This is a genomic window from Paenibacillus allorhizosphaerae (genome assembly GCF_042659105.1).
GTDB classification, from domain to species: domain Bacteria; phylum Bacillota; class Bacilli; order Paenibacillales; family NBRC-103111; genus Paenibacillus_G; species Paenibacillus_G allorhizosphaerae.
Genome location: NZ_JBHSRV010000005.1, coordinates 230,687 through 346,029 on the forward strand (window position 1 = coordinate 230,687; position 115,343 = coordinate 346,029).

Here is a 115,343-nt window from a genome sequence, read left to right on the forward strand (position 1 = left end):
GCTTGGCATCGATCGGGACGAAGAATCCGTTGATGAGATGAGCGATCAGCTCACGCATGCGGTCGTGGCCGATGCCACCGATGAAGAGGTAATCCGCTCACTCGGCATCCGCAATTTCGATTGCGCCGTTGTCGCCATCGGCGACGATATGCAGGCTAGCATTTTGACGGCCATCTTGCTGAAAGATATCGGCGTCAAAACGGTTGTGGCGAAGGCGCTATCGGAGCTGCACGGCAAAGTGCTGACGAAGGTGGGGGTTGACCGCGTGATTTATCCGGAGCGGGATATGGGGATTCGCGTAGCGCATCAGTTGGTATCGCCCAACCTGCTTGATTATATCGAGCTTTCGAACGAATATTCCATCGCTGAGATATCCGTTCCGAAGCGGCTGTCCGGCCGGTCGCTCGAAGATTTGAATCCGAGGGCGCGGTACGGCTGCAGCGTTGTAGCCATTAATAAGAAGAGCGGGGTTATAATTGCTCCGACCGCCAGTGATATTGTGGAAGAAAAAGATGTGATGGTCATTATCGGGACGAATGATCAAATCGAATCGTTCGAGCATGAAGTGAACCGTTAGTCTGTAATGATAAACGGGCTATTCAAAAGCGATCCCAGATGACTGATTCCTCGGGTTACTAACTAACTATTCGACGGATGCTTCTTAATTGGAGGACTAGCTCATGGAAAACGGAGCGCAACTGGATCATGTTCTGTTTTTGATCGTTATTATACTTACGATGGGCATGTTATTCGGGAAAGTGGCGGGCTGGCTGAAATTGCCGGACGTCGCTCTTTTTTTGGTCGCGGGCATGCTGATCGGCCCGGGCTTTCATCTGGTAAGCGAGTCCAGCGCTTCTTTTACGAACCAGTTCATACTTACCGTCGGGTCGACGCTCATTTTGTTCGACGGCGGGCGCAACATCCGTTTGTCCGGCCTGCGCAAAGTATGGATTACCGTATCGCTGCTGAGCGTGCCGGGGGTGCTGATCACATGCGCGGCCGTGTCGGTTGCGGCGCATTTCCTGCTCGGCTTGCCGATGATTTACGCGGTGCTGCTGGGCGCGATCATTTCCTCTACGGACCCGGCTACGTTGATTCCGGTGTTCAAGCAGGTGAAGATTCGCGACAAAGTGCGCGAAACGGTGGAAAGCGAGTCCGCCTTTAACGATGCGACCGGGTCGATCTTGACGTTCTCGGTGCTGGCCATCGTTATGGGAGGACAAGCATTCTCTGTCTCGTCGGGAATCATCGAATTCTTGAAGACCGCGCTTGGGGGAATAGCGGTGGGAGTCATCGCCGGTTCGATCCTTGCGTTTGCCACGGCGCATTTGAAACTCGGCTACTTGCGGGATTATGCGACGATCGCCCTGGTGGTAACGGCGCTGGGAACGTATTGGCTGGGAGATGCTCTGCATGTGAGCGGCTTTATGGCGACCTTCGCCGCGGGACTGATCTGGGGCAATGTCGATTTGTTCAAGCTCGACTTGAATGACAAGCTGCATGAGATGGCGCACTTCACGGAAAATACGACCGTATTGATGCGCATGCTGATCTTTATTTTGCTCGGCAGCCAGGTGAACTTCACGGTCATTCTCGATCATCTGTGGCCAAGTCTCGGCGTCATTGCCGTATTCATGTTCATTGCCCGGCCGCTCACCGTACTGGCTTCGGCGCTGCCCGACCGAAAGGCGGACTGGAAGTGGAACGAGATCGTGTTCATGTTCTGGGTGAGGGAAACCGGCGTCATTCCGGCGGCTTTGTCCGGCATGGTCGCAGGGCTCGGCGTCAAATACGCCGATGTGATCGCCTCCGTTACGTTCCTCGCGGTGCTGCTCACGATATTGCTTCAAGCCGGGACGACCGCCGCGGTCGCCCGCAGGCTTGGGCTCGAGGAACGCAAACCCGCGGCCCGGCCGCGAACGAACTAATCCACGCGAAAATCGGCTTGGTAATGATGCACCGCTTTGTCGATAAACTGCCGGATAGACGGCTCGTGGACGGCTTCTTCTGTGAACAGCAGGGAGGTCGTCCTTTTTGTTTGTTCCAGCTCCGCAATAAACCGGACCGTCAACTGGTTATTTTCCGTTAACGTATGCCGCAAGTAAGACTCGGGCAGCAGCGTCGCCGCTTCGCAGGTCGTTACGAGCCGCGTAATTGCCTCGAACGAGTCGATCTCCATCTTGACGTCAGGATGCACCGCGCAGCGGTGGAACATTTCGTCCATCAGCACCCGGTACCATGTTCCGCGCGAAAACAAGATCATCGGCAGCTCATGCAAGTCTTGTATTGTAAGCGTGCTTTTGTCGGCGAACGGATGCTTGACCGGCAGCACGAGGCAGAGATGATCGTTGAACAGCGGCACGCAGGTAAGTCCCGGCTCGCTGATGCTGGAGGCAACGAGGCCGATGTTCACCTTCTTCTCCTTGACCAGCGGAACGATCTCGTGGGTCTTGCCGGTCACCGCCTTAATATCGGTTAGCGGGTATTCGCGCGTATAAATGGTAATCAAATCGGGAAGAGTGGATTGCAGGGTCGTCAAGCTTGCGCCGATCACGATGCTGGCCGGTGCCGTGTTCGCCTTGAAGCCTTGAAGCGCCTGATGAAGCTTGCGCTCCAGCCGTTTTTGCTCCAGGGCATGCTCGTAGCATATTTCTCCCGCTCGGGTAAGTTCCAGCCGTTTGCCTTTGCGCTTGAACAATTGTACGCCGAGCTCTTCCTCAAGCCGCATGATTTTGCGAGACAGCGCCGGTTGGGAAATGTTCAGCAGCAGGGAAGCTTTATTCAGGCTTTGCTGTTCCACGACGGTCGCGAACACATCGATCAGTTCCATTACAAACACATCCTCTATGTCTCTATATGCACGTAAGTTATAAGCTATTATAAATAATAAGCACTTCCATTATAAGCGAAACAGGAGTAGTATGTATATGTCACTCTTTGTTCACAAGTTTTGCCGATTCCTGCATAAAAGAATGTCGATTCATGGAAAATAGTCGTAGCGTTTTTGGTTGACGCTCCCAACATGCGGGAGTACAATGGTAGATGGTTTTGACGATGCGGTGACAAGCCTTAATTTAAGGGGGGAATGAAATTCAATGTTCAAAAACTCGTATTATTCACGAAAGCTGCATTCATTGTTGGGGGTCATTCCGGTCGGGTTCTTTTTGATCGAACACCTGCTGACAAACTATTCGGCGGTCAAGGGCGGTCATGAGGGCTTCCTGGAACACGTCGAATGGCTTCACGGATTGCCGTTAGTACTGCTTTTGGAAATTGTCGGCATCTGGATTCCGCTGGCGTATCATGCGATTTACGGCTTGTATGTAGCGTACACGGCTAAAAACAACGTAAACAACTACGGTTACTTCCGCAACCAAATGTTTTTTCTGCAGCGGGTTACCGGGGTACTCACGTTCCTGTTCGTTGCATGGCATTTTTTCCAAACACGGTTTCAAATTACGCTCGGCCTGCCTCAGGAACATATCGGTATGCGTATGAACGAGATTGCAAGCAATCCCGTTTATTTTGTGCTGTACTGCATCGGGATCGTTTCCGCCGTGTTCCACTTCAGCAACGGCATGTGGTCTTTCCTCGTTAGCTGGGGCATAACGGTCGGCCCGCGTGCGCAGCGCGTGTCCACGTACGTCTGGATGGGCGTGTTCGTAGTCATGTCGATTATGTTCATTATGTCTTTGTCGGCTTTCGTGGATCCGCAGTTCCAAGAGATGCCGAAAGTAGCGAAAGGTTAAGGGGGAGAAAGCGAACATGGCGAATTCTAAAATCATCGTAGTCGGCGGAGGTCTCGCAGGCTTAATGGCCACCGTGAAGGCAGCAGAAGCCGGAGTTCACGTAGACCTGTTCTCCTTGGTGCCTGTGAAGCGATCCCACTCCGTATGCGCGCAAGGCGGCATCAACGGAGCTGTAAATACAAAAGGGGAAGGCGACTCTCCGTGGGAACATTTTGACGATACCGTATACGGGGGCGACTTCCTCGCGAACCAGCCGCTCGTTAAGGCGATGTGCGAAGCCGCGCCGGGCATCATCCACTTGATGGACCGGATGGGCGTTATGTTCAGCCGTACGCCGGAAGGCTTGCTAGACTTCCGCCGTTTCGGGGGAACGCAGTATCACCGTACGGCATTTGCCGGTGCGACCACAGGACAACAGCTGTTGTACGCGCTGGATGAGCAAGTGCGCCGCTGGGAAACGGCCGGGCTCGTGAAGAAGTACGAGCATTGGGAATTCCTCGGCGCTGTGATTGACGACGACGGCGTCTGCCGCGGAATTGCCGGTCAAGATTTGCGCAGCATGGAAGTGAATACGTTCTCTGCGGATGCGGTTATTTTGGCTACCGGCGGACCGGGGATCGTGTTCGGCAAAACAACGAACTCGGTTATCAACACCGGTACGGCTGCGAGCGCCGTATATCAGCAGGGTGTATATTATGCCAACGGCGAGTTTATCCAAATTCACCCGACGGCGATTCCAGGCGACGACAAGCTGCGTCTCATGTCCGAATCGGCACGCGGCGAAGGCGGACGGATCTGGACTTACAAGGACGGCAAACCATGGTACTTCCTTGAAGAGAAATATCCGGCTTACGGTAACCTGGTTCCGCGGGATATCGCGACCCGTGAAATTTTCTCCGTGTGCGTAGACCAGAAGCTTGGCATCAACGGCGAGAACATGGTATATCTCGACTTGTCCCACAAAGATCCGAAGGAGCTTGACGTCAAGCTCGGCGGTATCATCGAGATTTACGAGAAGTTCATGGGCGACGACCCGCGTAAAATTCCGATGAAAATTTTCCCGGCCGTTCACTACTCGATGGGCGGCATGTGGGTAGATTACAACCAAATGACGAACATTCCGGGGCTGTTCGCCGCCGGCGAATGCGAATATCAATATCACGGCGCGAACCGGTTGGGCGCGAACTCGCTGCTGTCCGCGATTTACGGCGGGATGGTGGCCGGACCGAAGGCGATCGAATATATCAAAGGTTTGGGCAAGCATACCGACGATATTTCCTCCTCGGTATTCGAGCGATACAAGCAGCAGCATACGGATCGTTATGAAAGCATCCTGAAGCTGGACGGCACCGAGAACGCTTATGTGCTCGGCAAAGAGCTCGGCGACTGGATGAACAATAATATGACCGTCGTTCGTTTCAATAAAAACTTGGAGCAAACGATCGATAAGATCAACGAGTTGAAGCAGCGCTGGAAAAACATCAATGTGAACGACTCCGCCCGGTATAACAATCCAGGCGTCGCTTATACCCGTCAGTTGTGGAACATGCTTGAGCTGGCGCATGCCATGACACTCGGCGCCTTGCTTCGCAATGAAAGCCGCGGCGCGCACTACAAGCCGGAATTCCCAGAGCGCAACGATGAGGAGTTCCTCAAAACGACGAAAGCAAAATGGACGCCGGACGGCCCGCAAATCGAGTGGGAAGAAGTCGACGTATCCTTGATTCAGCCTCGTAAACGCGACTATACAACCGATAAGAAGGGAGGTCATTGATCATGGCCGAAGCAACCGCAACTGCAACCAAAAAAGTGAAGTTTATCGTCACTCGCCAAGATTCGCCGGAAAGCGGTCCGTATACGGAGGAGTTTGAAGTTCCTTACCGTCCGAATATGAACGTGATCAGCGCGCTGATGGAAATTCAGCGTAACCCGACGAATGCGGCTGGGAAGAAAACGACGCCGGTATGCTGGGAATCGAACTGTCTGGAGGAAGTATGCGGCGCTTGCTCGATGGTGATCAACGGCAAGCCGCGCCAAGCTTGTTCCGCGCTTGTCGACAAGCTGGAGCAGCCGATCCGGATTGCGCCGATGTCGACCTTCCCGGTCGTGCGCGACCTCGTCATCAACCGCGAACGGATGTTCTCCGCGCTGAAGAAGGTCAAAGCATGGATTCCGATCGACGGTACGTACGATCTTGGCCCGGGGCCTCGTCTTGCGGAGTCCAAACGCCAATGGGCGTATGAATTGTCCAAATGCATGACATGCGGCGTTTGCCTCGAATCCTGTCCGAACGTGAACGACAAAACCGACTTCATCGGTCCGGCTGCGATTTCGCAGGTGCGCTTGTTCAATACGCATCCGACAGGCGAAATGAACAAGGAAGAACGTCTGGACGCACTGATGTCCGAAGGCGGCATCGAGGGCTGCGGCAACTCGCAGAACTGCGTGCGCTCTTGTCCGAAAGGCATTCCGCTGACAACGTCCATTGCGGCAATGAACCTGGATACGACCAAGCACTTGTTCAAAAAATGGCTCGGCATGTAATCCTGTGTGCAATAACTCTCTTGTTCTGCCGAATGGCGGGGCAAGGGAGTTTTTTTGTTTAGGCGTTGACTGGGGATTTATTTAGGTATAGAATGAGTTTAAACGTTTAAATTATAGATTTTGGTGAAAAGGGGGCTGCCTTCATCGCATGAGCAGCAAACGGCAAGTAACGATCGTAGATATTGCGGAGGCGGCCGGCGTATCGATTGCTACGGTCTCCAATGTGTTGAACCGCCGCAATGTGCCGATGTCGGAAGACACGATCCGGAAGGTGGAGGAGGTCGCGGAACGGCTCGGCTACCGGCGTAACGTAATGGCGGCCAATCTGAGCCGACGCAAGACGTATGAGCTCGGGATGCTTGTGCCGGGCTTCGGAGGTTACTATGGCCGGTTTGCGGAAGAAATGCAGCGCAAAGCGCATTTGTACGGGTACCACTTGTCCGTCTTCTCCGCCGCCGGCTTCGATCCGGAGATCGAGCAGAGGCATCTCGAAGTGCTGCTTCAGCGACGGGTGGACGGGCTGTTCTGCCACGGCCTCGCGATGTCGCACGAAACGACGCGCAAAATCGTAGGCGAAGGAACGCCGCTCGTATTGTTCAACGGCTGGGGATGGCCAAGCGATATCGCTGTCTGCGCGGTCAACCTGGACTTTGCCGGAGGCTGTATCGATGCGGTCCGCCATCTGTATGATCGTGGCAGCCGCAAGCTTTATTATTTCGGCAAGGCGGCGGCCCATGCCACGGACCGGCAGCGGCGCATCGGTTTCGCCGAAGGGGTCCGACGATTGCCCGAAGCTGTAGCGTCCGAGATCGTGGAGTTTCGTGATTCGAAATCCATGGATCAATTAATGGACGAAGTGGTTGCTGAGGCGAAGTCCGATGAAAGACGTCCTGTCGGCATATTGGCCTTTGACGACAATGACGCGCTCGCGATTATGTCCGCGGTCTTTCATCGGGGGTACCGGGTGCCTGACGATTACCTCATTGTCGGCATCAACAACGATCCGGTCTCGAAGCTGGCTTATCCGTCGCTGACAACGATCGATATTCCGTATCAAGAGCAAGTGCGGCTTGCGATCCGCTTGATGCTGCTGGAGCTGGGCGAGACGGAACGGCTGAAACAGGTGGATGGGGACATTCCGTCCGGTTTTTCCACGAATGAACAGGAGATACGCATCCCGCTGCAGCTTATTCCCCGTATGTCCACGCTTGGACGATAAAGGGATTGCGGGCATGAGCAGCGATGCGGTAAACGAATATTCCACAAGTTGACGCGGGGAAATCCATTTGCAGATTTACGGCGATCTCCGTTGTCAACCACCCATCCGAAGGAGTTGGTCCTCATGAGTTTATGGCAAAAGGCGATTGAAGACGCGGTACGAAAAACGAAAGCGAACATCGAGCGGTACGGGGACTTGTTCCCGCATGTGAGCAAAAACGGAAGTTATTTGCTGAACGACAATACCGATTGGACGGACGGGTTCTGGTCCGGCATCTTGTGGCTGTGCTACGAGTACACGCAGGATGAAACGTTTAAAAAGGCGGCTGTCCGCACGGTCGAGAGTTTCCGCCATCGTCTGAATCAACACCGGCATTTGGATCATCACGATATCGGTTTCTTGTATTCGCTTTCCTCGAAAGCGCAATGGATTATCGAGAAGGATGAAGCGGCCAAACAGCTTACGCTGCAAGCGGCTGACGTCCTGATGAAGCGCTGGAGACCGAAAGGGCAGTATATTCAGGCTTGGGGCAAAGAAGGGGACGAGCACAACGGCGGACGGATCATTATCGACTGCATGATGAACTTGCCGCTCCTGTACTGGGCGTACGAGCATACCGGGAATGAATCTTACCGCGACGCAGCCGTCATTCATGCCGACTTGTCCCGCCGTTTCCTGGTGCGCGGCGACGATTCTTCCTACCACACGTTCTATTTCAACCAGGAGAACGGTGAAGCGCTGCGTGGCGGTACGCATCAAGGCTACATGGACGGGTCCACTTGGACACGCGGCCAAGCGTGGGGGATCTACGGATTTGCATTGTCGTACCGCTATACGCGCAATCCGCTTTACCTGGAAACATCCCGGCGGATGGCGCGCTATTTCCTGGAGCGTCTGCCGGAAGACGACGTTGTGTACTGGGATTTCAATGCGCCGGTGAAAGCCGAGACGAAGCGGGACAGCTCCGCATCCGCGATTACGGCGGCCGGCGTGCTTGAACTGCTGTCACATCTTGAGCCGGATGATGCGGATCGTGCATTCCTGGAAGACGGCCTGCATCGCACGATGACATCGCTCGTTGAGAACTACTCCACGATCGGACAGTCGGACGCGGAAGGGCTGCTGGAACACGGTTCCTATAGCGTCAGAGGCAACAATGCGCCGGATGATTACATGATCTGGGGCGATTATTATTACCTTGAAGCGCTGCTTCGCCTGGAACGGGGCATCCCGGGCTACTGGTACGAGCGCAAGTAAAAACATAAACCTCCTGGACTCGACGCATCATGCGTTCGGAGACAGGAGGTTTGTTTTATTGCGTATGCTATTGCCGGTGGGTGGCGAAATCGCTTAGTGCGCTTTGTCTTCTTCGCGATGGCGCAAGAACTCTTTACCGTACTCGCCGTGCGGATGAATGCCTGCGTGTTCCATCTGGATCGTGCTATGCTCGATGCCGTATTTTTCTTTCAGCGTTTCGTTAATCGCCAATATAATGCAGAACGGCTGAATTTTATCGTCGATGAATACGTGCGCCGTTAGCGAATAATGGTCGCTTGAGATGGCCCAAAGGTGCATTTCGTGGACGTCTTCGACGCCTTCCACTTTTCCGATGTCTGCGCGGATTTCATCGAGATTGAACCGCTCCGGCACGGATTCCATCAAGATCAAATACGATTCTTTAATGATTTTGGAGCCGCCGACAAAGATGATGCCGCCGATCACCATACTGATCAGCGGATCGACCCATTGATAGGCGGTGTAGTAAATGATGATCGCCGAAACAATGACGCCGGCCGAGCTCAGCAAGTCCCCGATGAAATGCCATAAGGCGCTTTGGACGTTCAAGTTTTCTTCTTCCTTGATGCTGCGGCTGAGCACGAGCGTGAGCACCAGATTCACTATGAAGCCGATCGAAGCAATGATGAGCATCAGCTTGAAATCGATTGGCTCCGGATGAATAAAGCGGCGAACACCTTCAATGAATATGCCGACGGCAATGATCGCGAGGGCAAGGCCGTTTAAGAACGAAGCGATAATTTCAAACCGCAAGTATCCGAACGTAAATTTGGCGTTCGGCGGGTGCGTCGCCAAATAGATGGCGATCATGCTCAAACCGAGCGCGATCACGTCGGATATCATATGCGCCGAATCGGACAGCAGCGCAAGCGAATTGGAGAGGATGCCGCCGATGATTTCAACAACGGTAAAAAAAGCAGTCAGAATCAGCGTAACCCACAATGCCTTTTTGGATTTGGTCTGTTCTTTGACGTGATGTAAATGGTGGTAATCGTACATGGTTCTCACCTGACCTTATGGATGTTTCTCTCTTTAACGGATTATACGTCAAGGCCGGAATTTTGGCAAATAGTTTAATTGAGAGCGATTTTCAGGCATTTGAGAGGGATTATCACTGATTTGAGAAGCTTTATCAATTAATTCGGACGAATAGATCGGATGGGACAAATTGCATTGTAACTGTATGGCAGCGCCTTCACATTTGTTACACAAATGAAATATTTCTGTTACCGTTTTAACATATTAGGGGTGTAAAATAATAGCCAAGACCCCCTTTTTAATATATACACCTTTAGGCTCGCCCCGTTGGCGAGTCTCTTTTTTTATTTATGAAATATTGAAATACGAAGGCCTCTATGTTCAGAGCGTCGAGGAATAAATCCATCCGCCTGAAGGAATAATACGGAAAAAGTTTCTTTCTTGGAGGATTTTTATGAATAAGCAGGAGTATTGGAACCGGGTTTACGAAAGAAAGGAAGAAGTCAGCGCATTACTGCGTTCGTATTGGCACCATTATTCCCACATGGGAACATGGCAATTTTGGATCGTAGCGGCTATGTTAGTGCTCCCGCTGGTAGTGCTTTATTTTACACTCGACCGCAAAAGAATACTTGAGGTTTTGTTTTACGGGTATACCGTCCATTTGCTTTGGACTTATGTAGACATGACATTGGAGCTCAACAATTATTTTGTGCACACGTATATGCTTGCTCCGTTTTTACCGTTCGGATTGAGCGTAACCGCTTCGCTCTTGCCCGTCTCCTTCCTTCTTTTGTACCAGTATTGCTTAAATCATAATAAAAACTTCTACCTTTATTCTGTGCTGCTAAGTGGTCTGTTTGCATACGGATTTGCCGTAGTATCGAGTTCCGTTGGTATCTTGCAGGTTCGCAAAGGGATGAACTATTTTCATTTGTTTCTGATTGATTTGGCCGTTGCATACTGTTCTTATTGGTTAACGAAGGTCGTCATGGCAATGAAAAATAACAAAGACGGCCCGAGAAGCCACTTCATTATTATAAAAAAATTGAATTTCAACAAATACCGGATCTATGATAAAGCCAAGTCCTAATGCGTAATCAAACACCGTGCGCGAATCAAAAAATCCATAGCCAACAAATCGTTAGCCACATGATCTACGGCGGAAGAAAGCATAGGAAAGCCCACATCTTGGTGGCAAGGTGTGGGCGATTTTACGTTCATAGCGAAAAATACGAATCTTCCTTCGTCAAAAACCGCTGAACGGACTTTTTCATTCCGTCGGGCTTGCTTTTCAAATGAGCCACTTCTTCCGGAACCCCGCAGGCTGCCGCCGCGTCATAAATGGATACGCCCTCCAGCAGCAGCTTGTCCGAGATCAGCAGCTCCACCGCAAACTCGTTGGCTTCCCGTTCGATCCGGTCGACGGATAACAGCGTATTTTTACGCAAAAATGGCGTGTTAAGGTTCGGATGCAAAACGACATGGCCGAGTTCATGTGCAATGACGAAGCGCTGCTCGGATTCGCCGTTGTCTCGGTTAAGGTGAATGAATTTCATTCGTTTGTATGTGCTATAGTAGCCCAAAATATCGCCAAGCTGTTCGTACAATACCGTGATGCCTTTTCTGGATGCGATAGTGAAAGGGTTGTTGGTTTTATATATTTTGAGCAATTTCAAGACAGATTGCTTAGGTAACCGCATCCGTCAGCCCCCTAATTGTTTTATTCTTTACGGTACTTCTTCGGGGTGAACTTCTGTTTGGCCATCTGCTTGGCCAGACGCATCGAATTTTCGAGGGATATTCTCAGAAGTTCTTTGCTCTCTTCATCGATAGGTTCTCCGTGGAATGCGAGGGCTTCGCCGCTCTCAAGATCGGACATAATGCGTTCAAGGTCTTTGGCGATATCCCGTTCTTCTTTGGAAGTAATGGGCCGGGGCTCCGCGTTACCTTGATTCCATTGCTCATCGAGCAGCTGATGGACTTCTATGTGAAGTGCTTTTGCTATCGATTTTAACGTATCGACACTGGGGTTATAGCGATTTCCTTCTACATCGGCGAGATACGATCTGGAGAGACTCGCCCGTTCGGCGAGCTGTACTTGCGTCATCGTTTGTTGCTTGCGAAAAAATTTGATTCGTTCACCTATCGACATGTTAACGCCAACCCTTCGAATGTCGGTATATCCGACGGTTGGTTCCATTATACACGGGAGATGTCGGGTATACAAGTGTGGTATGTGACGGAAATACAAGTAAAATTAGATTGTAATAAGTAATAATTAGGAAATAATGTGTTTAAATATAAATTCGAGCGAAAACGGCCCAATTTTATCTTTTACAAATTGTCGTGAATACTATACATTTTGGGTACAGCAGACAAGCAGTCAAACGGTTATAAAAAAGCACATATAAGCTGGCCATATTTTTGGAAGAAAAAGAGTGAAGTGTATCATAGACGTCGGAAATACAAGTCATTATCTGCTTAAGAATTACAAAAAGAGAGGAGAGATTTTTATGTCGGAAACGAGTAAAACGCAGCAGGAAATATTACAGCGGCTTACCCGGGTTGAAACGAGAATGGATATGATGGTCAGTGCCAGGGATATTGCAAATGAGGCTCAGCAGTTGGGCAAGTCGGCGCATAAACGGCTGGACAGTCTGGAAGATAATCAGAAATGGCTGTGGCGGACGGTCGCAAGCGCATTGATCGTCGGATTAATCAATTTGCTATTTAAAATCAAAGGGATGTGATCGAATGAAAGATGGTCCGCTTTTCACGTGAGATGCCCTTTTCGGTGATGGGAAGCGCGTTGTTATTAACATTTTTCGACTAACATGCGGTTGAGCAGCAACGGAATGAACTCAGCCGCTTAGTCATTTCTATATAACTCGCAAATATATCCACAACGGCGTATAATTTGGAAGCAGAAGCAGACAACCATAAATCCCATAAGGATGAATAGCGATGGAATGTATTCTTTTTATCGGCATTCAGGCATCCGGTAAGTCCACGTTCTATAAAGAAGCTTTTTTTAATACGCACGTAAGAATCAATTTGGATATGCTGAAAACGAGGCAAAGGGAACACATCTTTTTAACCGCCTCATTACAAGCAAAGCAGCCTTTTGTCATCGACAACACCAATCCTACCGCCCAGGAAAGAAAAAAATATATTGAGCTTGCCAAGGAACATCGATTCCGCGTGATTGGGTATTACTTTGAGCCGCATTACGAACAGTCGGTTATCCGAAATGACCGGCGCACGGGGAAAAGTAAGGTGCCGGGAATCGGCATCCGGAGTACGCTGAACAAACTTCAGCCACCAGAATTCAGCGAAGGCTTTGACGTATTGTATCGCGTCCGGGCGGAAGAGGGGCTGTTTCGCGTGGAGCCGATGTACTAGAGACAAGATCTCGGTCCGCGTTTCGTCGTGATCGAAAGTGTCGCACACGATAACCGGCATCACCGCGCATATTAAAAACGCACCGACAGTGCGAAGTCGCCCTGTACAGTGCGTTATTTGCATTACTTCCTCTCGCCGCTGCCATTAGAAATGCTGGACCTGGTGCCTCCGGACGCCTGAACGCTGTTGTTGGCTTTTGGTTTAGGCTCGCCACCGGTCATTTGCTCCGGCTTTGTCTGCTGTTCCGCTGCATATTTTTGAATTTCATCCACTGGATTAGTCACCTTCCTTTCTTTGCATGCCATACTGGCAGTGCTTATCTACAAACCTGTATTACTTTTCCATTCTTCCTCCCAAAGAATACATCCCGAGCACGGATCATATGAAAATTCGCTCCCCGCGAATACCGATTCATAATTCCCCGCCATTCCTGAATATGCCAAAGATTCAGCACCTTGGAGAGAATGACGCATCATGCTATAGTAGTATTGAAAATAGATGTGTTGCGAATTTTTCAGGAGAGAAGGCGCAAAAATTGGATAATCAACGAGCGGCGGAAGTATTGGCAAATGTACGCAGCAGCAATCCTTTAATTCATAATATTACGAACCTCGTGGTGACGAACTTTACGGCCAACGGCCTGCTTGCGCTAGGCGCTTCCCCTGTAATGGCCTACGCCAAAGAAGAAGTCGCGGATATGGCGCGGATTGCGGGATCGCTGGTCTTGAATATGGGGACGCTGGATGAGCAGGTCGTGCAGTCGATGCTCATTGCGGGAAAATCCGCGGCAGCGCATCAGGTGCCGATGGTGTTCGATCCGGTTGGTGCCGGGGCAACGCCTTATCGGACGGAAACGGCCCGTTCCCTCATGAAAGAGCTGCCGATTACAGTGATTCGCGGAAATGCCGCCGAAATTGCCAATGTCATAGGGGAAGACTGGAGCATTAAAGGGGTCGATGCGGCTGTCGGTTCGGAAAGCGACGTTGCGGCGCTCGCCCGGAAAGCAGCGCAATCGCTTGGGTCCGTGACGGCGATCACCGGCAAGGACGACTATGTCAGCGACGGTAAGGTCACGTACAAAGTAAGCAACGGCACGCCTTTGCTTACGAAAGTGACCGGTACGGGGTGCTTGCTGAGCGCAGTGATTGGGGCGTTCTTGGCTGTTGAGAAAGATGCCATCTCGGCCGCCGTCTCCGCGCTTGCTTATTACGGGGTCGCCGCAGAGAAGGCTGTGGAAGTGACAGGAAATGATAACCCCGGCAGTTTTCAAATCGAATTTCTCAATCAGTTGCATAGGACGGGTGGCGAGGCGGTTCGTCAGCAGGCGTCGGTGCAACGTGTCGAATAACGGCTGCACGGCAGCATAAGGTGCGGTTAGCGCTAAACGGCTTTATAAGTCATGGAAATGACTAACAAATTTTCGTACAGCCGACTATCGCAGCCTTCTCGGCTGTCCGGCCTCAACCCGCGAAAACGACCAGTTTTGACTTGATTTTCCGGTCCCTTTCAAGCTTTCGAACACGAATACATAGCGGTTATCCGCCGTTCCAAGCATTCAACGAATAAAAAAGCGCAGCCCGTTGCCAAAGCAAGAACCGGCTACGCTTTTTTTGTATAAATGAGGAAAGTCAGCAGCAGCATGCCGATGATTTCAAACAGCATCAAGACGGGCGATACGTGAGCGCCGGAAAAATGCAACGATGAATGCAGGGCGTCGTACTTGGGGCTGATTTTAAGCACCCACATAATATCCGGGAGGGCGCCCAAAAACCCGGCTGCAAGGATGAAAAGTTGTTTATCCCGCCAAGCAATGTAGAGCAGATACAGGATCACCGCCATGCCGATAGCGACGTTGCCGCCCATCTGCAGCTCATCGTGCGGGATCGCATCCAAGGCGAAATGCGAACCAAAGGATAGCGCGAGGACGATCGGCAGCGCGATCGCTTTTTTGCTTGCAGGCAGATGATCGACGGAACATAATTTGTAGATAGCCGAGGCGGCCAGCATATGGGTGGCGACTAACACGATACGTGTTCTCCTTTACGAACGAATATGAACCACTGCCATTATAATCTTTCGCTTCCTTGTTTTTCAACAGAGGGCTGGTTTCAGAAATTGTTTAGAGCATACCGATTAAGATGAAGGAGCAGGATTATTGTGCGATCAAGAATAGCAAAACGAGAGGTTGGCAATGATCTGCTATGATCTGGAAAACGAACGATGACGTTAGTGCAAGATTCGGTCCATTGTTCCGCTTAAAGGCAAACCGAATGAGCAAACCGGTTGTAACGATGCTGTGCATGATTGGCGCTTTTTTTGTCATACTGCTGTTCTTTATGTATCAGTGGCTTCACCCTACCGTCAGTTACCCTGCGGCTCATAATGGAATGCTGGATGCCCGGGGCTGGAATTTTGCCAAGCAAGGGATTATTCCGCTTCAGGGGGAATGGGAGTTTTATGAAGGCAAGCTGCTAAAACCGGAAGATTTCGAAAACCATCCCGAGCTTGCATCGGAACGGCGAATGCTGAAAGTGCCTGGCAGTTGGAAGGGCGTGCTTGCGACGGACGGAAAAGACGGCTACGGGGCAGGCACGTATCGTCTGCTCGTTCAAGTCGATAAGACGGATATGTATGCCCTTCGAGCGAAAAAAATACGGATGTCCAGTCATGTTTATATGAACGGCACCGACCTGGGAGGAAACGGAACGACGGCGCTGGACAAGCGTGAATTTGTCGCGAGCAATTTGCCGTTTCTCGGGGTCGAGAAAGCGGATGCCGGTACGGTGGAAATCGTTATTCAGGTGGCAAGCCTCAATTTTTTGGCCGGCGGTCTGGTACAAGCGCCGGAATTCGGGATGTATTCCGAGGTGCTGGAGCGGGTGGATAATTCCCGGCTTGCGGATATGGTGCAAATTTCGACGATGCTGCTGTTCGCGCTTTATTATGGCGGCATGTTCAGACAGTGGCGCAAGGAACGCCATTTGATGTATTTCAGTCTGTTTTGTCTCGCTACAGGCGTTTTTTTCAGTTTGGACAACGAAATATTAATGACGAACGTATTCCCGAATATTTCATTTGTATTGCTGCAAAAAACGGTATTCGTCTCCGTGTATTTATCTTTTTTATGGTTTGCCTCCTACATATTCCGGTATTTGGGACAGCCGGATAATTTCGTATTTACATGGACCCGCAGGGTCATGTATGTGTATTTCATATTTATTATTCTCCCTAACGACAATTTGGCCAATACCCTGGTGCTCAATCTCTCTTTACAAGCGGCAACGTTCGCGAACATTTTTTATGTGCTGATTCGCGGCCGCATGAAGGGCGTACCGGGGACAGGGTATTTGTCGCTGGGGGTATTTTTCCTGATCACCAGCTGGGGATTTGCTCAATTTCGTTACGAGCTTGCGCTGGACAATCCGTACTATATGATCATCTCGCCGCTGCTGCTTGTATTTTCCCAAGCGTTTCTGATGTCAAACCGGATCCAGCAGGAGTTTCATAAGAACGAGAAATTATCCGAGCAATTGCTTGCATACGACCGGCAAAAGGACGAATTTCTGGCCAAAACTTCGCATGAGCTGCGAACGCCTCTTCATGGTCTTATTAATTTGTCCCAGTCGATGCTGGAAGACCGAAACACTGAGCTTCCGCAGCGGCATAAGGAAAACGTGCGGCTCATGAATTTGGTCGGCCGGCGTCTGGCCGGACTCGTCCACGATATATTGGACATGTCGCTGATGAAGCATGGGCAGCTGCGCATTCATAAAACCGCGGTGGATCTGCGGATGACCGTAGGCTTTGTGCTTGAGATGCTTTCAATCACGCCGACGAACAAGCTGGTGATGATCGTCAACGATGTGCCCGGCGATTTGCCGCTCGTTTATGCCGACGAAAACCGGCTGAAGCAAATTTTATACAATTTGCTCGAGAACGGGCTCAAGTTTACGGAAAGTGGCACGGTACGGATTACGGCGGAACACAAGGGAACCGACGTCGTCGTATCCGTAATCGATACCGGCCGGGGCATCCCAGAAGAGCAGATGGGCCGCATTTTTCGGCCGTTCGAGCAATATGTGGAGACGGGGGCCCATTCGCCGAGCGGCATCGGTCTCGGGCTCAGCATTACGAAGCAGCTGGTAGAGCTCCAGGACGGCACGCTGGAAGTGACGTCGGAGGTCGGACAAGGCACTTGCTTCACCTTCAATTTGCCTGTGGCGGAAAGGAAAGCGTTCGTGGGCAAAAAAAATTACGTGCCGCCCACCGCCGAGCCTACGGCAATGACCGGTCTTTCGTCGCTTGGTGGACAGGATGAAATGAAAATTCTCATTGTCGATGATGAGCCTTTCAACGTGAAAATATTGATCGATGTCATTTCCTCGCTCCATTACGGTTATACCGCGGTTCATGGCGGGAAAGAAGCGATCGAGGCGATGCGAGATTTTCCGAAACCGGACTTGGTGCTGCTCGATTTGATGATGCCGGGCGTCTCGGGACTCGATGTGTGCAGGGAAATCCGCAAAACGCATGGACTGGCTGAGCTTCCCGTATTGATGCTTACGGCTTCGGGGCAAACCGGCGATACGATCGCCGCATTCGCGGCCGGAGCGAACGACATATTGCAGAAGCCGTTCGAGCTGGCGGAACTCAAGGCCAGAGTGCAGTCGCTGCTGTCCATGAAGCGGTCCTCGGAGCACGCCGTACGCAGGGAAATGGACTTTTTGCAGGCGCAAATTACGCCGCATTTCTTGTATAACAGTTTGAACGCTCTTGTCGGACTGAGCTATAAGAATACGGATAAGCTGAGAGAAACGATCCATCACCTGACGACTTATTTAAGAGGGAAATTTACGTTTACGTTCCAAAGCCAGCTTGTGTCGTTTGACCGGGAGATGGAGCTTGTGGAAGCTTATCTTGCGATCGAGCAGCTTCGCTTCGGCAGCCGATTGCAGGTTCGGTACGAAATCGAACCTGATTTTCACTGCATGATGCCGCCGCTGACTTTGCAGCCGCTGGTCGAGAATGCGGTGCGTCACGGGATCGGGCCGAAACCTTCCGGAGGCACGGTGCTCATTCGCGCCCGCCGTGTGGCCGGCGGAGGGGAATTTACGGTGGAGGATGACGGGATCGGGATGGGAGAAGAAGTGTTGGCCAAGCTAAATTCGGATCAGGGCAGCGGCGTCGGCACTTTGAACGTGAACCGCCGATTGAAGATGCTGTACGCCCAAAAGCTCGAAATTGACAGCGAGCCAGGCCGAGGAACGACAATTAAATTTTTTATAGCGGAGGAACCCGATGCTCAAAGCCGTGTTAATCGATGACGAAGAAATTGCGCTGGATGTGCTGGAAATCGTGCTCCAGGAAGTAGGCGGCGTCTCCGTCGAACGCAAGTTTCTTCATGTGGACGATGCGATCGCGTATATGTCCGAGACGAAGGTCGATTTAATTTTTCTCGATATTGAAATGCCGGGCATGAACGGGCTCACTGTGGCGGAGCGGCTGTCGCTCCGGTGGCCGGATATACAAATTATTTTCGTCACGGCTTACCAGGAATATGCTTTGGAGGCGTTCGAGGTGAACGCATTCGGCTATTTGCTGAAGCCCGTTTCCAAGGAGCGGCTGGCCAAGACGTTGGACCGGTTCCGGCGCCGCATGGAGGGGAAGTCCGAGCAAGGGGAGGCGCCTTCGGCTTCGCCCAGTGACATCGCGGGTCCAGGGCCGTCTCCGGCTGAGCCTCGCTTCCGGTTGAATATGCTCGGCAGTATGGAGCTGTACGATAGCAATAACAATCTGGTGACTTGGCGGACGAAGAAGGCCAAGGAAATGTTTGCTTATTTATGGCACCATAACGGAACGCCGGTGCAGCGGCACCGGATATTAGACGATTTGTGGCCGGAAGTGACGTTCGACCGATCGCAAGCGCTGTTTCATACGACGCTGTACCATTTGCGCAATACGCTCAAACAGGTCGGCTTCCCGAATATGGTCATGTACGGGGATGAACGGTACTGGATGCGCACGGACCAAACCGTCAGCGATGTGGAACGCCTGATCCTGCTCATGGGCCGGCCGAACGAGGCTCAGGCCGATGTGGCTGAGCTGACGGCGATTTACCGCGGAGATTATTTGGAGTCCGATGATTATGCTTGGGCGGAATCGCGGCGTTCCGAACTGCGGACCGCCTATTTGCGGGCGTTGGAGCAGCGGCAGCTGCGGATCGGACGCGTGGAGCGGGAAGCGGTACTGCGAAAAATGATCCAGGTAGAACCCTATGCGGAAGCGTACTACCGCCTGCTGATTCGCGATTTGAAAGAAGCCGGGGACAGCGTTGCTTTGCAATCTTTGATGGAACTGATGAAGCAGAGGTTTCAGAGCGAACTCGGAATCGATATGGCCATAGAGTGATATAACCGGGTCTTTGCGAGGATCGTTGTTTAGAAAATGTTTAGATGCCGCCGGTTACAATGGACAAGACGAAGGAATGCAATCACGTTTTGGTGAGGTGGCGCTCGATATGGCAAAAATACTTGTTGTGGACGATACGATTTTTATGAGAATGATGCTGAAGGAAATTTTGTCCAAAGAAGGTCACGAGATCGTAGGCGAAGCAGGAAACGGGATGCAAGCCGTGGATAAGTACAAACAGCTCAAGCCGGACTTGGTCACGATGGACATCACGATGCCGGAGATGGAGGGCATTGAAGCTTTGAAGATCATTCGCGGCCAGTTTCCGCTCGCGAACGTCATTATGTGTTCGGCCATGGGGCAGCAGCACAAAGTATTGGAGGCCATCCAGTGCGGCGCGCGCGATTTTATCGTGAAGCCGTTTCAACCGGAGCGCGTCATCGAGGCGGTTAATCGAGCCGTTATATAACCTTATTTTCACAAGCGATGCGATGTCCATGACTCAGATACTCGACCCAGGTAGCCGAAGTGAAAATGAAAGTTGGCCGTTGTCGGATTCGCATCGGCTGGTATAATGATATCGTATCGTTATACTAACAGAAAAGAGGACAAGTCATGATCGATCATATCGTCATCATCAAATTTAGCGAAACGACGACCAATGAACAGTTAGCGGAGGTATGCGCTCGTTATAAAGCGCTAAAAGATCGCATTGCGGGCATTGTCGACATCCAGGCGGGTATTAACTTTTCGGAGAAAAGCCAGGGCTACCAGGTGCTGCTGTCGGTCCGTTTTGAAAACCGCTCGGCGCTTGAGGCGTACGGACCGAATCCGGATCATCAGGCGGTCGCAGCCTTCATCCGCGATTCGGGAAGAGTCGACAGCATCGTGCTCGATATTGAAATATAATCATCGATCCGGGAAACGCCGTACGCGGCAAACGATCGGAATCGGTTCATCACCGATTTCGCAAAGAAAGGAAATGCTCTCTATGAGGTTGTCTTAGAGCAATTCCTTTCTTTTTTTGTGACGCAATTCACTTTCCGTTTGCGGGAGCGGCGATATAATGAGATGGAGAAGCTTCAATAAAACGGGTGCGAGCGCGGAGGGAACCTATGATGGATAAAGAAATAACGAAGTTGATCGATATGCTGCATCTGGAGGAGAAGGAGATTTTAGAAAGGTTTCGCTTCACCCTGGAGGGGAAACGGTTGACAAAAGTAGAGGCGACGCGGTTTATTCATTTTCTTCGCGAAGAATTGGGAAAGAAAGCACCCCTTAAGCACTAAAGGAGACCTAATTACATGGGTCTCCGTTTTTTTTATTGTTGCGAGTCATAGGAATGACGACGGTGATTTTTTTATTGTACATTGACAATCCTTGTTACTTGATACAAAATGTATCTATGGATAGAAGATCAGCAAGGGGGGGCCAATGAATCATGCTGTATAAGGAAGAAGTCCCAACGGAACTTGTTGTTGGGAAAGAGTACACGCTTCGGCAAGTCGGCCTATTTATCAAAATGAACAAAAACGTAATTGTGCTTAGCGATTCGATCGAATACTTCGCGAATATTCGCGATGAGAAGGTCCTCGTCGTGACGAAGGAAGAATGCTTTGCGCATTACGTCGAAACGAACAGCTACTTTACGAAACGACCGACGAAAACGATCTACCATGTAAAAAAGCTATAGCTTTCATGATATGGCCCCAGCAGCGTCCCTTTCGTGTAACAGTTTGGAGCAATCCTTTCTGGACCGAAAGGGTTTTTTGTCGTTTACAAAACAAATATAAAAATAGTAATTGAAAAAAAACTCCACCAAAGATATTATAAAAGGAGAATATCACCTCTAAATACGACACGAATAGGGGGTTACCGATTGAAAACGGTACATGAAGCGGGAAATACGCTGCTTGCGATTCGGAGCCAGCTCAACGCTTTGACCAAAACGGAGGCGGTCGTCGCACAGTACGTATTGGAGCACCCGGAGGATGTTATTTACTTGTCCGTGACGGATGTGGCGGAGAAAGCCGGCGTCGGCGAAACGACGGTGCTGCGGTTTTGCCGCAAGCTGGGTTACCGGGGATTTCAAGATTTTAAACTGCTTCTCGCCCAGGACCTCGTCCAGCCCGCAGGGCATACGCCCGAAGAAGTGAAAGCAGGCGACGACCCGGGGACGCTGCGGCAGAAGATCGTCAATTCCCACAGCCGCATTCTGGAAGACACCGGGAAGCTGCTCGACGCAGGGAAGCTCGGTGAGGCGATCGAACTGCTTGCACAGGCGGATACGATCCATTTTTACGGGGTAGGTTCTTCCGGCTTGACGGCGCTGCAGGCGGCTCATTCGTTTTCCAGGATCGGGAAGAAGAGCGATGCGAAGCAGGATACGCACTTTCAAGCGATGTCTGCGTCGCTGCTTACGGGGAACGACGTCGCTGTCGGAATTTCCATTTCCGGAAGCACGAAGGATACGATAGAGAACTTGCGTCTTGCGAAGGAAGGCGGGGCCCGCGTTATATGCATTACGCACAATGCCCGCTCGCCGATCACCAAGTTGTCCGATGTCGATCTGTTGATGGCGGCTAAAGAGAATCCGTTTCAAGGGAGCTCGCTGTCGGCCAAAATTTCACAGCTGACGGTCATTGATATATTGCTTGCCGGCGTGTCGCTGCGTCTGCAGGAGGCGGCGCACAAGTTCCGCGAACGGACGGCGAAGGCCGTTTCCGAAAAATTATATTAACCGTGGGGGGTTATGCAATGAAACTACATTTTCTAGGCACGGCCGCAGCGGAAGGATGGCCGGGGCTATTTTGCCGGTGCGAATTTTGTCAGAAAGCGAAGCAATTGGGCGGGAAAAACATTCGAACCCGCTCGTCGGTACTAATCGACGAAACGATCAAGGTCGATTTCCCTCCGGACACGTATTACCACATGCTGCGGGATCAAATCGACATGGCGGCCGTCGAGCATTTGTTCATTACGCATACGCACACGGATCATTTGTTTGCCGCCGATTTGGAAAAGCGGATGCCGGTATGCGCCAAAGGGGTTGAGCACCCGTTACATATTTACGGGCACGATCTTGCGCTTCACCACTGCGCCCGGGAGCTCGATTTGAAAAGCAAGCTGTACGAGCTTCATCTCGTGCAGCCGTTCCGTACCGTGCAGCTCGATGATGAAACGCAGGTGACGCCGCTGCTCGCAGACCATGACCGCAAACAAACTTGCCTGCTGTATTTCATTGAACGCAAAGGGAAGGCACTGCTGTACGGCAACGACTCGGGATGGTTTCCCGACGAAACGTGGACTTGGCTGGAGCAAAAATCGTTCGATGCGGCGATCCTCGATTGTACGAAAGGTCCGCTGCCGGGCCGGCGCAATCATATGAATATCGAAGCGGTGCTCGAGATAAACGAGCTGTTCCGGCAAAAGCGGATGCTGCGGGAAAACGGCCGGATCATCGCTACTCATTTTTCCCACAACTGCGGGCTGCTCCATGAGGACTTGGAGAAAGAGTTTTCGCCCCATGGGGTGCTTGTGGCCTATGACGGCATGGTGCATCATTTATAAGCACGAATTAAGTACGCATCGCGGAATTGCGCAACGTAAAGCAATGGTAAGCCGTCCCGCTAACTACCAAGCTTAGGCGAGAACAACAAAACTTTCAGCGGACATGATATCCACCCAATCGAATCCAAGAAGAAAGATAGGGATGTTATGAAGAAAGTCATATGTTGGTTAACCCTGCTTTGCGTATGGACGACCACCGTAATGCAAATGCAAGCTCCTGCCTTGGCTGCGGAGGACAATAGAGCCCCTTCGGCCGCCGCCGTAACCGTACCCCCGCTGCTCATTACGGAGGTCGTCCCCGACACGACCAACGTCGGCAGCTCGGACGGATACGAATTTGTCGAAGTATACAATGCGACGGACCAAGCAATTGATTTTGCGGATTATGCGCTTGTGTACCGGTACCCGAGCGGCCCGCAAAGAGACGTGGTATGGAAGCCGGCGCAGCGGCATTTGCCGATCGCACCGGGCGGGACGCTCGTCGTGTGGCTTGGCAACGAGGCCAACCAGAGCAAAACGGCGGCCGATTTTAATGCGAATTTCGGTAGCAGTCTGACGGACAACGTCAGCTTGGTGAAAGTAATGACCAATGGGCTCGTCAACGAAAGAATGCGGGAACTTCTCGTCGTGACGAACGCCGGGGAAGAAATCGCCGTTGCCGCATACAATGACGGTTCCTTTGACGTGGCGTCCAATAAAGGAGTTTTGTTCAAATACCCTGAGGACGGTTCGAATCGTATGGTGAAAACGAGCGCACGGACCAAACCGGCTTCGCCCGGTACCGTCGAGCCCGGTCAAGTTCCGGAACGGCTGCTTCACTTGGGCGATGCATCGGCGCCTGCGATTACGAATGTTACCCGCACAACCTCGGCACGGCCGCTTGAAAGTATCGAGATCGTAGCCGACGCCCGGGATGACGTACGGGTCGTCACGATGACGCTGTATTACAAAAATGCCGAGCAATCCGAATTCACACAGGTAAGTCTGGGAAGGGACCGCAGCGACGGGTTTTTCAAACATGCCGTCGATTTCATGAACACGATCGACAGCGAAGCACTGCACTATTATTTTACAGCCTCCGATGGAACGCATCAGACAACCAGCGAGACTTACACCATCCCCATCATCAGAACCGACAACAATCCCAGGCTGAATTTAAAAGACGGAGAAGCCGTATCCGGCACGCGCCTCGTCCAGGCGACGATGAACGGCACCGCTCCGAGTAACTTAGCTCTATATCTCGACGGCACGGTCGTCGGTCATACGTACCGCAAGCTGGAGCAGCCAAGCTTCTTCGTATTCGAAGCGGAAGGTATCGATGCGACGTTTCAAAATGCAGTGACGATGGGTAACGACGTTGTCCACCTGCTCGATTATGCCATCGCCGGGTATACGACGGTCGCCGTGCCGATCGGACCGGAACGATTGGCCGAGGGCAGCAACACGATTACGCTTCGCGCCGGGTCCAAGAAGACTCCGTTCGAGACGACGCCCGGCGTCAATCTGGACGATTTCAACGTTCGCAACGTCAGGCTGATCATGGCGGACGGAACCGTCTTGCGAGACCCCAAGTACAGCGATCCGAAGCTCGTTTTTGACATGGGCGACGGAGGACGGTATTTGCCTGCGGTAGACTTTACATTCCAACTTTCGGCGGATCGCATGACTTCGCTCGCGCTCAACTGGGATACAACCGGCATACGCGACGGCGAGCATTGGCTTAAGGTGGCAGCCCCTAATAACAAGGAGGCAGTCGTTCGGGTGGTGGTTGATAATACCAAGCCGGTCATCGAATCGACATTATCCGAAGGAAGACAGTACGTAGGCGCCTTTGTTGTCGATGCGGCCGTTTCCGATCAAGGATCGGGACTTCCGTCCGTCAAAGCCACGCTGGATCTTAAACCGATTGAGTTGCCCTACCGTACGTCATCGGATCTGCTGACGCCCGGAAGTCACACCTTCCACGTCACGGCCACGGATCAAGCGGGCAATGCGGCCGAGAAAACGGTCCGTTTTTCAACGGCGGAACCTTTGAGCGCAGCGATCCGGCTTATTTCGCCGGTCGACGGCGAGTCCGATGCCGGCACGCAGCCTTTGTTAAAGGTTAACGTAACTTCGTCGGTCTATGAGAACATGGATATCACATTCTTTAAAGGAAACAAGTACACCACTGCGAGTTCAGCGAATGTTAAAGCGTATACGAATCACTATCCCGTTGAGCCTCCGCAAACAAACGTGCCGGACGGCGAGCACGCGCTGAGCAAAGATGAGGCGGATGACGTCTCAGCCCAAGACGGGCGTTACTTGATTCAGGACTCGACGGAGCATTTTCCATATGTGCGCTTTGAAGTGAAGCTGGACGAAACCGTCGATACTCGGGATACGGTAGAACTTGTGTGGGGAGGCAAATCGCTTCCCGGACGAAAAGTGACGATGTACGCTTGGGATTACGGGCTAAGCCGCTGGGATGCAGTCGATTCGTCCATTCCGGAGACGGAGGCGGATTTCACGTTGCGGGGAACGGTCGACGTACCGCAATATGTCCGTAATCATACGGTGAACGTTTTGGTTCAGGACCAAATTCCAACGAGAGAGCAGTACGATTATACGATGGTCTGGCTTTCGGATACGCAGTTTTATACCGAGATGTATCCCGACATCTATAGCTCCCAGGTGAACTGGATTCGGGATCGCAAGGACGAAATGAATATTCGATACGTCATTCATACGGGCGATATAGTCAACGAGGTCAACCAGGATTTCGAATGGCAGACAGCGGATCGTTCGATGCGCGTTCTGGAGCAAGCCGGCATCCCGTACGGCGTGCTGGCCGGCAACCATGACGTCGATGACAACGGCACGGTGAATTATACGAACTACGCCCGTTATTTCGGGGAAAACCGATTCAGTAACCAGCCTCACTACGGGAAGTCTTACCAAGACAACCGGGGCCATTACGATCTCGTCTCCGCCGGCGGCAAAGATTATATGTTCCTTTATATGGGCTGGGACATCGGAGATGAGGAGATGGCCTGGATGAACGACGCTTTGGCGTCACACCCGGAACGAACTGCATTCATCGCCGTGCATGATTATCTCAACCCTGACGGCGTCCGCTCGGAAACCGGCAACGCCATCTACCGAAACGTCGTCGTTCCGAATGCGAATGTCGTCGGCGTACTGAGCGGGCACTACACCGGCAGCTCGGTGAAAATCGACACGCTGGACGATAACGCGGACGGCGTGGCCGACCGCACGGTGTATCAGCTGCTCAACGACTACCAGGGGCTGCGCGAAGGCGGATCCGGCTATTTGAAGTTGCTTCACTTCGATGCGGACAACGGTCAAGTCATCGTCAATTCGTATTCACCGTACAAGAACGATTACAACTTTTACGATCCGCCGCAAGCCGGATGGCAGGAGGAGCTGACGATGTCGCTCAACCTGGAGCCGCAGGTGAAACGGGTGGCGACGGATTACTTCGAAGCGAAAGTATACACCGGCGAAGCGATCGGTTCCGTCACGAACGTACCGAACGGGCAAAATGCGGAGATGAAGTGGAACGGCTTGAACACCAATCAGACGGCGCATTGGTATGTTCGTGCCGAAGACCGTCACGGCCGCCAGTTGAAATCCGAGCTGTGGAGTTTCTCTACCGGGCAAGCGATCGCCGCTCCTGCGAATCTGAAGGCGGCAAGTGTGACGGATACGAGCGTGACGCTGCAATGGGACCCGGTCAGCGATCCCGGCGGAAATCCGATTCGTTACGATATTTATCGGAACGGCAGCTTGTACCAAACCGTGACCGGCAGTGTCTATACCGCATCGGGACTAATGCCGAGAGCGGAGTACGAGTTTTACGTAAAAGCCGTAGATGCACAGGGCCGTACGTCTCAGCCGAGCGGCAGCATAATGGTGAAAACGCTGATTAACGCGTCTGTCGTGAGACGGCTTACGGAGGATTACATCGCTTCGGGACAATTGACCGGTCCGCTGGCAACTCAGTTGTCCGCTAAAATCAAACAGGCGGAACACCAGTTCGGCAAAGGCTCGCAAGATCAGGCAGCCAAATTTGTACAAGATTACATTCAGCATTTGAATCAAGCTTCCATGCAGCAGCACATTACAGCCGGGGCGAGAGACGTCCTCAACGAAGCGGGAGCCGCGCTCTTGTCGGCATGGGGCCGTTAAATCGGTAATGTATCGACTCCTAAGACGAACTTTATGGAGAAATCGTTTGTTTGAACGCAAATCATGAATAATCCCATATAGAAGGAGAATACAAATGATTCCATCGAATGGTAAGAGCCCTGTTTCTTTTTTGCAAGGCCGATGGGTTGCCGGGTTATGTCTTTTCACCGCGAGTGCGCTGTTGTTCGCCGGATGCAGCAAATCTCCGGGGCCCGAATCGAACGCGAAGGTAGAGGAGAAGCACGACCCCGTGACGATCAAGGTGGGGATCAAAGCTACGGGTTACTTAACCGAAGAGGAGTTCAACCGGTATATTACCGAACCCGTCAAGAAAAAGTTTCCGTGGATTACGGCGGAGCGCGTGATCTACACGACGGGCAATCTTGAAAAAATCGTGGCGTCGGGCGAAACGCCGGATTTGATCGTCTCAAACAATATTAACGGATTCCCGCAGCTCGCCCAGCTCGATTTGCTCGATTCGATGGATTCGCTCATCCAAAAGCACGGAATCGACCTGAACCGCTTTGAGGGAGGGACGATCGACGCGATCAAGATGGGTGCCAAACGGCAGGATATTGTGGCGCTGCCTTACTCGCGAAGCTTTGCTGTTTTGTATTACAACAAAGAAATATTCGACAAGTTCGGCGTGCCTTATCCGAAGGACGGCATGACGTGGGAACAAGCGACGGAGCTTGCCAAAAAAGTAACCCGGCTCGATAACGGGGTTCAGTATCGCGGGCTCGATCCGAATGTGGCGGAGCGGCTCGGAGCCCAGCTGTCAATGCCGTTAGTCGACTCTAAAACGAACCGCACGCTGATCAATACGGACCCATGGAGGAAAGTCGTCGGTCAAATGGCGAGCATTTATCAAATTCCGGGCAACGGCAGCATCACGGTCAAAAGCGCGGGCGCCGAGCTGCTCAGCAAGAAAAGGCTGCTGGCGATGCTTCCCGAAGGCAACATCTTGTTCGGATACGGGCTGGAGACGTCCCCCGAGTTTTGGGATATGGTCACGATTCCGGTATGGCCGGAAGCTCCGAAAATCGGGATGAGTCCCGACGAACAAATAATGGTATTGTCCAAAGTAAGCAAGCACAAAGACGATGCCGTACGCCTGCTGTCCGTCGTGCTCTCCGACGAGGTGCAGATGGATATGTCCAAAAACGGGCGAACGAGCATCATGAAGGACCCGAAAATTCAGGGGGCGTTCGCGCAGGATTTGGCCTTCATGAAAGGGAAAAACATTCAGGCTATATTCAAGACGCAGATGGCTAATTATGAAGCGACCCTCTACGATACGGCGTCCATTAACGGGCTCGCCGCGGCCTTGAAAAGCATTGTAACGCAAGGGAAAGACGTGAATACCGCACTCAGGGAAAACGAAGAAGCGGTGAACAAAAAAATAGACGAAATGATCAAATAGTATAGTAAAGTAGGGAGATTCTATGGAAGTCATCGAAGCGAGTGTTCTTTCGAAGACCGGCGATCCGCAAACGTGTGAGGACCGATACTGCGTAACGGAGGATTATGCTTGTGTGATCGACGGGGCGACCGACGTGTCGGGCAAACGGTACAACGGGCGTACATCCGGGCAAGTGATCTCAGGGGTCATTGCCGAGACGATCCCTATGCTGCCGGCAGATGCGGACATCAGAGAAATCATCGATATCATCAATGAAACGTTGATCCGTTATTATAAGGCGCAAGAGATGTACGATTCGGTCACGGAGTCGCCGTACACCCGTCCTACCGCAGCGATGATCCTATACAGCCGAAGCCGGCATACCGTATGGATGGTGGGCGATTGCCAGTGCATGATCGACGAAGAAGCGCATACGAATCCGAAAATCGTCGATGACATCATCGCGAATACGAGATCGCTATTCCTCGAAGCGGAAATTCGGAAAGGAAAGACGGTCGAGGAGCTTCTGGAGAAGGATACCGGCTTCGAAGCGGTGCGTCCGTTCATCCAAATGCAATATTATATGCAAAATTTGCAGGAACCCAACCAGTACGGCTATATTGCCGTCACCGGCTTTCCATTCGACCTGGGTCAAATCAAGACGGTGTGCGTCAAACCGGATGCAACATCGCTTGCGCTCGCATCGGACGGCTACCCAACCATCCGGCCGACGCTGCAGCAGTCGGAAGACGCCCTTCGGGATATACAGGAGTGCGATCCGCTTTGTTTCCGGGAATACAAGCTGGCCAAAGGGCTGGTGAAAGGAAACGCTTCTTTCGACGATCGGACCTACATAAGGTTGCGGTTGAAACCGAGATAAAGGCGTACATGCAGAGAAGTCAAGTAACCTTATGGTTCTTGGCTTCTTTTAACGCGGTAGACGAGCGTCCGGACAAAAAAGTTAGCTCCGCTTGTATGCTGTAGGGCAAGGACACAGTCCATCGGGTCATGATATGTGTATATTATTTTATAAACCACAAGGGAGTGAGCTTAATGGCTTTTTGTCCGACATGCCCGACAAAAACAGTGTTCGATCCGCCTGTACAGCAGTACCAAAACTATTATCATCCGCAAATCGTTCAAGTGATTCATCCGATTGAAGTCATAAAACAGCATCATTGCGTGCCGGTGTATCATCACACAGTGGCTTATTCGGAAAAAGATGTCATGTGCACGATATCGTCAAAAAAACGCTCCAGAAGAAAAAGATAATGACCCGCTGCCTCCGCTCATGATAACCGGAGGCAGTTTTTTTGTTTCATAAATAATGATTGTTGCCATTGACAAATGATAATGATAACCATTATCATTTGAGATGAATAGGTGATCCTGAGAATCGATTTCATTTTGTGAAAAGAAAACGACAGTTGCTTTCTAGGAGCGGTATGGAAAGTCGCTAATGAACCGAATGTTGATTGTGAAAATACGGGGGAGTATACAGCGTGATCAAATTGGATTGGAAGCTTGTGGAGGAGCGGTTTTACGTCAGCTTATCCGGCCAAACGGACGCCATTTGCTCCATTCCTGCGGCGGAGCTGCTGCAGCCTGAACGGGCAAAGTCGTTTGTTGATAGGTACGGCGAAGCGATTGGAGCGCTTGAACCGGCTGCTGCTGCGGCATATTTTGGCGGATGGTTCAGCGGCGTCGCCCACGCGATGCAATATGCGGTATCCGTATGCAACGTATCGCTTCATGCCTCGCTCGCCGCTTTGACGATTCAAATGATACATAAGGAAAACAGGTGCGCTCTGTGCTTCCGGCTGCAGGACGGAACGGTGCTCGAGGCGCCCGAGGGGGATCACGCACGTTCCGAGTGGCGCAGCACGATCTTGACCGCTTTCTACAGAGATACGGTGCGGCCGCTCTTTGAGGCGGTCGCCGCTGCGGCGGGTTGTGATGTCGGCCAGCTGTGGGGCCAGCTCCCGAGCCGGATGGCGAACCAGACGGAGCAGTGGCGTACATCCATAGCAGGGGAAGACGTCCGCTCAAGAATTGCGGCGGATGTCCTGTTTCTCAAGGATGGGCTCGATCCTGTTTTGCTGAACAGAGTGAAAAGCCCCTTCGACGTCAAACTCAGGTATGTAGAAAGCATCAAAGACAAGGCGCAGAACATTGCGCTCAAGTCCTCCTGCTGCATGCATTACCGTACCGGCAGCGGCGTTTACTGTTATACGTGCCCGCGGCTGACGGAGAAGCAGCGAGCCGAGCGGCTTGCGGGGCTGCGTTCGGCGGAAGCCGTCAAGTCTTAAAAACCTGGAAAGGCGGCGAACGGCTGCCTACGCGTTCACAGGGGAATCGTTCAGATCGCAAAAGGGAATCGCGAAGGAGTTCGATCAAGCAACAACCCTATTCGGGAAAAGAACAGGAGCGCTTCACACCGGGATTCGGGTGTGTAGAGCGCTCCTTTATTCACGTTGCACTATTTTTAATGCTCACTTCACCAATCTGCCTAAGCATTTGCCCGTTTACGACGATCGGCTGCTTTCCGACGTTCTCAAGGCGGAAGTCCCCTAAAAGCTCGGACGCCTTCACAGGCTCGAGCCGATCGCGCAGGCCGCATACATGGGCGAGCCAGCCGACGACCTGCTCGGGAGCGGCACCCGCAGCCTGAAGCTCGCGCAGCGCGACGGCGCCGTGGCGCTTCGACAGCTTGCGGCCGTCCTCGCCGAGCAGCAGCGGGACATGCGCAAACGCGGGAGCGGGCAAGCCTAGCGCTTCGTAGAGCCACAGCTGACGGGGCGTCGAGTCGAGCAGGTCGCCGCCGCGGACGACATGCGTCACGCCCATGGCCGCATCGTCGACGACGACGGCGAGCTGGTAGCCGAACATGCCGTCGGCGCGCTTCACGACAAAATCGCCGCCGCTCCCGGCCGGCACTTGCTGCGGCCCTTGGATTTCGTCGACGAATCGGAGCGGGGCATCCGGCAAGGCAAACCGCAGCGAAGGCGTTTTCGCCGCGGACTTCGTGCTGCGTTCGGCCGCAGTCAGCCTCCGGCACGTTCCGGCATAGGCCGGCCCCTCGGAGGCCAGTCCATGCGGCGCGCGGGCGATGGCGGCGAGATCGGCACGGCTGCAGTAGCACGGGTATAGCCGCCCCGCAGCTTCCAAAGCATGCAGCGCCGACTCGTAGCGGTCGAGGCGTTTGTTCTGCACGTAAGGAGCATACGGCCCTCCGACGTCGGGGCCTTCATCCCAATCGATCCCGAGCCAGCGCAAATCTTCCAGCAGCTGCCGCGCATATTCCGGCTTGGAGCGCTGCGTGTCGATATCTTCGATTCGAAGAATGAACTGTCCGTGGTCCTTCCGGATGTGCAGCCATGCAATCAAGGCTGACAGGGCGTTGCCCAGATGCATCGGTCCGGACGGGGTCGGTGCGAAACGTCCGCGTTTCATTTCATCTACACCTGCCTGTGCGAAAAAGTGCAAGAAGAGGTAAACGCAAGAGAGCCGCTGGCAGCGGCCCGGAATCAAGTCAAGCATAGCAAGCGACCAGTAGAACGACAGTGCTATGCATCATGCTTATTTACGTTCATTGCCGCGATGGCATCGTTATTCGCAGCAGCCGTTTACTGTAATGGTTTGCCGATAAGGCTGCCGAAAGGTATGCCGCCGAATTGATCGCTTAAGGAAACACGCCCGCCGGTAACCGATGCCAATGCGTCATCGTCAAGTTCCGTCGCTGCTTCGCGGGAAGCTTGACGAAGCGCATGCACGAACTGTTCCGCGGTAAAAGCGAACCCGGCTTCCGAGCTGAACGACGGCTTCTACGGTATCCAAAGCTTTCAGGCGGTTCGCCAATAACGGATCACTTGCGGCTTTGCTGAAAAATGCGTATACGGTCGTCAACGCTGCATTCCCTCCCTTTATTAATCATACTGTATTCGACGGCGGAGGGACAGTTTCCTCCAGCCTGCGGCACACCGTTTCCAGATCATCGATTTGCGACCAGTACAGCTTCAGCTCCTGCCGAATGCGCAGCAGCTCCTCGGCCGATACGTTCAGTTCCGTGTACAACATGAACGTAGGGATCGTTTCCCGGTACATGTGAAAGCGCGAAGGGTGAGCGACGGCCTCCTCCCCCTGCCATTCGGCCGCTCTTTTCAGCGCCGGAATGCTGAGCGTGTTTTGGCGGATGAAAAGCTGCGATTCATGCGATAAAAGATATCGCACGAGCGCCAACGCGGTGGGGCACGGATCGAGTTGAAAGGATTGGGCATTGCGGTCGATTCGGCGCAAGTGACCGTTAAGGTGACCGCGAACGCGATGTCACCTTAGTTTGTCGAAGCGCTTGTGCTCCAGTCCAGCAGCTTCGAGCACCGACGTTTTCGGATGTTCGGTGATTGATCTCCTTCGTTGCACTCCTACGATTCCGTTACGTTCTCTGTGTATGATTGCGCGCAAAGCGATCATGAAGCAAAAGACCGCTTCCCCAAATGGTCCCACAGGACCGATAGGGCGCGGTCGTATTGTTTTTACACTACCTTCTGCGCGTCGTCGACGCGGGCTTGCGAGGCGTTGATGCATCGCTTGCACACCTTGAGCTGCTTGCCGTCCGATTTATTGCGGGTATACAACAATTTGATACGAATCGTTTTGCATACGGGGCAAGTGCCTCTTCCGTGCGAAGGCATTTTCCACAGCGCTTTTCCTCGATTGGTTTTGGACATGGGTACATTCTCCTTTTCGCTCGACTTTCATGCTTGGTACAAGCGATATTCATAAATTCGAATCTGTTTCGCTTCCCGTTCGAAACCGGCCGACCGAAGCAGTGCTTCCCCGGCAACATTTGAGCCGGACACCGCTGCCGATACATGCGTTCTGCCGAGTTCGCGATGCTGCTGCAAGCTTGCGGCAAGCAGCCCTTTGGCGATGCCTTTTCTCCGCCAGCCGGGGAGGGTGAATAGACGTTCCGTGATCCCGACCTCCGTTCCCCAGCTCATGGAGCTTCCGATCAATTTGTCTCCGTGGAATGCAGCCATCACGAACCAGACCGGACCGCCCTGCATATAGTTCAGCATTTCCATCGAGTAATCGTTCGGGAAGATGGACTGATCCGCTCGAAGGTAAACTTCCTTTTCCGCGGACGAACGCATCGGCCACGGCCTGATCTCGATTCCGGTAGGAAGCTGCGGCACGGCCGGGAAAGACGCTGAAATATCTCTCAAATACAGCTGAATGATGTCCCCGGTGGGAAGAAACCCTCTCCCTTCATACAAATTGCGATCCTCCTCATTTCGGATTCTGGCAAGCAAGCGGGGGATGACGCCGGCTTTTTCGCAGTGCCGTTCAAGGAACCGGTTCACCAACGCATCGGCTAGCTGCGCTTTCAAGCGCTGCACTTCGGCTTGAGGCAGCGAGGGAGAATGTACGGTCCGCATTAATAAATTCGCATCCTTGTTCATTAACGCCCCTGCGCCGACTAGCCGATCCCGCTCGTCCGTTGCGCCGAACATACTGAGCGGATCGATCGTTCGGTCCCACTTGAAGTGACCCCACGTGCCTGCGTCTATTGCTTGAAGCTGTTCCAAATGTTCCTCACGAAATGGCCGAACCGTATAATTCATCCATATGCACGCTCCTTTTATCGAAGACCGATATTCCGATACCGGCTGCCGATGACTTCGCGAAACATTTCTTTCAAGCGGATGATGGCATCCGACTCGATCCGCCTCGCTTCGGAAGTGGCGTCAGCCAGCATTTGAAAGGCCTTCCGATGATTCGGTTTTTCTTCGGCGATTGCCGTGCGCAACAGTTCCTCCATTTGCCGAAAAAGCGCCGTCAGCTGATCGTATCGTTCGATCACCGGCCCCAATCCCGGCAAATGGGATTCGATTTCTTGCAGATAAGCAAGGACGTTTTGCTTCAGCTCCAGCAGCCATCGTATGACCGCCGCAGCGCCCGTCCGGTCAAAGTCACCGGTCCGGAAAGCTTGGAGCATAAAGCCGTAGGCGCGTTCCCCGCAGCCGTATTGTTCCGGTGGGAGCACGCTGTCGTGCCTTTCCCACAAATAGACGGCCTGCACGAGAGATTCGCGGTACAGCTCTTCCATGCGAACTTCCAGCTTGTCTCCGAACGTTTGGCAAAACCAGAATGGAGGACAACCGTACAGCAAATCGGCTCCGCCCGGCGCGTCGTGGCGGGGATCGGTCACGGTAAACTTCCCCGTCCATAGGATGGACGGACGGCCATGCCGGTGCGCATTCGCGACAGCGTCCCAGGCGGCTTTCTGGTACAACGGAAATGTCGGACTATCAGTGAATCCGCACCAAACCGTGTTGTGAATCCCGAGAAAATCGGCCGACAGCCAGTGCTCGGCTTTCCAGTTGTAAGCGTGGATAGCGTCCGCCGTCAGTCTGCAATGCGTCTGGAAACGGAATGCATTCGCCGTTATTCCGCTCAGCAGCGCTTTGGACCCGTGAAAGTAACCGGACGCGGTCAAAGCAGCGTGCAGGGCATCCGTATAGTGTAAACAACGTTTCATCACGACAATCCTTTCATCTGGGGGGAGCGGATCCCCACCTCGGCATTGGCCGGTCGGCGGCCGGGTATCCGTCTATGATCGCTCGAATGCATTGAACCGTTCGTTCCTCCATGGCCGCCGCTTCCTTCAACATTGCCGCCAGTTTAAAAGCATTGTTGGAATGGCGCGTAAGCCCGTCTTGGTAAAGGGCATCCAATTCGTTGTACAACGGGATAACATCGGTTAGCCCCGGGATGAGCGGAGCGATTTCTCGGAAATAGGCATGGAGTTCCCGTCTCGAATACGCAGCAGAGGAAAGGATGTACGATGCACCAAACGGATGGAAACCGCCTTTCTCAAGTGCTGCGATCCAATAGCGGTAAGCGAGCTGGCCCGAACCGATATCGATATTGGGCGGCGTCTTGTAGGGCGTCTCCCATTCCCGGACCGCGGTGCGCAGCGATTGCAGCACGACATCTAGCGGATCACGCTCCACTTGGCCGAGGATGAGGTGCGCATACCAATACGGCGTAAAATTCAATCCGAAATTGTCGTACAGCTTGATCTTTTCTTCATGGGAGCGTCCGTCGGAATAAAAGAACACCTCATCATCGTCGTCATACCCATGTATGACGCAAAACTCCGGCTCCCAGAAAATGACCCCGACGCCCCGTTCGATCGAAGCTTTCATCTCCCGGATGAAGGCCTCGCGGTACAATGGAAACGTGTGATGGCGCGTATGTCCACAATATATCGCCGATGCAATTCCGATATTTTCAGCAGCGGGCTGATGCTCCTCTATCCATTCGCCGTATGCGGTAACCGACAAAGGAAGCAGCTCCTTATGGACGCAAAACTTGAACGCCATTCCCGTTTTGCCGGAAAGCATATATTTAGGCTCATTCGAGAGACCTGCGGCGACAAGGACGGCATGAAGGCAGTCGACGAATGTTTTGGATTCTCTTGTCCATGTCAAGCCGGTAACGGTCCTTTTCATGCGGTTCCTCCTTTCCTTCGCTGCGTAGTGTTATCATAATATAGATGATACGACATAAAATGTCGTGTCAGTTAGACGGCGGCTTGGTTTTTTCCATAATTTGTTGACAACGGCGATAGAGCTTGTCCTTCAGCCATCCCGGCGACTCCACGGTTTCCCATTCCTCTTCCATGAGCATTGCCACAAACATATCGGGATCAAAAAACTCAATTGCATACACCTGCTCCGCATCGGTCGCAGCGGCAGGATAACCTCTCCAACGGGAGCCGTTCAATGGTTCGCGCAGGCGAATTCGGGCGCAGAACGGTTTCGGATTTTTGGGGATACCTCCCGTAAGACCGGGATTAGCCGTTTGGGGCGAGGAGCCGGATAAAGGCGGAATACTCAACCCGTCGTTGATAGTCGCCCCCGGCTCTTGCTTTATGGAAGATTCTTTCTCGACGACGATCTTCCGGATCCGCTGCAACGCGACATATTCCTCCTTCGGCGCATCTGCACCTGCGGTGCGGACGATAACGTAATCTTCCCCGTACCGGTACAGAAGCTGCTGCGGGATACCGCCGACGATCCGTTCACCGTTGTCAGACGGAAGCCAAAGCTGCACCGGACGCTTTTCTTTTACGGCAGCGTTCAACGTGCTGATTTTGTGCAGCAGCTGCGCGTCGTATTCGAAGGCGGGAAGCTGGAACTCGCTGTCATCGTCCCGCGCGCCGCTCATTTGCTTGAATAAATGAGACAGCCGGTTGGCGTTGTGGAACGTTCCCCCGGTCACTTTGTTCGCTTGCTCGAAACGATACGATAAAAACAGCAATATTTGCCGTTCCTGCTCGGTCATGTACATATTCGGCAGCACATACGCTTCGTCCGTATAAGCATAACCCCGTTGCTTGGCAACATATTGCAGCGGGGCTCCCATCGATTCGGTCATGTATTCGATATCCCTTTGCGCCTGTCTGGCCGAGATTTCGAATTGCCGGGCAAGGAGCACGCTGTTCGGATATTTGCGCAGACGTACCTGCCGGTCGAACCATAAAATGCGGTGCTGATTGCTCAAGTCGGTTCCTCCCGTTCGAAGTGATTCGTTAGCATTGTACAAAAAAAGCTGAATTTTGGCTATTTATACCAAGAGCGTGGTCGAGTTATGATCGATGGAAGATTTATTTTATGGACAGCTATGATCGAGTTTGAATCGGAGGGATCGACAATGCAAACGAAACAACCTACAGTGCATGAATGGATCGCAGTAGAACTGCAGCATGAGACGATGGAAGTGCGGATCGGATATCCGGCCGTTCTTGTGCCGGGCGACGCATACCCGCGCCTGGCGGTGACGAGTGGGCGGGCAGGGGCGGTCGAAGTGAAAGTGATTCATGAGCAGAGCGGCGAGATCGTCGCATCCGCTGCTGAGCAACAGCTGCAAGCCGGAGAGGAAGCCGTTATTCGTTTTCCGGGTACCGTTCGTAAGAAGGGAGGCTGCCGCATCGAAGCGGAGTTTCGGCTCGACGGGCTCGCGCCGGAAACGGACAGTTATTATTTCACCTCTATCGATGAGCGGCAGCTTCCGCCGAACTGCAGCAAAGCCGCTTATACGAACGGGCAGGGACGAATGGTATACTTGCCGGACTACCGGGGAAATCGCCTACCGGATTTTTCGGGAGTCGGGTATGGCGGTGGCGGCGTGGCGATTCCGGATGTTCCGGTCAAAGTAACGGTGGAGCCTGCGCCGGGAGACAATACGAGCCGGATTCAAGAGGCGATCGATCAAGTATCCGAGCTGCCGCTGGATGACAACGGGATTCGCGGGGCTGTGCTGCTGCGGAAAGGGATCTATGAGATCACCGGTTCGATTGAAATAAAGGCGAGCGGTGTCGTGCTGCGCGGCGAAGGACAGGGCGATGTCAGTAAGCTGTGGTACGATCCGGACCGGCGCTTTGATCTGGAGCAGCTACAGAAAGCGCTTGTTGGAGCAGAAGCCACCGTCCTGATCGCGACCGGCCATAACCGGCGCCGGGTGCTGAAGATTCACGGCTCGGAGCAATCCGTTCGCGTACGAACATCGGACAGCAGTGAAATATTGGACACTTATGTTCCGGTCGGAGCTAATTCGTTTCGCGTAGAGCACCCGGAGCGGTTCCGGGTCGGCGATACGATTGTCGTGCAGCGGAGCGGGAATGCCGATTGGATCGGCGAGATCGGGATGGACCGTATTCCTCCGCGGGGCGACGGCGGTAAAATTACGCAGTGGTCGCCGTTCGACCTGGAGTTCGAGCATGTCATCACGGCCATCGAACAGGACCGGATCACCGTCGATTCTTCCCTGATGAATGCCGTAGAAAAGCGGTGGGGCGGCGGGCGAATATATAAATTCGAAGACCCGGGCCGTATAAGTCAGGTCGGCGTCGAAAATGTAAGGGCCATCGCGTTTTGGCAGCCGAACGAGGACGGTGTAGACGATACGCGGCATGCCGACGAATTCGTCGACCTGGACTATTGCAAGAACGGGTGGGTACGAAATGTGACCCTAGAGCACTTTAACAGCACGAACGGCGCGTTCCGGACCGGAAGAGGCTCGAAGTGGATTACGATTCAGGATTCCTCGAATCTGATTGCTGACAAAAAGTATTATAACGGCAAAGGCTACGACCCCACCGGACGCACGTTTTATGAGACGAACATTTATGTTGGCCGTTACGGCTTTTATCTGATCGGCCAATCGGGGCTGGTGCAGCGGTGCTTTGCCTTGAACAACCGTCATGGCTTTACGCTCGGTTCCCGGGTGACGGGACCCAACGTATTTCTGGACTGTATCGGCGAACAGCCGCTTACATGGAGCGAACCGCATCATCGCTGGTCGGTAGGGGGATTGTACGATAACGTACATGATATGATTTCGTTGATGAACCGGCTGAACATGGGCTCCGGTCACGGCTGGGCCGGCGCGAATTACGTCGCATGGAATACGGAAGGGACACTCGTCGTCCAACAGCCGCCGACAGCCCAAAACTGGGCGATCGGCCATATCGGGGAGAAGGATGCGGGCGGCAACCGGGGACCGGACGGCTTTTGGGATTCGCACGGACAGCATGTGGAGCCGCGCAGTCTGTATGTGCAGCAGCTTAAAGACCGCCTCGGCGAAGACGGATTGCGCAGCACAGGGTATTAGAAGCAAGTAGGATTACAAATGAACTTTGAGGATGACCACGGGCTCGCCTATGAACGGAAGACGCAAGCAATTGCGTCTTTTTTCGTTTGATTAGCTAACTCATGGAAAGGCGGAACGGGGAGCCATACAAAGTTTTTTACTAAATGTTATTGAATATTGTATCTATATGCGATATATTGCATATAGAAGAGGGGGAATTGATGATGCCTATTCCTAGCAATTTCTCAACGCCGGCCCGTATGTCGGCCAAAGAGCGGGCTTTATCGCAAATCCAGCGCTGGATTATAGACGGAACGCTTCAACCCGGCGAAAAATTGATCGACGCGGATCTGGCGGATGCGCTCGGGGTCAGCAGAACGCCGATCCGGGAAGCTTTGCAGCTGCTGGAAATGCAAAGTCTGGTCGAGATGCACCCGGGGAAAGATACGCGAGTCAAGACGATCGAAAAAGACGACGTTTTGAAAATGTACCCTACGCTTGCCGCACTGCACAGCTTAGCCGCCGAACTGGCGGCACCGCTCATCATACCCGGACAAATCGAGCAGCTTAAGGAGCTTAACGCAAGGTTCTCCCAGGCCATTGAACTCGGGCAGCCTTTCCAGGCGATGGAGATCGACGAACAGTTCCATAATCTCATCATCGACATCGCGGACAACCCGTATGTATCGTCCTTCAGCGCATCGCTGCAAATTCATATTCGCCGGTTCAAGTACGTTTTTCTAAAGCAGCCGGTTGCCGCAACCTACGCTTCGGTTCAAGAGCATGCCGACATTATCCAAGCTTTGGAACAAGGGGATCGCGCTGCTGCAGCGGCCGTTATGAAACAAAACCTGCTAAGGCCGATGAACGAGTTGTATGCTTTGATCTAATTTTTATATCGAAAGGATTGATTCGTATGCCGGACAACGAAGATTTGCGCATTCGCAGCAAAGTCATCAGCGAAGGCGTCAACCGCACGCCGAATCGGGCTATGCTTCGAGCCGTTGGCTTTCAGGATGAAGATTTTCAAAAGCCGATGATCGGCGTTGCCAGTACGTGGAGTGAAGTGACGCCTTGCAATATTCATATCGATCAATTGGCCCGGCACGCGAAAAAAGGGCTGCAGGAAAACGGCGGCGCTCCGCTGATTTTCAATACGATCACCGTGTCCGACGGCATTTCGATGGGGCACGAGGGCATGCTGTTTTCTTTGCCCAGTCGCGAAATCATCGCCGATTCGATTGAAATCGTCACGAATGCGGAACGGTTCGACGGGTTGGTCGCGATCGGCGGCTGCGATAAAAATACGCCTGCCTGTTTGATGGCGATCGGCCGAATGAATATTCCTGCCGTATACGTTTATGGCGGCACGATTCAACCGGGACAACTCGACGGCCGGAGCGTCGATATCGTAACGGCTTTCGAGGCGGTCGGCCAATACCATGAAGGCATCATGGACGCGACGCAGCTGCACCGGATCGAATGTACGGTATGTCCCGGAGCCGGCGCTTGCGGGGGGATGTACACAGCCAATACGATGGCATCGGCAGCGGAGGCGCTCGGAATGAGCTTGCCCGGATCGTCATCCACGCCTGCCATTGCAAGAGGCAAGTCCGACGAATGCGAGGAGGCCGGGAAGGCGGTACTGGAGCTTCTGCGTAAAAATATCGTTCCCCGCGACATTATGACCAAGCGGGCGTTCGAAAACGCGATTGCGGTCGTAATGGCGCTTGGCGGCTCAACGAATGCTTTTCTTCACTTGCTGGCGATCGCCCATTCGGTACAAGTTGACCTGACATTGGACGACTTCGAACGCATCCGTTGCAGAGTGCCGCATCTTGCTGACCTGAAGCCTAGCGGACAATACGCGATGCAGGACCTCAATGAGGTCGGCGGCGTACCAGGGGTCATGAAGCTGTTGCTAGAACATGGACTTTTGCACGGCGATTGTTTGACGGTAACCGGAAAAACATTGGCTGAAAACCTTGCTTCGGCACAGCCGTTGAAGGAAGGTCAAAGGATCATTCGACCGATTGACAATCCGTTAAAACCAAGCGGACCCCTGGTTGTGCTGAAAGGGAATCTGGCTCCGGAAGGCGCAGTGGCCAAAATGTCAGGGCTGAAAAAGTCGCGCTTTACCGGCCCCGCTCGCGTATTCGACAGCGAAGATGAAGCGACGCAAGCGATCATGAACGATAACATCCGCAAGGGCGATGTCGTGGTCATCCGCTATGCAGGACCGCAAGGCGGGCCGGGCATGCCGGAAATGCTGTCCGTCACGGCGATGCTCGTGGGCAAAGGGCTAGGCGGGGAGGTTGCGCTGCTGACCGACGGCCGGTTTTCCGGCGGCTCGCACGGTTTCGTAGTCGGTCACGTGGCGCCGGAAGCGCAGGTCGGCGGCCCGATCGCTTTGCTACAGGATGGCGACTCGATCACAATTGACAGCGAGACGCAGGAAATTCATGTTGAAGTATCTGCGGCGGAGCTGGAAGCCCGGGCTGGGCGATGGATAAAACCGCCGCTGAAGTTTTCGTCCGGCGTGCTGCATAAATACGCCCGGCTTGTATCGCCGGCGTCCAAAGGAGCCGTCACGGACCTGGACATATAAGTAATTCGAGAAGCCGCCGTCTGCCGAACGCCTTATACTCGCATCTTAACACGCCGTCCCCTCGGATGCGGCAACACTGTTTGCCGTGCGTGCGCGAGCTGCACCCGGCTGTCCCAAATAAGGAATTATTGATTTTTGGACGCTTCGCTACGGGTCGAATGTTCTAATGTAAAAAGAACCTCCAATTTCCACTTTGAAAGTGGAGAATGGAGGTTCTCCTGCGTATGAGCGATCCTGGGCAATAAGCGCCGTTTATCGTGCCGGAGCAATGCGGAGCCCGGCATCGCCAGCCGAATCGGCGGACGCTTCGCCGGACTGAAGCCGGTACATCTGATAATATTTGCCGCGCTGCCGCATCAGCTCCTCATGATTGCCGCGTTCCACGATACGCCCGTGATCAAGGACCAGAATCCGGTCCGCGCTGCGGATCGTGGACAGCCGGTGGGCGATGACGAACGTCGTACGGCCCTTCTTGAGCACGTCCAGCGCTCCCTGAATGACCGCTTCCGTCTCGGTATCGATGCTGGCGGTGGCCTCATCGAGGATGAGGATTGCCGGATCGAAGGCAAGCGCCCGGGCAAACGAGATCAACTGCCGCTGCCCTGCGGACAGTGTGCTGCCTTTCTCGATTACCGGCTCGTCGATGCCTCCCGGCAGCGCCGCGAACATGTCGTAGGCCCCCACGTCGCGCAGCGCCTGCTCTACTTGGTCCCGCGTGACGGCCGGATCGTTCAAGCTGACGTTGGAGGCAATCGTGCCGGTGAACAGGAACGGATCCTGCAGCACGATGCCCATATGCTGGCGCAGCAATTGACGCGGAATGCCGCCGATGTCGCGGCCGTCGATGCGGATCGTGCCCCGCTGCGGATCGTAGAAACGGAACAGCAGGTTCAGAATCGAGCTTTTGCCGGAGCCGGTATGGCCGATGAGCGCCACCGTTTCCCCCTGCTTCGCTTCGAACGAAATATTCTGCAGTACCATCTCGTCGTTCTTGTAGGCGAAGTGGACATCTTCGAACGAAACGTCGCCGCGGTATCGTTCCAGCTTGCCGGAAGCGACGTCCGTCCCTTCCTCGTCGAGCAGCTCGAACACCCGCTCGGCGGAGACGAGCGCCGTCTCCAGGTTGCTGAGCTGATTCACGATGCCGACAATCGGTTGAAACATCCGGTTCATATAGTCTACGAAAGCATACAGCACGCCGACGGTGACCAAGGGGCCGAGCCATTTTCCGCCGAACATCCAAATGACGATAAGGAAAATGATATTCCGAAATACGTTGACCAGATTATGCGAAGTAATGGAATTCAGATTCAGCATCTTGTTCTGATATGTGAAATATTCCCCGTTCAACCGTTCGAAATCCTTCATCGTATGATCCTGCCGCCGGAACACGCGGATGATCGGCATGCCTTGGATCGACTCGTTGATGATGCCGTTAATATCGCTGAGACGGGACCGAATGACGCGGTTATATGCTGCGGCGAACCGGCGGTAAACGAGTATCCAGACGTACGTGATCGGCAGCATCGGCAGCGCGATCAGCGCAAGCGTCGGGTTCAGCAGGAACAGCGCCCCGAGAATCGCTCCCATATAGATGATGCCCGAGAAAAAATTGGCCAGCACGTTGACGTACAGCTCGCGCACGGATTCGGTATCGTTTGTAATGCGCGAAACGACCTTGCCGGCAGGCAAGTTATCGAAATACGGCACGGGCAGCCGCTGCACATGGGCAAACACATCCGTACGCATCCGGGCAATAATCCGATTGGCTGACGTTTGCAGCAAGTACCGCTGCCCGTACGTGAACAGCGCGCTCAGGACGAGCAGGCCGAAGTAGCATAAGGCGAGCACAAGCAGGACCGATAATTCCGGGCGGTAAAAGCCGAACAGCTCCGCAGAGGTCAGCTGCTTCGCGGCGTACGCCGCTTCCCGTCCGTCCGTGCTGACGGTTAGCCGTCCGCCTTCCACGCTGCGTTTGCCGTCGAAGGCGAGCGGTTCCGCTATAAAGTAGTAGCTGCGGCCCACTTGCAGCACGCGGACCTCCGGTCCCTTCGTTTCGCCTTCGGCCCAATGATCGCTTCGTTTGTACCGTTTGCCGTCGTATGGGACCGCGGCCTTATCGCTCGGCGAAGCTTCGTACCACGCGTATTCGATGCCGAGAATGTGCCGGTCAATCATCCGTTTGGCGATTAGCGGACCGGCCAGCTCGGCACAGACGGCCAGCGTCAGCAGGGCGAGAGCGATGAGGATCGGTCTCTTGAAGCCCCATGCATATTGAAACAGTCTGGCCCCGGTGCGTTTTGTTTTTATCATATCTTGTTTCACCTTTTTCCTGTTTCCGTTTCGGTCGATCCTTCGAGCTGCTGGCGATCGTACTGGTCTTTGTACCAGCCGCCCGCCTGAAGCAGCTGTTCATGCTTCCCTTCCTCTACGATGCGTCCCTCGTCAAGGACGACGATCCAGTCGGCATGCTGCACCGCGGAAAGCCGGTGGGTCGTAATGAGCGTCGTCTTGCCGGCTCTTTCGCGGCGAATGCCGGACACAATCTCCGTCTCGGTCTTCGCATCGACGGCCGAGAGCGCGTCGTCAAGCAGCAATATTTCCGGATCGGCGATCAGCGCTCGGGCGATGGAAACCCGCTGTTTCTGCCCGCCGGAGAGCGCCACGCCTTTTTCGCCGACCAGTGTATCCAGACCGTCAGGCAGGAATTGCACGTCTTTGGCGAAGGAAGCAAGCTCCAGCGCCTGCTGCAGCTCTTGTTCGCCTGCGCCCTCCCGGCCGAATAAAATATTGTCCCGAATCGACCTGGAGAACAGCACAGGCTGCTGCGGGACGTAGCCGATCCAGCCATGCAGCTGCGGGAGAGCGATGCGATCTGCGGCGACGCCGGCAATGGCGAGCGTTCCGCTTCCAGCCGGATATTCGCGAAGCAGCTGCTTCAGCAGCGTTGTTTTGCCGCTGCCGGTGCGGCCGACGATTCCTAGCGTCTGGCCGCGGGCAAGACGGATGGATATGCCGCTCAAATTATTTGTCGGCGAGGCAGGGTAGCGAAACGTGACGTTGTCAAACTCGATGTCATGCGGCACGCCGACGGCGGCCGGATGATCCGCGCTTTCCACGTCAGGCGTGTAAGCTAGCGTCTCGTTCACGCGGTCGAGCGAAGCATTGCCCCGCTGCATAATATTGATCAGCTCGCCGATCGCAAGCATCGGCCAAATCAGCATACCGAGAAAGACGTTGAACGAAACGAGCTCGCCGAGCGTAATATCGTTATGGAATACGAGGTAAGCCCCATAGCAAAGTCCGATCAAATAACTGACGCCTACAAGCACTTTGACGACCGGATCGAACAATGCGTCGATTTGGGCGACGGCCCGGTTTTTCTCGTACACTTCATCGGTCATTTGCTTGAATTGATTTTGGCTGGACGCCTCCTGCACGAAAGCGCGAATGACGCGAACGCCCCCGATCGTCTCCAGCACTTGATCGTTCATCCGGCCGAAGGCGTCCTGCGCGCGGGTATACCGCTCATGAATGCGTCTGCCGAACTTTTGCATCAGCCAGGCCATCAGCGGCAGCGGCAGCAGCGAAGCGAGCGTCAGCTTCCATGAGATGAGCGCGGCCATCGTGACCAGGATCGTCAGCATGAACAAGCTGGAATCGATCAAGGTTAGAATGCCGAATCCCGCGGTGACGGACACGGCCCGCAAGTCGTTGGTAGCCCGCGCCATCAGATCGCCGGTCCGGTTCCGCTCGTAAAAGGTTGGCGTCATCCGCAGCAGATGCTTCATGAAGCCGGTGCGAAGCGTTCGCTCCAGGACGAAAGCGCCGCCGAACAACTGGTACATCCATACATAGTTGATCGAGTAGCCGATGACGGTAAGTGCGATCCACCAGGCCAGCAGGCGGTACAGTTCTGCGCCGGATAAGGTGCCCGTATGGATGCCGTCGATGGAGTACCCGATCAGCTTCGGCGGAATGACGTCAATGATGCCGGCAATAGCGAGCAGCACGATCGCCGAGGCGTATCTTTTCCAATGCGCGGCAAAAAACCAGCGCAGCTTTTTTAACACAATGAACATAGGAGATCCCCTTCCTTAACAACCGTCAAACAAGCCTTAGAAAAAATAAAAAGGCATCCGCCCGCAAGCGACATGCCTTCCGCTCCGCTGAAGCAGAGCCCGCCCGTTGCACCCGTTCATCCGAACAGGACACAAGCTATATAAAAGGCGCACGATTACAATAGCGTAACCGGCGCGCGCATGATTCCGTAAAATCATCTCACGATCGTTTCCTGAAACGGCTGGCTACGCTTTCTATGCTATGCAGTTGATCTAGCACGATATGATGCGCTGCGTTTGGCATAACGTAACCATCCTCTACTTGAAAATCACTACATCGTCAAATTTATCATTGGGGTGAATGAGCGTCAACGGAAAGAATCGTTATAATCAACAGCCGGTCCTTCCCCGAACTGGACAAACGCTGCCGTGTCACAATATATAAAGTGCGGCAACGGCTGAGGGTCGTGCGCCTCCGTACCCTCTGGATTCCGTTAAACCGGGCGAGCGGAGCCGCTCACCCATTTTAGCGCGTGCGGTTCAACGACCCAAGCCTTTTTTTGCCGCATAACATACGATAAAAGGAATAGACAAGTTGGAACATGTTGTCGGAACGACAAGTATTTAAAAGGCAGGGATAACGATGAGCAAAATAAAGCAGTCGAAACCGGGAGCGTTCACTCCGAGCGATGCTATGAACCGGGGGAGGAGCAAAGTGTATTACCCGCCGGCAAATAAAGGCCGAGAAGCAGCGGCCGCTTCGACCAAGGGCAAACGGAACGGCGGTATGACGCGTAAACCGAGAATCGCCAAGCCGCGGTACGATTTAAACAATGTGGAGGTTCAAGGATTGTTCAGTGCATTCGGCGGCGGCGGAGGAGGAGGAGCTGCTGCGACCGGCGGCGCAGCCGCGGGCGGCGATTTCTTTTCCCTCTTCAAAAAGGTTGGCGGGCTTGACGGTATTATATCGACCATGAGCAAAGTCCAAAAAATGTATACGCTCTTCCAGCAAATGGGGCCTATCTTTAAACTGATGGGCGGCTTCGGCGGAATGGGGAGCTTGCTGGGAGGCGCCCAGGTGAAAACGGCAAGCGTGAAATCCGGTTCCGGGAACCGGTCAATGCGCCGCAAACCAAAGCGCTAATTCAATCATGCCTGCGAAAGGAGGGGACGGCAGTGCTCGTATATGCAGCGGTGGGGGACTCGCTGACCGTAGGCGTAGGTGCGTGGCCGGGGGCCGGTTTGGTCCCGCAGTATCGCGCGCTCGCGTCCAGAGCTGCGAATGCATATGTGGAGAGCATGAGTTTCGGGATGTCCGGCGCGACGACCGGTGACATACTCCGTCTGGTCAAGTTCAATCCCAGGCTGCGGTTTATACTCGCCCGCGCCGACATCATCACATTAACGGCCGGAGGGAATGATTTGATCCGCGCGGCCAAGCAATATGCGCGCAAGCAAGACCCGCTCGTCTTCCCGGAGGCGCTTCGCGAATGCCGGGAGCATTACGCCGAGCTAGTCAATACGATCCGCGCCTTGAAAGCAAGCCGTGGGAGCCGCTATATTATTCGCGCAGCCGATTTGTACAATCCGTATCCGGCCGTGCCGGAGGCGGCGCTTTGGGTGAAGCGCTTCAACCGGCATATCGACAGCCTGCAATGCGGCAATTTCAAAATCGCTTCGGTCTACAGTCCCTTTGTCGGACGGGAAAAAGAGCTTCTTTCCGTCGACGGCCTTCATCCGAACAAGCAAGGTTACCGCGTCATCGCGGAGCAAATGAGCCGGCTCGGGTACCGGCCGCTGCTGTAATTCGCATGTATAGCAAAAAATCCGGTGCAGGCTCCTAAAGCCCTTCCGGATTTTTTTGGTTTGTCCTTAACCTTCGCCGGCAAGTCCGAGCTTCCTAAAGCGGCACCGAATAAAGTTTTTTTTGTTTGTAATACACCCATTCCGTAAAGCCGATCGCTTTAAGCCGCTTCGCGACTTCTTCCCAATCGTCTCCCACGCGTTCCGGCTTGTGGGCGTCCGAACCGAACGTCACTTTCACGCCGTAATGATGCGCGCGCTCGAGAACGGCGTCGATCGGATACCAGCCGCCGCAATCTTTCGTTTTGCCGGAAGTGTTGATTTCGATGGCAATGCCGTGCGCCGCTATCGCCTGGAGCGTCCGGTCGACGGCATCCGTCTGAATGTCCGAGAAGGCGGGGTAGAAGCCGCGCATCGCGTCGATATGGCCAAGAATTTGGAACATCCCGCTGCGCGCCGATTGTTCGATCAAATCATAATAAATTTCTTTTTGCTCGATCTTTTGCTTATCGGTCAATCCGTTCCAGCGCTTCTTGTTGAAAATACTGACGCCGCCCGATAAATGAACGGAGCCGATGATATAGTCGAAAGGGTACTGCTCGTACATTTGACGGTACAAATCCGCATGCTCGGGAAAAAAATCCGATTCCACGCCAAGCAGCACCTCGATGCGGCCGCTGTACTCTTCCTTCAGCTTCAGCACCTCTTCAATGTAACGGTTAAACTCGCTTTTGGCCATCGCAATTCCTGGTTGTTCGCGATCCAAATCGCTCGCAAAATAAGGCGAATGGTCCGAGATGCCGATGACGCCCAGCCCATGCCGGATGCCTGCTTCAATATAATCGCGAATGGTTCCTACCGCGTGCCCGCATCGTTCATGATGGGTATGTAGATCGAATTTCATTGTTTTCTCACTCCGAACCTATGAATTGAATTTCCTGCATGCCCTTCAAATCTTGCAAAAACTGATGTAATGCCGAGCTCAAGTAGCGCCCGGACTTGTAGACGACGCCGACCGGATGGCTGATGGCCAGTTCGTTCACTTTGATCATCTTTAGAGAGCCGAGCCGCAGCTCGTTTTGAATCGACAGCTTGGATATGATAGCGGCGCCGAGATTGAGCTCGACCATTCGCTTTACCTCTTCACTGCTGGAAAGCTCCATAACGACCTGAGGCGTAATGAACAGCTGCCGTAATATTTGATCCACAAACCGGCGCCCGGCGGTTTCCGGCGACAGCATAATAAGCGGCAAATCATGCAGTTTCTCAATCGGGATATGCCCGTATTTGGAAAGCGGATGTTCCGGCGCAACGACGAGTTCGAATGTGTCGTAATATAGCACGGAGCTTTCGAGCGCGGGATGTTTGTCGAACAAATAAGTGATACCGATATCGATCGATCCGTTTTCCACGTTCAGCATAATTTGCGAAGTCGTCATGGAATGAATCGTCGTTTTGATTAGAGGGAACTGATTTTGAAAATAGGATAGCACACGCGGCAAGATTTGAATCGCGATGGAAGTCGTCGTTCCCAGATGGATATGCCCTTGCGGGGTTTGGTTCAAATCCGCGAGCCGCTGCTTCAAATCTTCAACCGTTTGCAAAATGGACTCCGCATGTTCGAGGAATATGCGTCCGCTGTCCGTCAGCGTTACCGGCTGATTGCGGTCGATCAGGACGGTTTTGAATTCATCCTCAAGGCTTTTAATTTGTGCCGATACGGCGGGTTGCGTAAGATTCAGGAGCTCGCCGGCTTTGCGGAAACTCATCGTTTTCGAGATCGTGATCAACGTTTCCAGTTGATTCAAATTCACATACGTTCCCCCCTCTCCCCAAACATTGTGTCCATGCCCGCAGGCTGCCGGTTCACGCTGTAAGAAAAAACGAAACTTATTATCGAGTTCTGTCAAGACGATCAGGACTGCAGTGACTGCAGCCGAATTCATGGTGTTTTAAACATGGCGGCGGCATCTCAATCGCGCACCGGCATTCATTTTTTCGTATTATTTCATTATATGACAATTGAGAAGAGAGGGCAAACAAGCGATGCTGCGACGGCCAGGGACGCTTTGAACCGTTTCCAGGAAAATGGTATGATGATGGCAATAGAATCAGCGAACATACATTTGGTGGAAAGGGAGAGATGGCTTATGACCGAACCGGAGAAGGCGCTGACGGCGTTTCACCCGCTGATGGCGTCATGGTTCGAGGAGGCGTTCGGCCGGCCGACGGACGTTCAGGTCCGATCGTGGAAGGCGATCGGCGCGGGCGATCATACCCTTATCGCCGCTCCGACCGGCTCCGGGAAGACGCTTGCGGCGCTGCTGCCCTGCCTGAATGCGATCGCGGAGGCGAAGCTTGCGGCAGGGGAGCCGCTTCGCGGGGTAAAGCTTTTGTATATTACGCCGCTGAAGGCACTCAATAATGATATTCATCATCATGCGGTCGAATTTATTCGCCAGTTGATGGAGAAAGCGGAAGCGGAGGGTGCCGTATGGCCGGGATTGTCGTCCGGCGTCCGTACGGGGGACACGACCCAGAGCGCGCGCGCCTCGATGGTAAGACAGCCTCCGGACGTGCTCGTGACGACGCCGGAATCGCTATATATTATGCTGACGTCGATGAAAGGCCGGGAGATGCTGCGCACAGTGCAGTTTGCCATCGTCGATGAAATTCACGATTTGGCTGCGGACCGGCGTGGACTGCATTTGTCCGTCACCCTGGAACGGCTGACGGAGCTATGCGGGCGAACGCCGCAGCGGATCGGCGTATCGGCGACGCAGAAGCCGATTGAGCGCGTTGCCTCATTTCTTGGGGGATTCGAGCATGCGGCGGGAACGGCTGGGGCAAGCGAGCGGCGGCATGTTGAAATTATCGAGAGCCGGATGGAGAAGAGCATTCGCTTGTACGTGACGATGCCGGAGCAGACGCTGATCGCCAAAGACAAGCAGGAAGCGGTGTGGGGACCGTTGACCGACAAAATCTTCAAGCTGCTTGAAGACAGCCGCTCGGCGCTTATTTTCGTCAACAACCGCAGGCTGTGCGAGCGTCTTACGCTGCGGCTCAACGAGCATGTCGGCTACGAGATGGCCCGTTCTCATCACGGAAGCGTGTCGCGCGAGCAGCGGCTCGAGGTGGAGCGCGCACTCAAGGAAGGGGAGCTGCACTGCCTCGTTGCGACGTCGTCGCTGGAACTCGGCATCGATGTCGGCTACATCGATCTCGTGCTGCAGATCGATTCGCCGAAGAGCGCCGCCGCGGGCATCCAGCGCATCGGGAGAGCCGGACATGCCGTCGGCGGCGAGAGCCGCGGCGTCATCATTGCACGCAGCCGCGGGCAGCTCGCGGAATGCGCTGTGTTGGCGCGCGATATCGCCGCTCGAAATATCGAGGAGATCGTTATTCCGCGTTACTCCCTCGACGTGCTTTGCCAGCAGACCGTCGCCATGGTTGCGGCGGAAGATTGGGACATCGCACGGCTGCACGCCGTACTTGCGCGCAGCTACGGCTATAACGGCTTTCCGCGGGAACGGTTTGAGGCGGTACTGCAGGTGCTGTCCGGTTACTACCCGTTCGTGCGGCCGCTTATCGAATGGGATCGCGAAACCGGACGATTGTACCGGCGAAGCGCAACGGCGATGGCGGCGATCATGGGCGCCGGGACGATTCCGCAGGGCAGCGCCTATCCGGTTCATCACGCGGAAAGCCGTATCCATCTCGGAGAGTTGGACGAGGAATACATCCATGAGAGCCGCGTAGGAGACGTATTCCAGCTCGGCACCAGCTCTTGGAAAATTCAATCGGTTCGCAGCGACCGGGTGTACGTCGTGGAAGCGGGCAATACGTTCAGCGAAATCCCGTTTTGGCGCGGGGAAGGACAAGGTCGAACGGTGAGCTTCTCGCTGCAAATCGGGCGATTCATGGCGGAGCTGGAAGTAAGAACGGACTCGGAGGATAAGTACGCCACGCAGGAATGGCTCATGGCGGAACATTGCCTTGATGCGCATGCTGCGGAAGAGCTAGTGACCCTCATCCATGCCCAGAAAGCCGTCTCCGCCGTTCCAACGCACCGGCGCATCGTGATCGAACAATTTCAGGACGATATGAAACGGCAGCATCTCGTCATCCATAGTCTGTTCGGCCGAACGTTCAACCGGACGTGGCAGCTGGCGATCCAGCTTCACATGGAAAGCCGTTTGCCGTTTCGGCTGTATGCGACCGCGAAAGACAACGGCATCGAGTTCATGCTGAGCGAAGGCGGAGCGGAGGGCGCAGCCCGCATGCTTCCGCTGCTGCGCGAGGTGACGTCGGAGCGGCTGGAAGCGCTGCTGCGTCAGGCGGTGCCCGCTTCTCCGCTGTTCGGCGCAGCGTTTCGGCGGCTGGCGGAGACATCGCTGCTGCTGTCCCGCAGCTTCACGCGCATGCCGGGATGGAAGAAGCGGCTGCGCAGCGAGGAGCTGCTTCGGGAATCACTCCCGTATGCGGAACAGTTTCCCTTTATCGGCGAAGCGATGCGGCTGTGCTTGCAGGAGGATCTGGACATGGGTCGGGTGAAGGTGGCGCTCGCTCAGCTCGAATCGGGCGAGCTCGAAGTCGTCGTGCGGCAGAGCGGATTTCCTTCGCCGATGGCGGCGATCTTCACCGCCGATTTCATCAACGTGCAGATGTATGAGTCCGACGCCGTCAGCCGGGATTTGCAGGCGCATTTGCTCGGCGTTGACCGGTCGCTTGCCGGCCGTCTGTTCGGAGAGCAGGCGATTCAGGAGCTGCTGGGCGATGAAGAGGCGGAGCAAGCGGGCACGCTTTCCGACGCGGACTCGCCGGTGACGGCCGATGAGCTGCTGCGGTTATTGAAGCGACATGGGGACATGACGTCGGAAGAAGCCGTCCAAGCTTCAGGCAATGCCGCAGCATCGGCGGAATGGATGACGATGCTTTCTCGGGAAGGTAAAATTCGCAGCGTGCAACTGGCAGGGGAACAACGGTGGATCGTCAGCGACGAGGCGGAGACGTATGCCGCTTTTCCCGGCGATCCGCTTGCGGAACGATTTGTGCTCACCCGGTATATCGAACGGGGACTCGATTTTACGGCGTCGCAGCTTGGAGGCCGATTTGGCTTAGAGCGGGCGAAGGTCGAATCGCTGCTCAAAGCATGGGAAGACGAGGGGCGGATCGAGCCGTCCCCGAGAGAGCTTGGCGAACCGGCCTGGATCAGCAGACAAGCCGCTTCCCGGCGCATTCGCAGCCGCGTGGAAGCGCTTCGGAGCGAGGCGGCACCGGTCGATCCGGTTCGTTATTGCAGCGCGGTACTGAAGCTGCAGCACGTCGAGGGGGAAGACCGGCTCAGCGGCGAGGAGGGGCTTCGCCAAATGATCGGCAAGCTGCAAGGACTTTTTCTCCCTTTGTCCCAGTGGGAAAGCTCGGTCTTTCCGCTGCGTCTGCCGGATTATCGCAAGGAGACGCTCGACTTGCTCTGCGCCGGAGGGGAAGTTATCTGGTTCGGCAGGAAGGAGCCCGAGGAGAAGGAAGGGCGCGTCGCTTTTTTCCTGACGGAATCGAAGGAGCTGTATGCGCCGCTTGTGCAAAAGGCGGAGCAGCTCCGTCAGCAGCAAGCGGAATCGCCGCTGCTCGATCTGTTGGAGCGAAAGGGCGCGAGCTTCTTGTCTGCGCTCAGCCGTGAGACGGACAAAGTTCCTTCAGAGCTGACGGCGGAATTGATCGGCCTTGCCTGGGAAGGCCTCGTCTCCAACGATCAGTTCGCCCCGCTGCGGCTTAACGGAGCTTCTGCGTCTTCCGGCAAAGGCGCGGGGAAAAGCACTGCCGCGGGCCGGGCAGGCCGCGGGCGAACCTCGGGAGCGGGAAGCTTCCAATCGGGCTTGGGCCGCTGGTATGCGGTGTCCTCGCTCGCGGACGCGTCTTTCGACGCGAATGCATCGCTTGCCGCATGGGTACATCATCTGCTCGGCGCTTTTGGCTTCCTGACCAGGGACATTGCCGCGGCGCATTTGCCCTGGTCCTGGGACGATGCGTACGATACGCTGAAACGGCTGGAGCAGTGGGGTATGCTCACGCGGGGCTTATGGGTGCAGGAAGTGCCGACGATGCAGTTTTCCACTCCGGAGCTCGTCCGTCGTCTGCGCGGTCAAGGCTGGGAAGGCGGTTCGGCCGCCGCTGCGCGGCTGCTGCCGTCCACCGATCCGGCCAACCCTTTCGGTTTCTCGGCGAAATGGCCGTCCTTGCCGGACAGCGGGATGTCTTTTGCCCGGAAAGCGGGCAACGATCTGGTGCTGAAGGAAGGGCGGTGGCTGCTTTGGATCGAGGGCGCCGGCAAGCGGATGTTCACGTTGCATGAGCTGTCGGGCTATCAAGAAGAATGGCTGTCTGCCGAGGATTGGCTGGAGACGCTGAGGACGGTGGCACGGGCTTATCTCCGCCAGCCCGGCGTAAGAAAGCTCGTCGTGGAGACATGGAACGGAGAGCCGGTGCGGGATTCGGCTGTCGCGGAACTGTTTTTGAAGCTGGGCGCGGAAGCGGATCAAGCGAAATTCGTTCTGTGGCCCAGCGCCATCAAATAAAGCGAAACGCCCTTTCGCAGGGCGTTCGTTTTGCTTGATGGCGGGCAAGGGCAATACGTAAGGTCCGATTTTCGGAGACGAAACGCCCGCCGGGAATGGCAATAAGCTTCACACCATGCTGCAAAGTCAACGGAGCATAGTGCACGGAACCAGCCGTGTCACCTGCGGCCACGCTACACTATCGCTATACCACTGTGCCCTATGTGGCGGGACACCATATGCGATTCGTACAGCCGTCACCGTGGGCTGCCGATATGACCGGCAAGCTCCATCAGATGTTTGCACACCAGCATCGGCGTGACGCCGGTGCTGGCGATTTGCGTTTCGTAGTTGCTTTCATCGGCGAGCCCGGTCAATACGAGGGCCGACCGACATCCGGCGTCCACGCCGCCGCGGATGTCGGTATTCAGGTTATCCCCGACCGCCCATATGTGCTCCAACGGCAATCCGAGCTTGGCGACGGCGTATCGCATAATGATCGGCGAAGGCTTGCCGATGACGACAGGGGCCGTCTCGGCCGCGCGCTCAATCGAGGAAGCGATCGAACCGGCGCCGGGCGTCAGCTCGCCGTTCCACGGCAGCAGATGATCCGGGTTCGTCAGCACAAAGCGGGCGCCGCGCCGAATGAAGCGTACGGCCGTCATCAGCTTGCCGTAGCTGAACGAGCGGTCGATGCCCTGCACGACTGCGGCGGCTTGCGCATCCGGCGGCGCGTCGTCGGCGAGCAGAACGAAGCCGGCTTCCTGCAGCGCCTGCCGCAATCCGCCTTCCCCGATGCAAAATATTCGTTGCCCGGACAAACCCTCGTCCGTCATGTACAGCGCCGCCGCCTGCGAAGAGGTGAATACTTCGCTTGGCGATGCGGGAATTCCCGTCTTTTCCAAATGCGCCGCCACTTGTTCCGGCGTCCGCGAGGAATTGTTGGTAAGAAACAGAAATGGGTAGCGCTCCCGGCGGAGCCAGTCGATAAAGTCCGCGGCGTACGGGATCGGCCGGTCCCCGGAATACAGCGTCCCGTCCAAATCAAGCAAAAAACCAGGCATATGTTATCCTCCCAAATGCGCAATGTTGGAGCAATCGATGAAACGGATGAAATGAAACCAATCGGGCAAGCCGCTTTTCTGGATATCTCTGCATAATGTTCAGTCCCTGACTCTAAGCGACGGACAATAAGGACATGTCCCATCCTACTGTACAACAAACGTTTGCGAATCGCCAAGCGGTCTATTCGGGACAACGAATGAAAGGATCAACAGGCACCAGGCGAAAGCGTGAGACAGCGCAGAAATTCCGCTTCATCGGAACGACTGAAGAACTTCCGCTTTTAAGCTGCGGTAGTTTTCCAGCATCGCTTCAAGCTCGCGTTCTCTAAGGTCGGTGCCGCCCAAGTTAAACTTGCCTTGATGCCGTGCGTACACTTCATAGCTTTGCAGCTTGTCCGACCAGGCGAGGAAAAAAATATATTTTAACCCGGCCTCGGCTTTGCGGTAGCTGCCCGAAGGGTATTCAGTTTTACCCGGTTTGAAGCCGTTATCTTCAATATAAGTTGGCTCGACAATCGTAATTGTTGTGGGCGCAGCGATCTTTGCATCGGATTTAAGCACCTGATCGACATGGATATCCGTAAACATGACCCGGCGTACGATTCCGATTCTCGCATCCGCTTCATAAATGCGGGGAAGCGTATGGGACGTAACGGTTGCTTTGACGATCAGATGCACGGCGGGCTCATGAATGAGATCCTCTGCGTGGGCGTAAGGAATTACCCAAGCGGTTGAACCGCTTTCCCGCACCGTAATTTTGCGATCCGCATCCATGTACCATGCGGCAATCATAAGACAGACGCTTATTGTGGAGAAGGCGAAAAGCGTCCGCATTTTTCCGATTCCGATCGTCATCCCCTCCCCGTTTTCTTCCATTTTACCAATTCTCATCGAATCAGTCGCATGAAAAAAAGCCGGCATCCTAAGATACCAGCTTCAACTTCACGTATAGATGAATTTCACCGTTCTCCGATTCCGCCCAAATCGTACCTTCATGCGACTCCATGATGCTTCTGGCAATCGCCAAGCCGAGCCCGGAGCCTCCGGTTTCCGAGGTGCGCGCGGTGTCCACGCGGTAAAACCGGTCGAACAGCTGCTCAAGCTCCTCGCGCGTCAAAGCGTCCGCTTTGTTGCTGATCCGGATGACGACATGTCCGCGATCCCTCGCCATGCCGACGGAAATGGTGCCGGGTTTGGGACTGTATTTGACGGCGTTGCTCAGCAAATTCTCGAAGACGCGAATCATCTTGTCCACATCGATAAGAACCGTGTACCGTTCGTGCGGGATGCTGCGAATAATCGTCAACTGCTGTTCTTCGCCGATCGTTACGTATTCTTCCAACAGCTGTTCCAGCACCTCATTGATGACGACGCCGCGTTTGTACATCGGCACGTCGTGATTCGACAGCTTCGTATATTCGAACAAATCGTCAATGAGCAGTTTGAGCTTTTCCGATTTATTGTAGGCTACGCTTGCATAGGAAGCAGCCTGCTCCGGCGTTTCGTAATTTTTGTCGTGCAGCAGCCTTAAATATCCCATAATCAATGTGAGCGGCGTGCGCAAATCGTGTGAAACGTTAGTGATCAGTTCGTTCTTGACGCGTTCCGCCCGTCGTTCTTCCTCGATTTTATGCTGCAAATCTTCGACCATCATATTCATGTTTTTGGCCAGCGAGCCGAGTTCGTCCTGCGAACGTTCCACGACCCGGTAATCGAGATTGCCCGTGGCGATGATGCGCAGGCTGGAGGCTAGCTCTTCGACGTAACGCATCTTCTTTTGCGTCAAATAATAGAACAAGAAAATAAAGACGGCCAGCGCGCTCAAATACGATAGCGGGCTTTCTCCTTTCGTATAGCTGATATCCGGTTGCGGAATGCCCGATACGATTAAGTATGATTTCTGATTATTATAAGTAACGGGGTAAAAGCTGGAAAACTCGGTTCGCGAGCTAAGGTCGCGCGATTCCATGGCGTTGCGGATCACGTTATGCACGTCCACGTAGGTTTCCGGCGCATTGTCGCTGCGGAAAATGACCCGGCCCTCCAGGTCGGTAATGACGATTTTGTACTTTTCGTTCGTCGACAGCCGTTTCACCAAATTTAGAAAGTCCCGCTTGCGCTCTTCCTGCTGCTGTCGCTTGCGCTGCTCGGCCTCGGAGTTGGAGCTGCCGCTTTGCGGTGCTTTCGGCGCAACTGCGGCACCACCGGTACCCGGTACGGTCTGCTGCGTTCCGCTGCTCGGTTGTCCCGGCGTCCCCGCGTTGGCTTGCCACGGTACGGAGCCATCGCCTTGCCCTGCTTCGCCGGCCTTCGGTTCCGTCGATGCCGGTCTGGCGGCCGCTGCCGAGGTTGATCTCGTTTGCTGCTGGACGAAAGGCAATCCGCTTTGCATTTCGCTTTGTTCTTGGGCTTCCGGCTCATCGATCTCATAACGCTGGTTGTCCGGATCGAGAATTTCGACCAAATTGCGGGCTTCGTTATCGATGCGGTTCACACCGTGCGTATAATCGATGACCGTTTCTTTATTGATTTGGCCGAACAAAGAGGAGCTGATCCCGTAGAAAAACATGGACACGAGCAGACATAAGGCAAACGTGATCATCAGCTGCAGGCGGATGCTGCGTTCCACTTGCGCGCGAGCCATATAATATAAATCTTGGATGAACAGCAGGAGGCTGCGCAGCAAATTAAAAGGAAACCATGTGAATGGAAAACGTTCCAAAATCGGCTTGCGCACTTTGGGCACTTTCACCTTTTTACTCAACTTTATATCCCACTCCCCAGACGGTTTTGATAAACTTCGGTTTGCGCGGATGTTCTTCGATTTTTTCGCGGATTTTGCGGATGTGCACCATCACGGTGTTATCGGCATCGAAGTAAGCTTCTTTCCACACCGTCTCGTATATTTTCTCTATACTCCATACCATGCCGCGATTTCGGGCGAGCAGCTCCAGAATGGCGAATTCCCGCGGTGTCAGCTTTACGTCGCGTCCGTCTACTTTGACTTCGTGCGTCGCCGTGTTGATCGTCAGCTCGTCGATTTCGATTTCATTTTCCTTGTTCGGCTGCGGAACGTTGAGCCTTGTATACCGCCGCAGCTGCGACTTGATTCGCGCAATCAGCTCTAGCGGATTGAACGGTTTGCTCACGTAATCGTCCGCGCCGGAGCTGAGCCCGAGAATTTTATCCATATCCTGGCTTTTTGCCGACAGCATAATGATGGGCATATTTTTTTGCTCGCGGATTTTCATGCACGCCTCGATTCCGTCCATTTTCGGCATCATAATATCAAGCACGATCAGATCGACGTTTTCTTTTTGCAGCACGCTTAACGCTTCAAGCCCGTTGCTGGCACGCAGCAGGCGATAGCCTTCATTTTTTAAGTAAATTTCCAGAAGATCGATAATCTCTTTTTCGTCATCGACCAAAAGCACCGTTTGCTCGGCCATCGACGCCCCTCCTTCTTGCGAATCCAATCTGTAAATCAACAGAATATCACTCTCGATGTTGGTTGACAATTGCGTTACTGTGCTTAGTATAGCCCCAATATCTTAACGGATGAATACCGCAAATCTTAAAACATTCTTAAAACGCCCCTTGCAACATTTCTTTCCTCGTAAAAAATCCATTTTCATAGATTGGCATACAAACAATGAACGCAAATCCTCATACAATAGTTACATGAAAGGAGGTAGATTCGCTATCGCTTCGGGGAGAGGATCGGCGATTGATCGGGTGAAGCCTCGGGTCTGCGTTTTTTCATCAGGAATGACCATTGTACAGACACCCATCGGCAGCACGAGGAATACACAAGAATTAGATTATTATCTCGCTGAATGTTCAATATATAAGTATTTCTTATGAAACTGTTAAAAAAAAATGATGCCGTCAAAGGAAGTCCGATGTAACGGGCTGCGGCAGGGAGGATTATTCGATGGATTGGAAATTATCGATGGAAAAAGCGCTGCAGGAGGCGGTGTGGCCGTCCGTACAGCAGCTCAAGTCAGCGATTGAAGCGCTCAACATATCGGTGGAGAAAGTATCCGGCGCGATTGCGAATCCGGGCAGTCTGCCGTACGGGCGCACCTTGTTGTACCACACCCCCGATACGGAAGCCGTTCTTGTTCACTTGCCGCAAGGCCGTGAAACGTATATTCACGATCACGGCTTTTCGATCGGCTGCGCCAAGGTGCTGGAAGGAACGATCGCCAACCGGATTTTCCGGGTCGACGCCTATGGTTATCCGGTGTATGCGGGAGAGACGATTCTGGAGCCGGGCAGCTTCTATTCTTCGCCCAAAGGTCAAATTCATCAGCTTCGCAACGTCGGGTTCGGCCGGGCGGTTTCGTTTCATTTGTACGCTCCGGCGCTGAGCGGAGTAAAAAATTATTACCCTTACGAGCAGGTGCTCGATTTTGTCATCTGATAATGGACCCGTCTCCTGTATGCTTGCCGGCATTTCGGTGCCGAAGTACAGGAGATTTTTTTTGCCTGACCGCCTAGGAGCGGGAGAACAATTAATTTCGGTGCCGGCGCAACTTATTTGCCTGTAAATGCGTCCATTTCTAAAAAAAGGAAGGGATCATATGCGTTATGCTGAAAAATTGGTTTTTGCCCGTTATGGCGGCTGTCCTCGTCCTTTGTTCCGGCTGCAGCGAGCCGGCTGCCCGGTCCATGCTGGCCGAGCGAAGCTATAAGCCGTCAGAGCTGGATTCCCGTATCGTTCAGGCGAGCAACGCCTTCGGTTTGCGGCTGCATCAGGCGGCGGTGAAGGCGAAGCCGGACGCCAATGTATTTTTATCGCCGGCCAGCGTATCGATGGCATTGACGATGGCTTACAACGGGGCTGGCGATTCGACGCGGGAAGCGATGGCAAAGGCGCTGCAGCTGCAGGGGCTGCCGATCGACGATATAAACCGGGCCGAGCGAGTATGGAAAGACTTGCTGGAACACCAGGGGGCGGGCGTACAGCTTTCGATTGCGAATTCTCTCTGGACGCGGAAGGGAAAGCCGCTCCTGGAAGGATTTTTGCAAAAAAACCGCGAGTATTACGGAGCGGAGGTCATCCCGATCGATTTTGCAAGTTCGCGCGCGGCGGGGACGATCAACAGTTGGGTGAAGAAGCATACGAACGGCAAAATCGAGCGGATCGTGGACGATAAGCCGGATGAGCAGACGATGCTCATGCTGGTGAACGCCGTTTGGTTTAAAGGACAATGGACGCGGCCGTTCCATGAATCGGCGACGGTTCCGGGCAGCTTCTTCACATCGCCCGGCGCATCCCGGCAAGTGCCGATGATGGTGCAGTCCGGCAGCTTCGAATATATGCAGGAAGCCGGCTTTCAAGCCGTTCGGCTGCCTTACGGGAAAGAAGAGAATATGGCCATGCTGCTCTTTTTGCCGGAGGAAGGGGCGGGGCTGGACAGCCTGCAGTCGAAGTTGTGGAACGAAACGGAGCTATGGAACCGGCCGTTTCCGCAGCAGCAGGGCGTGCTGGAGCTGCCGCGATTTAAGATGGAGTACGGCGAGCGGCTGAACGATACGCTGAAATCGCTTGGCATGAGCGAGCCGTTCGATCCGCTCAAAGCCGATTTTTCCGGAATGGCGCCGGTACCTCCGCGGTTTGCGATCAACGAGGTTATACATAAGACGTATGTGGACGTGAATGAGAAGGGAACAGAGGCTGCTGCCGTCACATCCGTCGGGATGGCAGGCTCCGCGCCTCCCAAAGACAAGTTCAGGATGACGGTGAACCGCCCCTTCGTTATGGCGATACAGGACCGGGAAACCGGCAGCTTGCTGTTTCTCGGCACCGTCCGCGATCCGGTCTCCTGAATCGAGCGTGGGGGAGCGAAAGGCTGTTCGTTGGATGAATGAAAAAAATGGAAAAAATGTTCTTGTCATGCCTGACATCACATGCTAATATATTCAAATAATTAGTGGAAGGGCTTCTAGGGATCCGACGGGCGACCGGGCGAACCGAGCGAAGCCGGGCGCAGTTCGATAGAAGCGCTACAGCGACGTTGCAGCCGCACCTCGATCAATACGAGGTCGGCTGTCAACAAGGTATAGAAGACCTCGTGCAAGTTCCGCCGTTAATCACGGTGAGGACAGTGCGAGGTCTTTTCTGCTTTAGCAGAAGAAAGGAGCATGGGGAAATGAAAGCGATAGGCGTGCGGGGATTGACGAAGCGGTTTGCGGTCAAGCGAAAAGAAGAAGGACTGCTCGGCAGTATGCGTTCTTTGTTCCGGCCGCAATATGCCGAAAAGGCGGCGGTACAAGGGATCGATCTGGAGGTGGAGCGGGGAGAGACGCTTGCTTTTCTCGGACCGAACGGAGCGGGCAAGTCGACGACGATCAAGATGCTGACCGGCATCCTGCATCCGACCGAAGGAAGCGCAGAGGTGCTCGGGCTTTGCCCGTGGAAAGAGCGCGGCCGTCTCGCTTACCGGATCGGCTCCGTCTTCGGCCAAAAATCGCAGCTGTGGTACCACTTGCCGCCGATCGATTCTTTCGAGCTGATGAGCCGCATATACGAGCTCAAGCGAAGCGACTACTACGCCCGGCGGGATGAGCTGGTCCAGCGCTTCGAGCTGGAGCCGTACCTGCATACGCCGGTTCGCAAGCTGTCGCTCGGCGAGCGGATGCGCTGCGAGGTGGCGGCGGCGATGCTGCACCGGCCGCAAATTTTGTTTCTCGACGAGCCGACGATCGGGCTCGACGTGGTGGTGAAGCAGAAGATTCGCGAACTCATCCTTCACATGAACCGGGAGGAAGGAACGACCGTGTTCCTCACGTCGCATGATGCGGGCGATATCGAGCAGTTGTGCCGCCGGGCCGTCGTGATCAACTACGGGCAGGCGATCTTTGACGACACCGTCGAGGCGATGAAACGCGAGCTGCTTACAGACAAAACGATCCGGCTGCAGCTGCTTGAGCCGGGCATGCCGTTTCACTTCGGCGGCACGCGGGTGCTGAGTCAGACGGATCGCGGGCTTCACCTGTCGGTGGAGACGCGTTGCGCCTCGATGGAGGAAGTGCTCGCGCACCTCGTCCAGCACTACCGCGTATCCGACATTACGATTGAGGACCCGCCGATGGAGCGGATCATTACGCATATTTACGCGAAGGAAGAAGGCGGTGCTTCATGAGAACGAAGGCGCTCAAGTATACGGCGGTCGGCCGCATCAGCTTGCGTAATCATTTTGCCTACGTCTACGACTTTCTCGTTCGCTCGATTTTTCTGGTCGTCGTGATGTACATCTTTATTCAGCTCTGGCAAACTACATTTCAAGGGGAAGGCAAACCGCTGATCGAAGGCTACAGTTTTCGCCAAATCATCTGGTATATCTTGTTTGCGGAGTCGCTAACGATGGCGTTCCCCAGCCTGGCGATTCGGATCGAGGAGGAAGTCAAGAGCGGCGATGTCGGCTACAAGCTGATGAAACCGTTCAGTTATATCGGCTATCATTACGTATCCTACGTGAGCGAAGTATATGTACGCTTGGCGGTGAATTTTACGGTCGGCTGCACGCTCGGCATAGCGGTATTCGGGTTTCCTTCCTTCGGTATGGGCTGGGCTGGATTTTTCATCATGAGCTTCGGATCGATCACGGTCAACTTCCTTCTCGGGATGACGCTTGCGCTTTGCGCCTTCTGGGTGGAGGAAACGCGAGGGCTCGAATTCGTGTACAACAAACTGCTATTCACCGTTGGAGGGATGCTGATGCCGCTGGAGCTTTTCCCCGAAGCGCTGCAGCAAGTATGCAAGTGGCTGCCGTTTCAGGCTGTGCTTTACTTTTCGGCCAAAACGGCCGTCCGGTGGGAGGACGTGGACCTCGTTTCGATGCTTGCTGTGCAGTGGGCTTGGGTGACTGGTCTTGTGCTGGTTGTCGCCTGGGTGTACCGGCGCGGCGTCCGCAAGCTCAATGTCAACGGGGGCTAAGCCGGTGATGATATACGGGAGCATGGAGGCAATCATAGCTCATAGCAAGGGGAGATGGAAGCGATGGTCACATTGACGCATGCCGCACGAAAAAGCACAAGGCTGCTTCAGTTCATATGGACGTGTTGGAAGCTGAATGTCGCGGGGGCGATGGAGTTCCGGCTCAGCTTCCTGATGACGGCCGGCATGATGATGGTCAACAATATGGTATGGATTTTGTTTTGGGGCATTTATTTTCAGCGATTCCAGGTGGTGAACGGCTGGACGCTGCACGATGTCATGATGATGTGGGCCGTAAGCGCCGGCGGTTTCGGCTTGTCGGCCGTATTGTTCGGCAACGCCTATCGGCTTGCCTCGCTTGTTGCCGGGGGACAGCTCGACGTATATTTATCGCAGCCGAAGCCGGTTTTGCTGCACCTGCTGATCAGCCGAATGTCGGTTTCGGCGATAGGCGACGTACTGTTCGCGCTGGTGCTGTACGGCCTGTTCGGCAATTTGACGGCGATCGGCCTAATCAAGTTCGGACTGGCGCTGCTCATCACGATGCTGATCTTTCTCTTCTTTGCCGTAGGGGCGCAGTCGCTTGCGTTTTACATGGGCAACGCGGAGGGGATCGGCCAGCAGCTGTTCAATGCGGTTTTGACCTTCTCGACTTATCCGACGAGCATATTTAAAGGCTGGGGGCGGCTTATTTTGTTTACCGTGCTGCCCGCCGGATTCGTCAGCTACCTGCCGATCGGACTGCTCCGGGAGACGGATGTGGCGTTTCTGTTGGCGGCGCTCGGCATGACACTGCTGCTTACGGCAGGGGGATTGTGGTTCTTCCATAGAGGTCTGCGGCGCTATAGCTCGGGAAACATGACAGTGCTGCGGATGTAAGGTTTTCTAACTTTTTTCTGGATATTGTGACAAAGGTTCTATACTTGTTTGGTATTTTTAGGTATAATGAGGGAACCAACAAGTCCTATAAAGGATCGCGTATGTCGAAAAAGGAGACCACCCTATGAAGGCTGAGTTAATCAATCCGTTTCTCGAGTCTGCTAGAGTTGTTATCGAGCAAGTCGCCAATGTCAGACCGAGTACCGGCCAATTGGGCATTAAAGATGTGAAGTTTTCGGAAAGATACTTGTGGATCATGATCGGTATGACGGGACAAATGCAAGGCGATATCGTCTTCGGGCTGCACGAGGAAGTGGCGCTGCGAATGGTGTCCGCCATGATGGGGGGATATGCCATCACGCAAATGGACGAAATGAGCAAGAGTGCGATTTCCGAGCTTGGCAATATGATCAGCGGAAATGCAAGTACGATGCTGTACAATCAGGGCGTACACGTGGACATCACGCCGCCGAAGCTGATGCACTCGGAACTATTCGACGGATTCGCCGTGAAGAAAGCGCTAACGATTCCGCTGATTATGGACGGGATCGGTGAGCTTGATATTCAAGTTCTAATTGCATAGTTGAAATGGGGAATCGATAACGTGTAATCTGAAAGCGAAGGGTTCCGGACCTCCATGTCCGGGAGCCGTCGCTTTTTTGCGTTGGATTCATGCCGGCAGGACGGGCATGACGAATATCGGACATGAGACGATACGGCAAATAGGGGGCTATTCCATGTCTTTTGAAGGGAAAATCGCAGTGATTACCGGGGCTTCCAGCGGGATCGGCGCGCTTATGGCGCAGATGCTAGCGGCACGCGGCGCGATACCGATTTTGATGGCGAGGTCGGAGCGCAAGCTGGCGGAGGTTGCCGGAACGATAAAAGGGACGCATGACGTATACGTGCTCGATGTCACCTCGGCGGATCAGGTGGCGCAAACGATGGAGAAAGTGATCGCCGGACACGGGCGAATCGACATCCTGATCAACAACGCCGGATACGGGGTGTTCGAGCCGTTCGTAACGGCGTCATTGGATGAATTCGAGCAGATGATGGACGTGAACTACATGGGTACGGTCCGCTGCACGAAAGCGGTGCTGCCGCACATGCTGAAGCGGGGCAGCGGGCATATCGTCAACATTGCGTCGATGGCGGGCAAGATCGGCTCCGCCAAGTCGAGCGGTTATTCGGCGACCAAGCATGCGGTGCTCGGGATGACGAACTGCTTGCGGCAGGAACTGGTCGGCACGGGGGTGCATCTGTCGGCCGTCAATCCCGGACCGATCGATACGCCGTTTTTCGATAAAGCGGATCCGTCAGGCAACTACGTGAAAAATGTCAAATGGTTCATGCTGAAGCCGGAGCGCGTGGCCGCGCAAGTGCTAGCCGCTATCGAGCGCCGCATCCCTGAAGTCAATACACCGCTCATGGCGGCGTCCGGCGTGAAGCTGTACCAGCTGTTTCCCCGTCTGTTCGACCGGATCGCTTATAAACTGCTGAACAAGAAGTGAGGCGCGTCTTGAACCGGCAAAATACGCAGATTACGGCAATAACGGGGAAACTCGCGAAGATGATTGTATAATATTCCATGAAAGTAGAGGGACGGATGATGCAAGAGAACAACAAGCTGCAGCCCGAAGCGGCTGCGGCGGCCATGCTGAAGCTGACGATGACTTCGATCGATAAGCAATGGGGCGTATTGCAGCCGGTATTTGCGGCCTTTACGACCGATGCCGTATTGACGCGGGAGCTTGAGGACACGCTGCTGCAGGAACTATACGTAGCCGTGTTGGCTTTGGAGCTGTACGACCTCCCGCATGTATTTGCGTCCGGGGAGGACCGCGAAATCGAAAGCGAGCTGCTGCGCATCCTGCAATCGGGCGATTTTGCGCCGCTTCGGCTCGCAGAACCGATCCGCTTGCAATATTTGCCGCGGCTGCGTGAAATCCGCAAAGAAGAGACGGACGATATGGGCGCGAAGCTGCTGGAGGAAGCGGTCGGTATTTTGTACGACCGGCTGCCGCTGCCGTTGAAACCGTCGGCGCCGCAAGGCAGTTTTCTATGGAGCCGGCTGATGCAGGCGATGGCGTTATGGATCGGCAAATGGCCGGCGATTGTCAAAGGCTTCGCCGCGGCCCCGCCGAGCCGGCAGTAAGGTGAGAGATGGAAAGCACATTGACGGATGGACCGATCCAGCTATGTTCTGCAAGCTGCTGCAAAAGGCATTAGCGGAATGGATTGACACGGGGCAATCCGCTCCGCTTTGCGCGGCACGCCCGTCTCACGCTTGCGCAATGCGAGCAGGCATACGCATACGAAAAAAGACTTGGCGGTGCACTTTGAAGTGGCGCCAAGTCTTTTCCATATTCAGCGAACCGTACGGCTAATCGGACTCGATCCGAAATTGTTCCAGGCGCGCCTGCAGCTCTTGATGAATGCGAAGCAGCGTATCGATGTCTTCTTTGGACATGGAGGAGAGCGCGGAAACCATGGCACGGTACGAATAAGCATTTTGACTTGATTTCTTGGATAATTCGATCCCTTCGGCCGTCAGACGCAGCTGCACTTCCCGGCGGTCCCCAGCGGAAGGGAGTCGTTCGACTAAGCCTAACCGGACAAGTCCGTCCACACTGACGCTAATGGTGCTTTTGGCAGAATCGAGTTTCTCCGTCACTTCTTTCAATGTGATGCCGGGGGAGGAGAACAGCGTATTCAGAACCGCCATCTGCTGCAAAGATAATCCAAGGCCGGAAGCGTTCTGCTGTGAAAGCCTCGTCGTTATTTTGTTGATCGCCCACAGGGACTGCAGCACGGCTGCCGACTGCTTTACGATCGGATCTTGATAATCCATCGAAACACCTCCGAATACAATAATAGTCCCGTTCGGAACAGTTCGTATATGAACTATTATATTGCAACGATAGGCGGCATTTCAACGTAAACTTTCCTGCTATAAGCGTTAAATTCTTCGTTTCAAACTAGTTTCCATCCGGCGAAACGGATTCGCCCTTGCCTTCGCCTTGCTGCCCGATGCTTTGATTTTTTGCTTTCAGCTTCAGGTTCAAATCGCGCACTTCCTCAAACAGCTTGCGGATTTCGGCTTTACCTTCCGGATGCGACTGGTTCCAGTGGCTGGCCAGCGCCGGCATTGTTTTATGAATATGGTTGTAAATCGCCCATATTTTAATCTTTTCGACCATTTCAGGGGTGGACTCCCCGGTCAGCAGCTCGGAAAACTTTTCAACCAGCGCTTCAAATTCAACAGAAAACCCGGAATTCACTTAAAAATCCACCTTTCAGGTATAATAAGCTTTAGTGTAACCCCGGTGAACGTTGGTGTCAAAAAATGGAGTGTGAGCTATGGACGTAACGATACCTGATGAGCATCGATCGGCGGCTAGCGAATGCAGCGATGGGGGGCAGGAAGGGGCTTTGCTTGAAAAAGTGCCGGTCCGCTGCCACGCCAAAGGCATTTCGTTATACCTTGTTACTTATTCAAGTCAGACCTTCAAGGTCAAGGGCTACCTGGTCGTCCCGAAAGATGTGCCGCTCCCCGCGCCGGGCGTCATCTATTGCCGCGGCGGCATACGGAAAGTCGGCATGGTGCGCAAACGCCGGCTGTTCGCGATGGCGCGCCGCGGATTTGTTGTGTTTGCGCCTTTTTACAGAGGAAACGAAGGCGGGGAAGGGCGGGATGAATTTGGCGGCGACGACCGGTACGATGTATGTCACGCCATTCCGATGGTTCAATCGCTGCCTGAAGTACAGCCCGGTCCGGTGCCGTTAATCGGATTTTCCCGCGGCGCCATCATGGCGATGCTCGCCGCCAAGGAATGCGAGCAGGCCGGTCCGGTCGTCATCTGGGGCGGCGTCAGCGACCTGTTCGACACGTATGAAGAACGCGTCGATATGCGGCGCATGCTGAAACGGGTCGTCGGCCATCCGCGCAAGCAGCCGGGAGCGTATGAGCAGCGTTCGCCTGTGTATTGGATCGAAGCGATTCGCGTTCCCGTCATGATCGTACACGGAACCGGAGACACCCAAGTCAGCGTAGAACAAGCCCGTAAGCTGGGACAAGCGCTCGAAGCGGCCGGCAGGGACTATACGATGGAGCTGTACGACGGGCTGCCGCACCGTTTTCCGAAGGAACAGGACGAGCGGGCGCTGGATGCCGTATTTGCCTGGATTCGCAGTAAGCTGGGGCGTACCCGGTCTTCATAATTTTCGGCTGCCTGCTCGTCAAATTGCCCGAGAATTCGCGGAACCATTCTGTTATACTAGGGAAACGCAACCCATGTAAGTGTAGAAAGGATGATGTTATGAGCGGCTTTGCTTCTTTACATATTGATCCGGTTTATTTGAAACGGCTGCAGGAACAGGACATTACGGAACCGTCTCCGATTCAGCGAGAGGCGATTCCACCGATTCTGGAAGGCAAGGATGTGGTTGCCCAGTCGCAGACGGGTACCGGTAAAACGTTGGCTTATGCGCTTCCCCTGCTGCATAAAATAGAAGAAGCTACGCGCGAAGTACAAGCGTTGGTTCTAGTGCCGACGCGCGAACTTGGCATGCAGATCGCGCAGACGCTGGAGCAATTGACCAAGGAAACGGGCACCCGCGTGCAGCAGTTGATCGGGGGCGCTTCCATCGAGCGGCAAATCGACAAGCTGAAGCTGAAACCTCAGATTGTCGTCGGTACGCCGGGCCGGATACAGGAGTTGGTCAAGCTGCGCAAGCTGAAGCTGCACGGCATTCGCACGGTCGTCGTCGACGAAGTCGACCAAGTATTCGAGCTCGGCTCCATGCAGGATGTGGAGGCGCTGTTCAAAGGAATGCAGTGCGAGAAGCAGCTGCTCTTCTTCTCGGCGACGCTGCCGGCGCCGATTCAGGAGGTCATCGACCGCTGGATGCGCGATCCGCATTTCGTTCGGGTCAATCCGGCGCAGCGTACCTCGGAGACGTTGGAGCATGTTTACTTCGTATGCCAGGAACGGGACAAGATCGATACGTTGCGCAGGCTGGTGCGGCATTACAACCCGAAAGCGGCGATGGTATTCATTAATGCAACCGACGATATCGGCGAGGCGGTGGCCAAGCTCAAGTATGCCGGGTTGTCCGTCGAGGGGCTGTACGGGGATTCATTCAAGCAGGAGCGGGCAAGGGCGATGCAAATGTTTCGCGCAGGCCGGTTCCAACTGCTGCTCTCAACAGATGTAGCGGCGCGCGGGCTCGATTTGCCGCAGGTGACGCATGTGTTCAACCTGGATCCGCCGGTGGACGCGGATCATTACGTGCATCGCGTCGGACGCACCGGAAGGATGGGCCGGCAAGGAGTAGCCGTATCGATCATTACGCCGAAGGAGCAGTTCATTATCGACAAATTCACGAAGACGCTGGGCATCGCGTTGGAACGAAGAGACCTGTTTCACGGCCGTATCATCGACCCCGAGCGGGAGCAGGCGATTCGTCTGGAGGCGAGAAAAACGACGGCGCGTGCGAAAACGCGGGAAGGCGAAGCGGCGGTAACGTCCGAACGGGAGGTTCGTTCCGTCCCTCGGGCTGAAGTGAAGCCGCAAGCTTCGAGCGCTCCGAAGCTGGCTGCGGACAAAGACAGAAAAGTTACCGTCAGCAGCGCCGCCCGGCAGCCGAAAGCCGCTATCGTGCCGCCGGCAGCCGACAAGCGGAAAGCAAACCGCGAACGCGACCGAAAAAATAAAGGCGCGCCGCGCTGGCTGAAGGAAAAGCAAAACCAATCGGAAAAGCCGCGGCCTTAGCCGACCGCACGCTGCGAATCGGGAACCATCACGAAGCGAACGGCGAGGAAGAAGGAGCGCCCGGCTCGGCTTGCAGGCGGGAGTGATGTGTAAACGATGGGCTCCGTACTTAAAATAATCATAAGTTTGTTCATGATCGGAATGATAGCCTCCTTTTTGGCCATTGCTTACGTGAAGCCGGAGCAGAAGCTCGATTTGGCCTATTCGGAGCTGCCGCTGCGGGATAAGCTGGCGGGCATGCTGGTGAACCGAAAGCCGGAAATAACGTTGACGGAGTCCGAGGTAAACGAGCTGCTCAAGAAAGCGCTGGCCGCCCGTCCTGACGTGCGGCCAGACGTTACGGTGACGGGCGCGCGATTCGATCTGCAAGGCGATCAGCTGACCGCCGACGTCAACGTGCGAATCAAGCGCCGGATCGAAGCGGCGGCAACGCTTCGCTTCGATCTGGACTGGAAGGAGCCTTATTTAATTGCCGTGCACACGGGAACGTTCGTGAAACAAGTTGGGATTCCGGGGTCCTGGTTTCACCTGGAGCCGCTGCAGGCGAACTTGAACGACTACTTGCCGCGGCTGGCGGCGATTCGCAGCGTTGCGTTCGAGAACGCGGGCGTCAAGCTAAGCTTTAAGCTGCGTTAGCAATCACAATGCAACAGAGAGAAGCCCGCTTCCTCCACATGGGAGAAGAGCGGGCTTCTTCGGCTTTATCGTATTAGGTCAAGCTTATACGTTGCTGATATATTGATTGATCACGTTTTTGATCAGCTCGGTGCGGCCGGATTGGTTCACGATCGGTTTATTTTGCAGCGCGTACGCTTCGAGCGATTTGAGATCCGCTTTGCCCGAGACGATGTCGGCGCCGATGCCGGTCTTGAAGGAAGCGTAGCGGTTGTCGATCACGTCGTCCAGCACGCGGTCTTCGATCAGCTTCACGGCCACTTGCAGACCTCTCGCGAAAGCATCCATCCCGGCGATGTGCGCGTATACGACATCGATCGGCTCGAAGGAGGAGCGGCGTACTTTGGCGTCGAAGTTGACGCCGCCGCGGCCGATGCCGCCTTCGTTGAGAAGGATCTCATACATGGCGAGCGTCGTCGAGTACAGGTCGGTCGGAAATTCGTCGGTGTCCCAGCCGAGCAGCATGTCGCCCTGGTTCGCATCGATCGAACCGAGCACGCCGTTTATCCGTGAGACGCGCAGCTCATGCTCGAACGTATGGCCCGCGAGCGTCGCGTGATTCGCTTCGATATTCAGCTTGAAGTGCGGGAGCAGGTCGTATTTATGCAAGAAAGACAGCGCCGTAGCCGCATCGAAATCATACTGATGCTTCGTCGGCTCCTTCGGCTTCGGTTCGATCAGGAACTGCGCGTCAAAGCCGATTTCTTTGGCATAATCGACGGCTAGGTGGAGGAATCTCGCCAAATTGTCTAGCTCGAGCCCGAGGTCCGTGTTGAGCAGCGTCTCATAGCCTTCGCGGCCGCCCCAGAACACGTAGTTTTCCGCGCCGAGCTCTTTGCCGTGCTCCAGCGCTTTTTTCACCTGCGCTGCGGCATAAGCGAACACGTCCGCATTGCAGGTCGTTGCCGCACCGTGTACGAAGCGGGGGTTGGAGAACATGTTGGCCGTATTCCAGAGCAGCTTTTTGCCGGATGCTTTCATGTGATCTTTCAACAGCGCGACGATCGTGTCCAGGTTCCGGTTCGTCTCCTGCAGCGTAGCGCCTTCCGGAGCGATGTCACGGTCATGGAAGCAGAAGTAGTCGACGTCCAGAATGTTCAGCAGCTCGAAGCAGGCTTCTACGCGGGCTTTGGCGAGGTCCATGCCGCTGTATTGATCCCAGCCGCGAACCGCCGTGCCGCTGCCGAACGGGTCGGTGCCGTTTGCGGTGAACGAATGCCAGTAGGCAACGGCAAAGCGCAAATGCTCCCGCATCGTTTTACCGAGAATGAGTTGTTCCGGGTTGTAAAATTTAAAGGAAAGCGGGTTGGTCGACTGCCGGCCTTCGAATTGAATTTTCGATACATTACCAAAGTAGCTCATTGATCATCCCTCCGGATAATAAAAAATAGGAGTCCGTTCCACGGCTCGATCGGCCGTATAGAAACGCTTGCAAAAGTCATCATATCATGAAGCTGCCAACTTTGTAAATTGATTAAACAAACTTAGTTAATGCAGAAACGGATCGTTTCGTGTTAAAATCAGTGTCGTCACGAATATACTTGAATGTTCGCTTACAAGCGTTCGTCGGTCCTGCCAGGATCGGCTATGCTTGGAGGCGCGGAGGCTTAACGAATGAAGCAAACCGGTGATTTGAATCTGGTGAAAAAAATAAACAAATCGATCGTTCTGCAGCATATTCGCAGTACTTCGCCCGTTTCAAGGGCTCGCCTGGCGGAGCTCACGGGGCTGACGAAAGCGACGGTGTCGTCGCTTGTGGCGGAGCTGATCGAAAGCAGGCTTGTCGACGAGATCGGCGCGGGGGAGTCGAGCGGAGGGCGCAAGCCTGTCATGCTGCTGTTCAACGGGACCGCCGGTTATGCGGTCGGGGTGGATCTTGGCATCAACTATATATGGGCGGCGCTGACGGATTTGAACGGCAATACGGTGGAGCAGTATCGGCTGAAGCATAACAACACCTCCGTGGAATCGGTAATCGCCGATCTGATCGCCTGCATCCGGGAGGTGGCCGGACGGGCGCCGGACAGCGCCTACGGTATCGTCGGCATCGGCATCGGCATTCCGGGCTTCAGCGACGAACGGGGCAACGTCCTGTTCGCCCCGAATCTCGGATGGGAGAACGTGCCGCTGCAGCAGTTGATCGAGCAGGAGTTTGCGATCCCGGTCGTGATCGACAATGAAGCGAACGCGGGCGCAGTAGGCGAAAAGCAGTTCGGCGCAGGCCAAGAAGCGGCCCATCTCGTGTACGTCAGCATCGGTATGGGGATCGGCACCGGCATTATTATCAAAGACGAGTTGTTCCGCGGCTCCTCCGGCTTCTCGGGGGAAATGGGGCATATTTCGATCCAATATGACGGCAAGCCTTGCCGCTGCGGAAACGCCGGCTGCTGGGAGCTGTACGCGTCGGAGAACGCACTGCTGGAACAGGCGCGCGCCGTCATGCCGGGCGGCGACGTCAGCGTAGAGACGCTCATTCGGCTGGCGGAAGAGGGGGACCTTGCCGCGATAGAATGCTTTGAACGGCTGGGTCGCTACCTCGGCATCGGGATCGTCAATATTATTAACAGCTTCAACCCGGAGCTGATTGTCATCGGGGGAAGATTGGCGGAAGCGGAGCGCTGGCTTCGCGGAGCGGTTCATGAAGTGGTGGAGCGGCGTTCCTTGCCTTACCCCCGGGCGCAGCTGCAGGTGCAGTTTTCCGCGCTCGGCGCGGGAGCGACCGTACTTGGCGCGTGCTCGTTTGCGATCGGCAAATTTTTCGCTTCGACAAAAGTATCGGTGGAGTGATCGACATGGACATACGTTCAAGCAAAGCTTCTTACCGCATCCCGTTATTTTGCGCGGTGACGCTGTTATTCTGGTTTTCGATGTACACATGCGTGCCGATATTGGCCGCCTACGTCGAAGATTTGGGGGCGTCCCATAAGATGGCCGGCCTGATCGTCGGCATGTACGGACTGAGCCAGATGCTGCTGCGCATCCCGGTCGGCGTCATTTCGGATCGCTTCCACAAAAGGAAGCTGTTCATCGTCTTCGGGCTGGTGTTCTCCGTGCTGGCGGGCGTCGGCATTCTCGTCACGCAAGACTTGACGTGGATCTTAATATTGCGTGCGCTGGCCGGAGCGGCGGCTGCGACATGGGTCGATTTCACGATTTTGTTCGCCAGCTATTTTGCCAAGGAAGCGACGACGCAGGCGATGGGCACGCTGTCGGTCTACAACTCGCTCGGACAAATGCTCGGCATCTTGACGGGCGGCTGGTTTGCCGATTATTACGGGTGGGAATCGGCGTTTCTCATCGGGGCGGCTGTTGGCGTCATCGGGCTTGCGGCTGCATTTTACCTGGTGGAGAAAGTGGACCCGGATGCCCAGAAGATCACCTTCGAGGGCGTGCTGGAAGTAGCGGGCGACCGGACGCTGCTGACGGTTTCGTTCTTGTCCATTTTGTTCCAGGTGTTGACCTTTGCGACGGTGTTCGGCTTTACGCCGGTGTTTGCCCAATCGCTCGGCGCTTCCAAGCTTGATATGGGATTGCTGACGTTTTTCTCCACGTTCCCGACGGCGCTTGCGGCCTGGATCGGCGGCAGGCATCTGGCTCAGAAAATCGGCGAGAAGCAGGTGGTCGTTATCGGCTTTGTTATAAGCGGCCTCTTTACGCTGATCATTCCGTTTACGGGATCATTGTGGCTGCTCATCGCCACGCAGGCGCTGGCCGGCTTCGGCCGCGGCTTCACGTCGCCGGTGCTGATGTCGCTCAGCATCAAGCATATGGATACGGGCAAGCGGGCTACGGCCATGGGCTTCTACCAAGCGATTTACGGGCTCGGCATGTTCGGCGGGCCGCTGTTCATGGGAATCGCCGGCGATTGGCTCACGCTTCAGCAAGGATTCGTCATCGTCGGCCTGCTCGGATGCGTGACCGCCGTCCTAGGCCAGCTCCTGCTTCGCACGGGACGGCGGCCGATGCCAAACGCTGCGCCCAAAACGAATGCCTAGACCAAATAAAACAAAGCCGTTGCGCTTTAGATGGAGAACGGCGGAAACAGCGCAGCACCCCGCTGCGGCATAACAAAATGAGCCATTCTACCCGACTATGTTTCACGGTGGGTAGAATGGCTCATTTTGGCTTCCGCTCCAACACGAATGTATCCTCATCGAAAAAGCTTGGTCACAAGTTCATCCTGTTCAATCACTCTTCAAGTATATAACAGCGTTATGACAAGCAGATTGTAGAGTACTAGTGGGAGAATCACATTGTAATAAGAAGCGCCGGCAACCGGGCCCCAGAAGCCGCGATGCCCGTGCGGATGCGGAACGCTCAAATACACGTGTCCCTCGTCGCAGCTTACGATGACGCCTTCATATACATGGCCCTCTACCGTCTGGAGACGGACGAAATGATGGGTATGCTGTTTACAAATATGGTGGATGCGGTCGCGAATCGCCTTCAAGGTGTGAACGGCCTGCGTATCGGCTTGATACAATACTTGCGGTTGTACGGGATGGTGATAACTCATGACTTTACCTCCGCCTGGAATAGGCTGTTTTTACCAGCGTATGCAGGCGTCCGCCCAAAGGTTCCGCGTTTGACTAATCAGGCGAATTGCTCCGTGGTGCCATTTTTTTCGCCTCTAACGGCGCTTTACAGGCTTGACTCGCAAAAAAATAACCCCCGGTTCGTCGGAATCACTGACCGAACGAACAGGGGGATTGACTTGAATGTACCGCTACTTCTTCCTTGTCTTGATATACTGAGGGTAGACGATTTCGCCTGTGTCCAGCTTCGCGATTTCATCCGCCGTCCAGCCTGCGATCTTGTTGTTGCCGGTGGCGCCGGTCAGCTTGATGTTGTATTTGCTGGCGAGATAGCTGTGCAGCGCAGGCATGTCCGCTTCCTTCACTTCGCGCAGCTTTTTCTTGCCTTGAATTTGCCCGAGGATGACGCCGATCGATTCGGCGGCCAGACTCGTATTCGGCTGAATGCGGGCACTGCCGTAAGCGATCGCCGAGGATCCGACGTTTTTTCCGGCCATAATGACGTTGTCGTAGTTTTTTAGCAGGAAGCTGCGCATCGGCATGCCATACTTGTCGGGTCGTCCCATCTCGATGCCCCATTTGTTGGCGCTCGTGCCTTGAAGATCGAGCGGATAGCCGGCGATGCTGACGTTATCCCAGAACATCCGGGCGCCCAGCATATCGGACGGTTTCAGCACGTAATCGGTTTCGTAATGGTTGTACTCGCGGATGTACAAATAATTCGGGAAGCCGTTCAGCTCGGCATGTTCCCAGCCAGGAAGGCTTTTGCGGAAATGCTCGAGAATGAGCGGGATTTCTTTTTTGCCGAGCGTCATGGCATCCGCAACCGATTGATCGTCCGCAGGATCGACCGTATAGATCAGAAACGCGTTAATGATCACTTCCCCGTCCCGTTGGTTCACCGCATTCAGTCCCCGCAAAAACACGCGGTCGTTCGTCGGCTTGTACTTGCCGGTCATGCCGGCCAAGCTGATCGCATAGCTGTTGTCTACCGAACCCCAACCGTATTTGGTGCGCTTTTCGTCGGCCGGCGTTGCGTTGAACTGCGATTGGAACTTGGCCCAATCGACATTTTTGAATTTCATCATCATGCCCGAGCTCATATATTCGACGTTCGTTTGCCCGTAAAATGATTCGAGTCCAGGCATCCGAGGCACTTGCAGCTTGCTTACGAGCGCGGCGAAGTCTGAGTTTTCCACCCAGTAGGAGGAGGTAATCCGTTTCTTTTGGCCGTCTTTGCCCGTGTAGACCAAGGCGTCGATCGCATGGGGGCCGAACGAACCGGGAGACAGCTCCAGACCGTTGATTTTAACACCTTGCTCGACCGGAATGTCTTTGCTCAGCTTGTCAAAATATTGCTCGAATTCCTTCAGCTTGCGAATTTTTCCGTTGCGGAATCCGTCGAACAGCTCCTTGGCCCGTCCTTGTACGAGCAGCCGATGCTGATCGTCCCGGGTTTCGTCCAGGAACAGCATTTCGCCCTGCAGCACTTGGCCTCCGAACGCTGCCCGCGGATCAAGCACTTTGACCTTCAATCCTTCGTCCGCCGCCGCTCGGGCCAAATACAACCCTTCCAATTCGCTACCGATGACGACAACATCGACTTTCTCGGTCGGCGGGGGCGGATCTTTCGGCTCCGGTTTCGATTCCGGCTTCACGGTGCCAGGATCTGCCGTTCCGCCGGTTCCAGACGGCGCGGCGGCATTGCGAGGTTCTTTGGCCCCGGCATTCCACTGTATCACGCTGTAGATCGCCGCCAGCGCCACCAGGGCCAGCACGGCGACGCCTACGGAGAGCCTTTTGCCTTTTTTTCTCATCGCTTACTAATTCGCTCCTTTACATATGCAGGCGACTGGCTTGGTTCCCGCAGCAATCATATTTCTCTTACTAAAGTCTACCATGTTTCATAGAACGGTTCAAAAACGATTTTTCAGCAAACCTGCGGCGTTTATTCAGTAAATGTTCAGCACCCCCACAAACGATTTCGCGATAGCGAACGATGTAGTAAATCCAGGAACTCTTCGCGCGAAAGTTCTTACACTTACATAACCCAAAGGAGAATGACACTTTATGAACAATACGTTCAAGAAAACAATGATTTCCGGATTGACGCTGGCGATGGTGCTTGGCGGTTCTACGGCTGCGTTTGCAGACGGCAAAGGCAAAGGCAATGACGATAAAGGGAAAGGCCGCGACGATAACGACCGCAGCAAGTATGAAACGACGGTAAAAGGAAACATCGATGTCAACCTCAACATCAAGCTCAGCTTCGACGATTTGAAGGGCAAAGACGTGGAGTGGGCTCAAAGATACATCGCATCTCTCGCTTCCAAACGCGTATTTGAAGGTTACGAGGACGGTACGTTCCAGCCGCGCAAAACGATCTCCCGCATTGAAGCGCTTACGGCAGCGGTTCGTCTGATGGGACTTAGAGACCAAGCGGAATCGGCCGATGCAACACAGGCGAACTTGAACTTTAAAGATGCCGACAAGCTGAAGCAAAAATACCCTTGGGCAGTAGGCTATGTGGCTGTAGCGCTGCAAAACGACCTGTTCTCGGAATCCGAAGACATGGTTCAACCGGAAAAAGAAGCCGACCGTCTTTGGGCGACGACACTGCTTGTCAAGGCGATGAAGCTGCAGGACGAAGCGAAGTCCAAGATGAACGCGAAGCTTCCGTTCAAGGATGCAAAGCAAATTCCGGCAGGTTCTGTCGGCTACGTAGCGGTCGCGATTGAACACAACCTTGTTGACGGCTATGAAGATAATACGTTCCGTCCGAACAAGCCGGTTACCCGTGCAGAGCTTGCGGCGCTTCTTGACCGGACAGGCAGCCAGCTTCCGGACAACGCTTCCATTAAGGGGACGGTTACGGGCACTGTGTACAACAACCTGCTGACGGTCAAAACAAGCAACAACGAAACGCTCAGCGTCGAGCTGGATCCGAACGCCTTCATCTTCCGCAACGGCTTGAAAGTGACCGCGGGCGAGCTGCAAACAAGCGACAAGGTGCTGATCCGCACTTACGGCGGCAAAGCGATTTACGTGGAAGTGTTGAACGCTTCAAACGATCAACAGCAGCGCGTCGACTTTACGGCAACGGGAACGTTCAATAGCTACACGCTGAACTCCAAAGGCGAAATCGGCTCGATTTCGATTAACCAGCAGCAGGCCAGCGGCAGCGTGACGACAGCCGTGTACAATGTAGCCTCCGAACTGTATATTTCCGGTGATGTAAGCCAGCTGACGCAAGGACGCCAGTTGGAGCTGAGAGGCAAAGATCAGCTCGTGCATACCATCATCATAAAGTAGATAAAGATAAAAAGGTTAGAATGACAACGAAGAACAGTCCTCTCGAGCGGAGAATAAGCCGTGCGGGAGGGCTGTTCTTTTGTACGCTCAAGGGAAAGTTGATGGCAGGGGTGGACAGCCGTTCCGATCCGTGTATAATTATATAAATTATTAACTTGCTTGGCTGAATGACTTCGAAGGGAATCGGGCGGAGGAGCGGAGAACAATATGAAGCAAGACCGAATCAAGCTGGAAGATATCATCGTCGCCAGCCATGTGCTGAAAGATGTCGTGCATCACACCCCTTTGCAAAAAAATTTCATTCTATCGGAAAAATACGGCTGCAACGTTTTCCTCAAACGGGAGGATTTGCAGGTGGTCCGTTCGTTCAAAATACGCGGCGCGTACAATATGATTAAAAGCTTGCCGGAGGAAAAGCTGCGCAAGGGCGTCGTCTGCGCGAGCGCGGGCAATCATGCGCAGGGCGTAGCCTACTCGTGCAAGGCGCTGGAGATTCCGGGCAAAATTTTCATGCCGGCGACGACGCCAAGGCAAAAAATTTCGCAGGTCAAGCTGTTCGGCGGCGCCTTCGTCGAGGTGATCTTGACTGGCGACACTTTCGACGATTCGCTTCGCGAAGCGGTCGAATGCGGGGAGCGGGAAGGGATGCAGTTCATCCATCCGTTCGATGATGCAAAAGTCGCGGCGGGACAAGGCACGGTCGGACTCGAACTGATGAACGACATGCGGAAGCCGGTCGATTACGTATTCGCCGGGATCGGCGGCGGCGGACTCATCTCCGGGATCGGTACTTACGTGAAGAGCATCAGCCCTTCGACGCGGTTGATCGGTGTGGAGGCGGCCGGTGCCCCGTCCATGCGCGAGTCGATCGACAAGGGAGAGATCGTGACGCTTGGCGAGATCGATAAATTCGTCGACGGTACGGCCGTGAAGAGAGTCGGCGAGCTAACCTTCGAAATATCCCGCGAAGTGGTGGACGACATTATCGTCGTTCACGAAGGGAAAGTGTGTACGACGATTCTCGAGCTGTACAACGAGAATGCGATCGTCGCCGAGCCGGCCGGGGCGCTGCCCGTAGCGGCGCTCGAATTTTATCGCGAGCAGATCGCGGGCAAGAACGTCGTTTGCGTCATCAGCGGCGGCAACAACGATATCGACCGGATGCAGGAAATCAAGGAGCGTTCGCTCATCTATGAAGGGCTCAAGCACTACTTCATCGTGAACTTCCCGCAGCGTGCGGGCGCATTGCGCGAATTTCTCGAGTATGTGCTCGGACCGAATGACGATATTACGCGCTTCGAGTATACGAAGAAAACGAGCAAGGAGAACGGGCCGGCGCTTGTGGGCATAGAGCTCAAGCAGCGGGACGATTACGGACCGCTCGTCGAGCGGATGCAGCAGAAGGGGTTCCGATACAGCGAGATCAACAAGGACCCGCATTTGTTCAATCTATTGATTTAACAGATGAATAGGCAGCTTAAACCGAAGACAGTAACGGTTTAAGCTGCTGCTGTTTATGTATTGCTTTTTTCAAGAGAGTGTCTAATCGGCAAGAATGATCTCCTGGCTCATCTTCACTTGTTCGATCATGTGGCCAATATTGCCTTCCCCCGCATACCGGGACATGTCAAAAAAGTCATTATCCAGATTCGACCAGTATAATTCATTTTCATCCCCTGAGATCTTTACGTCGCGTTTCAATTTGCCGGCATACACCTCGACATAACATTGCTGAAAGTAATATTGAAAGTCCATGACATGATGCAAAACAACATCTTCTTTGGCAATGCCGGTTTCTTCCAACAGCTCCCTGTAAGCCGCCTCCATCCCCGTTTCTCCAGGTTCGATTTTTCCGCCGACCAGATTGCTTAACCCCTTATAGGGCTCTTTCAATCGTTTGCACATCAGCAAGCGGTCCTTTTCTTTGCTGTATATCATAATGACGTTATATCCTTGCATGGTTTGACCTCCTTATTTTTCATTTTGAGCGAAGCAGAAAATCATATAAAAAAGCCGAGTTTCTGAACATCCGCTAGCGATAGCGGACGTTCGAGATACCCGGACTTTTTTGCTCCAAACAACCGACAACGTTATTTGGAAGCGACTTTATTGAGATCGATAACGCCTTGGTAGATCGTTTCGAACAGTTCTTGCAAATCCTGCTCTTCGATGCAGGAGAAGGCGACGCGAAGGTCGGTTTCGCCGAGAGCGATCGTGCCGATGCCGTACTTGTCGAGTAGGTGCAAGCGGAGCGTTTCGGCGTCAACCGTCTTCAGCTTCAGGCACATGAAATAGCCGGAGTTGAACGGGTAATATTCCCACACATCGCCGAATTTGCCGCTATCCAGCAGCGCTTTGACTTTATTGGCGCGGCCCTTCATAATTTCGAATTTCTCCTGCTTCTGCGCCTTGTATTCCGGCGATTGCAGCGCGCGCAGCACGAATGTCTGCGACGGATGCGGCCCGCTGGAGATGGTCGCGCGGATGATGCCCATCGTCTTTTGCTCCAGTGCGGCAAGCATCGCTTCACTTTGGCCGGCATACGTAATGAAGCCGACGCGGAAACCCCAGACGAATTCTTCCTTCGTTGCGCCGTCGATTTTGATCGACAAGACGCGCGGATGCAGATCCGCCAGCTTGCCTGCAAGCGACTCGTGAAGCGAATCTTCGAAGAAGAGGCCAAAGTAGGCATCGTCCGTCACGGCCACGACGTTAATGCCGGCTTCCGCCGCTTCCTTGATAGCCGCGACGATGGCATTGCCTTCTTCAGGACCCGGTGTGTAGCCTGTCGGGTTGTTCGGAAAGTTCAGGACGACGATCGCTTTGCCTTTGCCCTTTTGGGCGAGCAGAGCGCTGCGCAATGCATCGGCGTTGAACTTGCGCTGTTCGTTGTACAGCGGGTAGTATACGAGCTCGGCGCCGCGGCGGATGCCGAAGGTCAGCTCGTAGTTTTCCCAGTTCTTATCCGGAATGACGACGGCGTCGCCAGGCCCTGCGAACAAGTCGGCGACGATGCTGAGGCCGTGCGTGAGCGCGTTCGTTGCGATCGGCGTGCCGAGGCTTTTGCCTTGCAGCGACGGGTTTTCTTCCAGCATTTTGACTTTCCATGCCGCACGCAGCTCCGGCTTGCCGGCCGGCGGCGCATATTCGTAAATGTCCTTTGGGTTATAAGCGGACAATGTATCTTGAATGATTTTGAGATGCATCGGCTGCCCGTTCTCCAGAGCGGTGCCGATCGTTGCATTGAACTTGTTGGCCTTGGCTTTCGCTTCCGCGGATTGGCTCAAAATGCCGACCTTCGGAAAATAAATTTGTTTGCCTAGCTCGGATAACATCTCGTACACATGCGGATTCTCTTTGGCGATCGTATCGCACAGCTGTTGGGCAAGAGGGTTCATTACCTTTCATCCTTCCATGTTCTTCTTCTTGGCATTAGCCAATATTATATCACTTTACCGCAGCAGCGTCACGGCCGTCTTGGAACTTTGGCGGAATATTTTCAGAGGAACGGCTTGGTTTTGTTAAATCGGCTGTGATACGATAGAAGCGGCTACCACGGTAGCGTTTACTGCGTCAGGAGGTCTACGGGTGACAGCCATCAAACGATACGAGAAAATTATGGAGCTCCTCATGGCTCAGAGGGAAGTGTCCGTGGCGGACCTTGCCGAGCGGCTCGGAGTGACGGGAAAAACAATCCGGCAAGATTTGGTCAAGCTGGAGGGCAAAGGTGTGCTGGTCCGAACCCACGGCGGCGCCGTGCTTGCGAACGAGAACTACTCGGGCCTGCTTCAGGAACATGCGCCGAGCAGCAAGCGGAAGGACGAGAAGCAGCAGGCGGCGGCATGCGCCCTCGGGTTCATCGAACCGGGCGACATCATCGCGCTAGACAGCGGCAGCACGACGCTGGAGATTGCAAGAGGGCTCGACGACATACCGCTGACGGTCATTACCAACGATCTGTATATCATCGGCGAGCTGATCAAGAAAGAGCAGATCCGGCTCGTCGTACCCGGCGGTTTCCGCAGCCGCAACCTGCTGGTCAATGAAGATGCCGGCCGTTTTTTGCGGAAGCTGAACGTGCAGAAGGCGTTTTTGTCGACGACTGGCATTCACGCCGATTACGGCTTTACGATATTTACGCAAATGCATGTGGAGCAGAAGCGGGCGATGATTGAGACCGCAAGACATGTATACTGCGTGGCCGACCATGCCAAATTCGACAAATGCGCGCTCATTACATTCGCCGGATTGTCCGAGGTAGCCACGATCGTTACGGACCCGTCCGTCTCTGACGATACGGTGCGTAAATATGAACTTCTCGGCGTTCGTATTGAACGGACTTCTCATGACTAATCAGGTTCATTTTGGTTTAAATTTTTTTGTAATTGAACTTAAATAAACATTCGGGTTATAATAGTGTTGCTAAGAAAATGCACTCCGGGAGGAATTGAAATCATGGAAATCCGTTATGCCGTAAGCCCCGCAGAGACGAAAACGCTCGGTACCGAGCAATTGCGCAAAGAATTTTTGATTGAAAATCTGTTTGCGCCGGGCGAACTGAAACTTGTCTACTCGCACGTGGATCGCTTTATTACAGGCGGCGTCATTCCGACGAACGAGCCGGTCAAGCTCGAAGCGGACAAGCATACCATGGGTGCGGACTATTTCTTGGAGCGCCGCGAAATCGGGATCATCAACGTAGGGCCGAAAGGCTATGTTACCGTTGACGGCACCGAGTACGAAATGGACAGCAAAGATGGTTTGTACGTTGGTCTAGGCAACAAGGACGTCACGTTCCGCAGCGCAGACCCGTCCAATCCGGCGCGTTTTTATTTCAACTCGACGCCGGCTCACAGAAATTACCCGACCGAGAAAATTGCGATTTCCCAGGCAGATCCGCAGCATCTGGGTTCGATCACGAACTCCAACGAGCGGACGATCTACAGATACATTCACCTGAACGGCGTGAAAAGCTGCCAGCTCGTTATGGGCATGACGCTGCTGAAGCCGGGCAACATGTGGAATACGATGCCTTGCCATACGCATAACCGTCGTTCCGAGGTTTATTTTTACTTCGATATGCCGGAAGACGGCGTCGTGTTCCATCTGATGGGCGAGCCGACGGAAACCCGCCATGTCGTTATGCGCAACGAGCAGGCGGTCATTTCTCCTAGCTGGTCGATCCATAGCGGTGTCGGCACAAGCAATTATACGTTCATTTGGGGAATGGCCGGCGAGAACCAAGAGTTCTCCGACATGGACATGGTCGCAATGAAAGATTTGAAATAAGGTTGTTCCACTGTTACAAGACAAAGGCACAAGCGCGCGAATCATCGCGAGGCTTGTGCTTTTTTGCTTCATCATAAGAGCTTCGTTCAGAAACTTTTTAAAAATAGGTGAGTGGTTGCGCCATCCGGCAGCGTAGTAAACAATAAAGGGACTGAAGCGGCATCCGCAGGATGGGGGTTGCATGGAGATTAATGAAGAAAATGCCGGCATGGAGCTGGCGAGGCGCAACCCGCAGGCGCCTTAAAGGGCCGTGGAACATCGAGCTGGGTCAAATGCCCTCAGCGGCGGAGCGGTAAGGAGCGTTTAGAAAAGGCTCCAGTCGAATTCGCCGGACAGCGTCTCCAGCAGATGCACGCCGGCGACGCTGTTGCCTTTGTCGTTGAGCGCCGGCCCGACGACGCCGATGCCGTAGCGTCCGGGCACAAGGGCGAGAATGCCGCCGGCGACGCCGCTCTTGGCAGGCAGCCCGGCACGGATGGCGAATTCGCCGGAAGCGTTGTACATGCCGCAGGACACCATGAACGTCTTGGCGATCTGCACGTAGCGGCGGGGAATCAGCTCGCGGCCGCTCTGCGGATCTTTGCCGTTCAGCGCCAGCACGAGCGCCATTCGGGCGAGCTGGCGGCATGTGATTTCGACGGAGCAATGCTTAAAGTACACGTCCAGTACTTCTTCGACGTCATCCTGCTCTTCCAGCACCCGGTTGTCTTTCAGGAAATAAGCGAGCGACCGGTTACGGTGAGCGGTGGCGGACTCGGAACGGTACACGGCTTCGTTCCACTTCAGCGACGGCGCGTCCGCCAGCTCGCGGAAGAACGCGAGGATGCGTTCCGCTTTCGCGGCCGGGCTGCCGCCGCGAATCAATGAACTGATGGCGATCGCTCCGGCATTGATCAGCGGGTTGAACGGAATGCCCGGCTCCACCAGCTCCAGCTTCAGCATGGAATTGAAATCGTCGCCGGTCGGCTCCATCCCGACTTTCCGGAACACGCCTTCTTCGCCGTGATCCATCAAGGCCAGAATGAGCGTGAACACTTTGGAGATGCTCTGCATCGTGAAGGACAAGCCGCAGTCGCCGAGGGTGAGCGACTGTCCTTCCGTGCTCATGATTGTAATGCCGAGCGCGTCGGCGGGCGCGTGGGCGAGCTCGGGTATGTATGTGGCCGGACGGCCTTTGTGGGATTCCCGGCGGCTTTCCTCAAGCCAAGAAGGAAGTTGCTTCGTTAATCGTTCCCATTCGGATGCGGCGGTCATCGGATACACTCCTCTGTCATAATAAACCTATATTTGTCATTCATCGTCCCGGCCATAACTATTCGACATCTTTCCGGCGCCTTCCTGCCGCTTGGAGCCGCTCCGACACTAACGGCAGGACAACGACAGAGGCAAGGCCGGAATCGGCAGGCTTTATCGGTATCCCGGCAAGATGAGGTACACGAGGTATTCGCTTTTCGTTCAAATGCGAAGCGATGGGATGATTGAATATTATATCCGTTCCCCCTACAATAAAACAATGGAGTGTACCGTCTGACCCTTAAGTTGGCGGAGAAAGGAGCGCTTATGTCCAAAGCCGATAATATGCTTTCCATTTTATGGCTGCTCAAAACGAGAAAGCGGATGACCGCTCAACAGCTGTCGGAAGAGCTGGAAATCCATATCCGCACCGTGTACCGGTATATTGACGCTTTATGCGCGAGCGGCGTCCCAATCGTGGCCGATTCCGGGCATAACGGCGGCTACAGCCTGCTGGACCATTTTACCGAGGTGCCGCTATTTTTCGATTTGGACGAGCAGAAGGCGCTCATTCAAGCGGCGATCTTCGCGCAGGAGTCCGGCTTTCCTCATGGAGATGCGATGAACCGTGCGGTCTCCAAGCTGAAAAGGTACACGAATCCGGAACAGCAACAGACGCTTGAACGCCATACGGCCGGGTTCGAGGTGATCCGCCCGCCTGCCGACGCAGCGCTTGAAGCCGTACTGCAGCAGCTGGAACTGTCCGTTGCCGGAGGGCGGACGCTCGGTATGGACTACGTCAAGCGGTCCGGAGCGGTTACTGAGAACCGGCGCATCGATCCGTACGGGATCGTGTATTGGAAAGGAAGCTGGTACGTCGTCGCATTTTGTCATCTGCGCAAGGAGCTTCGCAGCTTTCGCGCCGATCGCATCCAAGCGTTGTTCGCCACGGATGAGGGATTCGAGCGGCCTTCATCTTTTTCCGCAAGTGAGTATTTCTTAAAGCATTTAATTCCCGAGCCGGAGGGGCAGGAAGACCTAGTTTCCGTATGGCTTGAAGGAAGCCCACGGTCGATCGGCGACGTATGCCGGCACTGGCTGCTGGGACACACCGTGGTCGAACGGTCGGAGCACAGAGTGAATCTTCGTCTGGATGCAAAATCCACCCTGGCCTTCGTCCCGTACTTTTTGCTGTCTTACGGGAAGTCGCTTCGCGTGCTGGAACCGTCCTCGCTCATCGAACAGACGGCCGAGCTCGCGGCGGACCTGTACGATTATTACCGCACAATGAGGCAAGAGCCGGCAGCGGACCGCGAGGACGACAGGAAGGATTAGGCTTCCTCGCGATGGTGCGGACAAAACGCTTTCATCAGCGCGATCGTCTCCGCATCCAAATCCCGTCCGCGACCGGCCAGCCCTTCCGAAATTTTAGTGAACTTTTCCTCGTTCAAATTTTGTCCGAGCTTGAATTTCCCGGTCATTTGCTCAATTCGGATGCGAACGACGGAAGTCGCCCGCAATTGCGGCTCGTAATCCGGATCGGACGGGTCGATCGGCGCATAACCGCCTTCAGGCTGCAGCTTGCGCATGAATGCGGCGAGCGCGTCCGCTTTTTGCTGAAGTTCCGTGACGATTTCAGCATAGCCTTTGATAAGCACCGATTTGAAATAAGCGGTAGCGGGACAAGCCAGCTTCGGATCAAGAAAATGCGACGGAATGATGGCATATTCTTTGGATACGGAGAAAGTCGCTTTCGGCTCCGTCTTCAAATTGCGCATCTTTTGCCCGACCTTGCTGCCGTGGAAGTAAACGGCACCATCAGAGTATACGAAGTTCAGAGGCGTTAGCTCCGGCCATCCGTCTTCCCCTTGCGTGCCAAGAACGCCGTAGCTCGCTTCATCGAGCAGTGCCCCGATTTCCCCGAGGTCCATCACTTCAAACTCATTTCTTCTCATCTATCATTCCTCCAACGACAGAAAATAATGGTAAAAATCCACATCTCTTTTATACCCGGCCGCTTCATATAACCGCTGCGCCTTCTTGTTGTCCGCTGCCGTAGCCAATTCGAGCCCTTTGGCTCCCGTCTCGGCCGCATGCTTGCGGGCCGCTTCCAGCAGTGCCCGACCGGCGCCTTGCCCCCGAAACTCGGCTTCGACATACAGGTCGTTCAACACCCACAGCTTTTTCATGGAAACGGAGGACAACATCGGGTACAGCTGGGTAAAGCCGTGGGGCCGGCCCCGCTCGTCCGCGAAGGCAAAATAGATGACCGATTGGTTCGATTGCAAATTGTTCCGTAAAAAAGCATCGGCTCCGCCAAGGTCGGAGTTTTGTCCGTAAAATTGGCGATACCGGTCAAAAAGGGGAGCGAGGTTCGGAATGTCCTGCAAAAGAGCGCGTTCAATGTGAATGTGTTGCTGGGAAGTCATGTGGGTTTGCCTCCTTGATGTGGTATCGGCTGCTTGGAAAACGATGTGGGAATTAGATGCAAGTTTACACGGTTCATTGACAATGAAAAAGAACCAATTTAAAGTATTTTTATTAGACCAATAATGTTGGACAAGATCCATGGGCAAGGGAGAAGGGGAACGCATGCATTTTCAAATCCCGTATTACTCCTATAGGGAACGATACGATACGAAGCTGCTGGCGCTTTATCATGCGCTCAAAGATACGATTACCGGGGGCGTGCTGGCCTATGACTCACGGATTCCTTCCACCCGGGAGCTTGCGCAGCTGTACGGGCTGTCGCGCGGTACGGCCAATCAAGTTTACGAGATGCTGACATCGGAAGGATATGTGCGCAGCGAAACGGGGCGGGGGACATTCGTATCGTACCGGCTAAGCCCGGGAGCGGCCGGAACCGGGCCGGGCATGGAGGCGGCGCGGACGCCGTCCTTCCGCTTATCTCCATGGGGGGAGCGCGTGCAGCAGATCTCGTCTCGCGAGGAGGATGCTGCCTTACAGCCGGACCCTCCGGCTGTCATCGATTTTAGCCGCTTCGCCCCGGACCCGGGCGCGTTTCCGCGGGAAGCGTGGACCCGCTGCCTGTACGCGCAAGTGCGCGAGCTGAGCAGTCCCGCGGGGCCCTTGAGGGCGCATCCGGCGCAGGGGTGCCTGGCGCTGCGCGAGGCGATCGCCCGCTACTTGCGGCGCGCCCGCGGCATGGCGGTGCAGCCCGAGCACGTCGCCGTCACCGGCGGCTCGATGCAGGCGCTGGCGCTGCTCGCGCAGCTGCTCATCGGCGAAGGCGAGGCGGCCGTCGTCGAAACCCCGGCGTACACGGGCACCCGCCGGGCGATAGTCGCCGCGGGCGGGCGCTGCACCGACGCGATCGTCGATGCGCAGGGCATCGTTCCGGCGGATTGGGACGCGAAGGCGGCGTTCGTCACGCCGACGCGGCAGTTTCCGACCGGCGCGGTGCTTAGCCTTGAGCGGCGGCAGGCGCTGCTGCGGTGGGCGTACGAGCGCGAAGCCGTCATCGTCGAAGACGATTACGACAGCGAGTTCCGCCACCGGGGCAAAAGCCTGGAGCCGCTCAAGGCGCTCGACCGCGAGGAGCGGGTCGTCTATGTCGGCAGCTTCACGAAGACGCTGCTGCCGGGGCTGCGCCTCGGCTATGCCGTGCTGCCGCCGGCGCTGGCCGAGCCGTTCGCGCGGGCGCTGGCGCACTATGAGCCGCAGCCGGTCCATCTGCTCGAGCAGATGGGGCTTGCCGCATTCATGGCCTCCGGCGAGTACGAGCGGCATTTACGGCGGATGAAAAGGATCTACAGCCGTAAATTTCATAGCTTGACGCAGCTGCTCCAATCGGAGCTCAGCGGCCTCTTCGATTGGGTGGAAAGCGATGCGGGACTTCATGTGTTCGGTTGGTGGCGGGGGACGGCGGAATCGTATGCGGCGTACAGAAGGCGCTGTTTCGCCGCTGGCGTCAAGTGGGCGGAAGTGCCCGTGGCGGCAAGCGATGGGCAATGGAGGCAGGGGTTGTACTTGAATTTTCCGCATATACCGGAGGAAGCGCTGCGCGAAGGCGTTTTTCGCATGAAGCAGGCCGAATCCGGCTGCTGAAGCCGGGTGCTGCGGTTGGCGGCAGTGTGTGACACGGCAACTTCGGGCTAGGCATACAAAAAGCTCCGATTTCCCGGGAACAGGAAGATTCGGAGCTTTTGAGCGCGATGCGAAGAGACGGTTATGATGTCATCCGCTGCATTAGGCTTCCTGCGACCATGACTTCACGATTCGATCGTTTGGCAGCAAAAAAGTCAGCAAGCCGAGCAGCGGCAGGACGCTGACGAGCTGCATGACGACCGGCAGGTGAATCCAGTCCGCCAAGCCTCCAAGAGCGACGGCACCGAGCGCCCCCATGCCGAAGGCCAATCCGGTAATGAGCCCGGAGACGGTGCCGATCTTGCCGGGGATGAGTTCTTGGGCATAAACCACCGTGACGGAGAAGCTAGACATCAGGATGAACCCATTGATAAGCAAAATGATGTATGCACCGGCGCTGCCCACATAAGGAAGCAGCAGAGCGAGTGGCGCTGTTCCGAGCATCGAGAATAAAATCAGATTGCGGCGCCCGAACTTGTCCGACAGCGGTCCGCCGAAAAATGTGCCGGCCGCTCCGGAAGCGGCGAACAAAAAGATGTATAACTGCGCTTGCTCAAGCCGGATGCCGAATTTTTCCATGATATAGAACGGGTAATAAATCGTAATCCCGGCGGAATACCAGGAGCGGGCAAACACGAGAAATACCAAAGTAACGACGGCGAACGCGATCTGTTTTTTGCGGGCAGGGCTCATGACGCGTACGCCGCTCTTCTTCTTGACGGGCGGGTTCGCCGCGATGTAGCCGCCGTACCATTTGGCGATATACAGCTGTACGATGATGGCGAGTCCGGCGACGAGCGTAAACCAGATGGCGCCGAGCTGCCCGAGCGGCACAAAGACAAGCGCCGTCATGACCGAAGCCAGCGATTGGCCGGTATTGCCTCCCACCTGGAAGATCGATTGCGCCAACCCGCGCCGGGCTCCGCCGGCCATGAACGCCACGCGCGACGCTTCCGGGTGAAAAACGGCGGAGCCGATACCCACGAGAAGCACGGACAGCAGCACGAACCAGTAATTCGGAGCAATCGCCAGCCCCAGGACGCCGAGACAAGTGGATACCATGCCGAGCGGCAGCATGTAGGGGGAAGGTTTGCGGTCCGAATACATGCCGACGACGGGCTGCATGACCGAAGCGGTCATGTTTAGGGCAAAGACGATGATCCCGGATTGCGTGTAGTTCAAGCTCATTGAATTTTTTAAGATCGGCAAAATGGCCGGAATGACGGACTGAATCGTGTCGTTAAACAGATGGACGATGCTGATTGCGATTAATATGCGAAACACAGTCGGCTTGACGTCCGTTCGGGGAGCGGTCTTGTACAGCGGGCCGCTCCGGGCCGAATCGGTTGGGGCTTGCATCTCGGTAAAGCTCCTCTCTAGGATGTGGTGCAGCGGCTTATGCTTTAAGCTTGAACGTTCCGAGCGGTTCGCCCATGCGAACCTTGCTGCCGACCGACAGGTCCGATCTGCTGTTGAACGTGCCCGTTTCGGTCAACAGGACGACCGTGGAGCCGAATTCGAAGTAGGCGAGATCTCCGCCCCGCTCAAGCGCATCCGGCAGCGGAGATACATATTGAATGCTGCTGACGTTGAGCGCGCCGACTTTGACGACGGCCACTTCGCCTCGTTCATGCTGCACGTATGTAATGAGCCTTTCATTGCGGCTCAATACCCGGCGCATATGTTTCAGGCCGAAATCGTTGACGGGGTACACTTTCCCGGCCACGTGCTCTTTCTCTACAATGACGCCCGTGACAGGGGAATGAATCCGATGGTAATCCGTCGGACTCAAGTACAGGACATAATAAAAGCCGTTCTTATAATTAATCATTCGCGGGCTGTGATTGAGCAGTTCTTCAATCGTATAATCTTGGCCTTTCACATTCACGATCAGACCGTCCTTGATCAGCCCCATCCCGGTCACCAGCGCGTCTACGGGCGAGATGAGCGTATCCGGAGTCGGATCGACCGGGCGCAGGCCGTCCTTCAACCGCCGTGTAAAGAAATCGTTGAGCGACGCGTATTCATGAACAGCCTTTTCCGCATCCTCCACGCGAATGCCGTAAGTTTTAGCAAATCGGGGGATCAGCATGCGGCTGGTTTTTGATTTGGCGAACGCTCCCGTCAATCTGGATACCGTTTTGCGGGAGGAGAGCTCGGTCAGCAGCCGGAACAGCGATATTTTCATAAAATTAACCTTCACCTGTTTCCTTTGTTGTAAGTATGCGAACCTACCGACTATCTTGACACAGAACAGGGGACAAAGCAACAGAAAAACGCAGGCACCGTGATAGCAAAAGTGGACGGTCTCTGATGAACGATGCGAGGTCCGCACGGGTATGTCGGCTTCGGAACCCGCTGTCTGATGGATTCATTCGGAAAGGCGGTTCAATGGAACTGATGCAAATGAAAAAAGCTCCCGAAGGAGCTTTTACGGATACATTTTGCACTTGGCCTGTCTGTATTCTCCGCAGGATAAGCAGGTGGCCAGGTTCACCAGCACCGGTCTGCTCGAACCTGAAAGCTTGGTGCAATGAACGGGAGTATTGTACTGCGGGTCCGGCGAAATCATCGTACAATAAGTACATTGGGATACCATTTCCGTTGTAACGGCTACCGCTTCGGCAGCCGCTACAGCAGGCGCAACCGTCGCTGCTGCTTCCGATGGCTGGAACTCGCCGCTAATCGCTTCATTCATACAAATCGCCCCTTTGTCTTACCTCTATAAAGATAGCGCTTCCATTCTTGGGGTTACTCGTGCTCGTGTTGAACTGTCCAATATTATGCCGTTCCGAACGTGCTTGCAGTTCATATTTTAGCACGAACAGTGAAATTTTTCCATAAAAAGTTGTCTTGCTGTTGGTTCGGAGAAACCATTGACAATTTATTGATTCGTGTTAAGATGAGTTATGTCACTAGGGGAGCCGCGAGGCTGAGATTGGATCGATAGATCCTAGACCCTCTGAACCTGATCTGGATGATGCCAGCGTAGGGAAGTGGAGAGCGTTAGCACGCTAGTATGATTTGTGCTTACTAAGAGCCGCTTCCGATATGTTCGGGAACGGCTTTTTTTGTGCGCTGCGAGAGGTTGGATCATCCTGAAGTATTTCGGATGAACCGGCCTTACGCAGCCGGAAAAACTTCGCCGGCCATGCGAAACGCAAGTACTTGGTTTTGTGAACTTCAGGTCAGTGAAGTTTTTCCGGCGTATCCGCGTTAGAGGTGCCCGGTACAAACATTTAGATGAAGGAGTGGATTGTCCATGTTCAAAGGGTTGAAGCTGACCGATGTGCTTGTCACGATTGTCATTGCGGTTGTGTTCGGTGTCATTTACCGGGTATGGGGTGATTTGTACAACATCGCCAAAATCCCGGGCATACAGCTTGAGCAGCTGGTGTACGGGATGTGGTTCATGGCGGCGACGGTAGCATTCCTGATCATTCGCAAGCCGGGCGTCGCTCTGCTTGCAGAGATTGCGGCTGCGCTTACCGAGATGCTGATTGCTTCGCAATTCGGTATAGAGGCGCTGACGTACGGCGTCCTGCAAGGGTTGTTCGCCGAGCTTGTTTTTGCGATGTACGGTTACAAGCGGTTTAGCGCCGCCGTGGCCGGGTTGGCCGGGATTGCCTCCGCCGTAGGCGCTTTTATATTCGATTTTTCCAAAGGCTACCTTGCCGACTTGCAATCATGGAACCTTGTGCTTGCCATCGTATTCCGCATCGTAGGCACATTCATCATTACGGGCCCGATTGCTTACGTATTGGTGAAGGCGCTTGAGAAAACCGGAGTGACGCAGCTCGTACGACCGGCGAGCGCTGACGATTACCGTGCGCTGGACAAGAAAAACATATAATGAAGGAACGAATGGAACAACAAGGTTCGGAGCCAGCCGTATCGGTCGCGGGACTTCGCATGAAGTTCCCCGGCAGCCCGAAGCTGCTGTTTGAAGATTTGTCGCTGGAGGTGCCTCGCGGGCAAAAGGTGCTGCTGCTCGGTCCGAGCGGGTGCGGCAAGTCTACGCTGCTGCAGGTGCTCAGCGGGCTCATCCCGCAATCGATCGAAGTGCCGCTGCGACACGACGGCATCCGTATCCCCGAATCGTGGGGTTATTTATTTCAAGATCCGGATGCGCAGTTCTGCATGCCTTACGTCGATGAGGAGATTGCGTTCGTCCTTGAAAATATGCGGCTTCCAAGGCAGCAGATGCCGGATCGCATCCGGCACTTGCTAGGACAGGTCGGCTTGCAGCTTGCTGAAACGCACGTGCCGATCGGATCGCTTTCACAAGGGATGAAGCAGCGGCTGGCGATCGCCACGCTGCTCGCGCTGCAGCCGGAAGTGTGGTTTCTGGATGAGCCTACGTCCCTGCTCGATCCGGAAGGGACGACGGAAGTATGGGATACGGTGAAGCAGGTCACCCGGGATCAAACGGTGCTGATCGTCGAGCATAAAATCGACGAAATCGCCCATTACGTCGACCGAGTCGTGCTGTTTGGACCTGACGCCCGGATCATAGCGGATGGGGCACCGGAGCAAGTTTTCACGCAAAATAAAGGGGAGCTTCAGCAGTACGGGATTTGGTACCCGGGCGTGTGGGACGACTACGCCGCTCGATCGGCCGCACTCGCCGATCGGAACGCGGAACAAGCGGGTGTCGCGTCATCAGCCTCAGCGATTCCTGCCGCCGAACCGCTCCTGCAACTGCGCGATTTCACCGGGTTTCACGGGAAGATCGCCAAGATCGAGGCTAGCGCCGAGCTGTATGCCGGTGACTGGGTTGCTGTGGTAGGCGACAATGGCGCAGGCAAAAGCACGCTGCTCCAATCGATGATGCAGCTGCTGCGGACTGAAGGCGAATACCGCTTCATGGGACGCCCGGTTCGGGGATTCGACGATGTGGCCGATTACGCCGCTTATGTGTTTCAAAATCCGGAGATGCAGTTTGTCGCCGCTACCGTGCAAGACGAACTTGCTTTTAATTTTCGCCGTGACGGGGAACCCGAGGCGGAGGTACGCTCCAAGACGGAAGAGCTGCTGGCATGGTTCGGGCTCACGGAGCATCGCGAGCTGCACCCGTATCAGCTTTCGCTCGGGCAAAAACGTCGGCTCAGCGTTGCTGCGGCCACGGTCAAAGCGCAGAAGCTCGTGCTGCTCGATGAGCCGACGTTCGGGCAGGATGCCGCCAATACGTTTGCGCTGCTCGAAAAGCTCGAAGCTTGGAGGCGGCAGGGGACGGCGATTGTCATGGTGACGCACGATCCCGAGATCGTGCAGCGGTTTGCGAAGCGCGTATGGGAAGTCGGCAGCGGCAAGCTGAGCCGCGTGCTGACCCCGCAGCAATACGGCGAGCGCTTCGAGCAGCACCGCATTCTGCAAGAGACGAGGAGGTGATGCCGGATGCCGATTGCAGGTTCCGTCCGCGAAACGTGGCTGCATCGCGTAAATCCCAGCTTTAAGCTGGTGCTTTGCGTCGCAATGTTTGTGCTTGTGCTGTTGACGGACAACATCAACGTGCTTGCCAACGCGACTTGGATGTACGTCGCGCTGGTGGCTGCCGCATCGGGCCAGCCGATGCGCCGGCTGCTGCTGTTATCGGCGCCGTTCGCGCTCATGTTCGTCTCTTCGGCGACGTCGATGATCTTTTTCGGCAAAGGGGATACGACCTGGTACCGCTTAGGCGTTGTTCATATTACGGAAGAAAGTTTTTACCGAGGGATCCATATCGGACTGAAAACCGTCGATATGGCGCTGATCGGCATGTTGTTCGGCTTTACGACAAGTCCGGTGGCGATGTTTTATTCGCTGATGCAGCAGCTGCGGCTGTCGCCGAAGTATGCTTACAGCTTCATGGCGGCGCTTCGGCTGATGCCGATGGTTGCCGCCGAATTCCGCACGCTGCAGATGGCTTTGAAGGTGCGCGGGGTGCGGACGCCCAGAGGCGTCAAGGGCTGGTTCGTGACGCTGAAGCGCTTCTCGATCCCGCTGCTGTCGCAAAGCATTCGCCGTGCGCAGCGCATTGCGGTGGCGATGGAAGCGAAGCGGTTCTCTTCGTCAGCCGGGCGCACGTATTATTACGTGCTGGGCTGGTCGGCGAACGATGCGCTTCTGATCGTTGCCGTCGGCTTCTTGTGGGGAGCGGCCGCTTGGATCGGCTTGCATTATCCGTACTTTAGCATCGGCGATGTCCGTTATAATATCTCATAAACGATTGATGGGGAGGCTTTAACGATGAAATTTTCCGAGCAATTGCGTCAGGCGGCTGACGCCAGCTGGAACGCGAGCTTTGAGCATCCGTTCGTGCAAGGCATTGGGGACGGCACGCTGCCGCTCGATTGTTTCCGCCATTATGTGCTGAACGACGCGTATTACTTGTCGCAGTTTGCCCGCGTGCAGGCGCTGGGTGCGGCCAAAGCGGACGACTTGTATACGGTAAACCGCATGGCCGTGCATGCGCAGGGTACATACGGCGCCGAGCTGTCGCTGCATGAAAAATTTGCGGGTCTGCTCGGCATTACCGACGAGGAGCGGGCCGCTTTCGAACCTGCACCGACTTCTTACGCGTATACGTCGCATATGCTCCGCGCGGCTTACACGGGCCATCTCGGCGATATCGTCGCTGCGATCCTCCCGTGCTACTGGCTGTACTACGAGATCGGGGAGCGGCTGAAGCACTGCACGCCGGAAGAGCCGATCTACCGCGAATGGATTGCCGCCTACGGCGGAGAATGGTTCAGGGAGCTGGTCGAGGAGCAGATCGCACGGGTTGACGAGCTGGCGGAGCAAGCATCGGAGAAAAACCGGGAGCGGATGATGCGCCACTTCGTCATCAGTAGTCGATACGAATATATGTTCTGGGATATGGCATACCGCAAGGAAGCCTGGCCGTGTTAGGATAGCTATTGCAGCAATGCAAGCGGGCGCCGCTGCCACTGGTGGGCGGCAGCCGATACGTAAATTGGATACAAATAAGACCGTAATCCGAGATGGATTGCGGTCTTATTTGGATTACTGCCCTTTTTTGCAGCAGGCGAAGCGAACTTGCGCTGCACTGGAAACAATTGTTATACCCATTCATTACGTTGATTGAGCCGGGAGCGGCGAATAATGTTAAGTCAGGAGCCGGCATGGAACGCGGACCGGTCACAGGAGGATGATAAATGAATTTGAACCATGACGATCTTCAAACGTTGGGAATGACGGAACTTACGAAGGTCGTGCAAACGATGTTCGATGACGAATCCGTTCAAGTTGAAACGTGGACATCAAAACCGTTGCAAGGCGGAACGGTCGGCCTCGTTTATGAAGTATGCGGCACATGCAGCCGCAGCCGAACGCATGAATCTGCTGCAACGGATGGCGCCGGGGAACCGGTCCGCTCGGTAAAAGAGCCATCCGCCGGCCGGGAACCCGGTCACAACTGGGCGGCCGTACTCAAAATCCAAAAACCGTTTGCCCGCTTCGGCGATCCGGAAAGCTGGCGGCGTGAAATGCGGTTGTACCAGTCGGACGTGTACGACTATTTGCCGCGAGCCGTGAAGGTTCCCCGCTGTTACCGCATCGAAGAAAAGGACGGCACCATCTGGATGTGGATGGAAAAAATGACAGGCAGAAACGGCACGCAGCTATCATTGGACGATTACGCGCTGATCGCACGCCATCTGGCCCATTTCCAAGGGGCGTTTGTAACGGGCAAGCCGCTTCCCTCGCAGCCGTGGCTCAGTACGCAGTACTGGCTTGTACATACGTCCGCGGATTGGGCGACGCGCGCCATTCCTTGGCTCGAGCCAAACGGTGAGCGGCAAAAAGATCCGCTGCTTTCAGAGGAAACGGTCCGTGATGCTCAGTGGCTGTGGGTGGAACGGGACCGGCTGCTCGACGTATTTCACACGCTTCCCCGCACGCTGTGCCATCGCGATTTTAGCGCAGGTAATGTGTTTACATCAAAAGATGCGCGGGGAATGGAACAAACGGCAGTCATCGATTGGGATTGCGCAGGTATCGGTAGGGTGGGGGAAGATATCGCCGATTTGGTCGGAGAAGCGCTTATATTTTATGACTTCGAACCGGCTCAAGCTGCGCTATTGCAGGAAACCGTCTTGTCGAGTTATATATCGGGACTGCGGGAAGCGAACTGGAAAGGCGATGAACGGTTGATCCGGCAAGGTTATGCCATCAGCTTCACGCTGCACTGGTGTTTTCGCATCGCCAGCCGCATTCGGAAATTGGAGGATCGTGAAGCGAGGCAGAGGTATGCATCGGTGCTGTCTTTTGTCGCCGGTCAAGCGGCTCCGATGCGGGACATGATGGCATAACATCGTACAGATAGAGACGCAGGCGTATCATCCAAATGAAGCAGCTTGCTCTGGAGGTAACGAATGAATGTCGATTTTAAACAATACCGCGATTTGCTGGTAACGTATTTACAGCCCCAGGGTGCCAAAGTGATTGCCTTGGGTGCGATGCTTCTGTTCGGGACGGCCATATCGCTCGTCAACCCGCAGTTGATCAAAAGCTTTATCGATGCCGCGACATCCGGCCGGTCGTCGTTCCATGCGCTGCTTGGGCTCGGGCTGTTATTTGTGACGGCGACTTTCGTATCGCAGCTTGTGTCCGTATGTACCGTATATCTCGGCCAAGTCGTCGGGTGGTCCGCTACCAACGCGCTACGCGTCGACCTGTTGCGCCATTGCTTGCGTCTGGACATGTCGTTTTTCAACAAACGTACGCCGGGTGAACTAATCGAGCGCATCGATGGCGATTGCAATAACTTGTTTTCGTTTCTCTCCGGCTTCGTATTTCAACTGCTCAGCAGCGCTATGCTGTTGATCGGCATTATCGGTTTGCTATTCGTCGAGAACTGGCGGATGGGGATCGCTTTATCGCTTTTTTCAGCCATTTCCATTGTTATACTGATTCGAACCCGAGGCATTGCCATACCGTCAGGACGAAGAGAGCAAGAGGCGCGAACCCACTTATACGGATTTTTGGAGGAACGTCTTACCGGGATGGCGGACCTAAGGACGAACGGCGGATTTCCGCATATGATGCGAACGTTTTATGAGCTGCACAGCAGCCGGTTTTTGACCGCGAGAAAAGCTTGGATGGTCGGAAGAATGTCTACATGGGGGATCACGGCCATCCTGATCGCGATTGGAAATATCATCACGTTCTCGATCAGTATTTTCCTTTATCAACGAGGGCAAATCACGATCGGGGCGATCTATTTAATGTTTCATTATACGGAAATGCTGTTCCGTCCGTTGGACCAAATCACTTCGCAGCTTCAAAAACTGCAAAGCACCAGCGTCAGCATCATTCGCTTGAACGAGCTGTACCGGATGCAAAGCGCAGTAGAGGATCAAGGATGCGCAACGATGGCGTCCGGCCCTGCGGATATCCGCTTTCGGGACGTGTCCTTCTCGTATGGGGATCAAGGCAGCGTGCTCGATCAGGTATCGTTTCATCTTGAGCCTAACCAAGTGCTCGGGCTGCTGGGCCGGACCGGAAGCGGCAAAACGACGATGACCCGCCTGCTGTTTCGCATGTACGATCCTTGCTCCGGCGAAATCCGGTTCAATGGCACGAACTTGAAAGATATTCCACTAGGACTGCTTCAGCAAAAGATCGGGATGGTGACGCAGGAGGTACAATTGTTTCAAGGGACGATACGCGATAATTTGAGCTTTTTTGATGCCTCCGTTTCCGATGAGCGCATGTTGGAAGCGATACAAACGCTTGGATTGGACGAATGGTTTCATAGATTGCCGGACGGACTTGACACTTACATCCGCTCGGGAGGAGAGGGGCTATCCGCGGGAGAGGCGCAGTTGGTCGCCTTCACACGCGTATTGCTGAAAGATCCCGACCTTGTCATTTTGGACGAGTTTTCGTCGCGGCTGGATTCCTTGACGGAGCAATGGATTCAAGGTGCGCTCAAAAGGCTGCTTTTGAACCGGACGGGAATCATCATCGCCCATCGCCTGGCTACCGTACGGCATGTCAATCACATTATGATACTGGACGGAGGCCGCATCGTGGAATACGGCTGCCGGGAAGAGCTTGAGCAAGATTCGGGTTCGCGTTACTCCCGTCTGCTCCAAACCGGATTGGAGGTGCAGACCGCATGAATACGTTCCGTTTCGTTTGGGCGCTCGTTTATTATCAAAAATGGACTTTTTTGTTCAACATCGTTGCCTTTTCGCTATTTTCCGTGCTCGCTTTGGGAACCGGATACGTCGTTTCGCAAATTTTCGAACGGTTGAACGGCAGCGCCGGTATCGGTCTTCATACGAATGCGCTGCTTGCGCTGCTGCTAGGCATTGCCTTGGGACGCATCTTAACGAACGTCATGAGTTTATACAGTTGGGCTTCCCTCCAGTTCGGCTACTTGGCGCTGCTTCGAAAAAATTTGCTTCACCGATTGTTTCATGCGGAAGTGTCCCGAGCGGACGTGTCTTCCGGCGATGCCGTTAACCGGTTTCGGGACGATGCGCAGGCGGTCATCAATTATTTGGAATACTGGATTGACGGCAGCGCGGCACTTGTCTATTCGATCGTTGCAATAACGGTGATGTTTCGGATCGATCCGCTCCTTACGCTCGTTATCCTGATTCCTCTTGTTGCCGTGCTCGTGATTACAAAAAAACTGAATACCCGTATTGAAAAATATTATATCCGTTCCCGAGAATCGACCGGCAAAGTGACGGGATTTATGGGGGAGCTGTTCGGAGCCGTTCAAGCGGTAAAAGTTTCCGCAGCGGAACAAGCGGTCGTCCAACGGTTTGCCGCATTGAATGAGCAAAGGAAAAAGGCAGCGGTCGCCAATTCGATGTTTTCGTCGATCATCGATACGATCAACAGCAATATTACGAATGTGACGATTGGCGGCATTTTGCTTTTAGCCGCCGGCTCGATGCGCGCAGGCACGTTTACGGTTGGGGATTTCGTGCTGTTTGTGGCGTATTTGACGCAAGTATCGCGCTCCATCTCCCATCTCGGATGGTATGTGGCCAATCACAAGACGGTCGAAGCGTCGATTCGCCGTATGACGGAGCTTGTTCCCGGTACGGAACCGGAGCAACTCGTGCAATACGGTCCGGTGTACATGACCGGACCTTTTCCCGAAGCGGCTCGTGAGGAGAAGACGGAAGCAGATCTTCTGCAAACGCTTGACGTTAGGGCCATGTCATATACATACCCTAACACGACACGCGGGATTAAGGACGTTCAGCTATCGCTGCGGCGCGGATCTTTCACCGTCGTCACCGGACGAATCGGATCAGGAAAAACTACGCTGCTGCAAGTACTGCTCGGACTGCTGCCAATGGATTCGGGAGAAATCACCTGGAACGGCCGGACGATTGGCCGGCGAAGCGCGTTTTTCGTTCCGCCCCGGTGCGCCTACACCGCGCAAGTTCCCCGATTGTTCAGCGAGTCGCTGCGGGAAAATATGGTTCTGGGGCTACCCGTGGACGATGTCACCCTGCATAACGCTTTGCATACGGCAGTAATGGAACGAGATATTGCCGAGATGGAGCGGGGACTGGATACGGTTGTAGGCCCTAGAGGCGTCAGGCTTTCCGGAGGACAAATCCAGCGGACCGCCATCGCCCGAATGCTCGTGAGGGACGCCGAGCTGCTCGTCTTTGACGATATATCGAGCGCACTGGACGTCGAGACGGAGCAGCTGCTATGGAACCGTCTTTATGATCGTAACGATCTCACCTGCCTTGTGGTATCGCACCGCCGAACGACGCTGCAGCGGGCTGATCACATCCTTGTTCTGAAAGACGGCAGGGTGGAAGCACAGGGGTCATTGGAGGAGCTGCTGCAGACAAGCGCGGAAATGCGCGATCTTTGGCATGCCCATACAAACAACCAGGCTTGTCCGGACGGTGAGAGAAACCAGACTTAGGACGCTACGGCAAAAAAAAGGAGCAGTTTTTGCGCTGCTCCTCCTTACAACATATTATCGAGAACGTTGCAATAACATGAACCCGCTAATGCTAGACGTATTTTTCTGAAATACCACTTTGAAACCGATATCATGGTCTAATAAGCAGGCTAAGGCATTTTTAACCAGTCCATTGGTTCTCAACGTAAACCTGCAAGGCTGGGCGCTGCCAATCACGCGAGTCGCGGTGATTCTGCGTGGGGAACCGAGAACCAAGGGGCTTCTTGTCCAACTGATCAATATGAAATCAGGCTGACGAACAGCTTTTACACGAGCTATTCCAATCACCTCGTTTCCATTGTAAGATACTGTATATAAAATGCTCTGAAGATTTAATACGTGCTAGACAAAGAGCGCAATAGTAGGATTCTCTATGAAACTTTCTTGAACGAAAATGAAATAAACCGGAAAGTTCAAATGTAAAGGTAACACATGAAGATGACTGCAATGGCAATCGGGCTTGTTCATCCAACGCTATGAAAACTAGAAAGACCGGTTTTCATTTTGATCATATTGGTCTTGGCTGCAGGGATGGCGGAATGATCAGGCCGTGGTTATAATATAAATGAATTTGAAAGCGCTAACATATTGATTGAGAATTTGAGAACAATGGAGGGAGATTATGAAAGCCAAAGCGTGGAGTTACGCTTCGATTGCCCGTTCTACCTCATTTCAGCGGTTAATGGCACGCAAAAAACGGTTTTTGCTGCCGATGTCCGTGTTTTTTTTCGCGTACTACTTTGCGCTTCCGATTTTGACTTCGTACACAATAATCCTGAATACGCCGGCTATCGGACCGATCAGTTGGGCCTGGGTATTCGCATTTTCCCAATTCATCATGACTTGGGCGCTCTGCATGATTTACTCCAGCAAATCCAAAGCATACGATGCCATGATTGAAGACATCCGCAAAGAGCTGAACTAACCATAACGATTCCACCGGAGGGATTGCGATGAATTTAACGGCCTTCATACTTTTTCTTGCGATTGTCGGAATGACACTGGTGATTACTTATTTTGCAGCGAAAAAAACCAACTCCACCAGCGAGTTTTATACGGCGGGCGGGGGGTTGACCGGCTGGCAGAACGGCTTGGCCATTGCGGGCGATTACATGTCGGCGGCGTCGTTTCTCGGGATTGCGGGGACGATCGCTTTGGCGGGATTTGACGGATTTTTTTACAGCATCGGCTTTCTGGTCGCCTATCTTGTTGTGCTGTATTTGGTTGCTGAGCCTCTGCGGAATCTCGGTAAATATACGATGGCCGATATGATTGCGGCTCGTTACGACAATAAAAAAGTGCGCGGCGTCGCGGCGTTGAATACGATTGTGATCTCCATCTTTTATATGATTGCGCAGCTCGTCGGGGCCGGTTCGCTGATCAAGCTGCTGCTCGGTCTCGATTATACCACCTCGGTCCTGATCGTCGGCGTGCTGATGACCGTGTATGTCGTCTTCGGCGGAATGCGCGCTACATCTTGGGTTCAGATCATCAAAGCGATTTTGTTGATGGCCGGTACGCTGATTGTTTCGCTCATTGTATTCGGCAAATTCCATTTTAGCTTGACGGACATGTTCGAACAGATGAAAGCGGCGACGCCGCTGAAGGAAACGTTCCTTAACCCGGGCAACAAATACAAAATTCCGCTCGATACGCTGTCGCTTAATCTTGCGCTTGTGCTCGGTACGGCCGGATTGCCGCATATTTTGATCCGTTTCTTTACGGTAAAAGATGCGCCGACGGCAAGAAGCTCGGTTGTGCACGCGACATGGCTGATCGGAATATTTTACGTGATGACCGTTTTCCTGGGCTTTGGCGCGGCTGCATTCGTCGGTTACGATGCTATTATGGCTGCGGACAAAGGGGGCAACATGGCTGCGCCGCTGCTCGCCAAGGCGCTTGGCGGCGATTTCTTCTTCGCCTTTATATCCGCCGTAGCTTTTGCCACCATTCTTGCCGTGGTCACCGGACTCGTACTGTCGGCGGCGTCCGCGTTCGCCCATGACTTCTACACTCATATTATTCGCCGCGGCGATGCCGGGGAGAAAGAGCAGATGAAAGTGGCGCGCTGGGCCTCCGTAGGAGTAGCCGTGCTGTCGATTTTGCTATCTTTGTTTGCGCAAAAGCTCAACGTGGCTTTTCTTGTCAGCGTGGCTTTCGCCATCGCAGCCAGCGCCAATCTTCCCGTGATTCTGTTCACGATTTTCTGGCGCCGCTTCAATACCACGGGGGCCATCGTCGGGATGCTGACCGGTCTCATCTCCGCTATTATTCTTGTGGTGCTGAGCCCGAGCGTGTGGAGTCCGGAAGCAGGCAAGGCGATCCTTGTCGGCCATCCGCTGTTCCCGCTCGCGAATCCGGGCATCGTCTCGATCCCGCTTGGATTTATCGGCGCGATGATCGGTACGCTGCTCACCTCCGGCAAAAACGTACCCGCGGCGGCTTCCGAGAAGTTCGACGAGATTCTCGTTCGGGCCAACACCGGCATCAGACCGTCGGGAGAATAAATAGATAGAAAACTTGGAGTTCGTTTTGCGGAGCTATAAATGGGAGCCTGCCCTCTGGCGCAGGCTTCAAAGTGTCGATTAAAGTCTCTCAGACTTTTCGGCACTTTTTATTTTTTTATATGGAGGCTCGTATCTCATAGTGTTAGTCCTCACTTTTACTGATCGTACAAAACAACGGGAGTTTTCAATAATCTAAAGGCCGACTATCTAACAATCTCCTGCCTCGCGAAGGTGATATACGGTTGCTCGCTTGTGATAAGGAGGAATGAAAAACGAACCTTCTTTTACAAAGCGTTTCATCCATTCGGCAGCCGTACTATTGCAGATGCCAAATTCCACCGCTACTTCTCCGGGCTTGATTTTACCGTTGCGGCGGTTTGCCATTTGAATGACAAGCTTTTTCCTTTGAAGCCATATATCCGCCGCATGGACCGTCAGCGCTCCATGATCAATCGTCCACCAGTGACCGATGGCCTGCATAATTTGCCTTTGGCATAATTGAGGGCGCTTCTCAACTTGACGTGCCGAAAAACGAAGCAGCAGCCAACCGTACAAAATGAGGTCGTTTTGCCGCATCAAATGGTCGTCAAATTCGCCCGAAGATATGTCTCGGGCATGTGTGGTGAAGCCGTCGATTTCGATAATGAGCCTCATTCCGTTTTTCACGAACACGAAATCGGCAAAACGTATGCCACCTTTGAAATCCTTAAAAGGATATTCTGCTTTTAATCCGTCGTAGTTGTGCTGAAAGGCAGGGCCCCACACTTCTTGCAGAAAGACGAGCTCCGCTCTCCCGAGTTGATTGCGAAATGAACCGTTTTGCTGAGCTTCGCGCTCAAAATTGCCGATAAACCGCTTCAGATTCGTATGCATTGCACCCTCCATTTCTTCACGTGAACACAAAAAACACCCAATACGCAGAACAAATTCTGCATACGGGGTGTGCTTCACTCCGGTTGATGATTTGGTTTTGAGGTAAGGCTGCTTTACCGCACGATTGTGGTTATGATTGTACGGCAGTTTATGCGGATTTGCAAGCTCTTTCGTGTGTTGACGTTTGGATATCGATTCATTTGCATGAGTCCCCGAAATGAGGAGTAAGTTGAGTTAATCAAATTAAAAACACGCTTTCTCGGTATCCCTTAATAGCGGCAACTGACCCGCAATGAGACGCGCAAGAAGGAAGCGGATTTGCGAGCGCAGCAGTTGCAAATGAGAACGCGTTACACCGACGAAATATTAATAACACCATCCATCACGATAAAAATTTAGTAACGCCAGATGAAGATGCACAAAAGGGCAGCTATCAGGGAAAATCGAACTGTTACTAGCCCTGTACGAACTAACTTCGGCACCAAGATAGGTAGAATTGCGAAATAATAAGGCAAAGCGAACTATTCAGAGGGTAATGGCTTTGAATAATGGTATTTTGCCAACTATTCAGTCAATTGCGTTGAAATGAGGCGAATTTAGTACGAATTGGGCAATTATTAGTTGCTATTTTCCTGATGAGTTGAAGTGTCTCTGACAGGTCTATTTTACGTCCCTAATCCGTGAAGACGGGTGGAGGAAACAGTACCCTAAGCAATTTTTACCGGAAAATACACGAAAAGGTTGGCTAGAATGGAGAACTGAACTATTAATAGCCTTATGCTCACTAATTTCGGCACATGATAGGTAGAATTGCGAAATAATAAGGCATAGTGAACTATTCAGAGGGCAATGGCTTTGAATAATGGTCTTTTGCCAACTATTCAGTCAATTGCGTCGAAATGAGGCGAATTTAGTACGAATTGGGCAATTATTTAGTTGCTATTTGCCCGATGAGTTGAAAGAGTCTCGTGCTCAGGCCAACGCCGCCTCGCCGCCGTGGTGGCCGACGCAGTGTGCATTCGCGCGGCTCCATGCCACCGCGCCGTTTCCGCCGCTCTTCCTCCGTCCGCATAGCCGCTATCGTACGTACTACCGTCATCTTGCTGTTCCCACACGAAACTACTACGGATTACGCACCACCTACCAATTGTACATAAATCGTTCACGATTCCGCTTCAATCGGTGTGATTTTGATCATAGTGGCGAGGAGCGCACTTTTCTACAATGAGCACATGAAGAACAAACACCCTGCGTGCAGAGGGAGGCAGCGACAATGGCAAAACCGCAACAAACGAATGCAGTGCCCGAGAACAGGCCGTCCCGACCCGATCAAGGACATCAACACGACCAAAACCTCAGCGGAACTTTTGTTTCCGTCATGATATTGGGCGCGTTTCTATTAGTAACGTGGGTCGGCGTATTTTTACTGTTTCTGTCGAGAGGCTAAGCGCACAAAGAGAGAAATATTCGAGGGGATGAAGGCAAATGCATATTCATCGGTTAGAAAAGATCTGGTTAATATTCGGCATTGCGATGCTTTTCGCGTTTTTGGCCGTGGTGGGCGTCGGCGCCTTCGCAATGGGCATGCAGCCGCCCGGCGATCACCGGCACATGGTAAACCCGGAGACGGTCGATCAAGTGGCGCCGTTCAACCAACCGGGGCTGCGAAAGATCGGCGAGAACGAATACGAGGCTTACATGCTCGCTTTCGCCTTCGGCTATGCGCCGGAAAAGATGGAGATTCCGCTCGGGGCTACGGTTCATTTTTATGTAACAAGCAAAGATGTGGTACACGGTTTCCAAATTCCCGGCACGAATATCAACATGATGGTCGTCCCGGGCGAAGTCAACCATTTGACGTATAAATTCGATAAAGCCGGAAATTTTCTCATTTTGTGCAACGAGTACTGCGGCGTGGCCCACGAAATGATGATGACTACGCTGATCGTGAAATAACGCCGAATGGCCGGCTGCGAACGTGATGCGGGACGGAAAGTAATGTTTTTCACAAAGGAGTGTCTAAATTATGGGAATGGATACGGCAAAAGGCTTTGACCGCCGCGATACGTCGCTGGTACTGGCGCATATCTTGTTTGCTTTCGGCGCGCTGCTGATCGGCGGAATTGCAGGCTTGCTGCAAGGACTCGTCCGCGGCGGGATGATAAAGCTACCGTACGAGATCGGCTATTACCAGCTGCTGACGGCACATGGCGTGCTGATGGCTTTAATTTTTACCACGTATTTTATTATCGGTTTTATGTACTCTGGCGTGGCGAAGTCGCTTGGAGGTTATTTGCTTCCGATTTCGCGCAAGCTGGGCTGGCTCGGGTTCGGGCTGATGTCGACCGGTACGATCGTGGCGACGATTCTTATTTTGCTGAACAAGGCGACGGTGCTGTATACGTTTTATGCCCCGCTGAAAGCATCGCCGTGGTTTTATGTCGCGCTCGTATTCGTGGTAGTCGGCAGTTGGATGAGCGGCTTCGGCATTTTCATCAACTACCGCTACTGGAAAAAAGTAAATCAAGGCAAGACGACGCCGATCTTTACGTTCATGGCGGTGGCGACGATGATGATGTGGATTATTGCGACGCTGGGCGTAGCGATCGAAGTTCTATTCCAGCTCATCCCTTGGTCGTTCGGCTGGGTTGAGACCGTCAACGTCGTTTTGAGCCGTACACTGTTCTGGTATTTTGGCCATCCGCTCGTGTACTTCTGGCTGTTACCCGCCTATATGTGCTGGTACGTTATCATTCCGAAGGTAATCGGGGGCAAAATGTTCAGCGACGCATTGGCCAGGCTCTCCTTCATTATGTTTCTGCTGTTCTCGATTCCCGTCGGCCTTCACCATCAATTGATGGAGCCGGGCATCACGAACGTATGGAAGTACGTACAGGTTGTGCTTACCTTCATGGTCATCATCCCGTCTTTAATGACGGCGTTCTCGCTGTTCGCTACGTTTGAGCAGCACGGCCGTTCGGTCGGCGCCAAAGGCTTGTTTGGCTGGCTGAAAAAATTGCCTTGGAACGATGTCCGCTTCTTTGCTCCGTTCATGGGCATGCTCATTTTCATTCCGGCCGGAGCGGGCGGAATTGTCAATGCGAGCCACGAACTTAACGCAGTCGTGCACAATACGCTGTGGGTTACCGGACACTTCCATCTTACCGTTGCCACATCTGTAGCCCTTACGTTTTTTGGCGTGACGTATTGGCTGATCCCGGCAATGACCGGCAGGGTACTGACCCCGAAAATGCACCGTCTAGGCATCATCCAGACATTGATCTGGGTTGTCGGCATGTTCTTTATGTCCGGTTCGATGCACACGGTCGGGCTGCTCGGATCGCCTCGCCGCACCGCTTTCACGACGTATCAAGACCATCCCGATGCTGTGCTCTGGATGCCATATCATGTGGCGATGGCAATTGGCGGTATGATTTTGTTCATTGGCGTTATCCTGATGATTGTCAATATTGTGATGCTGCTGAATGCGCCGAAAGGTTACACCGAGTATCCGCTCGCAGAAGTCAGCGAGAAGGCGGAGCAAACGCCGGCCATCTTCGAACGTTGGGGTGTATGGGTTGGCATCGTAGTCGTACTGATTTTGGTTGCCTATGCAATGCCGGTGACCGAGATGATCACAAATCCCGGCGTAGGTTCGAAAGGCTTTGTCACCTGGTAAGGCGGCCAGTTTAGAAGCGAAGAAATAGACCGAAAGCATATGGGGAGATATGCGGTCATGGCCGGACTACATGCTATCATGTACATTGACCGGACAGGCTGGAATAGATCGGTCACTAATAAACCAGACACGAATGCTGCATGTCTACAATCGTATATTTGGAGGAAACCACACCATGTATACCGAACAGGAGCACTTCAATCCGATAGCGGAATGAAGTGCTCCTGTTGTTCTAAAGCAGCTGAAGCTCGGATGTAAACTTGCGAGCATCGCTTTTGGCCATCGGCGGCATGACGACCACGGTGAGCGAACCGGAGGGAACCTCCGTATGCCCGGCATCGCGAATGGACAAGAAGCCGTTCTCGGTCAAACGAAGCAGCTGCTGTTCGGAGCCCTTCAACACGATCTTTTTTTGCCCGGACTGGAGCCAGTCCTGAAACAGGGCATGATCTTGTTTGCTATTTAGCAAAATATGCAGCGTCATCGTCGTGGCTGCGTGGGCGACTTGTGCCGCGACTTTTCCGGGCGACATGCCAAGCTCCTCATTGACGATAAAATATTGCACCAAATCGATATCGGCGGACTTCATAGATCCCCATCCTTTGCCTAGTTTGTTGGAATCATGCTTCGTGACGGTCGCCGCGGGTTTGCGGTTGAGATATGACGAGAAATTCCACGTCGGCATCCGATTGGTTTTTCATTTGATGCGGAATGCCGGGCGGCACCTCGCATCCTTCCATCGCCTCCAGCGTGTGCGTCGTGCCCTCTACCTCCAGCTCGGCCGTACCGGAGAGGACGAAGAAAAACTGCCGCGCCAGCCGGTGGTAATGTCTTACTTCCGACGTTCCTGAGGGCATGCGCTCATGAATGATGCTGAGCTCCGGCTGCTTCACCAGATGCCACCCATCGCAATGCGTTCCCCAAATATAATGCTCGGCGTTCGTCTTACTGATTTTCATTGGCTTCTCCTTTGTCATCGATAGGTTCGGATGTGATCCACCTTGTTTCGGGCAGCTTTTGTTCCCGCCGTATGGCCTCGTCCATCCAACGCAGCCGGAAACAGTTCATCCCTGTACGCCCCAGCTCTTCCAGCAAGCCGTAATTGGCCCATGCTCCGACCACAGCGCCGATTCCCGGCAAGAGCTGGAGCATTTTGCGGAAATCGATCGTGTCGCGGTATTCCTGCTGCAGCTGACGCCAATTGATATGCTGCGCATACGTATCGGCAGGCGGAAGCGACTTGACCGTCTCCTCCCATTCGCCGATGGTACGCAGCAGGGCAGGCTTCTTGTTTTGGCCGGAGAACGCAAGCTGAAATACGTACAGAATAAATAACCGTTCCCGGTAGTCGAGCGTGGAATGACCGTAAATATGGGCCAGCTCGAATAAGAATTTCATTTTGATGCCGATCAGGATCGGAAAGTCGGCCAGCCCGAGCAATATGCCGCCTGCGCCGGTGCCTGCGCCTTCCGCGGCGGCCAGCTTTTTATAGAACGAGATCAGCTCTTCGGCACGGTGGTCGCGCAAAGCCAGCGACATGGAGACGAGCGGTTCGCTTTTCGGAATGTAATCTATTCCGAACAAAGCGGTCTGCACAATGCCTTTCACCGTTGCCGTAATCGTTGCATGCACTTTGTCCGGAATAACCTGATTGATTTTCGATTGTACCGCTCGTGATGTTTTTTCGATGACGCCGGGCGGCTTGCGCAGTTCTTTTTCCCAACGGATCAGCTCTTTGGCGACCTGCCGCTCGTAAACGGTAAAACGGTCGTTCATGCGGTCGATCCCCCTCTTGTACAGCGCTTATTCTTAGTATATAATCATACCATAATTTCAGACCGTGACTATGCCGATGACGGGCTTCCAACCTTGAGGCGTTTTCGTCAAGAGCATTTCTTGCATGCCTAGCGCAGAGGAATGCGACCTAAGTCAACCGGCCCCGCCCGTTACAGCGGAACCAAGCGGACCTGAATGCGCATGCGTTCGGTCAAATTGGGTGGCACCGCGAGCAAGCGCTCCTCGTCCCAATCGGATGAAGGCGCTTTTTGCATTTTTACACCCATTTGAAAGGATGAGAAGCATGAACGAACAAAGAAAGCATAACTTCAATCCGGGTCCTGCAGCGCTGCCGTTGGAAGTGCTAGAGGAGGCGCAGGAAGCGTTCGTCGAGTACGGCGGACTCGGTATGTCGATGATGGAGGTATCCCACCGCAGCAAAGCGTACGAACAGGTACATGAGGAGACGCAGTCGCTCTTGCTTGAAGTTCTCGGCCTGCCGTCAGGCTACCGGGTGCTGTTCATGGGGGGAGGCGCGAGCGCCCAGTTTGCTCTCGTACCAATGAATTTGCTGACGGAAGGAAAAAGCGGGGTCTACTTGCTTTCGGGCAGCTTCGCGGAAAAAGCTTATCTGGAAGCACTAACGGTCGGTGACGCGGTCGTCGCGGCAAGCACGAAAGAGCAAGGCTGGCGTGTTCTTCCGAAGACGGACGGACTCCCCATACCGCCGAATGCAGCTTATGTGCATATGACGACGAACAATACGATCGAAGGCTCCCAATTCCGTACTTTTCCCGAACCGGCGTACGATGTGCCGCTGATCGGCGATATGACCAGCGACCTGCTCTGCCGCGACATCGATCTGTCCCGGTTTGCGCTCATTTACGCAGGGGCGCAAAAAAACCTCGGCCCCGCCGGGGTCACGGCCGTCATCATCCGCGATGATTTGCTCGAACGTGCGTCGAAGACGATTCCGGCCATTTTCCGGTACGCCACGTTTGCCGACAGCGGGTCGCTGTACAACACGCCGCCGGTGCATTCCATTTATATGGTCAACCTGGTGTTGAAATGGGTGCAGCGTCAGGGCGGCGTAGCGGCGCTGGAGCGGCGCAACGCCCGCAAAGCGCAGCGGATCTACGAAGCGATCGATGTAAGCGGAGGCTTCTATCAAGGCATCATAGAGAAGGACTGCCGCTCGATCATGAATATAACATGGCGCATGGTTAGTGACGCACTCACCCCGCTGTTCGTTGAACAATCCGAACGCTACGGATTCGACGGCCTGGCGGGCCACCGGAGCGTAGGCGGTTTGCGGGCATCGGCGTACAATGCGGTGACGGAGGAATCGTGCCGTGCGCTGGCCGATTTTATGACGGATTTTCAAAAACGATACGGTTGACTATGACAGCATTTGTCATAGTTAATGATTATACTTATACGGATTAGGAGGGACTAGGTATGGAAGCTAATGTTTGCCGATGCGGCTGGGTCAATGAAGACCCGTTATATATCGATTATCACGATAAGGAATGGGGGGTTCCGGTACACGACGACCGCCAGTTGTTCGAAATGCTTACGCTGGAGGGGGCCCAAGCGGGACTTAGCTGGTATACCGTGCTGAAAAAAAGAGAAAATTACCGGGAAGCGTTCGACGGCTTCGATCCGCAGCTGGTAGCTGCTTATGATGAGGAAAAAATAGCAGCGCTGCTTGCCGATCCGGGACTTATCCGCAACCGGCTGAAAATTCGGGGGACCGTAACCAACGCGCAGGCGTTTCTTCGCGTGCAGCAGGAGTTCGGAAGCTTCGACCGGTTCATCTGGAGCTTCGTCGGCGGATCGCCGATCCTTGGCCGTTGGGAGAGCCTGAAGGAAGTGCCAGTCAGCACGCCGGAATCGGATGCGATGAGCAAGGCTTTGAAGAAGCGCGGATTTACATTTGTCGGGACGACGATCTGCTATGCGTACATGCAGGCGACGGGTATGGTCATGGACCATACGACAAGCTGTTTCCGTTACTCCGAAGTTTTGGAAGCGGCCGCAGAGACAAGTTAATTTCGGAAAGAAAATGCCGGTTCGCTGTGCGGCCGCCTATTTTTCCCTAGACGGATGACCTTCTTCTGGGTATATGCATATGTTACAAGTGACTTTATGTAGTTATATCCAACGTTGTTGACCATCAAAAAGTTCATCATGTACAATGGGAGGCCCGTCATGAAAAAGGTGAGCCGCCGGGAATCCGGCAGGAAGAGCCGTGCGTTAAAAAGCAATCGCATGGGTGCGTTTGTTAACGAATTGAGCTGGTTGGATGAAAAACCGGAAACGGAAACGGCAAGTGCTAATAAATCAGTCAAAGTGAGCAGAGTAACGGTCGATGCAGATGAAATGAAACAGGATATGGATAGTGACTGGAAGGTCAAACAGGATATGAACTCTGAATGGAAGGTACAACCGGATATTCGTTCTGACCGGATTGTGCCTCCCGCGCTTACCGCCCCCCCTGTTTCGGTATTGAAGCAAATTACGGAGCGGAAAGCTACGGTAGCTTCGGGGCCAATCATTTATACGGACGATTTGGCCGATGAATCCGTCACTACCGAGAAAATCGCAAAGTTCGCAGTAGATCATGAAAAAATCAAGCGCGGGAGCATCACAAGGGATAACTTAGCCGACTATGCAGTGGACGGCACCAAACTGGCGGACCGCAGCGTTACCCAGCAGAAGATAGCGCATCGCACAATCACGGAGGAGCATATCGCAAACGGCTCCATTTCAACGGAAAAAATACAGGACCGGGCGATTACCGGAGATAAGCTGCTGGACAACAGCATCACTTCCGAGAAGCTTGCCGACAAGACGATTGATGCGATGAAAATCGCCGAGCGTTCGATCCACTCGAAGCATCTGGCGGAGGACACGATTACAGCCGATTTGCTCCAAAACCAGTCGATTACCTCAGAGAAGATTCGAAGCGGAGCGATCCAAACGGCTAACCTGGCCAATTATGCGGTTAACACGGCCAAACTGGCTGATAGCGCCGTTACGACGGAAAAGCTGAGAAACTCGTCGGTAACCGGTGATAAGCTTGCCGACGGGGAAATTACGTCCGCCAAGCTGGCCAATCAATCGGTAACGGAAGAAAAGTTGGCGCCATGGAGCATATCCTCCGATCATTTGAAATTAAAATCGGTGCTCCAGGAGCATTTGACGCCGGGAGTTGTACGAGGGATTAACATCTCGCCGAAGCAGATCGAAGCGGTTCACTTGACTGAGGACTCCATACTGCCGGTACATTTGAGGGATGGCGCGGTAACGACCGACAAGCTGGCCAAAGGCTCCGTGCAAAGTGTGCATTTGCAGGAAGGGATCATAGGGGGCAAGCATCTTCAGGAAGGACTTATCCAAAACCGCCATATAAGCTCTCGCTCAGTAACGACCGATAAGCTGGTGGAGGGAAGCGTAGGCACGCCGCAGCTCGCAGATGCATCCGTAACGACAGATAAACTGGCCGAGCAAGGTGTAACTTCGCGGAAGATTGCCCACCGTGCGGTGCAGAAGGAGCATCTTGCTGCCGGATCGGTAGGAACCGGGCATTTGTCGGAAAAAGCAGTCCAGTCGGGGCATTTGGCATTCAAATCGGTAGGCAGCGAGCATCTGCAGGAGCGTTCCGTTTCCTCCGATAAACTGGCTGACCGGGCGGTAACCTCCGATAAACTGTCTGGGGCGGCAGTACAGGCGCAGCACCTGCAGGAAGGTGCCGTTCTGACGGGGCACATCGCCAACCACAGCATCACAGCCTCCAAGCTTTCTCCGGAATCGGTTTCTACGGATAAAGTGACCAATTTGGCGATTACCTCGTCGAAGCTTGCGCACGGCAGCGTTACATCGGAGAAGCTCGACAAAGGAGCCGTTCAGTCCGAACATTTATTGGCGGGTGCTGTCCAATCCATCCATTTGGTGAAAGCATCAGTGAAGACACCGCATCTGGCCACAGGGGCGATAACAAATGACAAGTTGGCGGACGGAGTCGTATCCGCAGAGAAATTGGCGGAAGGAGCTGTCACGTCGGTACAGCTTGCTGAAGGAGCGGTGCGCAGCCAGCATGTAGCTGAGGGTGCAGTCGGCAGCGAGCAGTTGGCGGAAGGTTCGATAACCGCCGCACATATAGCACCGGGCGCGATAGACGGCAGCGGACTTAGCGCACAGGCGGTAACATCGTCGCATCTGGCAGCGGAGGCTGTTGAGACGGATCATTTGGCTGTAGGTGCGGTGACACGGGAGAAACTGGCCATAGGAGCCGTAGGGGTAGATCAACTGGCTGAGGGCGCGGTGATTTCGAGGAAGTTGGCACCTGAAGCGGTGGGAGCGGATCAGTTGGCCGAAGGCGCGGTCACGTCAGAGAAGCTGCGGGCGGGAGCCGTAGGAGTGGATCAACTGGCCGAAGGCGCTGTGACGATGGAGAAGTTGGCTATTGGAGCCATCGGGGCAAAGCAACTGGTCGATGGCGCCGTAACGATAGAGAAGTTGGCGGAAGGAGCGGTCGGAACCGATCAACTAGCTGAAGGTGCCGTGACGTCAGAGAAGGTGGCGTCCGGATCGATCGGAACCGATCAACTGGCGGAAGGCGCCGTGACTTCGAGGAAACTGGCACTTGAAGCCGTAGGAGCGGATCAGCTGGCCGAAGGCGCCGTGACGTCGGAGAAGGTGGCGTCGGGATCGATCGGAACGGATCAATTAGCCGAAGGCGCCGTGACGTCGGGGAAGCTTGCGGCGAGATCGATCAGAACGGATCAACTGGCCGAAGGCGCTGTGACGTCGGAGAAGCTGAGGGCGGGAGCCGTAGGAGCGGATCAACTAGCCGAAGGCGCCGTAACGTCAGAGAAGCTGATGGCAGCAGCCGTTGGAACGGATCAATTGGCAGAAGGCGCCGTGACGTCGGAGAAGGTGGCGTTGGAATCGATCGGAACGGATCAACTGGCCGAAGGCGCCGTGACATCGGAGAAGTTGAGGGCGGGAGCCGTAGGAGCGGATCAACTAGCCGAAGGCGCCGTAACGTCGGAGAAGCTGATGGCAGGAGCCGTTGGAACGGATCAACTAGCCGAAGGCGCCGTGACGTCGGAGAAGGTGGCGTCGGGATCGATCGGTACGGATCAACTGGCCGAAGGCGCCGTGACGTCGGAGAAGGTAGCTGCGGAATCGATCGGGACGGATCAGCTAGCCGAAGGCGCCGTAACGATAGAAAAGCTGGCAGCAGGCGCGGTCGGGGCGGATCAGCTGGCCGAAGGCGCCGTGACG

Annotated in this window: 103 protein-coding genes and 1 riboswitch (2 of these 104 running past the window's edge); of the genes, 63 read left to right on the plus strand and 40 right to left on the minus strand. The window is 54.2% G+C overall.

What is annotated here, in order from left to right; genetic code table 11:
- A protein-coding gene (locus ACFQI7_RS20070; RefSeq protein ID WP_218100244.1) for a potassium channel family protein crosses the window boundary here: on the plus strand, positions 1–577 show its 3' portion. The gene continues 86 nt to the left of window position 1, outside the view; the window shows 577 of its 663 coding nt (coding positions 87–663); its start codon lies beyond the left edge, outside the window; the stop codon is at positions 575–577.
- Positions 578–680: 103 nt separating this feature from the next.
- Entirely contained in the window at positions 681–1,928 is a 1,248-nt protein-coding gene (locus ACFQI7_RS20075; protein WP_218100245.1) for a cation:proton antiporter, read from the plus strand.
- Here the strand turns inward: ACFQI7_RS20075 and ACFQI7_RS20080 are convergent.
- Positions 1,925–2,830 (minus strand): LysR family transcriptional regulator, encoded by a 906-nt coding sequence (locus ACFQI7_RS20080; protein WP_218100246.1) that lies wholly within the window; start codon positions 2,828–2,830, stop codon positions 1,925–1,927. The two genes, ACFQI7_RS20075 and ACFQI7_RS20080, sit on opposite strands and share 4 nt — an antisense overlap.
- Positions 2,831–3,095: 265 nt before the next feature.
- On the opposite strand from ACFQI7_RS20080, the gene ACFQI7_RS20085 reads away from it, so the two are divergent.
- From ACFQI7_RS20085 to ACFQI7_RS20105, 5 genes are all read left to right on the plus strand, one after another.
- Positions 3,096–3,749, plus strand: a complete 654-nt coding sequence (locus ACFQI7_RS20085) for a succinate dehydrogenase cytochrome b558 subunit (RefSeq protein WP_218100247.1) — start codon at positions 3,096–3,098, stop codon at positions 3,747–3,749.
- A 16-nt stretch (positions 3,750–3,765) separates the two neighbouring features.
- Entirely contained in the window at positions 3,766–5,523 is a 1,758-nt protein-coding gene (sdhA, locus tag ACFQI7_RS20090; protein ID WP_218100248.1) for a succinate dehydrogenase flavoprotein subunit, read from the plus strand.
- A gap of 2 nt (positions 5,524–5,525) precedes the next feature.
- Positions 5,526–6,293, plus strand: a complete 768-nt coding sequence (gene sdhB / locus ACFQI7_RS20095) for a succinate dehydrogenase iron-sulfur subunit (RefSeq protein ID WP_218100249.1) — start codon at positions 5,526–5,528, stop codon at positions 6,291–6,293.
- 148 nt (positions 6,294–6,441) lie between these two features.
- On the plus strand, positions 6,442–7,512 hold the full coding sequence (locus ACFQI7_RS20100; RefSeq protein WP_218100250.1) for a LacI family DNA-binding transcriptional regulator: 1,071 nt from the start codon (positions 6,442–6,444) through the stop codon (positions 7,510–7,512).
- Positions 7,513–7,635: 123 nt separating this feature from the next.
- Complete coding sequence (locus tag ACFQI7_RS20105) at positions 7,636–8,769, plus strand: glycoside hydrolase family 88 protein (RefSeq protein WP_218100251.1); 1,134 nt, start codon at positions 7,636–7,638, stop codon at positions 8,767–8,769.
- A gap of 93 nt (positions 8,770–8,862) precedes the next feature.
- On the opposite strand, the gene ACFQI7_RS20110 is transcribed toward ACFQI7_RS20105, so the two are convergent.
- Complete coding sequence (locus ACFQI7_RS20110) at positions 8,863–9,807, minus strand: cation diffusion facilitator family transporter (protein ID WP_218100252.1); 945 nt, start codon at positions 9,805–9,807, stop codon at positions 8,863–8,865.
- Positions 9,808–10,240: 433 nt separating this feature from the next.
- Between ACFQI7_RS20110 and ACFQI7_RS20115 the strand changes: the two genes are divergently transcribed.
- Positions 10,241–10,879 carry a hypothetical protein gene (locus ACFQI7_RS20115; RefSeq protein ID WP_230415179.1) on the plus strand — a complete coding sequence of 213 codons (639 nt, stop codon included), beginning with the start codon at positions 10,241–10,243 and terminating at the stop codon, positions 10,877–10,879.
- A 127-nt stretch (positions 10,880–11,006) separates the two neighbouring features.
- Here ACFQI7_RS20115 and ACFQI7_RS20120 read toward each other — a convergent pair whose 3' ends face one another.
- Both ACFQI7_RS20120 and ACFQI7_RS20125 read right to left on the minus strand, forming a co-directional pair.
- Complete coding sequence (locus ACFQI7_RS20120; RefSeq protein WP_218100253.1) at positions 11,007–11,489, minus strand: ImmA/IrrE family metallo-endopeptidase; 483 nt, start codon at positions 11,487–11,489, stop codon at positions 11,007–11,009.
- Positions 11,490–11,509: 20 nt separating this feature from the next.
- Complete coding sequence (locus ACFQI7_RS20125; protein ID WP_218100254.1) at positions 11,510–11,941, minus strand: helix-turn-helix domain-containing protein; 432 nt, start codon at positions 11,939–11,941, stop codon at positions 11,510–11,512.
- A 361-nt stretch (positions 11,942–12,302) separates the two neighbouring features.
- Between ACFQI7_RS20125 and ACFQI7_RS20130 the strand changes: the two genes are divergently transcribed.
- The gene (locus ACFQI7_RS20130) at positions 12,303–12,539 is read left to right on the plus strand and encodes a hemolysin XhlA family protein (protein WP_218100255.1); all 237 of its coding nucleotides are present in this window, start codon (positions 12,303–12,305) and stop codon (positions 12,537–12,539) included.
- A gap of 214 nt (positions 12,540–12,753) precedes the next feature.
- Positions 12,754–13,191, plus strand: a complete 438-nt coding sequence (locus ACFQI7_RS20135) for an AAA family ATPase (protein WP_218100256.1) — start codon at positions 12,754–12,756, stop codon at positions 13,189–13,191.
- Positions 13,192–13,313: 122 nt separating this feature from the next.
- Here the strand turns inward: ACFQI7_RS20135 and ACFQI7_RS20140 are convergent, their stop codons facing one another.
- Positions 13,314–13,463 (minus strand): hypothetical protein, encoded by a 150-nt coding sequence (locus tag ACFQI7_RS20140; protein WP_218100257.1) that lies wholly within the window; start codon positions 13,461–13,463, stop codon positions 13,314–13,316.
- A 263-nt stretch (positions 13,464–13,726) separates the two neighbouring features.
- Between ACFQI7_RS20140 and thiM the strand changes: the two genes are divergently transcribed.
- Positions 13,727–14,539, plus strand: a complete 813-nt coding sequence (gene thiM, locus ACFQI7_RS20145; protein WP_218100258.1) for a hydroxyethylthiazole kinase — start codon at positions 13,727–13,729, stop codon at positions 14,537–14,539.
- A 251-nt stretch (positions 14,540–14,790) separates the two neighbouring features.
- Here thiM and ACFQI7_RS20150 read toward each other — a convergent pair whose 3' ends face one another.
- Positions 14,791–15,216 carry a hypothetical protein gene (locus tag ACFQI7_RS20150; RefSeq protein WP_218100259.1) on the minus strand — a complete coding sequence of 142 codons (426 nt, stop codon included), beginning with the start codon at positions 15,214–15,216 and terminating at the stop codon, positions 14,791–14,793.
- A 245-nt stretch (positions 15,217–15,461) separates the two neighbouring features.
- Between ACFQI7_RS20150 and ACFQI7_RS20155 the strand changes: the two genes are divergently transcribed.
- The 12 genes from ACFQI7_RS20155 to ACFQI7_RS20210 all read left to right on the plus strand — a co-directional run bounded on the left by ACFQI7_RS20155 (position 15,462) and on the right by ACFQI7_RS20210 (position 31,071).
- Entirely contained in the window at positions 15,462–18,515 is a 3,054-nt protein-coding gene (locus tag ACFQI7_RS20155) for an ATP-binding protein (RefSeq protein ID WP_218100260.1), read from the plus strand.
- A complete protein-coding gene (locus ACFQI7_RS20160; protein WP_218100261.1) occupies positions 18,490–19,599 on the plus strand; it encodes a response regulator in 1,110 nt (369 codons plus the stop codon). The genes ACFQI7_RS20155 and ACFQI7_RS20160 overlap by 26 nt, the downstream gene beginning before the upstream one ends.
- Before the next feature lie 109 nt (positions 19,600–19,708).
- Complete coding sequence (locus ACFQI7_RS20165) at positions 19,709–20,068, plus strand: response regulator (RefSeq protein WP_218100262.1); 360 nt, start codon at positions 19,709–19,711, stop codon at positions 20,066–20,068.
- A 146-nt stretch (positions 20,069–20,214) separates the two neighbouring features.
- A complete protein-coding gene (locus tag ACFQI7_RS20170; protein WP_218100263.1) occupies positions 20,215–20,508 on the plus strand; it encodes a Dabb family protein in 294 nt (97 codons plus the stop codon).
- Between the two features lie 206 nt (positions 20,509–20,714).
- The gene (locus ACFQI7_RS20175) at positions 20,715–20,888 is read left to right on the plus strand and encodes a hypothetical protein (protein WP_218100264.1); all 174 of its coding nucleotides are present in this window, start codon (positions 20,715–20,717) and stop codon (positions 20,886–20,888) included.
- 152 nt (positions 20,889–21,040) lie between these two features.
- Positions 21,041–21,292 carry a hypothetical protein gene (locus ACFQI7_RS20180; protein ID WP_218100265.1) on the plus strand — a complete coding sequence of 84 codons (252 nt, stop codon included), beginning with the start codon at positions 21,041–21,043 and terminating at the stop codon, positions 21,290–21,292.
- 186 nt (positions 21,293–21,478) lie between these two features.
- Entirely contained in the window at positions 21,479–22,339 is an 861-nt protein-coding gene (locus ACFQI7_RS20185; protein WP_218100266.1) for a MurR/RpiR family transcriptional regulator, read from the plus strand.
- Between the two features lie 17 nt (positions 22,340–22,356).
- The gene (locus ACFQI7_RS20190) at positions 22,357–23,169 is read left to right on the plus strand and encodes an MBL fold metallo-hydrolase (protein WP_218100267.1); all 813 of its coding nucleotides are present in this window, start codon (positions 22,357–22,359) and stop codon (positions 23,167–23,169) included.
- Between the two features lie 201 nt (positions 23,170–23,370).
- On the plus strand, positions 23,371–27,360 hold the full coding sequence (locus ACFQI7_RS20195; RefSeq protein WP_218100268.1) for an FIMAH domain-containing protein: 3,990 nt from the start codon (positions 23,371–23,373) through the stop codon (positions 27,358–27,360).
- Positions 27,361–27,454: 94 nt separating this feature from the next.
- A complete protein-coding gene (locus ACFQI7_RS20200) occupies positions 27,455–28,783 on the plus strand; it encodes an ABC transporter substrate-binding protein (RefSeq protein WP_218100269.1) in 1,329 nt (442 codons plus the stop codon).
- Positions 28,784–28,805: 22 nt separating this feature from the next.
- Positions 28,806–29,642: a hypothetical protein gene (locus ACFQI7_RS20205; RefSeq protein ID WP_218100270.1), complete on the plus strand. Its 837-nt coding sequence runs from the start codon at positions 28,806–28,808 to the stop codon at positions 29,640–29,642.
- A 622-nt stretch (positions 29,643–30,264) separates the two neighbouring features.
- Positions 30,265–31,071, plus strand: coding sequence for a (2Fe-2S)-binding protein (locus ACFQI7_RS20210; RefSeq protein ID WP_218100271.1), 807 nt, complete (start codon positions 30,265–30,267; stop codon positions 31,069–31,071).
- A gap of 160 nt (positions 31,072–31,231) precedes the next feature.
- Here ACFQI7_RS20210 and gluQRS read toward each other — a convergent pair whose 3' ends face one another.
- The 8 genes from gluQRS to ACFQI7_RS20250 form a co-directional block, all read right to left on the minus strand.
- Complete coding sequence (gene gluQRS, locus ACFQI7_RS20215) at positions 31,232–32,215, minus strand: tRNA glutamyl-Q(34) synthetase GluQRS (RefSeq protein ID WP_218100272.1); 984 nt, start codon at positions 32,213–32,215, stop codon at positions 31,232–31,234.
- A 273-nt stretch (positions 32,216–32,488) separates the two neighbouring features.
- Positions 32,489–32,668 carry a Nif11-like leader peptide family natural product precursor gene (locus ACFQI7_RS20220; RefSeq protein ID WP_218100273.1) on the minus strand — a complete coding sequence of 60 codons (180 nt, stop codon included), beginning with the start codon at positions 32,666–32,668 and terminating at the stop codon, positions 32,489–32,491.
- Between the two features lie 24 nt (positions 32,669–32,692).
- Positions 32,693–32,992: a hypothetical protein gene (locus ACFQI7_RS20225; protein ID WP_218100274.1), complete on the minus strand. Its 300-nt coding sequence runs from the start codon at positions 32,990–32,992 to the stop codon at positions 32,693–32,695.
- Between the two features lie 302 nt (positions 32,993–33,294).
- Positions 33,295–33,489, minus strand: a complete 195-nt coding sequence (locus ACFQI7_RS20230) for a hypothetical protein (protein WP_218100275.1) — start codon at positions 33,487–33,489, stop codon at positions 33,295–33,297.
- Between the two features lie 27 nt (positions 33,490–33,516).
- Positions 33,517–34,386 carry a GNAT family N-acetyltransferase gene (locus ACFQI7_RS20235; RefSeq protein ID WP_218100276.1) on the minus strand — a complete coding sequence of 290 codons (870 nt, stop codon included), beginning with the start codon at positions 34,384–34,386 and terminating at the stop codon, positions 33,517–33,519.
- A 17-nt stretch (positions 34,387–34,403) separates the two neighbouring features.
- Positions 34,404–35,303, minus strand: coding sequence for a hypothetical protein (locus ACFQI7_RS20240; RefSeq protein ID WP_218100277.1), 900 nt, complete (start codon positions 35,301–35,303; stop codon positions 34,404–34,406).
- Between the two features lie 13 nt (positions 35,304–35,316).
- Entirely contained in the window at positions 35,317–36,279 is a 963-nt protein-coding gene (locus ACFQI7_RS20245) for a hypothetical protein (RefSeq protein WP_218100278.1), read from the minus strand.
- Positions 36,280–36,346: 67 nt separating this feature from the next.
- Positions 36,347–37,333: a helix-turn-helix transcriptional regulator gene (locus ACFQI7_RS20250; protein ID WP_218100279.1), complete on the minus strand. Its 987-nt coding sequence runs from the start codon at positions 37,331–37,333 to the stop codon at positions 36,347–36,349.
- Positions 37,334–37,483: 150 nt separating this feature from the next.
- Between ACFQI7_RS20250 and ACFQI7_RS20255 the strand changes: the two genes are divergently transcribed.
- The 3 genes from ACFQI7_RS20255 to ilvD all read left to right on the plus strand — a co-directional run bounded on the left by ACFQI7_RS20255 (position 37,484) and on the right by ilvD (position 42,029).
- Entirely contained in the window at positions 37,484–39,442 is a 1,959-nt protein-coding gene (locus tag ACFQI7_RS20255; RefSeq protein WP_218100280.1) for a hypothetical protein, read from the plus strand.
- Positions 39,443–39,645: 203 nt separating this feature from the next.
- The gene (locus ACFQI7_RS20260; RefSeq protein ID WP_218100407.1) at positions 39,646–40,311 is read left to right on the plus strand and encodes a GntR family transcriptional regulator; all 666 of its coding nucleotides are present in this window, start codon (positions 39,646–39,648) and stop codon (positions 40,309–40,311) included.
- 26 nt (positions 40,312–40,337) lie between these two features.
- Positions 40,338–42,029, plus strand: a complete 1,692-nt coding sequence (ilvD, locus tag ACFQI7_RS20265; RefSeq protein ID WP_218100281.1) for a dihydroxy-acid dehydratase — start codon at positions 40,338–40,340, stop codon at positions 42,027–42,029.
- A 252-nt stretch (positions 42,030–42,281) separates the two neighbouring features.
- Here the strand turns inward: ilvD and ACFQI7_RS20270 are convergent, their stop codons facing one another.
- Together ACFQI7_RS20270 and ACFQI7_RS20275 are read right to left on the minus strand one after the other, a co-directional pair.
- Positions 42,282–44,342, minus strand: a complete 2,061-nt coding sequence (locus ACFQI7_RS20270) for an ABC transporter ATP-binding protein (RefSeq protein ID WP_218100282.1) — start codon at positions 44,340–44,342, stop codon at positions 42,282–42,284.
- Positions 44,343–44,350: 8 nt separating this feature from the next.
- Complete coding sequence (locus tag ACFQI7_RS20275) at positions 44,351–46,111, minus strand: ABC transporter ATP-binding protein (RefSeq protein WP_218100283.1); 1,761 nt, start codon at positions 46,109–46,111, stop codon at positions 44,351–44,353.
- Between the two features lie 622 nt (positions 46,112–46,733).
- On the opposite strand from ACFQI7_RS20275, the gene ACFQI7_RS20280 reads away from it, so the two are divergent.
- Together ACFQI7_RS20280 and ACFQI7_RS20285 are read left to right on the plus strand one after the other, a co-directional pair.
- The gene (locus tag ACFQI7_RS20280) at positions 46,734–47,234 is read left to right on the plus strand and encodes a hypothetical protein (protein ID WP_218100284.1); all 501 of its coding nucleotides are present in this window, start codon (positions 46,734–46,736) and stop codon (positions 47,232–47,234) included.
- Positions 47,235–47,266: 32 nt separating this feature from the next.
- Positions 47,267–47,896 (plus strand): SGNH/GDSL hydrolase family protein, encoded by a 630-nt coding sequence (locus tag ACFQI7_RS20285; protein ID WP_230415181.1) that lies wholly within the window; start codon positions 47,267–47,269, stop codon positions 47,894–47,896.
- 94 nt (positions 47,897–47,990) lie between these two features.
- On the opposite strand, the gene ACFQI7_RS20290 is transcribed toward ACFQI7_RS20285, so the two are convergent.
- Together ACFQI7_RS20290 and ACFQI7_RS20295 are read right to left on the minus strand one after the other, a co-directional pair.
- Positions 47,991–48,797, minus strand: a complete 807-nt coding sequence (locus ACFQI7_RS20290; protein WP_218100285.1) for a histidinol-phosphatase — start codon at positions 48,795–48,797, stop codon at positions 47,991–47,993.
- A 7-nt stretch (positions 48,798–48,804) separates the two neighbouring features.
- On the minus strand, positions 48,805–49,707 hold the full coding sequence (locus tag ACFQI7_RS20295) for a LysR family transcriptional regulator (RefSeq protein WP_218100286.1): 903 nt from the start codon (positions 49,705–49,707) through the stop codon (positions 48,805–48,807).
- A 336-nt stretch (positions 49,708–50,043) separates the two neighbouring features.
- On the opposite strand from ACFQI7_RS20295, the gene ACFQI7_RS20300 reads away from it, so the two are divergent.
- On the plus strand, positions 50,044–54,468 hold the full coding sequence (locus ACFQI7_RS20300) for a DEAD/DEAH box helicase (RefSeq protein ID WP_218100287.1): 4,425 nt from the start codon (positions 50,044–50,046) through the stop codon (positions 54,466–54,468).
- A gap of 236 nt (positions 54,469–54,704) precedes the next feature.
- Here the strand turns inward: ACFQI7_RS20300 and ACFQI7_RS20305 are convergent, their stop codons facing one another.
- From ACFQI7_RS20305 to ACFQI7_RS20320, 4 genes are all read right to left on the minus strand, one after another.
- A complete protein-coding gene (locus tag ACFQI7_RS20305; RefSeq protein ID WP_218100288.1) occupies positions 54,705–55,511 on the minus strand; it encodes an HAD-IIA family hydrolase in 807 nt (268 codons plus the stop codon).
- Between the two features lie 252 nt (positions 55,512–55,763).
- Positions 55,764–56,402, minus strand: coding sequence for a hypothetical protein (locus tag ACFQI7_RS20310; protein ID WP_218100289.1), 639 nt, complete (start codon positions 56,400–56,402; stop codon positions 55,764–55,766).
- A gap of 31 nt (positions 56,403–56,433) precedes the next feature.
- On the minus strand, positions 56,434–58,275 hold the full coding sequence (locus ACFQI7_RS20315) for a sensor histidine kinase (protein WP_218100290.1): 1,842 nt from the start codon (positions 58,273–58,275) through the stop codon (positions 56,434–56,436).
- Positions 58,268–58,960 (minus strand): response regulator transcription factor, encoded by a 693-nt coding sequence (locus tag ACFQI7_RS20320; protein ID WP_218100291.1) that lies wholly within the window; start codon positions 58,958–58,960, stop codon positions 58,268–58,270. The genes ACFQI7_RS20315 and ACFQI7_RS20320 overlap by 8 nt, the downstream gene beginning before the upstream one ends.
- Positions 58,961–59,445: 485 nt before the next feature.
- On the opposite strand from ACFQI7_RS20320, the gene ACFQI7_RS20325 reads away from it, so the two are divergent.
- From ACFQI7_RS20325 to ACFQI7_RS20360, 8 genes are all read left to right on the plus strand, one after another.
- Positions 59,446–59,937 (plus strand): cysteine dioxygenase, encoded by a 492-nt coding sequence (locus tag ACFQI7_RS20325; RefSeq protein ID WP_218100292.1) that lies wholly within the window; start codon positions 59,446–59,448, stop codon positions 59,935–59,937.
- Positions 59,938–60,104: 167 nt separating this feature from the next.
- A complete protein-coding gene (locus ACFQI7_RS20330) occupies positions 60,105–61,346 on the plus strand; it encodes a serpin family protein (RefSeq protein ID WP_218100293.1) in 1,242 nt (413 codons plus the stop codon).
- A gap of 323 nt (positions 61,347–61,669) precedes the next feature.
- The gene (locus ACFQI7_RS20335; RefSeq protein ID WP_218100294.1) at positions 61,670–62,662 is read left to right on the plus strand and encodes an ABC transporter ATP-binding protein; all 993 of its coding nucleotides are present in this window, start codon (positions 61,670–61,672) and stop codon (positions 62,660–62,662) included.
- Positions 62,659–63,456, plus strand: a complete 798-nt coding sequence (locus tag ACFQI7_RS20340) for an ABC transporter permease (protein ID WP_218100295.1) — start codon at positions 62,659–62,661, stop codon at positions 63,454–63,456. The genes ACFQI7_RS20335 and ACFQI7_RS20340 overlap by 4 nt, the downstream gene beginning before the upstream one ends.
- Before the next feature lie 63 nt (positions 63,457–63,519).
- Positions 63,520–64,335 carry an ABC transporter permease gene (locus tag ACFQI7_RS20345; RefSeq protein ID WP_218100296.1) on the plus strand — a complete coding sequence of 272 codons (816 nt, stop codon included), beginning with the start codon at positions 63,520–63,522 and terminating at the stop codon, positions 64,333–64,335.
- A gap of 124 nt (positions 64,336–64,459) precedes the next feature.
- Positions 64,460–64,918, plus strand: coding sequence for a chemotaxis protein CheX (locus ACFQI7_RS20350; RefSeq protein ID WP_218100297.1), 459 nt, complete (start codon positions 64,460–64,462; stop codon positions 64,916–64,918).
- 154 nt (positions 64,919–65,072) lie between these two features.
- Positions 65,073–65,849 carry an SDR family NAD(P)-dependent oxidoreductase gene (locus ACFQI7_RS20355; protein WP_218100409.1) on the plus strand — a complete coding sequence of 259 codons (777 nt, stop codon included), beginning with the start codon at positions 65,073–65,075 and terminating at the stop codon, positions 65,847–65,849.
- A 95-nt stretch (positions 65,850–65,944) separates the two neighbouring features.
- Positions 65,945–66,493, plus strand: coding sequence for a hypothetical protein (locus tag ACFQI7_RS20360; protein WP_218100298.1), 549 nt, complete (start codon positions 65,945–65,947; stop codon positions 66,491–66,493).
- Positions 66,494–66,721: 228 nt separating this feature from the next.
- Here the strand turns inward: ACFQI7_RS20360 and ACFQI7_RS20365 are convergent, their stop codons facing one another.
- The gene (locus tag ACFQI7_RS20365) at positions 66,722–67,189 is read right to left on the minus strand and encodes a MarR family winged helix-turn-helix transcriptional regulator (protein WP_218100299.1); all 468 of its coding nucleotides are present in this window, start codon (positions 67,187–67,189) and stop codon (positions 66,722–66,724) included.
- Between the two features lie 127 nt (positions 67,190–67,316).
- Positions 67,317–67,619 (minus strand): DUF2573 family protein, encoded by a 303-nt coding sequence (locus tag ACFQI7_RS20370; RefSeq protein WP_218100300.1) that lies wholly within the window; start codon positions 67,617–67,619, stop codon positions 67,317–67,319.
- A gap of 79 nt (positions 67,620–67,698) precedes the next feature.
- On the opposite strand from ACFQI7_RS20370, the gene ACFQI7_RS20375 reads away from it, so the two are divergent.
- Positions 67,699–68,559, plus strand: coding sequence for an alpha/beta hydrolase family protein (locus tag ACFQI7_RS20375; RefSeq protein ID WP_218100301.1), 861 nt, complete (start codon positions 67,699–67,701; stop codon positions 68,557–68,559).
- A 98-nt stretch (positions 68,560–68,657) separates the two neighbouring features.
- Positions 68,658–70,112, plus strand: a complete 1,455-nt coding sequence (locus ACFQI7_RS20380) for a DEAD/DEAH box helicase (protein WP_218100302.1) — start codon at positions 68,658–68,660, stop codon at positions 70,110–70,112.
- Here the strand turns inward: ACFQI7_RS20380 and ACFQI7_RS20385 are convergent.
- Positions 70,109–70,246, minus strand: a complete 138-nt coding sequence (locus tag ACFQI7_RS20385; RefSeq protein WP_218100414.1) for a hypothetical protein — start codon at positions 70,244–70,246, stop codon at positions 70,109–70,111. The genes ACFQI7_RS20380 and ACFQI7_RS20385 overlap by 4 nt on opposite strands.
- Here ACFQI7_RS20385 and ACFQI7_RS20390 point away from each other — a divergent pair.
- Positions 70,245–70,748 (plus strand): hypothetical protein, encoded by a 504-nt coding sequence (locus ACFQI7_RS20390; protein ID WP_230415183.1) that lies wholly within the window; start codon positions 70,245–70,247, stop codon positions 70,746–70,748. The genes ACFQI7_RS20385 and ACFQI7_RS20390 overlap by 2 nt on opposite strands.
- Positions 70,749–70,832: 84 nt before the next feature.
- Here the strand turns inward: ACFQI7_RS20390 and xylA are convergent, their stop codons facing one another.
- Entirely contained in the window at positions 70,833–72,149 is a 1,317-nt protein-coding gene (gene xylA / locus ACFQI7_RS20395) for a xylose isomerase (RefSeq protein WP_218100304.1), read from the minus strand.
- Positions 72,150–72,401: 252 nt separating this feature from the next.
- Between xylA and ACFQI7_RS20400 the strand changes: the two genes are divergently transcribed.
- Complete coding sequence (locus ACFQI7_RS20400; protein WP_218100305.1) at positions 72,402–73,574, plus strand: ROK family transcriptional regulator; 1,173 nt, start codon at positions 72,402–72,404, stop codon at positions 73,572–73,574.
- 5 nt (positions 73,575–73,579) lie between these two features.
- The gene (locus ACFQI7_RS20405; RefSeq protein ID WP_218100306.1) at positions 73,580–74,782 is read left to right on the plus strand and encodes an MFS transporter; all 1,203 of its coding nucleotides are present in this window, start codon (positions 73,580–73,582) and stop codon (positions 74,780–74,782) included.
- Between the two features lie 200 nt (positions 74,783–74,982).
- On the opposite strand, the gene ACFQI7_RS20410 is transcribed toward ACFQI7_RS20405, so the two are convergent.
- Positions 74,983–75,303, minus strand: coding sequence for a hypothetical protein (locus tag ACFQI7_RS20410; protein WP_218100307.1), 321 nt, complete (start codon positions 75,301–75,303; stop codon positions 74,983–74,985).
- 210 nt (positions 75,304–75,513) lie between these two features.
- Positions 75,514–77,139, minus strand: coding sequence for an FAD-dependent oxidoreductase (locus ACFQI7_RS20415; RefSeq protein WP_218100308.1), 1,626 nt, complete (start codon positions 77,137–77,139; stop codon positions 75,514–75,516).
- 253 nt (positions 77,140–77,392) lie between these two features.
- On the opposite strand from ACFQI7_RS20415, the gene ACFQI7_RS20420 reads away from it, so the two are divergent.
- Complete coding sequence (locus tag ACFQI7_RS20420; RefSeq protein ID WP_218100309.1) at positions 77,393–78,634, plus strand: S-layer homology domain-containing protein; 1,242 nt, start codon at positions 77,393–77,395, stop codon at positions 78,632–78,634.
- 207 nt (positions 78,635–78,841) lie between these two features.
- Entirely contained in the window at positions 78,842–80,095 is a 1,254-nt protein-coding gene (ilvA, locus tag ACFQI7_RS20425) for a threonine ammonia-lyase IlvA (RefSeq protein WP_218100310.1), read from the plus strand.
- Positions 80,096–80,176: 81 nt separating this feature from the next.
- Here the strand turns inward: ilvA and ACFQI7_RS20430 are convergent, their stop codons facing one another.
- Both ACFQI7_RS20430 and ACFQI7_RS20435 read right to left on the minus strand, forming a co-directional pair.
- A complete protein-coding gene (locus ACFQI7_RS20430; protein ID WP_218100311.1) occupies positions 80,177–80,593 on the minus strand; it encodes an NUDIX hydrolase in 417 nt (138 codons plus the stop codon).
- Between the two features lie 131 nt (positions 80,594–80,724).
- A complete protein-coding gene (locus ACFQI7_RS20435; RefSeq protein ID WP_218100312.1) occupies positions 80,725–82,032 on the minus strand; it encodes an aminotransferase class I/II-fold pyridoxal phosphate-dependent enzyme in 1,308 nt (435 codons plus the stop codon).
- A 190-nt stretch (positions 82,033–82,222) separates the two neighbouring features.
- On the opposite strand from ACFQI7_RS20435, the gene ACFQI7_RS20440 reads away from it, so the two are divergent.
- Both ACFQI7_RS20440 and kduI read left to right on the plus strand, forming a co-directional pair.
- The gene (locus ACFQI7_RS20440) at positions 82,223–82,987 is read left to right on the plus strand and encodes a DeoR/GlpR family DNA-binding transcription regulator (protein WP_218100313.1); all 765 of its coding nucleotides are present in this window, start codon (positions 82,223–82,225) and stop codon (positions 82,985–82,987) included.
- A 102-nt stretch (positions 82,988–83,089) separates the two neighbouring features.
- Positions 83,090–83,923: a 5-dehydro-4-deoxy-D-glucuronate isomerase gene (kduI, locus tag ACFQI7_RS20445; RefSeq protein WP_218100314.1), complete on the plus strand. Its 834-nt coding sequence runs from the start codon at positions 83,090–83,092 to the stop codon at positions 83,921–83,923.
- Between the two features lie 303 nt (positions 83,924–84,226).
- On the opposite strand, the gene glsA is transcribed toward kduI, so the two are convergent.
- Complete coding sequence (glsA, locus tag ACFQI7_RS20450; RefSeq protein WP_218100315.1) at positions 84,227–85,177, minus strand: glutaminase A; 951 nt, start codon at positions 85,175–85,177, stop codon at positions 84,227–84,229.
- A gap of 306 nt (positions 85,178–85,483) precedes the next feature.
- Between glsA and ACFQI7_RS20455 the strand changes: the two genes are divergently transcribed.
- Complete coding sequence (locus tag ACFQI7_RS20455; protein WP_218100316.1) at positions 85,484–86,491, plus strand: helix-turn-helix transcriptional regulator; 1,008 nt, start codon at positions 85,484–85,486, stop codon at positions 86,489–86,491.
- On the opposite strand, the gene ACFQI7_RS20460 is transcribed toward ACFQI7_RS20455, so the two are convergent.
- Together ACFQI7_RS20460 and ACFQI7_RS20465 are read right to left on the minus strand one after the other, a co-directional pair.
- The gene (locus ACFQI7_RS20460) at positions 86,488–87,111 is read right to left on the minus strand and encodes a pyridoxamine 5'-phosphate oxidase family protein (RefSeq protein ID WP_218100317.1); all 624 of its coding nucleotides are present in this window, start codon (positions 87,109–87,111) and stop codon (positions 86,488–86,490) included. The genes ACFQI7_RS20455 and ACFQI7_RS20460 overlap by 4 nt on opposite strands.
- 3 nt (positions 87,112–87,114) lie before the next feature.
- On the minus strand, positions 87,115–87,567 hold the full coding sequence (locus ACFQI7_RS20465) for a GNAT family N-acetyltransferase (RefSeq protein WP_377517554.1): 453 nt from the start codon (positions 87,565–87,567) through the stop codon (positions 87,115–87,117).
- Between the two features lie 181 nt (positions 87,568–87,748).
- Here ACFQI7_RS20465 and pdxR point away from each other — a divergent pair, with 181 nt between their 5' ends.
- A complete protein-coding gene (gene pdxR / locus ACFQI7_RS20470) occupies positions 87,749–89,224 on the plus strand; it encodes a MocR-like pyridoxine biosynthesis transcription factor PdxR (RefSeq protein WP_218100319.1) in 1,476 nt (491 codons plus the stop codon).
- 141 nt (positions 89,225–89,365) lie between these two features.
- Here the strand turns inward: pdxR and ACFQI7_RS20475 are convergent, their stop codons facing one another.
- From ACFQI7_RS20475 to ACFQI7_RS20485, 3 genes are all read right to left on the minus strand, one after another.
- A complete protein-coding gene (locus ACFQI7_RS20475; RefSeq protein ID WP_218100320.1) occupies positions 89,366–90,622 on the minus strand; it encodes an MFS transporter in 1,257 nt (418 codons plus the stop codon).
- A 37-nt stretch (positions 90,623–90,659) separates the two neighbouring features.
- Positions 90,660–91,451 (minus strand): archaetidylserine decarboxylase, encoded by a 792-nt coding sequence (gene asd / locus ACFQI7_RS20480; RefSeq protein WP_218100321.1) that lies wholly within the window; start codon positions 91,449–91,451, stop codon positions 90,660–90,662.
- Positions 91,452–91,694: 243 nt separating this feature from the next.
- Positions 91,695–91,961 (minus strand): hypothetical protein, encoded by a 267-nt coding sequence (locus ACFQI7_RS20485; protein WP_230415185.1) that lies wholly within the window; start codon positions 91,959–91,961, stop codon positions 91,695–91,697.
- A 209-nt stretch (positions 91,962–92,170) separates the two neighbouring features.
- Positions 92,171–92,275: riboswitch (TPP riboswitch) on the plus strand.
- Between the two features lie 250 nt (positions 92,276–92,525).
- Between ACFQI7_RS20485 and ACFQI7_RS20490 the strand changes: the two genes are divergently transcribed.
- From ACFQI7_RS20490 to ACFQI7_RS20530, 9 genes are all read left to right on the plus strand, one after another.
- Complete coding sequence (locus ACFQI7_RS20490) at positions 92,526–93,116, plus strand: ECF transporter S component (RefSeq protein ID WP_218100322.1); 591 nt, start codon at positions 92,526–92,528, stop codon at positions 93,114–93,116.
- Positions 93,117–93,127: 11 nt separating this feature from the next.
- On the plus strand, positions 93,128–94,654 hold the full coding sequence (locus ACFQI7_RS20495; protein WP_218100323.1) for an ABC transporter ATP-binding protein: 1,527 nt from the start codon (positions 93,128–93,130) through the stop codon (positions 94,652–94,654).
- Between the two features lie 6 nt (positions 94,655–94,660).
- Positions 94,661–95,467: an energy-coupling factor transporter transmembrane component T family protein gene (locus tag ACFQI7_RS20500; protein WP_218100324.1), complete on the plus strand. Its 807-nt coding sequence runs from the start codon at positions 94,661–94,663 to the stop codon at positions 95,465–95,467.
- Positions 95,468–95,491: 24 nt separating this feature from the next.
- Complete coding sequence (gene tenA, locus ACFQI7_RS20505; protein WP_218100325.1) at positions 95,492–96,154, plus strand: thiaminase II; 663 nt, start codon at positions 95,492–95,494, stop codon at positions 96,152–96,154.
- Positions 96,155–96,420: 266 nt separating this feature from the next.
- A complete protein-coding gene (locus ACFQI7_RS20510; protein WP_218100326.1) occupies positions 96,421–97,575 on the plus strand; it encodes an aminoglycoside phosphotransferase family protein in 1,155 nt (384 codons plus the stop codon).
- A gap of 63 nt (positions 97,576–97,638) precedes the next feature.
- Positions 97,639–99,390, plus strand: coding sequence for an ABC transporter ATP-binding protein (locus ACFQI7_RS20515; RefSeq protein WP_218100327.1), 1,752 nt, complete (start codon positions 97,639–97,641; stop codon positions 99,388–99,390).
- On the plus strand, positions 99,387–101,177 hold the full coding sequence (locus tag ACFQI7_RS20520) for an ABC transporter ATP-binding protein (protein ID WP_218100328.1): 1,791 nt from the start codon (positions 99,387–99,389) through the stop codon (positions 101,175–101,177). The genes ACFQI7_RS20515 and ACFQI7_RS20520 overlap by 4 nt, the downstream gene beginning before the upstream one ends.
- Before the next feature lie 661 nt (positions 101,178–101,838).
- The gene (locus ACFQI7_RS20525) at positions 101,839–102,141 is read left to right on the plus strand and encodes a DUF485 domain-containing protein (RefSeq protein WP_218100329.1); all 303 of its coding nucleotides are present in this window, start codon (positions 101,839–101,841) and stop codon (positions 102,139–102,141) included.
- Between the two features lie 28 nt (positions 102,142–102,169).
- The gene (locus tag ACFQI7_RS20530) at positions 102,170–103,723 is read left to right on the plus strand and encodes a solute symporter family protein (RefSeq protein ID WP_218100330.1); all 1,554 of its coding nucleotides are present in this window, start codon (positions 102,170–102,172) and stop codon (positions 103,721–103,723) included.
- A 207-nt stretch (positions 103,724–103,930) separates the two neighbouring features.
- Here the strand turns inward: ACFQI7_RS20530 and ACFQI7_RS20535 are convergent, their stop codons facing one another.
- Positions 103,931–104,596, minus strand: coding sequence for a DUF559 domain-containing protein (locus ACFQI7_RS20535; protein ID WP_218100331.1), 666 nt, complete (start codon positions 104,594–104,596; stop codon positions 103,931–103,933).
- A gap of 1,273 nt (positions 104,597–105,869) precedes the next feature.
- On the opposite strand from ACFQI7_RS20535, the gene ACFQI7_RS20540 reads away from it, so the two are divergent.
- The 3 genes from ACFQI7_RS20540 to ACFQI7_RS20550 all read left to right on the plus strand — a co-directional run bounded on the left by ACFQI7_RS20540 (position 105,870) and on the right by ACFQI7_RS20550 (position 108,275).
- Entirely contained in the window at positions 105,870–106,043 is a 174-nt protein-coding gene (locus ACFQI7_RS20540; RefSeq protein ID WP_218100332.1) for a cytochrome c oxidase subunit 2A, read from the plus strand.
- A 38-nt stretch (positions 106,044–106,081) separates the two neighbouring features.
- Positions 106,082–106,552 carry a cytochrome c oxidase subunit II gene (locus tag ACFQI7_RS20545; RefSeq protein ID WP_218100333.1) on the plus strand — a complete coding sequence of 157 codons (471 nt, stop codon included), beginning with the start codon at positions 106,082–106,084 and terminating at the stop codon, positions 106,550–106,552.
- A 76-nt stretch (positions 106,553–106,628) separates the two neighbouring features.
- Complete coding sequence (locus ACFQI7_RS20550; RefSeq protein ID WP_218100410.1) at positions 106,629–108,275, plus strand: b(o/a)3-type cytochrome-c oxidase subunit 1; 1,647 nt, start codon at positions 106,629–106,631, stop codon at positions 108,273–108,275.
- A gap of 232 nt (positions 108,276–108,507) precedes the next feature.
- Here the strand turns inward: ACFQI7_RS20550 and ACFQI7_RS20555 are convergent, their stop codons facing one another.
- From ACFQI7_RS20555 to ACFQI7_RS20565, 3 genes are read right to left on the minus strand one after another with little or no spacing between them, the layout of a single operon-like run.
- Positions 108,508–108,864: an aminoacyl-tRNA hydrolase gene (locus tag ACFQI7_RS20555; protein ID WP_218100334.1), complete on the minus strand. Its 357-nt coding sequence runs from the start codon at positions 108,862–108,864 to the stop codon at positions 108,508–108,510.
- A 31-nt stretch (positions 108,865–108,895) separates the two neighbouring features.
- Positions 108,896–109,234, minus strand: a complete 339-nt coding sequence (locus ACFQI7_RS20560) for a cupin domain-containing protein (protein ID WP_218100335.1) — start codon at positions 109,232–109,234, stop codon at positions 108,896–108,898.
- Positions 109,221–110,051 carry an EcsC family protein gene (locus ACFQI7_RS20565; protein WP_218100336.1) on the minus strand — a complete coding sequence of 277 codons (831 nt, stop codon included), beginning with the start codon at positions 110,049–110,051 and terminating at the stop codon, positions 109,221–109,223. The genes ACFQI7_RS20560 and ACFQI7_RS20565 overlap by 14 nt, the downstream gene beginning before the upstream one ends.
- A 304-nt stretch (positions 110,052–110,355) precedes the next feature.
- On the opposite strand from ACFQI7_RS20565, the gene serC reads away from it, so the two are divergent.
- The 3 genes from serC to ACFQI7_RS20580 all read left to right on the plus strand — a co-directional run.
- Positions 110,356–111,450, plus strand: coding sequence for a 3-phosphoserine/phosphohydroxythreonine transaminase (gene serC / locus ACFQI7_RS20570; RefSeq protein WP_230415187.1), 1,095 nt, complete (start codon positions 110,356–110,358; stop codon positions 111,448–111,450).
- 59 nt (positions 111,451–111,509) lie between these two features.
- Positions 111,510–112,103 (plus strand): DNA-3-methyladenine glycosylase I, encoded by a 594-nt coding sequence (locus ACFQI7_RS20575; RefSeq protein ID WP_218100338.1) that lies wholly within the window; start codon positions 111,510–111,512, stop codon positions 112,101–112,103.
- Between the two features lie 159 nt (positions 112,104–112,262).
- A protein-coding gene (locus tag ACFQI7_RS20580; RefSeq protein ID WP_377517474.1) for a WIAG-tail domain crosses the window boundary here: on the plus strand, positions 112,263–115,343 show its 5' portion. Its footprint extends 2,862 nt past the window's final position; 3,081 of the gene's 5,943 nt are visible here — the first part of the coding sequence; it begins with the start codon at positions 112,263–112,265; the stop codon falls past the right edge of the window.

What these genes read in the sequence shown, in the direction of transcription:
- ACFQI7_RS20110 (WP_218100252.1), bottom strand. Translation starts at nt 9,807, where the DNA reads ATGTACGATTACCACCATTTACATCACGTCAAAGAACAGACCAAATCC.
- ACFQI7_RS20535 (WP_218100331.1), bottom strand. Translation starts at nt 104,596, where the DNA reads ATGCATACGAATCTGAAGCGGTTTATCGGCAATTTTGAGCGCGAAGCT.
- serC (WP_230415187.1), top strand. Translation starts at nt 110,356, where the DNA reads ATGAACGAACAAAGAAAGCATAACTTCAATCCGGGTCCTGCAGCGCTG.
- ACFQI7_RS20320 (WP_218100291.1), bottom strand. Translation starts at nt 58,960, where the DNA reads ATGGCCGAGCAAACGGTGCTTTTGGTCGATGACGAAAAAGAGATTATC.
- ACFQI7_RS20160 (WP_218100261.1), top strand. Translation starts at nt 18,490, where the DNA reads ATGCTCAAAGCCGTGTTAATCGATGACGAAGAAATTGCGCTGGATGTG.
- ACFQI7_RS20410 (WP_218100307.1), bottom strand. Translation starts at nt 75,303, where the DNA reads ATGAGTTATCACCATCCCGTACAACCGCAAGTATTGTATCAAGCCGAT.
- ACFQI7_RS20495 (WP_218100323.1), top strand. Translation starts at nt 93,128, where the DNA reads ATGGAACAACAAGGTTCGGAGCCAGCCGTATCGGTCGCGGGACTTCGC.
- ACFQI7_RS20130 (WP_218100255.1), top strand. Translation starts at nt 12,303, where the DNA reads ATGTCGGAAACGAGTAAAACGCAGCAGGAAATATTACAGCGGCTTACC.
- asd (WP_218100321.1), bottom strand. Translation starts at nt 91,451, where the DNA reads ATGAAAATATCGCTGTTCCGGCTGCTGACCGAGCTCTCCTCCCGCAAA.
- ACFQI7_RS20510 (WP_218100326.1), top strand. Translation starts at nt 96,421, where the DNA reads ATGAATTTGAACCATGACGATCTTCAAACGTTGGGAATGACGGAACTT.
- ACFQI7_RS20405 (WP_218100306.1), top strand. Translation starts at nt 73,580, where the DNA reads ATGGACATACGTTCAAGCAAAGCTTCTTACCGCATCCCGTTATTTTGC.
- ACFQI7_RS20300 (WP_218100287.1), top strand. Translation starts at nt 50,044, where the DNA reads ATGACCGAACCGGAGAAGGCGCTGACGGCGTTTCACCCGCTGATGGCG.
- ACFQI7_RS20270 (WP_218100282.1), bottom strand. Translation starts at nt 44,342, where the DNA reads ATGATAAAAACAAAACGCACCGGGGCCAGACTGTTTCAATATGCATGG.
- ACFQI7_RS20415 (WP_218100308.1), bottom strand. Translation starts at nt 77,139, where the DNA reads ATGAGAAAAAAAGGCAAAAGGCTCTCCGTAGGCGTCGCCGTGCTGGCC.
- ACFQI7_RS20375 (WP_218100301.1), top strand. Translation starts at nt 67,699, where the DNA reads ATGGACGTAACGATACCTGATGAGCATCGATCGGCGGCTAGCGAATGC.
- ACFQI7_RS20290 (WP_218100285.1), bottom strand. Translation starts at nt 48,797, where the DNA reads ATGAAATTCGATCTACATACCCATCATGAACGATGCGGGCACGCGGTA.
- ACFQI7_RS20340 (WP_218100295.1), top strand. Translation starts at nt 62,659, where the DNA reads ATGAGAACGAAGGCGCTCAAGTATACGGCGGTCGGCCGCATCAGCTTG.
- ACFQI7_RS20400 (WP_218100305.1), top strand. Translation starts at nt 72,402, where the DNA reads ATGAAGCAAACCGGTGATTTGAATCTGGTGAAAAAAATAAACAAATCG.
- xylA (WP_218100304.1), bottom strand. Translation starts at nt 72,149, where the DNA reads ATGAGCTACTTTGGTAATGTATCGAAAATTCAATTCGAAGGCCGGCAG.
- ACFQI7_RS20460 (WP_218100317.1), bottom strand. Translation starts at nt 87,111, where the DNA reads ATGAGAAGAAATGAGTTTGAAGTGATGGACCTCGGGGAAATCGGGGCA.
- gluQRS (WP_218100272.1), bottom strand. Translation starts at nt 32,215, where the DNA reads ATGAAACGCGGACGTTTCGCACCGACCCCGTCCGGACCGATGCATCTG.
- ACFQI7_RS20435 (WP_218100312.1), bottom strand. Translation starts at nt 82,032, where the DNA reads ATGAACCCTCTTGCCCAACAGCTGTGCGATACGATCGCCAAAGAGAAT.
- ACFQI7_RS20490 (WP_218100322.1), top strand. Translation starts at nt 92,526, where the DNA reads ATGTTCAAAGGGTTGAAGCTGACCGATGTGCTTGTCACGATTGTCATT.
- ACFQI7_RS20235 (WP_218100276.1), bottom strand. Translation starts at nt 34,386, where the DNA reads ATGAATTATACGGTTCGGCCATTTCGTGAGGAACATTTGGAACAGCTT.
- ACFQI7_RS20325 (WP_218100292.1), top strand. Translation starts at nt 59,446, where the DNA reads ATGGATTGGAAATTATCGATGGAAAAAGCGCTGCAGGAGGCGGTGTGG.
- ACFQI7_RS20310 (WP_218100289.1), bottom strand. Translation starts at nt 56,402, where the DNA reads ATGAGAATTGGTAAAATGGAAGAAAACGGGGAGGGGATGACGATCGGA.
- ACFQI7_RS20155 (WP_218100260.1), top strand. Translation starts at nt 15,462, where the DNA reads ATGAGCAAACCGGTTGTAACGATGCTGTGCATGATTGGCGCTTTTTTT.
- ACFQI7_RS20350 (WP_218100297.1), top strand. Translation starts at nt 64,460, where the DNA reads ATGAAGGCTGAGTTAATCAATCCGTTTCTCGAGTCTGCTAGAGTTGTT.
- ACFQI7_RS20175 (WP_218100264.1), top strand. Translation starts at nt 20,715, where the DNA reads ATGATGGATAAAGAAATAACGAAGTTGATCGATATGCTGCATCTGGAG.
- sdhB (WP_218100249.1), top strand. Translation starts at nt 5,526, where the DNA reads ATGGCCGAAGCAACCGCAACTGCAACCAAAAAAGTGAAGTTTATCGTC.
- ACFQI7_RS20275 (WP_218100283.1), bottom strand. Translation starts at nt 46,111, where the DNA reads ATGTTCATTGTGTTAAAAAAGCTGCGCTGGTTTTTTGCCGCGCATTGG.
- ACFQI7_RS20455 (WP_218100316.1), top strand. Translation starts at nt 85,484, where the DNA reads ATGTCCAAAGCCGATAATATGCTTTCCATTTTATGGCTGCTCAAAACG.
- ACFQI7_RS20385 (WP_218100414.1), bottom strand. Translation starts at nt 70,246, where the DNA reads ATGAACAAACTTATGATTATTTTAAGTACGGAGCCCATCGTTTACACA.
- ACFQI7_RS20170 (WP_218100263.1), top strand. Translation starts at nt 20,215, where the DNA reads ATGATCGATCATATCGTCATCATCAAATTTAGCGAAACGACGACCAAT.
- ACFQI7_RS20125 (WP_218100254.1), bottom strand. Translation starts at nt 11,941, where the DNA reads ATGTCGATAGGTGAACGAATCAAATTTTTTCGCAAGCAACAAACGATG.
- ACFQI7_RS20380 (WP_218100302.1), top strand. Translation starts at nt 68,658, where the DNA reads ATGAGCGGCTTTGCTTCTTTACATATTGATCCGGTTTATTTGAAACGG.
- pdxR (WP_218100319.1), top strand. Translation starts at nt 87,749, where the DNA reads ATGCATTTTCAAATCCCGTATTACTCCTATAGGGAACGATACGATACG.
- ACFQI7_RS20520 (WP_218100328.1), top strand. Translation starts at nt 99,387, where the DNA reads ATGAATACGTTCCGTTTCGTTTGGGCGCTCGTTTATTATCAAAAATGG.
- ACFQI7_RS20545 (WP_218100333.1), top strand. Translation starts at nt 106,082, where the DNA reads ATGCATATTCATCGGTTAGAAAAGATCTGGTTAATATTCGGCATTGCG.
- ACFQI7_RS20475 (WP_218100320.1), bottom strand. Translation starts at nt 90,622, where the DNA reads ATGCAAGCCCCAACCGATTCGGCCCGGAGCGGCCCGCTGTACAAGACC.
- ACFQI7_RS20485 (WP_230415185.1), bottom strand. Translation starts at nt 91,961, where the DNA reads ATGAATGAAGCGATTAGCGGCGAGTTCCAGCCATCGGAAGCAGCAGCG.
- ACFQI7_RS20115 (WP_230415179.1), top strand. Translation starts at nt 10,241, where the DNA reads ATGAATAAGCAGGAGTATTGGAACCGGGTTTACGAAAGAAAGGAAGAA.
- ACFQI7_RS20560 (WP_218100335.1), bottom strand. Translation starts at nt 109,234, where the DNA reads ATGAAAATCAGTAAGACGAACGCCGAGCATTATATTTGGGGAACGCAT.
- kduI (WP_218100314.1), top strand. Translation starts at nt 83,090, where the DNA reads ATGGAAATCCGTTATGCCGTAAGCCCCGCAGAGACGAAAACGCTCGGT.
- ACFQI7_RS20430 (WP_218100311.1), bottom strand. Translation starts at nt 80,593, where the DNA reads ATGCAAGGATATAACGTCATTATGATATACAGCAAAGAAAAGGACCGC.
- tenA (WP_218100325.1), top strand. Translation starts at nt 95,492, where the DNA reads ATGAAATTTTCCGAGCAATTGCGTCAGGCGGCTGACGCCAGCTGGAAC.
- ACFQI7_RS20085 (WP_218100247.1), top strand. Translation starts at nt 3,096, where the DNA reads ATGTTCAAAAACTCGTATTATTCACGAAAGCTGCATTCATTGTTGGGG.
- ACFQI7_RS20550 (WP_218100410.1), top strand. Translation starts at nt 106,629, where the DNA reads ATGGATACGGCAAAAGGCTTTGACCGCCGCGATACGTCGCTGGTACTG.
- ACFQI7_RS20205 (WP_218100270.1), top strand. Translation starts at nt 28,806, where the DNA reads ATGGAAGTCATCGAAGCGAGTGTTCTTTCGAAGACCGGCGATCCGCAA.
- ACFQI7_RS20565 (WP_218100336.1), bottom strand. Translation starts at nt 110,051, where the DNA reads ATGAACGACCGTTTTACCGTTTACGAGCGGCAGGTCGCCAAAGAGCTG.
- ACFQI7_RS20135 (WP_218100256.1), top strand. Translation starts at nt 12,754, where the DNA reads ATGGAATGTATTCTTTTTATCGGCATTCAGGCATCCGGTAAGTCCACG.
- ACFQI7_RS20530 (WP_218100330.1), top strand. Translation starts at nt 102,170, where the DNA reads ATGAATTTAACGGCCTTCATACTTTTTCTTGCGATTGTCGGAATGACA.
- ACFQI7_RS20540 (WP_218100332.1), top strand. Translation starts at nt 105,870, where the DNA reads ATGGCAAAACCGCAACAAACGAATGCAGTGCCCGAGAACAGGCCGTCC.
- ACFQI7_RS20360 (WP_218100298.1), top strand. Translation starts at nt 65,945, where the DNA reads ATGATGCAAGAGAACAACAAGCTGCAGCCCGAAGCGGCTGCGGCGGCC.
- ACFQI7_RS20525 (WP_218100329.1), top strand. Translation starts at nt 101,839, where the DNA reads ATGAAAGCCAAAGCGTGGAGTTACGCTTCGATTGCCCGTTCTACCTCA.
- ACFQI7_RS20515 (WP_218100327.1), top strand. Translation starts at nt 97,639, where the DNA reads ATGAATGTCGATTTTAAACAATACCGCGATTTGCTGGTAACGTATTTA.
- ACFQI7_RS20500 (WP_218100324.1), top strand. Translation starts at nt 94,661, where the DNA reads ATGCCGATTGCAGGTTCCGTCCGCGAAACGTGGCTGCATCGCGTAAAT.
- sdhA (WP_218100248.1), top strand. Translation starts at nt 3,766, where the DNA reads ATGGCGAATTCTAAAATCATCGTAGTCGGCGGAGGTCTCGCAGGCTTA.
- ACFQI7_RS20105 (WP_218100251.1), top strand. Translation starts at nt 7,636, where the DNA reads ATGAGTTTATGGCAAAAGGCGATTGAAGACGCGGTACGAAAAACGAAA.
- ilvA (WP_218100310.1), top strand. Translation starts at nt 78,842, where the DNA reads ATGAAGCAAGACCGAATCAAGCTGGAAGATATCATCGTCGCCAGCCAT.
- glsA (WP_218100315.1), bottom strand. Translation starts at nt 85,177, where the DNA reads ATGACCGCCGCATCCGAATGGGAACGATTAACGAAGCAACTTCCTTCT.
- ACFQI7_RS20305 (WP_218100288.1), bottom strand. Translation starts at nt 55,511, where the DNA reads ATGCCTGGTTTTTTGCTTGATTTGGACGGGACGCTGTATTCCGGGGAC.
- ACFQI7_RS20200 (WP_218100269.1), top strand. Translation starts at nt 27,455, where the DNA reads ATGATTCCATCGAATGGTAAGAGCCCTGTTTCTTTTTTGCAAGGCCGA.
- ACFQI7_RS20390 (WP_230415183.1), top strand. Translation starts at nt 70,245, where the DNA reads ATGATCGGAATGATAGCCTCCTTTTTGGCCATTGCTTACGTGAAGCCG.
- ACFQI7_RS20420 (WP_218100309.1), top strand. Translation starts at nt 77,393, where the DNA reads ATGAACAATACGTTCAAGAAAACAATGATTTCCGGATTGACGCTGGCG.
- ACFQI7_RS20345 (WP_218100296.1), top strand. Translation starts at nt 63,520, where the DNA reads ATGGTCACATTGACGCATGCCGCACGAAAAAGCACAAGGCTGCTTCAG.
- ACFQI7_RS20230 (WP_218100275.1), bottom strand. Translation starts at nt 33,489, where the DNA reads ATGTCCAAAACCAATCGAGGAAAAGCGCTGTGGAAAATGCCTTCGCAC.
- ACFQI7_RS20165 (WP_218100262.1), top strand. Translation starts at nt 19,709, where the DNA reads ATGGCAAAAATACTTGTTGTGGACGATACGATTTTTATGAGAATGATG.
- ACFQI7_RS20240 (WP_218100277.1), bottom strand. Translation starts at nt 35,303, where the DNA reads ATGAAACGTTGTTTACACTATACGGATGCCCTGCACGCTGCTTTGACC.
- ACFQI7_RS20080 (WP_218100246.1), bottom strand. Translation starts at nt 2,830, where the DNA reads ATGGAACTGATCGATGTGTTCGCGACCGTCGTGGAACAGCAAAGCCTG.
- ACFQI7_RS20195 (WP_218100268.1), top strand. Translation starts at nt 23,371, where the DNA reads ATGCAAATGCAAGCTCCTGCCTTGGCTGCGGAGGACAATAGAGCCCCT.
- ACFQI7_RS20365 (WP_218100299.1), bottom strand. Translation starts at nt 67,189, where the DNA reads ATGGATTATCAAGATCCGATCGTAAAGCAGTCGGCAGCCGTGCTGCAG.
- ACFQI7_RS20330 (WP_218100293.1), top strand. Translation starts at nt 60,105, where the DNA reads ATGCTGAAAAATTGGTTTTTGCCCGTTATGGCGGCTGTCCTCGTCCTT.
- ACFQI7_RS20280 (WP_218100284.1), top strand. Translation starts at nt 46,734, where the DNA reads ATGAGCAAAATAAAGCAGTCGAAACCGGGAGCGTTCACTCCGAGCGAT.
- ACFQI7_RS20120 (WP_218100253.1), bottom strand. Translation starts at nt 11,489, where the DNA reads ATGCGGTTACCTAAGCAATCTGTCTTGAAATTGCTCAAAATATATAAA.
- ACFQI7_RS20245 (WP_218100278.1), bottom strand. Translation starts at nt 36,279, where the DNA reads ATGAAAAGGACCGTTACCGGCTTGACATGGACAAGAGAATCCAAAACA.
- ACFQI7_RS20255 (WP_218100280.1), top strand. Translation starts at nt 37,484, where the DNA reads ATGCAAACGAAACAACCTACAGTGCATGAATGGATCGCAGTAGAACTG.
- ACFQI7_RS20180 (WP_218100265.1), top strand. Translation starts at nt 21,041, where the DNA reads ATGCTGTATAAGGAAGAAGTCCCAACGGAACTTGTTGTTGGGAAAGAG.
- ACFQI7_RS20075 (WP_218100245.1), top strand. Translation starts at nt 681, where the DNA reads ATGGAAAACGGAGCGCAACTGGATCATGTTCTGTTTTTGATCGTTATT.
- ilvD (WP_218100281.1), top strand. Translation starts at nt 40,338, where the DNA reads ATGCCGGACAACGAAGATTTGCGCATTCGCAGCAAAGTCATCAGCGAA.
- ACFQI7_RS20575 (WP_218100338.1), top strand. Translation starts at nt 111,510, where the DNA reads ATGGAAGCTAATGTTTGCCGATGCGGCTGGGTCAATGAAGACCCGTTA.
- ACFQI7_RS20100 (WP_218100250.1), top strand. Translation starts at nt 6,442, where the DNA reads ATGAGCAGCAAACGGCAAGTAACGATCGTAGATATTGCGGAGGCGGCC.
- ACFQI7_RS20335 (WP_218100294.1), top strand. Translation starts at nt 61,670, where the DNA reads ATGAAAGCGATAGGCGTGCGGGGATTGACGAAGCGGTTTGCGGTCAAG.
- ACFQI7_RS20555 (WP_218100334.1), bottom strand. Translation starts at nt 108,864, where the DNA reads ATGAAGTCCGCCGATATCGATTTGGTGCAATATTTTATCGTCAATGAG.
- ACFQI7_RS20260 (WP_218100407.1), top strand. Translation starts at nt 39,646, where the DNA reads ATGCCTATTCCTAGCAATTTCTCAACGCCGGCCCGTATGTCGGCCAAA.
- ACFQI7_RS20190 (WP_218100267.1), top strand. Translation starts at nt 22,357, where the DNA reads ATGAAACTACATTTTCTAGGCACGGCCGCAGCGGAAGGATGGCCGGGG.
- ACFQI7_RS20355 (WP_218100409.1), top strand. Translation starts at nt 65,073, where the DNA reads ATGTCTTTTGAAGGGAAAATCGCAGTGATTACCGGGGCTTCCAGCGGG.